This window comes from Agrobacterium radiobacter (genome assembly GCF_040801995.1).
Taxonomy (GTDB): domain Bacteria; phylum Pseudomonadota; class Alphaproteobacteria; order Rhizobiales; family Rhizobiaceae; genus Agrobacterium; species Agrobacterium radiobacter.
On the sequence record NZ_JBEGHX010000001.1, the window covers coordinates 882,306 to 992,699 of the forward strand.

The window sequence follows — 110,394 nt, forward strand, 5'->3', positions numbered from 1 at the left end:
GAACAAAGTCAACTTCGCCCTGAGTGGCCTTGGTGTGACCAGAGACGAGTAGAACTTTCCATTCGTCGGCGTTCCGCTGCTTCCCAGCCCATAACATGCCGGACTTGGCAATATCTGTGCAAATCGCGTGGAACTTTGCGTTCTGGTCTAGGCTGCGTTCTCCGGGGCCAACGCTGACAGCGCTGCCAAGTGGGGCCTTGATGATCTCCTGAATGGCGTTATCGCGTACCCGGTCGTTGATGATGATGTAGCGCTTCTTCTGGCTCATGGCGCACCTAGAACGGCAAATCGTCGTTAAGGTCGTCATGCAGGTTGCCGTAGCTGTCCTTGTCGCGGCCACTTGCCTCGCCATAGGATTGCTGGATTTCCTGTTTGCGCTCATCCTTGCGCTTGAAGGACAGAGACTGGAACTTGCCCTTCTGGCCGTCCTTCGTCCATGCCGATACCCAATACTCGACGCCGTCGATGATGGCCGTACCGGTAGCATTCGGGTGGCTGTCTTTTTCGCGGCGGTCGTTCTTGAAAAGGGTGCCGCTCATATCACGTTTTTCGTAAGCCATCACGCGGCCTCCTGTTTCATTTTGGGAAGAAATGCAGCCCTGTTGCGAACGTGGTCCCAAGGGTCTGCTGTGAATTTTTTGAACCGGGGTTTGCCCTGATTGTCGGCCGCCTCACACGGAACCCAGGTATTGCCGAGATCGTAGAGATACCGACCGATGCCCCACGACACGGCGGCACGCTTCAAGGCGCTGGAGAACGCACCCTTTTCGGCCTCAACGTCGGTATCGCCGGCTCCATCGGATTTCCAAACCCATTGTCCATTAATGAAAATGCCAATGCGACAACCAAGGCGGTCCTTCCCGGCCTCGAAATGTTCGCTCTGCCAGAAGGCTGGCGTGCATACTTGGTCAAGGCGATCCATAACGTCGCGTGCATCGAGATAGGCTAGCGCCAGAGCCGCATAACCGTCGCCGCGAGCTTTCGTCACCATCTGGGCGCGCCAGTGAACCTGATCGGCATTGAAGGGCCGGTGAAGGTCACGCAACTGTTCAAGCGATACGCTATCCATTTTCATTCTCCCTGCGTTTTTCAAAGAGCGGGCACGCACCCGCATTAACATCCTTGCAGCGAAGGTAGGGTTCTTCGTTTGACCAGTATTCCGGGTGGACGAATCCTTGGCCCTCAAGCCGCTTGTGTTTCAGGCAAAGCCAGCCGGTCGGGCTTCTCTTGCGAGATTCCGCGACGACGAATTCGCAGTCGGTGCAAAAGGTCGGGGTCATGCTGCGGCTTCCATTTCTGCCGGCGGCGCGTACCAAGCTGCGCGTGTCTCGTACCAATCAGCGCGCTCGTCGCATTTGTCGGCTTCGGAAAACCATTTGGTGCGGAGGTGATCTGGAGTATCTGGCTTCTCAGCGTCGGCGCGGTACTCTGCTGCGAGACGGCGCGCCATACGTGCGCCTTTCATATGCTCGGCGTATGGATCTACCATTTTGGATCCTCCTGATGGATGATTGCCTGCTGCCGGTAATATTCGTTGGCCTTGATCATCGCCGCGCCGGTTGCTAAGAAAAGCAGTCCGTGAATGAGGATTGCCCATTCCGTGCCGATGCGGAGTTTCGTGAAATTCCGCTGCAGAGATACGTTTATCTCCGTCGCCCGCCGCGTTGACGACTTCGCCTGAGCGAGCGCAACAATCTCCGCGTCATCCGCTTCTTGTGTGTTGGTGGTGGAGAAAGCGTCCATCACGAGCGGCCCTCCGCTTTGGCGATGGCGTCCTGCATCTGCTTCTGCAAGCCGTTGAACAACGGATGGCAGGTTCCGTTGAAGTCCATGGCGGCATCGATCCGTTTCAGGACTTTCAGGAGATCAGGAGCGGCGGCAAAAACGTGAGGTCCGTAAGAGCCGAAGTAACCAGAGAAATCGACGTAGATGTCATCCCATTCTCCCTCGACATGAAGATGGTCGCTTTCAACGCCGAACAGCCGATCTTCGCCGTCGCCGCGCTTAATTACGCTCAACGGGCCGGGGCCTTCGATTTTTACTTTTCGCCTTGCGATGCTCATTTTCCTGCCCTTTCATGCGCGGGTACGCTGACAAAGCCCGCTGGGTGGTGTGTTGTTACTCTGACAAAGCCGGTGGGTTGGTTAGACTTGGGAGGGTTTGAGATTGATGCTGAAGCGCAGGGTCGTGATGTCGTAACCGCGATCTTCAAGCTCCTTGACAAAGGACCGACCGTGCGTGCCGAAAATTGGCTTGCCGGTCTCGATGTCAGTTCCTTCGAAGACGGTTGACAAAAACCGTGCGTCTGGCTTTGCTGAGCCAGCCCCGCCATGGACGTAGACGATACTCGGAGAGTTGTAGGGCTCATCCTTGCCGTACTTGGCCTCAAGCACACCCGGCTTTGGTGTAGGCACTCGCCAGCGCTTAATCTTGGCTTCGCTCATCTCCATCTCCATCTCCCGCTGCGCTGTGGTTACTTGGTGGGGGTCACGCTGGAGACATCCCAACGATTGATCACGTCGATAAGGACGCGCGTCAGAGCCTTTTGCTCGCGTGATGCAGTTGCGTCGGAAAGCGAACTAGCCAAAGCGCCGCTAATCAGCGCCAGCTTTTTCAGGGCCATTATTTCAACCGGTGAAATTGTTACTGCGCTCATTTCCCTATCCCTTGTCTGAAGCCCTTGGCGGGGCGGCTATTCGGCGGCTGTGAGAGCACCGGCCTTGTTGGCGATACGCGTTGCCGAGTAGATCGAGTTGGCCGTGATCTTGCGCTGCCATGCGCCGTTTCGCGGCGACCAGTTCCAAGCTGCGCCCTTGAGTTCGGAGATGATTTCGGGAGCCGGTTTCCCGTCAAAGACGATCTGGACGCGCTCGATGTCGTGATTGACCACGATTTTGACGTCGCCCACGATCACCTCTTCGGTGCCGGTCTTCGCGCCTTCAGGTTTCGGAGGGGCGACATAGCCAACCTGCTTCACGGCCTTGATTGAGGCCGACAGTGCGCGATCCTGCCAAGAGTAGAACTCGCCTGCCTTCTTCTCGAAAGCCGCCCAGATTTTCTCCTGACGACGAACCGGAAAGTTTGCGGGACCGGTGATCATGGTGGACATCATCCGGCTGCGCGATGCCCAGACGGCGTTCTGGCGCTGGATGTAGCCTTCACGGAAGCGTTCCGACTGTGCGACGGCTTCTGCCATGCGGTCTTCGTTATCCGCGACGGCGGCAAGCTTTTCGTTGAAATCCTGAATGGCGGAGACGTAGCTGGCGACTTCGCTTTCACCCCGGCGCTCCGGCGTGTGGCTGGTGCCGGCATGAGCGCGGATAGCTGCCTGAAGGCTTACGTCGGTCGGGAGAGGGGTTCTGAAAACGTTCATTGGATTTGCTCCGATTATTCTGCAGCCTGCAGATTCGCGCCGCGAACGATCTGCTCGGCCCACTGCGAAGGAAGAACGATGTCGGGGCGCTCGGCGTAGCAAGAGAACTTGACGACCACGCCGCCGAACTCGTCGGCATCGTCATTGGCCTGACCTTCGCTGCGATACTTGAACACGTCGTTCTCGTCAGACGTGAACTCGGTTCCGTTGAAAACACGGTCGCCGTCTTCAATTCGGTATCTGGTGACCTGTGCCATCGTCTCATCCTCATCCGGGTTGTTCCCGCCCTTCCGTTTCGTCGTCCCGTGGGAGCTTCATTCGGTGGGCTTGTGGTGGCAGCGAGATCGGCGGGTGAGGCTTCTTCGTCGCTGCTTGTGTATGGCCAGCATACACCCAACACGAAACGTGTCAACATAAATCGTGTTGAGCAACAAAATAAAAACACGTGGCGTGTTGCGAAATGTCGAATCAAAGGGTAAAAATGAAAAGCCCGCCACGAGAGATTAGCTCGGGCGGGCTGTTGGTGACGGTTTGACCGTGGGAAGTTTTCCCGTCGCCAAATTGATGCAATCGTTATATCATTACGGGCGCAAATTTCAAAGCAAAAACCTCCCAACGAGTTGCCGATCTCCCAAAAATCGGAGCATTCGTATCGAGATGCCGCGATTTTTTTCGGGCTAACCGATATTTGGACTGGCATAAGGCATGACACGCGGGCTAGGACGGCCCTGAACGCCCCGCAAGGGTGGATAAACGACGTAAGTGGTGAGGTTAGGCGAAAGCCACCAGCCGGGAGCGCAGGCCCCTGAAGATACCCCCGGGAGCATCCGGGTCTCAGCCTGGTCGATAATGCGTGTTGGGCTTAGCTTCTGACTATGGAATAAGACGGAATGGAAGTGATAACCTCACCCCCCGTCTTTGATACAACTATGCCTAAGCATTACCAGCTAGTGCGATGTAATGAACCGAATAGACTTGATTTGCAGGAAAGGTAAGAAGCTTCGGCGGGTTGAATTGCTCAAGGACCAATTCCTGGGCATTATGCCGAACGAACTTTTTCACGTAGGCAAGGATCGGGCCATGCTCCTCGGTTCTAATTTGGGCGATGACATAATCACCCTTCTTTACGCGCCGCACTGGGTCTACGAAGCAAACTTCTCCGTCTTCATATCGCGGAGACATCGAATCGCCGGCCACCTGTACGCCATATGCTCCGCGGATATCAGACAGCACCGGCGGCGCCATCGTCTCGTATAGAACGCTCCCATTCATATCAAACTCGCCGTCAACGCCTCCCACAGCACGGCCGTAAACCTTTATCTTTCGACCGAGACCTACCACTCTATCGCCTATTTTAGCATTTGGCGAATAAACTTCTGCTTGAAGAGGTTGAGTTTCGGTTAGGAGCGCATCGGCGGTCTTGCCCGTCATGATCCACAACGGGTCAACGTTGAACTTCTTGGCGTACACGGTTGCCTCTGCCAGATCGAAGTCGTTCTGCCCGTTCTCGTGAGCGCGATAAGTTGAGGCATTAACGCTCAGGGCCTTCGCGGCATCTGAGGCGTATTTATACCCGGCTTGTTCTCTTGCGGCTTTGAGCCGATCGGTTTTTTCCATCATGATTTCAACATATCGCAACATGCAACACGAAACATGTTGACTATGCGACACGAATAGTGTTGTATGGGTGTTATGGAAACACAAGCACCACTCACCGACCTCCAAAGCGTATTTGCCGCATTCGGCTCGAATGTGAAGCTGGCCAGCGTGTTGCGCGTTGGCCCTTCTGCTGTCTCTGAAATGAAGCGCCGCAACAACATCCCGGTTGAATACTGGCCCGCGCTTGTCGATGGGGCGAGGGAGATCGGTCGCGGTGACTTGACAATGGAACGCATGGCTTTCCTCAGCGCCGAAGCTGCGCTCGCCAAGAAGGAAACAGCAGCATGACATGGTCCACCAACATCACCGAAGCCAAGACAGGCGATTACGTGTGGCTGGCTCTGCCGGATGGGCGGGTAATCAAGTCGTGGTGGGCGCGCGGGTATTTCGTGGACGCTGACCTGATGTATCCGCCAATCGCTTGGCAGCCTTTCGTTAAACCCATTCATCCATTCGCATCCGCCAAGACGAGCGGTGATGCGCTGACCAAAGCCCCGATGAACGTAAGTCTCCCGGACACTGACGAGAGGAGCGGTGAAGGCGCCAACGCAGGAGGCCTGAATGATCGAGAAGTGAAAACGCAAAACCTCGAACATGCTGTGGAGTTCGTCAGTAGCTCCACAGCACCGGAACTCGCAAAGCAAGAGGAGAGCGCATCGTGATCTGGCAGTTCGCAATCTACGGCTTCCTATCGATGCTGTTCGCCTTCATCGGCGGCCTCTTTTACATCGCCGTCCAAATAAACAGAGAAGACCCGGATAACGAGGAGTGGGATTGATGGAAGACATCATCAACATGCAGTCCCTCCTAGCCGAGCTAATGGCAGAGGTAGACCGCATTAACCGAGAGAAGGCAGAGCGATGAAGAGTGTCGCGAAATTCATTGCCTTTGGCGCGGTAATCTGGGCTGGCGCCTTCACTCTTTCGGTCGGCTCTGCTGCCGTCTCGGATTTGTATGGGATTAGGTTTGATGCCGAAAGCACATGGTCGCGGATGATAACTTACTCGCTCGGCGTCGTCGCCGGTTGGGTTCTTCGTGAGATTTGAGCGCCCCTGAAACAGTCGCTCAAAGCGGGTGGGAGTTGTCCTCCCCATCTTCCACCCGCAACACTCTAACGCTCGGGAAGCCACCACGCAGCCTTAAAACCACAGCAGCGACGGCTTCACCGACAGGAATAAAGGCTGATGGCAAGTGCGGCTCGCCATCAGCATCCAAAGAGCGGGGCGGCGGCACATTGCTCTTTGGAAACAGAATTAGGTTCGTCTGATGCGGCGGGCCAGGATCGCGGACATCGTTGCAAGCTTTGCCTGCGATCCCATCATTTTCAACACCTCTGTGCATGTCGGCCTCCGTTGACGACGCCAACTTCGCACAGAGGATGAGAAATGTCTGACAATAGGATTTCGCAAAACGGAAATTTCGTTTCAGAGGATAGCATGTCTAGTACAGCGTTAGTTGAAGCAAAAGGATGGTACGACGATCTCATGGCGCGAGAATTTCGCGGCCGTGGCGATCGTGAGAAGTCCGCTCGTGGAAGGGTTGCCGACAAGATCGGGGTGCCTGAGACGTGGCTCTTCGACCTCCAATATAAATCACAAGGCAAGAAGGACGTTCGAGGCGCTCTCTATCGCGCCCTGATGCTCGGCATCCAGAGATATGACGCCCTTTGCCAAGCGAACGAGGATGCGGCGGATCGGTATAAAGCCGAACGCCTGAAACTGCGAGGCAATCATGAAAAGGCTGACGAAAAGCCTGCTTCGGCGGGCGTGGGAATGGATTCGTCTGAAGCTTAAAAGGAGAGAGCCGTGAAGCCGAAAAAGAGAAAGTTGAACAAGAATATCCTGCTTGCCTTCAACCGTCTTGAGCGGCTTGGCGGAATCCTTTGCCGTCAATTCTCAAGCTCTGAAGAGGCAATCAAACACGGCGGCAACTACATTTACTTCACCGTCAAGGACAATGTGAAATTCCCGACTGGTGCTGGTCGATTCATTATCGAAAACGGTTTGGCCACGTCTTCCGGCGACGGTCTTTTCGAGGATACGCCGCAGACGTTCAAGGCGGTGCCACGCCAAATGTTCGAGAGCTTCAAGGCTCAATTCGAGGCGCCGATAAATGGCTAAGAACGTACCGGCGAAAATAGAATTCCTAAACGGTGAAATCGAAGGCCTGCGCGCTCGTATGGCTGAACACGCCAACTCGGTGCAACGAGGGAAGCTCGGTATGCTGACGGATATACGGGACGATTACAAAGCGGCGGCAGAGGATGAGATCAAGCGGAGGATGGTGTCATAACCGCCTATTACAACGAGATCGACCCTTACGCCGCTCAATGGCTTCGCAACCTCATAGCAAAGAACCTCATCGCACCCGGCGATGTTGACGAAAGGAGTATCGTTGATGTCCACCCGGATGATCTCAAGGGCTACACGCAATGCCACTTCTTCGCCGGCATCGGCGGGTGGTCCTACGCAGCTCGATTGGCTGGATATCCTGATGATCGGGAACTCTGGACAGGCTCATGCCCCTGCCAGCCCTTCAGCGTTGCTGGCAAAGGCGAAGGCCAAGCCGACGAGCGCCACCTCTGGCCGGTCTTCTTCGGCCTCATTGCTGCCAGACGGCCCGCTGTCGTCATGGGAGAACAGGTTGCGGCTGCGGTTGGAAAGGATTGGCTCGACGGAGTGCATTCTGACCTGGAAGGCATCGGCTACGCCTGCGGGGCGGCAGTTGTTCCGGCTTGTGCCGTCGATGCGCCCCATAGACGAGATCGACTTTGGTTTGTGGCCGACAGCAACGGCAGTCAATCGGGACAGGTCCGACGAAACACTTATGAAGTGCGCGGCATTTCGGAAGAGCAACGCAAATCAGAATTCCGTGCCGCTGTATCTGAGCGAAGCAGTTCGGTTTGGGGCGACGATGTGGACCACACCGAGCGCACGCGATTGGAAGGACAGCACCGGCATGGCGACAACCGGGACCAACCCCGACGGATCGAAGCGAACCCGGCTGGATCAGTTGCCGAGACAGGCGGCTCTTTATCCTACGCCCCGCGCGGCGGACGGGGAGAAGAATGTTCGCTCTCTGGATGGTGCGGTTCGCGAGATAAAACGGAAGGGATCACCTCAAGATACGTGCCAAGCCGCTCAAATCACACAAGCTGGTCATGTTCGGAGTGGGCAGTTGGCGCCGATGGAAAAGCCCGGCGCATTGAACCCGGCATTCGTCTGTTGGCTCATGGGGTTCCCGCTCGAGCGGGAAAGCTGCGCGCCTACGGAAATGCCATCGTCCCGCAAGTCGCGGCGGAAGTGATCGGCGCATACATGGAGGTATACGCATGAGCGTGACCCTTCACCTCCCATTCCCTGTCTCTGTCAACGCAGCATATGCGAACGGCGGCAAGAAGCGCGGACGGCACAAGACGGCACGATACAACGCCTGGATAGCTGAAGCCTCTCTGCACGTCAGGGACAGCCACCGGCAAAACATCGGCCCTTATCACATCGCCATATGCCTTGAGGCTCCCGATAAGCGGGCAAGAGATCTCGGCAATCTCGAAAAGGCCGTTCAGGATTTCCTCGTCATGCACGGGGTCATTCAGGACGACAGTAAATGCCAGCGCTTGGTGATGACGTGGGCCTCTGGCCTGCAAGCACCATGCATTGTGACAGTCACCGAAGCGGCACAGGAGGTCGCAGCATGAACAGAGTTATTCTCAACATGGATGAGCAAGGCTGCTTCACGATCTACAGCGACGAGCCAATCGAATTCTACCTGATCAACGATCATTGCCCTGACGACCGGGTTTATCAGATGGATGTCGAAGTTGGCGTTGAAAAGGTCCGCGCTCAACTGGCCGACGATCCAATTGGCCACAAGAGTGACGACCACTGGCTGGGATCTGGCCACGGCCCAAGGAAAGCGCCGTCAAAACGGAAGCTGGAGGTGGTAAAGTGACCGAAGACATCAAAACAATTCTGTCAGCCTGCGTTGGCGAAGACCTTGCTGAAGCCCTCATAGAGCATCGCAAGAAGACGGTAAAAAAGCCCCTGACCGCCTACGCCGCCAAGCTTCTCGTCAAGGAATACGAGAAGACCGGAAGCCCGCAGGAAGCCGCTGAAATGCAGATCCTTCACGGCTGGCAGGGTTTTCGCTCCGACTGGTTTACGAACGCCCGTGCCAAGCTTCCGCACGCCGGGACCGATCGACCGCCGCCATTCGGCACATACAGTGTTTCACCCGTAGCCCGCATGTCGGAAAGCCGGGAAGAATACATTCGCCGCGAGAAAGAGCGTGAAGCGAGGAGTTTCAGATGAACATGCACCAGTTGCGTACCCCCTCTCAAATTGCGTTCTACGAGGCGGCAAGAGCAAGAGCGCTGAAGAAAATTGAAGCCGCAAAACGCTTCGAGGAAAAGAGCCGGCCATCTCCGGCAGTGGAGATCACAGAGCCAGAGGTCAGCGAGGAGACGCTAGCGCCGATATCTTTCTCCATATCGGCGTCACTAAGCCTCATCTGGAAAGCTTATGAGCCAATTGTCTTTGGTGGCGACGAAAAACACCCCGGTAAGAGAACTATGGACGATATAGCCCTTAGTATCCTTGAGCGCTTCCCAGGGGTAGACCTTCGTGGGATCAAGGGGAAGAGAAGGACAAGGCACCTCACTTTCCCAAGGCACCTCATCAACTACGCGATCAAGGAAGAGCGTCCTGATCTGTCATACCCGCAAATCGGCCGGTGGTGCGGGGGACGTGATCATACCACGACTTTGAATTCTGTCCGAAAAATCGAGGAAATTATCTCGCAAGGCAGGCTCGATGCAGAAATTCGCATCTGGCGCGAAAGGGAGCGAGAGCGGCTGGAATCATCAGCCCGCCTCGATGCCATCTATGCAAAGTGGCGAGAAGAAGTCCACCAAGGCAGGCTCGAATGAACACCATTCCCAAGCCCATCCTAAACGCCAAGGCGGCCGGCTCAGATCGCAAGAAGCGAGAGACAGCCATTCACCGCATCATCGACCAATACCTGCAAGGACGCGGCGCATCGGCCTGCATGGATGAAATCAAGCGCATTCTCGGCAGGAAGTAACAGAAGGGGCGGCGGGCATGAAGAAAACGAAATGGTGTGCAATACGGCCAATGCCAGGCACGCAGCGTATGGCGTCTCTGGCTGCAAATCTTCCTGCGGGCCGGGAAGGCGAAAGCATCATTGAGCGTAATCTGCGCAACGAGGGCATCGACGTTTACATGCCGTCATTCTGGCAGGACGCTCGACACCAGCGGACAAACAAGGTGATTGCCAAGCGCTTTCCGCTTCTAGTTGGGTATGTGTTCGTCAACATCACCGATAACGACTACGAGAAGGTGCGCAAGACAGAAGGGGTGATGTGCTTCCTCAAGTCGTCTCGCGACGGAGCGCCGGCCGTGTTCCGCGATGCTGAAGACATCGGCCTATTGATGCTTGCCGACATGGAGCGCAAAGCCGTCTACACCAGAGAGCGCGAGGAGCGGCAGAAGCTAGCTGACCAGCAGCGCCGGAATGCCCTCAATCGCCAGCTTGGTTTGATATTACCGAAAGGCCGACGCAAGAAGGTTTCGATGCGATATGCGGCAGAACAGGCCATGAATGAACTGTCTCCAGCCACCCGAGAAAGAGTTCTGTTGATTCTCAAGGAATTGGAGGGTCTTGAAGGCGATGGACCCCTTGCAAATCTCGCGATGGCAAGCTAATGTTTCGGCGTGATTTAGGTGTTCAGTCGGACCTTTCGTTATTACCAAAGGGAATACTCGACGGCCTGCGGCGGAACATATCATTCCGCACGATGGGGAAATGCACCCTAGATTTGGGAATTCCCTGTGGCTGACAAGAGATCGACAAAGCGGAAAGTAATCGGCGGCTTGCAAATGCTCAACGCGATTGAGCGCAAAGCCGCGCTGATGGCTGGGTACGGTTCGATTTACTTTATCGGCCATGAAGGCGATGAGCCAGACGCTCCAATCAAAGTTGGATACACGTATTCCATCATGACCAGATTGGTGCAATTCCGGAATTCAAGCTGGAAAGCCCCGAAGGTTCATGAGGTTCTCTACGTCAGAGGGCCAAACAGCATTGTGACGCAGCGGCGTTTTGAAATGCTGTTGGGTGATGGGACTGACCCGGACCTGGAGGCGAAAGCCTTAGACGAGGCGGCCGATCTTGATAAAGAAACGGCGCACATAGTACAGGTGGAGAAGGCGATCCACTGGAAGCTGAAAGGGTTAGGACTTCACCATGCGCGAGAATGGTTTAGGGGTGGACCTGAATTTCTCGTTAAGACGGCGCGTGAAGTGATAGCCAACCAGTTCGAAGTTCCTTGCTACGGGCATAACTCAATGCGCCGACTTGCGGCAACATGGAGCAAGGAAGCAGGAATAATTTAGATGGCGATTTGCGTATCGCAGCCGCCGAAGCAGTTTTCCGCGTCAATCTGGCCTCGCAACTGGATAGCGGACTTAGCGCTTGCGAGTGGCACCATCGATATGATGGAAACCTAGTGGCCGTGCACTGAAAAGCCTCTAGCTGGTTCACGCTCCAGTCAAAAGCGTCCAATTCGCCCAACATGGCAACGGAATGCAAGTCGAACGGTCTGCCCGACATGACCCGGAAGGCAGTCCGGTATCGCGCCTCCGATCATGTGGACCTGATGCCGTTCAAGCGCGAGCAGTGGAACAAGATCGGAGAAGGCACGGCCCCGTCAATCCGCGTCTTCATCAAGCGCGAAGCCGCCGCCTAACCCCATTCACCCGCCCACATGGAGAGAGCGATGACCGAAGCCGTGAGGCTGTATTTGCCGTGGCTGCTTTCGTGCATCACGATCTACATGACGGTGCTGGCTGGGAATAAATCGCCAAAGGCTTGGCTGTTCGGCCTTCTGAACCAAGCTCTATGGTTGGTCTGGATACTCACGACGGGCGCGTGGGGCCTGCTGCCAATGAACGCGGCTCTGTGGGTTGTCTATGCCCGCAACCATTTGAAATGGAACTCCGTGGCAAGCGAACAAGGGTTTCCAGTAGCGCCGGCCAAACGAGTAACCCCGAAAGACCCGCAGGCCGTGAGGCCGGTTGAAGCTCTTAGGGTCGGCACGGATTCCACCCCATGACCACCACCGAGCAAGAGCGGGAGAGGGGTATGCGCCTCTATAAGGTGAACAGCCAGCAGTGGTTCGCTCTAGATGAGATAGCTGCCGTCGATGATTTTGGCGCTGATCTCGAAGTTACGCTTAAGGGCGGTCGAAAGTACCGCATCAGTTACGGCAAGCGAGATGAATTCCTAGGCTTAATTTGTCCAAGCGAAATCAAATCGTAGAAAACCATTATCGCGAAATGCCAATCTGCCTACGGGCGGATAGAATTCAATTTCATGGGAGCGGGTTATCCAGCTTCGACCACCGGTCGCGAGGCAACAAGGCTTCACTCACGGCTTAGAACCATCGCCGCCGCTCCAAGGGTTGTCTTTCCCCTTCATACTACGGCGTCAAGTGAGCAAGACCGGAATAACCCCAGATAGGGAAGAGAACGATGCACTCCCTCAGACGGAGACACGACAATGGCTGGCGTTACAACATATAGCGAAGAGATGGCGTTGATCATTTGCGAACGTTTGGCAGACGGCGAGAGCCTAAAGGCGATCTGCGAAGATGATGATATGCCAGCGCGCTCCACAGTTTTCAAATGGCTGACTGAGAGCGAGACATTCTCGGACATGTACGCGCGCGCTCGTGAAGAGCAAGCCGACGCAATTTTCGATGAGATCCTCAACATTGCCGATGACGGTCGCAACGACTGGATGGAGCGCCGCGGTGAGGAGGACGCTGGCTGGGTTACCAATGGCGAAAACATCCAGCGAGCAAAACTTAGAATCGACGCCCGCAAGTGGATGGCTGGGAAGCTGCGCCCCAAGAAGTATGGCGAGAAGCTTGAGCTTGAGCATGGCGGGCAGGTCACTCTAACCCCAACGATCAACTTCAATGCCAACAAAGGCTGACGCAGAGCTAAACATCTCGTTGCACGCCAAGCAGCAGGTCGCGTTCGACAGTCTGGCAACTGAGATTCTATACGGTGGCGCCGCTGGTGGTGGGAAGTCTCACCTGATGCGAATGGCAGCTATCACGTGGTGTGCCGCTATTCCGGGTCTGCAGGTTTACCTTTTCCGCCGCATCCGCGAGGATCTCGTAAAGAACCACATGGAAGGCCCGAGCGGCTTTCGCGAGTTTTTGGCTGGCTGGGAGCAGTGCGGTTTTGTCAAGATAGTCGAGGACGAAATCCGCTTCTGGAACGGCAGCAAGATATACCTTTGCCACTGTAAGGACGAAAAGGACCGGTTCAAATATCAGGGCGCCGAAATACATGTGCTGCTGGTCGATGAGCTGACACACTTCACGGACAAGATTTACCGCTTCCTTCGCAATCGTGTCCGAATGGTAGGCATTACGCTTCCCAAGCAGTACGAGAATAAGTTCCCTCGCATTGTCTGTGGAGCAAACCCCGGCGGTGTTGGCCACCAGTTCGTCAAGACCACCTTCATTGATGGCGTGACGCCTCTGAAGGTCTACAGGGCTTCAAACAGCGAAGGCGGGATGCTTCGGCAGTACATTCCCGCGAGGCTGGAAGATAACCCGTCCATGACGGACAATGACCCCGGTTATGAGGCCCGCCTGTCAGGACTTGGCAGCGAAAGCCTCGTCAGGGCGATGCGTGACGGTGACTGGGACATCGTTGAGGGCGCGTTCTTCGACAACTTCGCAACGTCCCGGCATGTGGTCCGCCCGTTCGAGATACCGGACCACTGGATGCGATTCAGGGCAGGTGACTGGGGCAGTGCAAAGCCTTTTGCTTTCGGATGGTATGCGGTTGCCTCTGACGATACAATCGTCGCGCCGGGGCAAGTCATACCTCGTGGCGCTTTGGTCAAGTACCGCGAGTGGTACGGCGTCAAGCACGACAATGAAGGCAAGTTCATCCCTGACACGGGATTGAAGCTCACGGCTGAAAAGGTTGGCCAAGGCATCAAGGAACGAGAGGCCGGAGACCTGATCGCTTACGGTGTGCTTGACCCGGCAGCATTCAGCCAGGATGGAGGCCCATCAATCGCCGAGCGCATGTATGACGGTGGCCGCGGACCGATGTTCAGGCCTGCTGACAACAAGCGCGTTTCTGCCCGTGGCGCCATGGGTGGCTGGGATCAGGTCAGGGCGAGGCTTGATGGTGACGAAGATGGGCGGCCGATGTTGTTCTTCTTCAGCACCTGCATTCATTCGATCCGCACCATTCCCGCGCTCCAGCACGACCCGGACAGGCCGGAAGATCTGGATACGACGGCAGAAGACCACGCTGCGGACGAAACACGATACGGCTGCATGTCACGGCCATGGACGCGACCGAACCCGGCCGATCGTCCCAAGCCACAGCCACGCGGCACGGTGTACCTGCAGGGCGCACCAGAGCCGCAGGCTAAAACCCGCATCAAGCTTTAGGATCATCCGATGAACGAATATGAAAGCAAGGACGCGCCGGCCGATGGTGCCGACGTAGATCCTTTCGCTGACATGCGGGCTTCGAAGCCTTGGCTTGAAGCGATCAAGGACGCTGAGAAGGCGTTTCAGGACTATCAGGACAAGTGCGACAAGATCGACAAGCTTTATTCAGACCTAAAGTCCCTGTCGTCTGGCAATGCCGAACGCGAGATGCAAATATTCTGGGCCAACCTTGAGGTTCTGAAACCGTCGATCTATGCCCGTCAGCCTGTTCCGATCTGCCAAGGCCGCTTCAAGAACCAGCAGAAAGACAAGGAGCTTATCCGCCACGCATCCGAGATCATCGAGCGCTCGCTCCTCACGTCTTTCGACATGGAGGATATCCACGAGAGCCTCAAGCTGGTCCGAGACGATCTGGCGACAAATGCCCGCGGCGTTCTGTGGTGCAGGCTTGAGGAAGATGCGGACGGCAAGCAGCGCGTTTGCTACGATCACATCGACCGCAAGGATTTTGTGCACGAACCCGCCCGCAAATGGAAAGAGGTCGGATGGGTTGCCCGCAAGACGCACCTGACAATCGAGAAGGTCAAGGCGCGCTTCCCTGAGGCGGACACGAGCAAGATGAAGTTCGTTTCCCGCAAGGGAGATGACAATCAGTATTCGGCGGAAAAGACGGCCTGCGTTTACGAGTTGTGGAGCAAAGCCAAGGGTGCGGTCGTCTGGGTTGCTGAAGGCCTTAATGACGTTCTCGACATTATGGCTCCGTTCCTCAAGCTTGAGAAGTTCTATCCTTGCCCGCGGCCTGTCTACGGCACAGTCCAACGCAATACGCTGATACCGGTTCCAGATTTCGTCTACTACAAGGACCAGATCGAGGAAATCAACGAAATGACGGCGCGGATCTCGGCTCTTTCCGGAGCGCTGCGCATGAAGGGGTTTTACGCTGGTGGCAATGAGGATTTGGCCTCTGCCATCGAAGCAGCACTGAAGAAGACGGACAATAATGCAATCCTGATCCCGGTGCCCAACATGGCGGCATTTGGCGGACAGGGCATGAAGGACGCTATCCTCTGGATGCCCGTCGATCAGGTTGCTGCGGTTATTGCCCAGTTGATCCAGCTTCGCAAGCAACTGATTGAGGACGTCTACCAGATCACCGGTCTGTCCGACATCATGCGCGGCGCGACGGATGCCAACGAGACGCTTGGAGCGCAGCAACTCAAGAGCCAGTATGGTTCTGTCCGCATTCGTGAGCGTCAGGAAGAAATGATCCGTGTTTCGCTGGACGCAAGCCGCATTTCGGGCGAGGTAATGGCGGAAAACTTCTCTGACGAGGAGCTTCTGATCTATTCGCAGTACCAGGCTGTGCCATCCGCCGCCGAAGTGCAGCAGCAGATAATGCAGATTGACGCTCAAATCCAGCAGGCCACAAGCAACTCGCAGATGATGGCGCAGGCTCAGGCCAACCCGGAACAGGCGAAGCAACTGTTGCAGCAGGCACAGCAGAGGAAGCAGCAGCTTTCACAGACCGTAACGTTCGAGCAGGTGACGTCGTTCCTTCGTGACCAGCGAATTCGCCCGTTTGCGCTCCAGATCGAGACTGACAGTACCATTCAGGCTGACGAGGACGCGGCCAAGCAGCGCACGACGGAATTCCTCACGGCGCTATCCACGAGCCTTTCACAGCTGGCGCCAATGGTGCAGGCCCAGTCACAGACGGCAGACTTCGCAGGCGAGGTTATCAAGTTCGCCGTTGCGCCGTTCCGTGCCGGACGCCAGCTTGAGGCTGCGATCGATAACTTCGTTGAGCAGATGAAGACCATGGCCAATGAGCCGAAGGAAGACCCGGCGGCAATCAAGGCCAAGGCAGACGCTGAAGCCAAGCAGGCCGAGCTTCAGATGAAGCAGACGGATGCGCAAATCCGGATGATGGAGGCTCAGGGTCGTATGGCCGAGATGCAGGCCAGTTCGCAGACGGCATTGCAGCAGGCCCAAGCGGAACTCCAGAAGACCGGCGCTGAAATCCAGAAGATTTATGCGGAGATCGAGCGCATCAACAAGCAGGCCGACGCCGCGGTTATCAGCGCTCAGGCCAAGGCAGAACAACCGAACACGGAGCCAGTACAATGAGCAACCTACCCCCAGCCTCACAGGTGGTTCCGGTGCGGCGTGCCGTTGCCATCACGGCCTCAGCGACCGCCTTTGCAGAAACCCGCGGCGTTTTCATTGAGACGGATGGATCATTTACCGTCGCATTTGTCGATGATGCTGCCAATACTGTCACCATGACCCTCGTTGCCGGAACGGTCTACCCGTTCTCCATCGTGAAATGCACGGTCGGCACTGGTCTGTTTGCAATGTACTGAGGAGGCAATATGTCGCGTGAGCGTCTGTGCCGGTGCTGCGGCGGCTGGCACCCAGTTGATAACGTCCCGCATAACTGCATGCCTGAGCGAAACTACGCAGCGTCTGATCTCCCAGCCCCTCGCGTCATTGGCGACACCATCGAGCCGACGCAGAGTATGGTTGACGGCAAATACTACACCAGCAAAGCGGCTATTCGGGCCACCTACATGCCTTCAGGCAACGCCGAGGGCAAGCGCTATGTCGAAGTTGGCAACGACAGCAGCGTGATTGACCCGAAGCCCTTCAAGAAGCCCGCACCCGATCGCAAGGCCATCAAGGCAGCGGTTGGCAAAGCACTCAGCCAGACTGGATTTGGCGCTTAATTCACACTCCCTCAGACGGAACCGATCATGACCGAAGAAGCAATGAATGTTGCGGCTGAAGCCGCCCCCATGCCTGAAGCTCAGGTTTCCAGCGCTCCGGCTGAAGCCGCCCAGCCTTCCGCTCCGGCAGAACCGACGCCCCGCGGTGCTATCGAGCGCGCATTCGCTGCGATGCAGGAGAAGAACAGGACCACGGAGCAGTCAGCACAGACAGAAACGCAACAGACCGGCCGCGAGCGCAATCCTGACGGCACATTCAAGGCGACCGACGCCACACAGCAGCCGAAGGAAGCGCAGCAGCCCGCCGCCAATCCCGAAGATGCAACAAAGCCTGCCACGACGTTTGCCGAAGCCCCCAGCCGCTTCTCTCCTGACGCAAAGGCCGCATGGGCTACCGCGCCGGAACCGGTCAAGGCGGAAGTCACCCGCGCCATAAAGGAGCTTGAGGGCGGTATTCAGCAGTACCAGCAGGCATTCGAGCCGTACAAGGATTTCGACAAGCAGCTGAAGGCCACCGGCCAGACGTTCAAGGAAGTGTTCGACCATTACACCGGGATCGAAAATCTCCTCGCGCAAGACCCGATCAAGGGCCTCGACACCATCTGCCGCAATCTCGGTCTTTCGCTTGAGCAGGTCGCCTCCCATGTCATGGGCCAGCCTCAGGATCAACAGCGCACCCAGACAGACACCTATATCAATGACCTGAAGTCTGAAATCGCTGACCTGAAAAAGCAGATCGGCGGCGTCACTACCACAATCCAGAGCCAGCAGGAAAAGGCGCTTCTCGACCAGATCGACGCCTTTGCTGCCGACCCGGCCCACGGGCGTTTTGATGAGTTGAGCGAGACGATCACCAAGCTCCTCACCAATGGCATGGCACCAAGTTTGGACGAAGCATACAGCATGGCGGACAGGCTCAACCCCGCGCCTGCTGTTGCTGCGCCCGCACCCGCTGCCCCGGCAGCCACTACGCCGACCGCATCGCCTCAAACGCGCAAAGGTCAACTTTCCCCGTCTGGCGCTCCTGCCTCCGGCTCAAACCCGGCAAGCCGTAAACCGCCAGAAAGCCCACGCGATGCTCTTCAAAGGGCATTCGCGAGTGTGGGCATCTGATCAACCTCACTCACAGGAGTAAGAGCAAATGGCTCTGAACACCAACGAGCGCTTGCAAGAAGCGTTTTCGCTGGCGCTTGAGGATCGGTCGCAGGGTTACGCTGACCTTGTGTCGAACTCGAACGCCATTCTGTACCTCATGAAAAAGCGTGGCCAGTTCAAGACGTTCTCCGGCCCAACCATCCGCGAACGTCTGCTGTATGCTGAAAGCGGCACCTATACCCGCTATTCCGGCTACCAGTTCCTCAACCCTGCGCCCGCCGAACTCTTCAACGATGCTGAATTCACCCCGAAGCTCGCCGCCGTGTCGGTCACGCTCTCCGGTGAAGACATCCTGAAGAACAGCGGCAGCAACCAGCTGCTCGACATCATGGAAGAGCACATCGCTGCGGCCGAAGTCGAGCTTGTTGACCGCTTCGTGGAAGACCTGCATTCCAACGGTACTGCCTCCAACCAGATCGGCGGCCTTCAGCTGGCCATTCCGACCACAGTTGACAGCGGCACCTACGGCGGCATCTCCCGTGCTGACAATGCCATCTGGCGCACAACCACGTACGACGCCAACTCGGCATTCTCCGGCATTACTGCGGTCAACTCGACCACGGTCAAGACGATCTTCGACAATATCATGATCGCCCGCAGCCGCGGCACCAAGGGTCCGAGTGTGATTGTCTCCTCTCAGGAGCATTACATTGCCTACACCGCTGCCACCACCGCAATCCAGCGCATCAATGACGAAAACGAACTCGGCAAGCTCGGCTTCACCAATCTGAAGTACTACGGCTCCGGCAAGTCCGTGGACGTTGTGCTTGAAGGCGGTATTGGCTCGGCCATGCCTTCTAACACGTCGTACTTCATCGACACTTCGGCGCTGAAGTTCCGGTATCACCCGGATCGTAACTTCGTGAAGTTCGGCGGCAAGCAGACCCCGATCAATCAGGATGCTGTCGTGCAGCATATCGGATTTTTCGGCAACCTGACGCTGAACAACCCGCTTCACTTTGCGAAGCTCTACGACAGCGCACCGTAAGGAGACCTGACAATGGCATACACTATCGCAGACAACATGCTGCTTGGTCAGGCGATCGCTGATACCTCGACCACTGCAAAGCACGAACTTGGCCTGATCGTGAAGGCCAAGGACCCGACCTATGGCGCGGGTGAATTCATCTACCTCGTTGGTGTCGCAAGCACCGCCGTTGGTTCGTGGGTCACCTACGACCAGGACGGCAACACCACGGCTCTGCTGGCTGCAAATGCCATCGGCCCGGTTGCCGTCGCCATGTCCGCCAATGTTGCCAACCAGTATGGCTGGTATCAGATCAGCGGCAAGGCTATCGGCAAGGCTCTTGCCGGCTATGTTGATAATGCTCTCGTTTACGCGACCGCGACTGCGGGCAGCGTAGACGACGCCGTTGTAGCTGGCGACCGCGTGAAACTGGCCAAGGGTGCATCCGCAGTGGATACGCCTTCGACCGGTCTCGCTGAGTTCGAAATTCAGCGTCCGTTCATGGATGATGCGAGCCCAGCATGATGACGCTTGAAGAGTTGCAGCCGTACTTTGATGACATGATAGCAATCTATCGCGACATCGCCACGCACAATTACGATGCATTCACGACAGCGGCATTGCTCGCAGAAATGCACGCCAAGATCGCAGCAATGATTGTTGTTATCGACGCCTAACGACTGACGGGGGCGGCTCCGGTCGCCCCTTCTCCCCACCACACTCCCTCAGACGGAACAGGAACCAATGTCCGACACACCCCACCTTCACGTCGAATTCTTCACTGACAGCGTCCACAACCCGCGTCTTTCCGCAGAACAGGGCAAACCTGTTTACGAGGACACGGAATTCGTGCGCATCCGCTTCGTCGGTGACAAGCAGAACATATTCGTTGCGCCGGCAGAAGACTTCGGCACGGCCCGCAACCCTGACGGCAGCCGCCTCCGCTACAAGGAAGAATTCCACAAGCACTATGAGGTGTTCAAGGCTGGCGCCAAGGATCTGGAAACCGGCACGCCGCTCGAAAGCCTTGGCCTTTCAGGCTCCAAGGTTGCCGAACTCAAGGCATCCAATGTGTTCACGGTCGAAGGTCTGGCCATGCTGGACGGCACGCTGCTCCAGAAGCTCGGCATGGGCGCCCGCGAACTGAAAACCCGCGCTGAAGACTTCCTGAACAAGGCAAACAACGTCCAGTTTGCCGACAAGCTTGAGGCCGAGAACGCCGAACTTCGCAAGCAGATCGAGGAACTGGCAAAGAAGGTCAACGGCGGTTCGCAGCCGGCCGATGACTACGAAGCCAAGGAATCCCCGTTCTACGATTGGGACGATGAAACGATTCGTCTCTGGATCGAAGAGCAGGGCGGCGACAAGCCGCACCACAAATGCAGTCACGATACCCTGGTGCAGAAAGCCGACGAGCTTAACGCCAGGATCGCAGCACAGAAAGCCGCCTGATCATGAGCCTGCTATCCGTTTGCAAAGAGGTCGCGAAGGTTATTGCGCTTGACGTTCCTGACGTTGTGGCGTCATCGACCGACCGCGAAATCGTTGAACTGTTTTCGCTTGCAAACGAGATGGCGGAGCGCATCGCCGCCGGCCATGACTGGCAGAAACTGTCATCCATCCACACCCTGACCGGCGACGGTTCGGCCTCAGCCTTTGACCTTCCCACGGATTATTCCCGGATGCTCGTCAAGGCTCAGGTCTGGTCGTCGTCTCTGGAAACATGCCTGTCGCCCATCTCGGATCTCGACCGCTGGCTTGAGCTTGACGTTCAGGACTTTGATTTCGTCGTGAATGCGTGGACGATCTACGGCGGCCAGATGCATATCAAGCCTGCCCTCGCAACCGGCGTAACCGCCAAGTTCTTTTATCAGAAGAACACGATCATTCAGGCCTCTGGCGGCGCATACCAGACGGAATTCCTCGCTGATGAGGATACTTTTACGATTGACGAGCGGCTGCTGAAGCTCGGCATGATCTGGCAGTGGAAGGCCAACAAGGGCCGCGCCTATGCCGAAGACATGGAAAACTACGAATCTCATCTGGCGCGCCTAGTTGTGAGGGACAAGGGATCGAAGATGATCCGCATTGGCTCTGTTCGTATGCCAAAAGACACGCGCACCGCATACCCTCAGGCGATTGAGACATGAGACAGGCAGTCGCGGCAGGTGCCCGCACACAAACACGGAACGTTATGGCGCTTCCGGCCGTCCGCGGCTGGGTATCTGCCGAAACGCTTGCTGCCGCTCGCCCCGGTGGCGCTCTGAGGCTGGAAAACTGGTTTCCGACAAAGACCAGCATTCGGCTCCGCGGCGGCAACATCAAGTATGCGACAATTTCCACAGGCCCGGTCCTGCGGATGTTCAATTACAAGTCTGGCGCGGTTGAGAAGTTCTTCGCATCTGACGAGACCAAGGTTTTCGAGATCACGACGGTTGCCGACGCTGATGTTATCCCGTCCGCGGCAATTTCCGGGCAAACGAGCGGCTATTACGCGACAGCGCAAATGGGAACGGCAGGCGGAGATTTTCTGTCGATCTGCAACGGCACGGACACGCCGCAGTATTTCGACGGCACGACGTGGGCAGCGCACACCCTGACAGGTTACGCAACGCCGGCTGATTTCAATTTCAATTTCGTCTTTGCAAGCCGTCTCTGGTTTATCCCTGTTGACAGCCGATCGGCCTATTACCTCGGCCCCGATGCAATCAACGGCGCGCTGACCGAGTTTTCGCTGAACGGCGTGTTTCAGGATGGCGGCTTTCTGATCGGCGCCTACAAGTGGTCGCAGGATAGTGGATCCGGCCTTGATGACAGCCTCGTATTCGTATCTTCCACTGGCGAGGTTGCAGTTTATCAGGGCACCGATCCGTCGAGCGCCACCACGTGGTCAAAGGTTGGCCTGTATCAGGTAACGCCGCCAATGGGCGCAAACGCCAACATGCGGGCCGGTGGTGATCTTCTTCTTGCAACGGAGGCAGGCATTGTTCCGATCTCCCAGGCGGTCAGCAAGGACGTTTCAGCCTTGTCTCTGGCATCTATTACGGCAGCAATTGAGCCTGACTGGAAAGTTGAGGTCACGGCCCGGAAAACGCTGCCATGGGAAATCATCAAGTGGCCGACCAACAACATGATGGTGGTAAGTCTTCCGGTGACGAACGAAGGTGTTTCCGAAGCCTGCTTCGTGGCAAATCTGGAAACGGGCGGCTGGGCCAAATTCACGGGATGGAACACACGTTGCCTCGGCCACTTTGATGGATATGGCTATTTCGGGACCAACGACGGGACAATACACAAGATGGAAGTCGGCGGGTCTGATGACGGCGTTCCTTATGTCTGCACGTATATCGGCTTGCCTGATCACATGCGGGCGCCGGGTATTCACAAAGTAATACATTCGGTTCGATCCACATTCCGTGCGTCTGTCCCGTTCAAGGCAAAGGTTTCCGCTTCGGTCAATTACAAGATCCAGTTGCCAACGCCTCCCGCCTCTGTCGCTGACTATACGACAGACGAATGGGATAGCGGACTCTGGGATCAGGCGACATGGGATAGCGCAGGCACAGTAGACAGCCGCGCTATCGTTGCCTCGATTGGTCGCTCTGGCTATGTCATCTCGCCACAAGTTCAGGTGACATGCGCTGTAACACCATTCCCGCGGCTGGAGCTTATCGCGTCTGACGTGGAATATGAAACAGGCGGGTTCCTCGTTTGATCCACGCATCGTTCGTTACCGGCGTCGAGCGGGTCATGCTCTCAAAGTGGGTGGCAGACCTGATCTGGCCGGGAAAACTCCGCGATTTCGGCAATTGCCAAGCATTGGCGGTATTCGAGAACGGCGATCTGATCGCGGGCATGATTTATCACAACTACGAGCCTGAAGCCGGTGTGATTGAAATCTCTGGTGCCGGCACGTCAAAGCGATGGCTGACGCGTGAGACGCTACGAAAAATGTTCGCATACCCATTTGAGGAATGCGACTGCCAGGCGGTCGTCATGCGAGTTGATCCGGACGACGCTCCGTTGCGTCGAATGCTCACGGCATACGGGTTTGAATTGTACGTGATCCCGCGCCTGAGGGGCCGTGACAAGGACGAGAACGTTTTTCTGCTCACTGACGATGCGTGGGTCTCAAACAAGTTCAATCGAAAGAGAGGTTAGCCCATGGGCAAGCCGAAAGCGCCAGCTGCTCCCGACCCCAAGGACACATCCGCAGCGTCTACCGGAACCAACATTGGTACGGCTGTAGCAAACGCATGGATGGGCAACGTCAATGAGACAACGCCTGATGGCTCAACCCGCGTTGACCAGACCGGCACAAAGACGTGGACCGACACCTACACTGGCAAGACGTATGAAATCCCGACGTTCAGCCGGACAACGACGCTCTCCCCGCAGCAGCAAGCCATTAAAGACCAGCAGGACGCGGCAAATCTTGGTTTGTCAACGCTTGGCAATAAGCAGACGCAGTTCCTGCAAGGCTATATGTCAAAGCCTTTCGACGGGTCCAACGAGGCCACCGAAGCGCGGCTAATGGAACTCGGCCGCAAGCGCCTTGATCCCGCCTTGGCGCAACAGGACGAGGCGCTTCGGACCAGATTGGCAAATCAGGGTATCAAGGCCGGTTCCGCTGCATACGACCGGGAAATGACTAACCAGAATCAGTCCCGAAACGACGCATATAACCAGCTGCTCCTTACAGGTCGCCAGCAGGCATTCACGGAAGCTCAGGCAACGCGCAACCAGCCTATCAACGAAATTACAGCGCTTCTGTCGGGTGGCCAGGTGTCGCAGCCGAATTTCATGGGCGCGAACATGCCTACGATCCCGACCACGGACACCGCAGGGATCATCAATCAGGATTATCAGAACAGGCTCGGTGCCTACAATACGCAGATGGCTCAACGGCAGGGGCTTCTCGGCGGCCTGTTTGGCCTCGGCTCGGCAGCCATCAAGGCATCCGACAGGCGCGTGAAGAAAGATATCAAGCCTGTAGGTGAACTCATGGGCGAGCGTATCTACAGTTACCGATACAAGGGCAAGTTTGACGACGGCAAGCATCATATCGGCGTCATGGCACAGAACGTTGAAAAGCATCGTCCGGATGCAGTTATGACGGGTGGTGATGGCGTCAAACGGGTGCATTATGGTCGATTGTTCGGCATGTCTGGCGCGGAGGCTGCATAATGGTAGGTTCACCAACTTTCATCTTTGGCGCTGAAGGCCTCCCCAAGACGCCACAGGAAGCTGCTCGCCTTCGCGCTATCGCTCAGGCCATGGCTCCGCAGGGTGCACCCAAGAACGTTGGCGAGGGCTTGACGGCTATTGGCAATGCCATTGCCTACCGCATGATGATGAACAAGGCCGCCAAGGGCGAGGCTATGGGGCAGAATGCTGCCAGCAACGCCTTCTCTGCTCTCATGGGCGGTCTCGGTGGTGGCGAAACGCCTGCGTCAGCAAGCGTGTCGAATGCCGCTCAAGCGCCTTCCAGCATTCCGATGACGGAGGCGGCAGGAGAAGTCGCAGCCACGTCTCCTGCGACCGGCGATACGTTCTCGCCTTTTATGGACACTATCAAGACGAGCGTGCAGAACCCCTATGCGCTTGCAGCTATTGCGGCCACTGGTCGCGCTGAGAGCGGATGGGACGCGAAGAACGCCAACCGGACGTGGAGCGACCCCAGCGAGAGCGGGCAGCCCGGAACAGCCGGTGGCATCATGTCGTGGCGTGGTCCTCGGTATCAGGCGCTTGCCTCAACGGGTGATTTGTCTCCGCAAGGGCAAGCAAAGTTCTTCCTGAACGAAGATCCGGCACTTATCCAGAAGCTCAATAGTGCCAAGAGCGTCGAGGAAGCCCAGCAGCTTATGAACAACGCTTGGGCGTTCGCTGGGTACAATCGCCCTGGCGGGGAATCTGCCCGGCGCCTCAGCTATGCAAAAGGATATCTCCCCACGTTTCAGGGTGGCGCCGAAGTCGCTAGCCTTGATCCGGCGGCAGGCATGGCGTCTGCGCCTCAGGCAATCGAAACCGCCGCTCCAGCATCCGGTTATGTTGACCCGATGGTATCGGCGCCAAACAGCCGCAAACCTGTCGCGCAGGCGCTTGCTCAGCAGCCGTTTCAGACCGCTCAGAATGCCCAGCCCGCGAATAGTCGGCAGGGAATAGTTCAGGCGCTCATGGGTGGCCAACAGCAGACGCAGGACTTGCCAGAAAATTACTTCCCCGCGGCCCCTGCGGCTCCCGGCGCAACATCGCCGTCTCGCCAGCAGATCATGCGCGTTCTCGCTGACCAGTTCTCGACCCCCGAGCAGAAAGCCATTGCTCAGGACATGTACCAGCAGATGCAGCAGGCAAACGATCCGTTGCGCCAGCTTCAGCTACAGAAGGGACAGTTGGAACTGGAGCAGATGCGCAATCCTCAGCCGGAATATGACATCATCTCTGGCAAGGACGGCTCTATCTTCAGGACCGACAAAAAGAAGGGCACAGTCGAGCAGGTGTACGGCGGCAAGCCAGACCTGCCGACAGATGTGCAAGAATACGAGTACGCCAAAAATCAGGGCTTTCAGGGTTCTTTCGTTGATTTCCAGCTGGCGCAGAAGAAAGCCGGCGCGTCTCAGGTCAACATTGACCAAAAGGCAGAAGGTGCGTTCGACAAAAAACTTGCTGAAAAGCAAGCCGAAAGCCTTGACACAATGGCAACTGAAGGCATGAACGCCCGCGCTGATCTCGGGGTGATTGAAGAGCTTGGCACGCTTATGGCTGGCAAGGGCGGTACTCTCGATGGCATCTCCGGAACTCTGGCAAAATATGGCATCGGTGGTGAAAACGTGGGCGATATTCAGGCTGCACAGGCCTTGATCAATCGGCTTGTTCCAACGCAGCGCCAGCCGGGTTCCGGCTCGATGTCTGACCGTGACGTTGAACTGTTCACCCGTTCTCTTCCGTCTCTCTGGAACCAGCCGGGAGGCAACGAACGCATCCTGAGCACCATGCGCGGCCTTGCTCAGTACAAGCAAGCTCAGGGCGACATTGCCCAACGGGTTATGACCGGCGAAATCACCCGTCAGGACGCGACAAAGATGCTGCGAGAGCTTCCAAACCCGCTTGCTGGGTTCAAGGCCGACACCAACGCCGACACACCACCCGAAGGCGTTGACGCCGAAGACTGGAAACTCCTCACTCCGGAAGAGCGCAAACTATGGCAGAAATGACCATCGAACAACAGAGGGCACTGGCACTCGCCAAGGCCCGCCGTCGCCGTCAGGGTGAGCAGCCAGCGGCGGCTGCGCCGTCTAGTGGCGAAAGTCAGGCATATACCGGCTCTATCCTTCCGTTCAGCAAGGATGAGCAGGGCAATGTGAGCTTTGACAGCAACGCCGGTATTCTCGGCTCCATAAAGCGCGCCGTCATGCTGCCGGGCGAGGTGATGAGCGGCGAAGTCCAGATTAACGGGCCTGACGGTCAGACATCCCCTGAAGTGATCGGCCGTTCTCTGGAGGCTGCTTCGATAATGTCTCCAAGCACTCCGGGCCTCCGTTCTGGTGTGGGACTGGTGCCCGGAGAGAAGATGCAGGTTCGCCAGTCGGTTCCGGCTGTACCGAGCGCGGACGACCTCTATTCCGCGGCGGATGATGCATACACAGCAATGCGGAACAGTGGGGTTGCATATTCTGGTGATGCTGTGAGAGACTTCGCATCCAGCCTGAAGTCAGGGCTTGATACGGAAGGCTTCATTGCAAAAGTTACCCCCAAAACGCAGTCAATCCTTGACGACCTCGCCAACCCGCCAGAAGGCGCAATTGCCGATATCCAGGGACTACAGGCCGCCCGAAAAGCATTCGGCAGGATTGCCCAGAACTTCAACGAGCCGGAAGAGCAGGCCGCAGCTGTCAGGGCTATTCGAGGACTGGATGAGTTCATTGGTACTGACAACCCGGCGGCTGTTGTGGCTGGAACCGCTTCCGACGCGGCAAACGCCCTCAAAACCGCAAATGCAAACTTTGCCTCAGCAAAGCGCTCCGACCTCCTTACAGGCGTCGAACGAGCCGCAGATCTTCGCGCCGCAGCATCCAATTCCGGCGCAAATACCGGAAATGCGATCCGTCAACGAGTTGCCTCTGCTCTCCTCAAGCCAAAAGAAATCGCCGGATATTCTCCGGACGAAATTGCCGCGCTAGAGAAAATCGTAACCGGTACTCCGGCTCAGAATGCCACACGCTATGTAGGCAATATGCTGGGTGGCGGTGGCGGCATGGGCCAAATGCTGACAACCGCCATCGGTGCGGGCGGTGGCGCTGCGGCCGGAGGCGGGGTTGGTGCTGCTATTGGTGCCGCGGCGCCGATCGCTGTGGGGTCTGGCAGCAAAATGATCTCAAACGCACTTACCCGTAAGGCGCTTCAGACCGCTGACGAAGCGGTTAGGTCCCACTCCCCGTTGTACGAGGCATTGAAAGCGAACGCGCCGCTTGAAGTGTTTCGGCAGGCCAGAGCAGAGCGCCTATTGAGAGCGCTTATGCTTGCGGGGCAGCAACAGCAGCAGCCAGGCAGGGTTGAGTTTTAAGGCGTCCTCGCGCTTCTTTGCCGTCAATCGCCGCATCTTGGCATTGTGGCACTCGCGGCACTGTTTTGCGCCATCTTTGCGAATGTGCGTGTTTTCTGGTGTAAACTCATGCCCGTTTTTGCAGTGTGTTCTTGCTGCTGCTTTAGCTTTGTGCCCAGCGACAGCGTGTGACGTGTCTTTGTTGTAAATCTTATCCGGGCGAATGACTTCTGAATACGGCAGGCCTCTGTTGGCGCGCTCAACTATGGTTTCAACCTTCACGCCGGCGATGTCGGCTAGCTCAATCGCTCGATAGGTTTCGCCGCCAACATCAACCATTACCCTATACCGTCTGTTCCGTTGCTGCTCTTTGCGGCTGGCCCACTTGCAATTAGACGGCTCATAGTCGCCGTTATTGTCTTTGCGCTCGATAGAATAGCCTTCGGGGCGCTCACCCATATCCGCTTCGAAAGCGCTATAATTTGAAGCCCATCTATCACATACGCGAATACCGCGCCCGCCATAATCTTTGAACTGCTTGTTGTTCTGGTTTGTGCATCGGTCCTTCATTGAAGCCCATACGGAATAGTACTTCGGAACATTTTTGAACGGCACGTTGGATCTCCTGAATTAGCTTCAGGCGAAAGTACCATTTCGTGCCACGAAACGCAAGAGGACGTGAGAAATGCCTAGGAATGGTTCGGGAGTGTACAGCAAGCCAGCCGGCACAACTGCTGTACCAAACACGACAATCGAAAGCGCCAAGTACAACCAAACGATAGACGATTTGGTTGCCGATGCCAATGCTGCCCGCCCGATAACGGCAGGCGGAACGGGCGGAGTTACCCCGGTTGCGGCCGCCGACAATTTATCAAAGAAGGGGGATGACATAGCCAGTTCGGCCACAACAGACATTGGTGGGTCTACTGGGACATACGTAAATATCACCGGAACAACGACAATAACAAGCCTTGGGTCAAAAGCGGCTGGAGTTATGCGCATTTGTACATTCTCTGGGTCTCTTGCGTTGACGCACAATGCGACTTCTCTGATTCTCCCCGGAGGAGCAAACATTCAAACAGCGGCAAACGACGTTGCTATATTTATCTCAGAAGGTTCCGGAAACTGGAGATGCGTTTCATATACAAGGGCTTCGGAACTTCCGTATCCGACCGTTAGCTCTCATCTTAGCGGGATGACAACATCCAACAATGGTTCTTGGGGCATAGATATAGCCGCAGGCGTATACAAAGTTGGCAACCAATCGACTGCCAACGTTGCAACGTTTAGCAAAAATCTAAACACTGTTTGGGCGGCAGGTTCCGGCAATGGCGGTCGAGATACAGCAACGGCCGTTGTAGCCAACGGCACCTATCATCTTTTCGCTCTGCGAAACAACTCCAGTGGCGCATTCGACGCGGTATTTTCCCCAAGCACCACGCCAACTGTCCCGTCCGGCTACACCCTGATCGGTCGCATTGGCTCGTATGTCGTCAACTCTGGCAACACTGCGATTGTGCCGTTCACCCAAGTACTCAGTGATTTTTACGTGATTAACGTAGATGCTATGGCATTCACGGTTTCTCAAGTTGAGGCCCTCAACACAACCACGGCCGGCTGCCCGTGTCCTTCCGGCGTTTCTATGGAAATGAAAGCCACCGCAAGAATAGTAAACTCGGCGGGCAATACCGACGTCAGATTTGCCGACGCATCTGGATTCAGTATCGGTGGCGCCTGGGACATGCAAGGGACGACTAATGCCGCAATTACTGTCTACATGGCGGGGAAATTGAAGACAGACACATCAAGGCGCGTGAGGGTCTTTGTATCCATTAGTGGTACAGCCACGGTAACGCTCACTTTCGGCGGTTGGCGAGATTTCACGCTCCCCCGCCTTGGCTCTTAAAAATTCCAATTCTCAGGAGAGAATGATGCCTGTTATTGATATAACCAAGGCTCCCTTTAACGCGTCTGCGTCAGAGCCGGATATCCTGCCAAAATTGCAGGCTGCGGTCTCGGCTATCGGGGCAGATGGGGGAGAAATTTTCATTCCAGATACGTTCAATGTTTCTGGAATGTTGACGCTTCCCAATACCGCAAGCGGCTATCTTGGAATAAAGCTTAGAGGTTCCGGCCGAGGCTCTGGGCTGAAGGCATCCGCTTCATTTTCGGGAGACGCCATTATAAAGGCGCTTGGCGGATGCTCTGGCGTGGAAAATATGGATATCTCGTGCGAGAGCATTGCTCCTCGCGCGATATGGAGCATTGGACCGGCTCAAGGCTTCCGGTCTAAATTCAAAGATATTCATGTTACCCATGCTACGGTTGAGGCCATTCGCGTGGAAGGCCCTGGTGATTATCTTATTGACGACTTCCATACTAATTCATGTGCCTTGGCAGTTCATCATGCTGGAGATGCGAAAAATTCCGTCATCAACGCACTCTACGTCACTGGTGGTGATGGTGTCGTCTTCAGCAGTTCCCTCGGATCGTGTGAGGGCGTTACTCTCTCCAACTCCCACATTCTCCCAACCGGCGGCCATGGTGCCGTTAATGGCGGCGTAGGGGTCATGGTGTTGGGCGCGAACGGGCTTCAGATTGTCCATTCATGGATTGACTGCTGCAAAAACATGGCAATCTGGGCCCCTTCGTTCAGCAACAACAGAGGGGTCAAACTCGTTGATCTGTGGATGGCTTCAGACACTGGAAAATGTGTCCTGTGGGAGGCGGGAACCGATCTGGCCATTGATTTGGCGCAGTGCGAGAACGCGTCTCCAAACGTTGCTCAGATATCGTTGCCGGCCAGCGAGTTGGGCAAAATCAACGGCGTGACCATTACAAACAGCGTATTTTCGGATGTGCTGAATATCGGGAACGTTGGTGTTTATGCAAGCCGTGTCCGTGGCATGTCCATCATCAACAATCGTTTCAGGAACAGGGGAACATCCATAGCCGAGAGTAATGGAGCGGACAACATCATCTCACTTAACCGTTGGACGCATGCCCCAGCATCCGTTTCTCCATCCACTCAAGTTTCAAATAACATCGGCGCTCTATAACCGGCGCAAAACGAAAGCGTTCTCGTTGACGCGGCTTAATGCGGCCTCGACCGCAAACTTTGCGTCATTGGCAATGTGGTCAAGCATCTCTCTAAAATCGACCATTCTCCATGCGTGCATGTGCATGTCCATGCCAGAGTCTATGAGGTTTTGAGCGTCCGAAATTATCTCGTCTTCGGGGATGGTCTTACCTGTGATCTCAGGGTGCACATAACGGGCATGTTCAATAGCGGCTTCAAGGTGCGTCGAATATCCTCCGTCTCTGCTGTCCTTAATTAGGTGGTCTAATGTTGTCGGTGGGCGGCGTCTGTCCCACGTTTTGGTCATTTCTGGCACCACAAGCAGAAAGACGCCACCTTGCTTTAGAACATTAATTGTTGCCCGAATAGCTCCTATTGGGTCGTGTAAATGCTCAATCACATGAGCGGATATGACAAAGTCAAGGCTATCATGCGGGATCCCCCGCATCGTTTGAGCATCGATCACGCCATCAAGCACCACCTTGTCAGTGCCGAAATATTTCTCAAGACTGGCCGAGTCCAGAACGTCTCCGTAATAGCATTCAACTCCGTCAGGAAGAGGGAAGGGGCGCGAGCCTGCGCCTACTTCAATGCCTTTCCCTTTCAAAAAAATCTCGGAAAGAGCTTTGCGGGCAGAAAGAACCTCGACCTCAAGTTTTTCGTCTTGAAGCTTCCTTCGCTGCTGATGGAGGACGGCGCAGCGTAGCGCCAGATCATCGTGCGGGAATGGTAACCAGTATTCGGCTTTCTCGTCATCCATCATTCGGTAAACCCTGCCTCAATTGATTTTTTGACAACAACCACAACGCACAATTGAGCGCAAGACCTCAAGCAGCCGGTAGCGTAACCCGGCACCCATAACCCACAATCAGGACATCCTTATGATCATCCACAATTGGTGGCCAGTGCTCAAGCGCTCGTCGGCGCTTTGGTGCGTCTATCTCACTCTGCTCCTGCAAATCGCTGAGAACGCCGTTCCCTACGCCGCGGACTGCCTGCCGTGGTGGGTTCCGGTCGCGGTTCTCGTTCTCGCTCCCCTTTTCCGAATTATCTCTCAAGGAGGCCTTGATGCCGATCAACAAGATTGCGCCGACAAAGCGCGGTAAGGCTGCGATTGCGGCGGTGCTTGCTGCCTCGATCGGCGGCTTTGCTACCATCTTCGGCGGGTATCGCGTCCCAGATGACGTGGCGCTCGCCGTCAAGGTCATCCAGCCATGGGAAGGTCGCGCACTCGTTGCCTACTTCGACCGTCTGGCCAAGCCGCCAGTGTGGACGATTTGCGACGGCGACACCAACGGCGTGAAGCAGGGTATGGTTGAGACTGAGGCCGGATGCGACAAGCGCTTGGCTGTAAAGCTCGTCAATGACTACCGCACGCCGCTGGTGAAATGCACGGGTGACTGGAATAGCCGACCGATATCGTGGCGCGCTGCGATGCTGTCCCTGTCGTGGAACATTGGCACATCCGGCGCCTGCAATTCGACCGCCCTGAAGCTGGCGAAGATTGGCAAATACCGTGAGAGCTGCGAGGCGGCGACGGCTTGGAATAAGGCAGGCGGCAAAGTTCTGCGCGGTCTCGTGCTTCGCCGCGAGATGGGCGATGAAAAGCGCATTGGCGAAGCCGAACTCTGCGTGAGCGGCCTATGAGCGTCCTCAGCTACATCTACATGGCCGTCGGCGCGCTGGCGATGCTGGCCCTCGCACACCTCTACAACGAGACGATCGACAACCCTGCTATACGGCGGCAGGCGCTGTCCGGCTACGTGCAGCAGTCGGAACGTGATGCGCTTCAGGCTCAGCTTAACAAGGAACGCTCTCTGCGTGAGGCGGCCGATCAATCCCTAGCCGCGGCCACAAAACGCGCTGACGAGGCAACCAAGGCACGGCAGGCCGCAGAAGCAGAGATCGAGCGCTTGGCAGATGAAGCAGCCAAGGACGCCACCCTTTCCCGCCCCAACGAAAGCGACAAGAAATGGCTATCCGAGCGCTAATCCTGATTGCCGCAATCGCTTTAACAGGGTGTCAGACCAACAAGGAACGGCTCAAGGCCGCGTCCCTCGTCAAGGGCGAGACTGCCGCCCGTCAGCCTGTCCTCGTTCTCCCCGCCGCCTGCACAGCGCTCATGGACCGCGTAAAGCTCCGGGATGAGCCGTGGGTGATCCACTCGTGGCGCTGGAACGTCGCCGCCGACAATCGCGACCAGCTGGCCAGAGACTGCCAGGCATGGGCCGATGATTATAACCGGAGAACTGCACAATGATCGGTCTTGGACTTGGCCTGCCTGTCGGATTGTCTGGCATGTCGGGGAAGCGTGCCAACGCATTCAGCCCGCTCAAAACGAAGCTTGATGCCGGTCAAGACGTTAATATCTTCGTCAATGGAGACAGCACTGCATGGGCTGATTTTAGCCCTTACTTTCTGTTCCCTAAGATGCTGGGCGACAAGTACAACGCTACCGTCGTTATGCGCCGCTGGGCCGAATATGACGGCGTTGCCGGGACATGGACTGGTCCTAAGGATTATGCGGCCCCCGTAACGCTGCGGTCGGGCACATCCCAGACCATCAACGTGTATCTCTCGGCGATCCCTGAAAAGGTTGCTGGCACAATTTTCGACGGCACCCGCAAGGCCAATGCCATAGACGCCATTCCCACGCCGGATGTTTGCATTACTCATCACGGCCACAACATGTTCTCGTATCCCACCATCGCGGGGTCTACCGGAATTGGCTTCTATTCCAACGGGATCGGCAAATGGCTCGGCCCCATCGGCATGCAGGAACTGCAATGGCCGGGCGTGCCGCAGGTAATCACGGCGCAGAACCCGAAGAAGGACTACAGCGACAATTACAAAACGTACTATGCGGCCAAGTATGCCGCCCAAATCCATGGCGGTATAACTTTCGTTGACACCTACATGCCGTTTATCCTGCGGGATAACGCTTCAAATCTGTTCCGCGGCGGCGATAATGTCCACCCAAGCGATGCAGAGGCAAATTATGCCGGTGCGCAGTTGCAAGCCGACACCATCATGTCATCGTTCAATGCTGCTGCGCTGAAACCTTTTTCAACTCCGGTCTGGCCGCTGCAATCCGGGGCGAACCTGATCGACAACGGCGATTTCTCCAACTGGTCTGGAGCGCTGCCGGTGGGCTGGACGACTAACGGCGCTGGGCTGACCGTAACCAAAGAGACCACTATCAAATACGGCGCATCGGCTTACTCATGCAGAATCGCCCCCGGCACGGGCGTCTCCGGTCAAACCTCGTATTTGCAGAAATACCTGTCCGGCACTGAAATGGCGCGCATCGCTGGCAAAACGGTATGCTTCGCTGCGCTGTGCTATTCGGTTCGGCCGCAGGTAAACGCGACCACGTATTTCTCAGTGAAAAACGCCTTCGGCAATGTCCGTGATTACGTGACGGGTGCGGTGATGGACTGCCAGGATGGATGGATGTGGTATGTTTCGGCAGGCATACCGATCGTCAACGATCCAAACGAGGCGTGGCGGTATCTCCGCCTTATTCCGTCGCAGCAGGTTCCGAATCCCGCGACCAGCGATCCTCTGATCGTCCAGCGCGTGCTGATCACTGAGGGGCTTCCGCCCAAAGGCCTTATCGCGGCCTGACGCATCACCCCCGACCTATGGCCGGGGGTTTTCTTTTACTCGCATGCAGGCTGGGATAATGGCAGGAAACGACGATATGGCGAACAACGGCAACATCGAGCGCAGCTATACCGACGCTGTCACGGCACAGCTGGGTGAGCGCGTCACCAACCTTGGTCGGCGCCAAAGCGATCTTGAGACAGAGATGCGCGCCGGGTTCAAGCAGGTTGAGAATGGCATGTCCGCCATTGCCAACGAGATGCGCACCTCCATATCGGCGCTGTCCACCAACCTCTCTGAGCGGAACAAGCCTCAGTGGCAGGCAATCGGCGTGGCTATCACCTTCTGCACCGTTATCGGCGGGCTGGCTTACTGGCCCATCAACTCCTCCACCTCGCGGCTTGAAAACGCCGTCGTGGCCTTGTCCGAAAAGATTGTGACGCGGCAGGAAATGGAATGGCGGCAGGCTCGGGGGGCGGAAGACCGCAACCGCATGGAAGGTTCGATCAAGGATATCCGCGATGCTCAGGTGCCTCGGGCAGAACTGGAACGGGTGTGGACGAGCCAGACGAACATCGATGCGGATCAGCAGCGTCAGCTTGACGAGATGAAACAGGCTCAGGGATCGGTGTACGGAGCCCGTGACGTGATTCTGGACCTTCGCCAGCGCGTGGACCGCATGGAGCGCGAAAAGGCTTCACCGGGAAGCTGAGGCAGAGTTGAACATGTCCCTCTGCGGATAATGCTCCCAGCAATGCCATGATGACTTCTCGGCCTTAGAGCGGCTGTAGCCGAAGCTTCCCCATCGCTTACAGCCCGGATGCTCGCACCAGTGATTCTCATGGATGCCGTCGCCTGCCTTATTGGTCTGGTCGCTCATTATCCGGGTCCCATTCGTTATTGATTGTCACATGGCATTTCGGTCGTAGCGGTGAAGCCATCAACGCGAAGAAATATTCTTCCGCCCGCTGAACGGCAAGCCGTGCGGTCTTCTCCATGCCTCGGTCAAGGCGGCCGTCGCTCAGACGATTAAATGGAACGGCATCGCATCCAGACCACGCCCACATGCCTTCGCTCTGGCCGGCCATTTCTCTTCTGATCCCTGCGGCCTGTCTTCCGTCGATCTTGACGCAATACATCTGCACCGGGCCTCCGGTATGTTCACAGACCAGATCGGGCCAAGTCGGCTGCCATTTAAGTTTCGGCTGGTATTTCTCATCATCGCGCACGGGCTTTCCCTCCGGTGACAGAGTTTCGTTTTCCCTTGATGTCTTGATGCGCGCCGCCCAGCGCGGAAAAGAACCCTTGGTGAACAGCAACTGTAAACCGGTTCTTTTCGTGTAAACTGCTTGAGGGTGGGGGATGCCTCAAGTCTTTGAATTAATGGTCGGAGCGGCGGGATTCGAACCCACGACCCCTTGACCCCCAGTCAAGTGCGCTACCGGGCTGCGCTACGCTCCGAACCTGAAAGCCGTTTATATATAAGCCTGTTAGGGTGCAAGCGGAAAATGGTCTTTTCATAAAAAAAGGAACAAAGGGTGTGGACGGCAGGAAGGGGCCGGGGCAGGGTGATGCTTCCCGGCATGGGCGACCGTCAAACGCGTGACACATCCTCTTTCCATCATTGCCGGAACAAGCTGCGTTCTTCGGCGTTCAATCGCAGCGGAATTGAAACTCAGGGAGACGAACTATGTCCGAACTCGTCGTTGTTGGTTTTGACGGAACGGAAGTGGCCGACAGGGTGCTTCTGAAGCTTGCAGGCCTGAAAAAGGAATATCTGGTTGATCTCGAAGATGCCGTGGTCGTCGTTCGCGATGAAGACGGCAAGGTGCATCTGAAGCAGAGCGTCAATCTGACGGCAATCGGCGCAAGCTCCGGTTTCCTGTCTGGCGGTCTGTGGGGCGGCCTTGTCGGCCTGCTGTTCCTCAATCCGCTGGCGGGATTTGCCATCGGCGGCGCGATTGGCGCCGGCACGGGCGCCCTTGCGGGTTCGCTGACGGATTTCGGTATCGACGATGATTTCATCAAATCACTCGGCGAGACCATTCCCAATGGTTCTTCGGCGCTATTCGTGCTGATCCGCAAGGTGCAGCCGGAAAAGGTGCTGGCAGAATTCGAAGGCCTGCGCGGGCGGGTCATCAAGACCTCGCTGTCGCCGGCGCAGGAAGCGCAACTGCAAAAGGCGCTCTCTGGCGGAGCCGAACCGGCCACCGCGCCTGCCGTCTGAGCAGACGAAAAAGCGACGCTGCGGCATGTTCCATGTCGCAGCGATCCGTTCAGTCCTCGGGAAATCTGGCTTTATACGGTCAGGGTGCCGTTTTTCGCCTGTGGCCAGGTGAGATAATAATAACGGCTGCCGACGCTGCCGAAAAACGCGTTGTCGCCGGAAACAGTGTCGACATAGGCGCCGGTCTCGCTTCTGGCATAAGCCGAGCCGTCGCGTTTGAGATGGTCTTTCAGAAAGTCGCTCCATCCCGTCGTGGTGATCTCCGTCGTCGGCTTGGAGGTGGTTTTTGTATCGGAGGCCACGTCCCACGCCTTGATTTGTGCGCCTTCGGCGGGATCGGAGACCGTCAGCGTGCCTGTTGTCAAAGCCTCCAGCATGGCCTTGGCCTGCGAAGCCTTGTCGAGGTCCCTGGTCAGTTCTTCCAGCATCTCCTTCAGCTCCTTCATGAAATCGGCCTTGCTAATATCGCCGGAAGAAAGCTGCGTATCGGTATCGTCGGTCTGCGTCTCTTCGCTCGAGGTCTGGGCATATTGCGCCAGAAGCTGGGTGAGGCGCGTATTGGTGGAAGAAGATGAGGTGTCGAGCCCGTAGGAATCGATGAGAGCCGCCCGCGTCGAGGAGGATGTGGCAGGGGAATTGTCTTCCTGCTCCTTGATGGCCTTGAGGGCGAGCCTGGTGGCGGTGAGGCGTGTGGACAGGTCGATGGAGGAGACCATTGCGCTAGCTGTTTCCTTGATCGGGCGATACGGATCATTCGTACCGAACCGGCGCAGCGGGCATCGATCCCGCCTTTCGTCCTCTCTCATAAGAAGACCGGGTACATCCCGGCCGTGTTCGGCGTGGGATGCACCCGGTCTTAATGGCCGGACTTTGCGCGACGCTTGCGGATCAATTCTCCTGAACGGAAACGCCGTTCGGGCCGATATTCATCTCGATCCCCTTCGGCTTGCTTTCCTCGTGCCAGACATAAGCCCCAAGGCCAACAAGGACCACCAGGAGTGCGCCGATGATGAGATAGAGATTATTGGTCTGCGTCATAAGATGTCTCCCCGTTTGACAATCAGAATCGGGGGCTAAACGCATGAAATGGCGTAAGGTTCCGTAAGGGTAAGCATTTTAGGCGGCCCGCGCGCGGCGGCGCAGGCTTTCGCGCTTTTCAAGCGCCATGCATCCCCACAATATGCCCAGCAGCAGGAAGAAATGCCGCCAGTGGTCGGTATCAATGACGGCGCCGATCATTACATGTCCGACGAAGGTCACCCAGGAAATGATCAGGAACGGCTGCCACGGGCGTGGCCGCAGCAGATGCCTGAAACCTGCGGCAATGGTCCAGCAGATCAGGACCAGATAGATGACGAAACCGAACCAGCCATGCGTGGTCAGGCTCTTCAGCCAGATATTATGTTCGGCGGCGGGGAAGATATTGTCGAACACCATGGGGCCGATGCCGAGCGGGTGTTCCATGGCGAGCAGGAAGCCGAGATAGTGGCGTGCAAAACGCCCGAGATGGCCGCCATCATAAGATTGCACCGCCGAAGCGCGGCTGGAGAATAGATCCGCCACCTGCTTGAACTGCAGCGCGATGATGACCGCCGCAACCATCAGCCCGGCGGCGACGAGAAACAGCACGAGGATTTTCAGACGAAACGCAGCCGTCCGTTCCTTCAGCAGCATGACGAAGACGAGGAGGATGGTGGCGAACAGAAACAGGCCCCAGGCCGCGCGCGAGAACGACAGGAACACGCCAAGCGACAGGATGAGCAGCCCGGCGATCCGCCAGGGCGCATGCATCGCCTTGCCGGTGAGAAGGCCGTAGATCAGGTAAAGCGAGGGCGTCACCAGAAAGGGACCGAAGACGTTCGGGTCCTGAAAGGCGCCTTTTGCGCGGTCGTAAAGAGTGAAGACCTCAAAACCCGGAATGGCGTGGAAATATCCGATGATGCCGAGCAGCGCTGTGATCAGCGCTGCCGTAAGCCAGGCCCGGAAAATCAAAAGCAGCCGCTGGTACTTGTCCTCCACGATCGCCGCATAAAAAACCGAGGTCAGCGCCAGGAAGGTCGAGACGGCGAGATAGAGCGGTCCCTCATCCAGATCGGCCATGGTGGTGAGCGAAAGATAACCGCCGACATTAAAGGCAAGCAGCAGGCACAGAAGCAGGACGACGGTGCGCGAAAGGCGAAGGCCAAGCAGGAACCACACGGCCACCTGTCCTACCATCATCAATTCATAAGGGGCCGGTTCGGAGATGACGAAGCCGGAAAGGAACACGCCGAAGGCGATGAAGAACGATCCGATGAGCCGCATGGTGGCCAACGGTGCGTCGAAATTCGCCGCGTGCTGGTAACCGGTGTGGGTCAATAGGCGTTTTCCGATTTGAGCAGCCGTATCGGCGTGAGGAACAGGATCTTCAGATCGAGGAACAGTGACCAGTTCTCAATGTAATAGAGATCATATTCGGTGCGGAACTTGATCTTGTCGCCGTGGTCGATCTCGCCGCGCCAGCCGTTGATCTGCGCCCAGCCGGTAACGCCGGGCTTCACCTTGTGGCGCGCGAAATAATGCTCCACCACCTCGGTATATTTCAGATCGCCCGTCTGGGCATGAACGGCGTGCGGGCGCGGCCCAACCAGCGAAAGATCGCCATAGAGAACGTTGAAGAGCTGCGGCAGCTCGTCCATCGAGGATTTGCGCAGGAAGCGGCCGACGGGTGTGACGCGGGGGTCGTTCTTCGTCACGGCCTTTTTGGCGGTCGGGTCGCTGAGTTCCGTATACATGGAACGGAACTTCCAGACGTTGATTGTTTCGTTGTTGAAGCCGTGGCGCTTCTGCTTGAAGAGAACAGGGCCTTTCGAGGTCGTTTTCACCGCAATTCCCGCCCCCAGCATCACCGGCCACAAAATGGCGATACCGATGAGGCTGAAAGTAATGTCGAACACCCGTTTCGCCACCGAATCCCAGTCACGGATCGGCTTGTCGAACACATCGAGCATCGGCACCTTGCCCACATGGGAATAGGCGCGGGGACGGAAACGCAATTTATTGGCATGCGCCGCGATGCGGATATCGACTGGCAGTATCCAGAGCTTGTGCAGGAGCTGGAGAATGCGCGCCTCGGCACTGAGCGGCAGGGCGATGATCAGCATGTCAAGCTTCGTCAGACGGGCAAACTCCACCAGTTCAGCAAAGGTGCCAAGTTTGGGATAACCGGCGACAACTTCGGGAGAGCGGGCGCTTTTCCGGTCGTCAAAGATACCGCAGATGCGGATATCGTTATCGGATTGCTGCTCCAGCGAGCGGATAAGGTCCTTGGCGGTATCGCCACCGCCGACGATGACGGCGCGGCGCTCCATGACGCCGTTGCGGCCCCAGTGGCGAATGGCAAAACCGAGGATCAGTCGACCGGCGAAGATCGCGATCGCACCCGTTGCGTACCAGATGCCGAAGGCTTGCCAGGAGTGCAGCGCATCGGGAAAGAAGAGGAGAAGGAAACAGCCAATTCCCACGAAGGAGAGACAGACGGCGCCCTGGATGCGGGCGAACATCTTCAGCGGCGTGCGCAGTGTCGGAAGCTGATAACAATCACCCGCCTGCAGAAGAAAGACGCAGAGCGCCGCCCCCAGCACGCCACCGCCGAACACCGCCAGAAATGTTTCGAGACCGCGATCGGCTGCGATGCCGTTGACGATGGCGGCGATGACCACGAGCATCGTGAATTCGAGAAGCCGCAATTGCCCGATCACCATATTGGGCGAATGATTGCCGGCGCGAAGCTGGTTGGCGATCTGCCGAGCAAGCGGATTGAGAACGACGGGTTCGGATGCGGAGGATTCTCCGGTTTGACGCTCGGAGATTTTCTTGCGCAATGACGCCAGATCGAATTGCAGTCTGTCCTTGTCAGTCTTGGTCATTGCTTTGGTCCGCACCCTCCAGCGCATCGACCTGAAAACCGCACAGATTTTCAACCGGAACGATACGCAACCTCAAAGTGGTAGAGCGCCCTTTGTGCATCCGGGTGGATGGCCGCGCTCTACGAGCAGAAAACTAGCCGAAACATGCTAAGAAACGTTTATGATCAGTTTCTACAGGACGGCTGGAATATACAATTAAAAATCGTGTTTTTAAAATAACTTTAGCTCGTCAGCAGGTCGCGATAGAGCTTCATCATCTCATCGGCCATAACAGGGGTTGAAAATTTCGCCTTGAAGCTGTCGGGGTGCGGCATGACCCGCTGCGCCCAGTCGGCATCCTCGGCATCCTTGACCATGATCCGCGCCAGCGCATCGGCATCGCCCGCCGGGACGAGCGCCTCGCTGTCTTCTCCGAGGATTTCGGGAATGCCGCCGACATGCGAGGCAATGACCGTCTTTCCCGCCGCAAGCGCTTCCAGCACGATATAGGGCATGGCTTCGGCGCGCGAAGGCACCACCACCGTCGTCGCCAGTTCGAAAGCCTGTCTGGCGGGCATGGCCGCATGCATGGAAATCCGCCGGGAAAGCCCGGCCTTGTCGATCATCGCGGCATATTTGTCCCTGTCCGGTCCATCGCCGACGATCACGCCGGACATGGGCTGGCCGAGGCTGCGTTCCATTTTCGCGAATGCCCTGATGAAGACATCCGGTCCCTTGAGATCACGGAGCATGCCGATGTAGAGAAAACGGGCCGTATCATCGCGGGCGGGGACGGTTTCGAACTCGCTTTCCTGCACGCCATTATAAATCATCGCGGTGTGGGTGCGCGGCTTGCCGACCTTGGCTTCGTAAGTCGTCTGCTCGAAATTGCAGACGAAACAGAGCGCATCGGTGAAATGCTCCTGAAACCGCTCCAGCCGCAGGAAGAGCTGCCCCTTCAGGCTGTTTCTGGCATAATGCAGGCTGCCGCCATGCGGGGAATAGAGGCGGGCTACGCGATACCTGTTCGCCCGCAGGAGTGAGCCGATCAGCCGGGCAAGAGCGCCACCCTTGGCGCTGTGCCCGTGCAGAATGTCCGGCCGCAAACTTTTGATGTGCTTGTAGGATTTCCACAGCGCCATGAGGTCGCCGGGGCTGATGGACCGCCGGATGGGCAGGCGGGTGAGGCCAAGCTCCAGCATCGGCGTGATCTGTGCGAAAAGCCGTTCCTCATGCGCACCGCCGGTGGAACTGTCGCAGACGATGCCGACCTTGTGGCCCTGTTTGACATGTTCCTCGATAAGGTCGCGCACATGGCGGAAAACGCCGCCCACCGGGGAGCGGAAGCAGTGAATGATGCGCAGGGGAGGGCCGTCATCCGACACGTTCGCCGCTCCGTTTTCAGAAGAAGCGTTCGCGTACATAGACGGTGTCACCCGCCAGAATGGGGGCGGTAATCCCGATCCGGCCGGTCATCACCTCGGCATTGATCTTGCGGGTGATGTCGACATCGGCCTGGTTGGCGCGCGGGGTGAAGCCGCCGGCAATGGCGATGGCGTTCTGTACCGTCATACCAGGCACATAGGAATATTGGCCGGGACGGCCAACTTCGCCCATGATGAAGACCGGACGATAACGGTCGATCTCGATCGTCACATCGGGATCGCGCAGATAGCCCTGGCGCAGCTTGGCGGCAATGGCCGCTTCGAGCTGCGGCAGCGTCTTGCCGCGGGCAGGAACCTGGCCGACGAGCGGGAAGGCGACATAGCCGGCCTGATCGACCGTATAGGTATTGGTCAGTCCGGCCTGCTCGAACACGTTGATGCGCAGCCTGTCGCCGCTATCGACATGATAGGGTTGCAGGGCAGCCTCATTGAAGGACCTCGGCGCGGGTTGATATGCCGCGCAGCCGGAAAGGGCCGTCAGAACGGCAAGCGTCAGTGCGGTGACATGTCGTGATCCGGCGAGCGGCATCTGATCTGGCTCCGAGTCGATCTTTGATCATTCTTATCGTTCTGTTAGGGTTAATGTGCGGTAAACAACCCGGGCGAGCGATGGTAATATCAGCTTTATTTCGTCGGATTCTCCGGGATTAACTGTTGTGTTACCGGCAAGACTTAAGCTTCGCGAAAATTGGCCATCTATATTTGAGCGCCCGAGGTTTGTCTCGGTTACGGAGCCTGCATGAACGGCGATCGCATTGACGACAGGGATGTGGATATCGATCTTGCGCAGCTTGTCGCAGCCATATGGCAGCGCAAGGGACGGATCGCGGCGATCACGCTTCTGGCCGGAGGCTCCGCCTTCGTGATATCAAGCATGATGTCGCCCGCCTACAAGGGCGAGGCGCGCGTGCTCATCGAATCCCGCACCGCCTCCTTCGGCGCTTCGCAGCAGTCCAATGCGCCCGCCGAGCCCGTGCTCGATGAATTGACCGTTTCCAGCCAGGTGCAGATCCTGCAGTCGGTCGATCTCATCAAGCAGGTCGCCAAAGACATGAAGCTCTACGAGCTGGATGAATTCGATCCGGAAGCCCATCCTTCGCTCATTTCGCAGCTGCTGGTCGCCGTCGGCGTCAAGAAGGACCCGCTTCAGGTGCTGCCCGAAGAACGGGTGCTGAAGGCCTTCCGGGAGAAGCTGCAGGTCTATCAGGTCGAAAGCTCGCGCGTCATCACCGTCGAGTTCTCCTCGCAGGACCCCAAGCTTGCCGCCGCCATCCCCAATGAGATGATGAAGGCCTATATCGCCCTGCAGAGCGGCGCGAAACTGGATACAAGCACGGAAGCGGCGCGCTGGCTGGAACCGGAAATCGCCAGTCTGCGCGAAAAGGTGCGCGACGCCGACAGGAAGGTCGCAGATTACCGCGCTTCGTCCGATCTTCTCTCGGCGGGGCAGGGCGAAACCCTCGCCACCCGCCAGCTCAGCGATATCTCCACCGAACTTGGCCGTATCCGCGGAGAGCGCGCCAATGCGGAGGCGCGGGCGGAAGGCGTGCGCAACGCGCTTGCTACCGGCCGTCCGCTTGATACTTTCCCCGATGTCGTCGGTTCCCCGACGATCCAGAGGCTGAAGGAAAACGAAACCACGATCCGCAGCCAGATTTCCGATCTCTCGTCTTCAATGCTGGAAGGCCATCCGCGCATCCGGGCGCTGCGCAACCAGCTCGACGGCATACAGCGGCAGATTCAGGAGGAAACCCGCAAGGTGCTGGCAAGTCTCGAAAACGAGGCCAATGTTTCGCGTCTGCGGGAACGGCAGCTGATCCAGCAACTGAACATGCTGAAATCGGAAAGCGTGCGTGCGGGTGAACAGCAGGTCGGCCTCAACGATCTGGAGCGGGAAGCTTCGGCGCAGAGGCAACTTCTGGAAACCTATCTTGCTCGTTATCGGGAAGCGACGTCGCGCGCCGGCTCGGTGGATTCCACGCCGGCCGATGCTCGTGTCATTTCGACGGCGGTGGAGCCGCGCGAACCCTATTTCCCGAAGACCGGCGCCATTACCATCGTCGTTACTCTGGCGGCCTTTCTGCTGTCCTGCATCGTGGTCATGCTGGTGGAGCTTTTCACCGGCCGGGCCTTGAAGCCGATGGGCCGGAAGCAGGTTCCGCCGCTCTCCGATCCGCCTTCCCCTTCGCGTGCTCCAGCCGATCCGGACAAGGCAACGGATGTGCCGGAACAGCCTGTTGCCGTGCATCATGAGACCATACCGTCTGCTGCGCGGGCCATGCCGGTTGCGGCATACCAGTCCGCTGCCGAAGAGGAGAAACGGCACCTGCCGGCTGTAGCCGCTGCCGCCACGCTGGCCCCGCCGGTGGAAGCTGTCGCGGCTGCGAAGGAAGAGGCAGTGGAAGAGGACGTTGACACTTCTGACGATTTCTCGATCGATGCTGTCGCAGGTTTCCTGGCCAGCCGTCTTGCCAAACCGGTTGCCGCCATTGTGTCTCCGGCTGGTGATAGCGGTTCGACAACGACCGTCATGCTGGCGCGCGCTTTGTCCGAGATGGGCCGTTCGGTCGTTCTCGTTGACATGACGGCGTCTGCCTGTCCGACGCGGCTGATGGCGCCGGAAGTCGGGCTTCCCGGTGTCATGGACCTTCTGGCGGGTGCGGCCGCCTTCGGTGAAACCATTCACAGTGACCGCCTGTCCGACGCCCATATCGTGCCGCGCGGCAATGCGCAGCCGCGCGAGGCCATGCGCGCGATAGATCGCCTGACGATGATCCTCGGCGCGCTCTCCGACGCCTATGATACGGTTCTCGTCGAATGCGGCGCGGTACAGATTTCGAGCCTTGGGAAAATGCTGCGCAACCTGCCGGCGGAAATCATCGTCTCGGTTCCCGGCAAGGATAGCGAACTTCTGGAAAAGACGCTCGGTGAACTGGTTGCCCAAGGCTATGAACAGGCATTGCCGATGACCGGTATGCGCAAGCCGGACCGGCTGAGCGCGGCGTGATCTGCGCTCAGTCGGCAGCGGTGTCCGTCTTCGGCCGTCCGGCACGAAAACGCTGAATCAACGCATAAAGCGCCGGATTGGATTTGATCAGGCTCTTGGTCCGGGCAATGGCGACATAGACCGAGGCTGCTGCGCGACCCTTCAATGTCACCGGCAGGAATATATCGTGCTGCACGGTGAAAAGCGGGCACCAGCTGCGCTTATAGAGCTGGTCGCCGACGCCGAAATCGAAGATCGCCGCCTTCTCGCGACACGCCCTTTCGATCATCAGCCAGAACAGCAATTCGCCGGGGCTGAGTTCCGAAACGGACTCATCGATTGAGCCGAACTGGCAGATGATGTGATCCTGCTTGCGCGAAAGGCCGGCTATCGCGGCAATGACGCCCTCGTTTTCCCCATGCAGGCGAATGGCATGCAGTTCCAGCAGGCTGCCTGTGCCCGTCTCGGGAAAATTGGCGAGATCGTAGAAGAAATCCTTCACAGATTGATTGCGAAAGACATCCGGAATGCCCTGCGAGGCGAAACGGGCGGCCTTCTGGCGGAAAAACGCCTGCAATAATTCGCATCTTTCCTGTGGCGAACGCGCGATCACATGGCTGTAACCGCCCATTTCCTCGGCCCTTCGGCTCTGGATGCGGAATTTCTTCCGTCGCCTCTTGGCATTGACCTGCCGAAGCGTGGCCTCGAAGCTCTCGAGCAGGGGAAGCTGGAAGGCCGGATTCTGGTTTTCGACGGAAGCAAGATGCGAGAGGGGATTGGTCCTGCCGCGCCACGTCAGCGGTATGTTCTGCAAAGCCAGAATATCAGCCCGACCATGCAGCAGCTTCCGCGCCTCGCGGGCAATTGCCGCCGCGATTTCCTGTCCGGCCTGTTCGGCAAAGGAGGGGTCGAAAAGCCCCGTATTGATATTGTTGAAACGGCCGCCGGGAAAACGTGCCTTGCGGATGCCGCCTTCCAGCACGATTTCGAGCGGCAGCAGGAAGATCGTCTTGCCGCCCTGCCGGCCGCGAAGTGTCAGGAGCGCGCTGTCCTGCGTTTGCGCCCAGATGGAGCACCAGCCAAAACCCTGATGCAGCGAATTGAGCGGGTCGCCTTCCAGCTGCTCCCAGTCGGAGCGGATGGTTGCGGCGTCATCGACGAGATCGATCAACAGACGATCAGCACTCCGCCGCTCGTTTTGCACGGCGGTCGGCGCTTGCTTGTCGCTGATAAAGACCGGCTCCTCAGCCGCCATCCACTCTCTCCGGTTGTTTCGGTCGGACTATATCGTTCAGCGGCAAACAATCGGTTTATAATATTGCGACCTGTGGATGTTATACAACGGCTGGCGCTCAGCCCTGTTTTTTAGGTCCGGCCATCCATTTGATGATCAGCATCGCCGGCAAAATCCACAAAATTCCGGTGAACACGAAATAAGCGAGATGCACCCACCAGGGCGATTGCGCCAGTGTCGCTGATGCAATGGCCGTCGCCACCACGGCGTAAACCACGACGAGGCAGATGATGACGACGGTGCCGATGAGCGATCTGAGGCGAGGGTGCATGAAATCTTCCGTGATTGAACAGCTGGCGCGACTATACCGCCGCGACCGCATGCCGCAAACCCTGAGGCCTTGTTTTGTGGTGTCGGTTGGGGCTAATCAACATGACTGTATGAGGGAGACCTGAAAGATGCGTTCGAGCGGCATGACGATGGCAAATGGTTCTGCGGAAATGGTGGTGGAGGCTGCCCTGCAGAAACAGGAGAAGGATCGCCGCCTGCTGCGCATCTGGCTGCGCGTCGTGCTTTTCACGCTCGTTTGTCTGGTCCTCGTCGGCGGCGCCACGCGGCTTACCGAATCCGGCCTGTCGATTACCGAATGGAAGCCGATCCATGGCGCCATCCCGCCGCTTTCCGTTGCTGAATGGGAAGAAGAGTTCCAGCTCTACAAGCGCATTCCCCAATATCAGGAAATCAACAAGGGCATGTCGCTTGACGAGTTCAAGACGATTTTCTGGTGGGAATGGGCGCATCGCCTGCTTGCCCGCACCATCGGCATCATCTTCGCACTGCCGCTCGCCTTCTTCTGGCTGACCGGCCGCATCGAAAAGCGTCTGCGCCTGCCGCTGGTCGGCCTTCTGGCGCTTGGCGGCTTTCAGGGTTTTATCGGCTGGTGGATGGTATCGTCAGGCCTCGTCAACCGCACGGATGTCTCGCAATATCGCCTTGCCACGCATCTGACCATCGCCTGCCTCATCTTCGCGGGCTGCATGTGGATATTGCGCGGCCTGTCGCATCATTCGCCCGACGCCGCCGACGAAAAGACGGGCAGGGGCTTTGCTGCGTTGCTGACGGTGCTCTGTCTGTTCCAGATCTATCTCGGCGCATTGGTTGCGGGGCTGAATGCCGGCCTTTCCTATAATACCTGGCCGCTGATGGACGGCTCGCTGGTGCCGGGCGATCTCTTCCTGCAACAGCCCTGGTGGATCAACCTCTTCGAAAACCCCAAGACGGTGCAGTTCATCCACCGCCTCGGCGCCTATACGCTGTTTGCCGCCACGCTGTGGCATATGGTGTCGATGGCGCGCGCGCTGCCGAATACGCCACACGCCCGCCGCGCCGTACTGTTCTTCGTGCTGGTTTCCATTCAGGCGGCGCTCGGCATCACCACGCTTTTGATGCATGTGGATATTCATGTCGCGCTTGCTCATCAGGGCATGGCGCTGATCGTGCTTGGTTTTTCCGTCGCCCACTGGCGCGGGTTCATCGGCGAATATCCTGCGCCGGTTTCGGTCGAAATCAGGGACTAGAGTATGCAGGTTCATTCTGAACCTGCATACTCTAGATTCTTTTGTTTTCGTTTGTCTTTTCGGGAAAACCGGGTTCCACTTTTCCCTGACAAACTCTGAGCCTGCTCAGAACTGTTTCAGGACGGCCTTGATGGTTGCCGCGACGGCGAGTTCGTTATCGCGCTCTTCCGCATTCTCGTCCTCTTCGTGCCACGTGGCCGAAAGGCAGCCATAGGCGAAGGCATATTGCAGCAACAGCCGTTCATCCCGTTGCAGCGTCTTCGCGAAAATCGCCGCCATGGAGGCGATGCGCGCCTCGCTACGGGTGAGGTCGAAACGGTCCAGCGGATTGGAGAACATGTTGGCGACGTCGAATGCCGCATCGCCGATCAGGCCTGACGGGTCGATGATGATCCAGCCGCGTTCGCTGCGCATGATGTTCTCATGGTGCAGATCGCCGTGCAGCGGCTTGATATCCCACTGCTTGCCGATCAGTTCCTGCGCAAGCGTGGCCGCCTCGATATAGGGGCTTTCCACGCCGTCAGTGCGGTCCTGTTCGGCCTTGCGGAACAGGCTTTCGAAATAGAGCGGCAGCGTCAGCAGGCTTGAGGGCGGCGTCTGCTGCGATGGCTGATGATATTCCAGCAGAACGTTAGCGGCGATTTCCGTGGTGGCATCGTCGTCACCGTCGCGGAACAGCACGTCGCGCAGCGTCTCGGTTCCGGCATGCTCCATCAGCAGAATGTCGTCCGAGCGGTCGAGCAGCTCCACGCAGCCGACACCTGCGCGCCATGCGATGAAATCCGCACCGCGAAGGCTGTCTTTCAGCACTTTCTTTTTCAGGACCTTGGCAACGGCAAGGGAACCGTCCTTGCGCGTCAGTTCGTAAACGATGCCGGCTGGTGTATCGGCGATGCGTTTTGCGGCCTCGATATTCCACGAGGCCGGAAAAGATGGCGTGGTGCTGTTCATGCAAGTCTCATGCGGAAAGCATCAGTTCCATGTTCTGGACGGCCGCGCCAGACGCACCCTTTCCGAGATTGTCGAGCAGCGCGACGAGATTGATATGCTCGCCGCCCGGCGTACCGAAAACGAAGAGCTTCATCGTGTCCTTGCCCGCCAGTTCTTCGGCGTCAATGCGCGCGAGGCCCTTGCTTTCGGCCAGCGGCACGACGCTGACGATGTCCTGTCCCGCGTAGTGGGCGCTCAGCGCCGCATGGATCGTTTCGATGGTCGCGCCTTCCTTCAGGTCAGCGGCAAACAGCGGCACCTGCACGATCATGCCCTGCGGGAAACGACCGACGGAGGGCGAAAACAGCGGTGCACGGTCGAGCTGACCGTGAATGGTCATCTCCGGCACGTGCTTGTGCTTGAGCGTGAGGCCATAAAGGAAATTATTGGCGCTGATTGAGTCATCGCGGCTCCGGTCTTCCATCTGTGCGATCATTTGCTTGCCGCCGCCGGTATAGCCGGAAACCGCATTGACGCTGACCGGATAACCGTCCGGCAGGAGGCCTGCGGCGCGCAGCGGGCGCAGAAGGGCGATCGCGCCGGTCGGGTAGCAGCCCGGATTGGCGACGAGGCGGGCGGAACGAACCTTTTCGCCCTGTTCCTTATCCATTTCGGCAAAACCATAAGCCCAGTCCTGATGGACGCGATAGGCGGTCGAGGTATCGATGATACGGACATTATTGTTGCCGGCCACCATGGAGACGGCTTCTTTCGAGGCATCGTCGGGCAGGCAGAGGATCGAAATGTCGGCGTTGTTGAGCATGTCCTCGCGCATCGCCGCATTGCGGCGCTCGGCCTCAGGGATGGACAGCAGCTCGATATCGCGGCGACCGGCAAGGCGCGTGCGGATCTGCAGACCCGTGGTGCCGTGTTCGCCATCGATGAAGATCTTCGCTGTCATGTCCTTGTCCTGACTTTTCAAAGGGTTGCGAGGGTATTCGGAATCAGTTCGGTAGGTGCCGTTTTCTTTGTCAGCCAGCCTTCGCCAGCCGTTCGGCACGCAGGCCAAGCATATACATTGCAACGGTGGCTCCGGCAATGGCGGTAATATCAGCGTGGTCGTAAGCGGGGGCGACTTCCACGACATCGGAACCGCGAATATCCAGCTGGCCAAGCCCGCGCAGAACGGAGAGAATTTTCGCACTGGTCGGCCCGCCGGCGACAGGCGTGCCGGTTCCCGGCGCAAAGGCTGGATCGAGGCAATCGATATCGAAGGTCAGATAGGTGGGCATGCCGGCCGTGTGCTTGACGATCAGCGAGGCGATATCGCTCGCCCGCATTTCCTCCACCTCGTAACCATGGAGAACGCGAATGCCGAAATCGTCAGGCGCATGGGTGCGGATGCCGATCTGGATCGAACGGTCGGGGTCGATCAGGCCATCGCGCACGGCGCGCGCCACGAAGGAACCGTGGTCGATGCGCTTGCCGTCATCGAACCAGGTGTCCTGATGCGCATCGAACTGCACCAGCGCCAGCGGCCCATGCTTGGCGACATGCGCCTTCAGAAGCGGCCAGGTAATAAAATGATCGCCGCCGAGCGTCAGCAGATAATCCGTCTTGGAGATGATCCGACGCGCTTCCTTTTCGATCGTATCAGGCGTTTTCCAGTGGTTGCCATAGTCGAGCAGACAGTCGCCGTAATCGATGGTCGGCATATGGGCGAAGAGATCGCGCGCGAAGGGATATTGCGGGTCGTTGTCGAAAATCGCCGAAGCCCGGCGGATCGCCTGCGGCCCGAAGCGCGCGCCCGGCCGGTTGGAGGTTGCTGCATCGAAGGGAATGCCCCAGATGGCAGTCGATACGCCCTTGAGGTTCTTTGTATATTTGCGCCGCATGAAGGAGAGCGCACCCGCGTGGGTCGGGTCGGTGGCGGCAGATGTCAGCGTCGTGGCGGAAAAGGCATGGTCGATTGTTTTGGCCGGCATATGTCACCCCATCGCGTTTTGCGCTGAAGGTGCTGTCTTCCCGCCGAAAAAACAAGGGAGGAGACATGAAAAAAGGCGGAGCCGAAGCCCCGCCTTTCGAAGTTCTGAACGAACCGTTCCGAGAAGCGATTAGCGCTTGGAGAACTGGAACGAACGGCGGGCCTTGGCCTTACCGTACTTCTTACGCTCGACAACGCGGCTGTCGCGGGTCAGGAAGCCACCCTTCTTCAGAACGGAGCGCAGGCCCGGTTCGAAGTAGGTGAGCGCCTTGGAAACACCGTGACGTACGGCGCCGGCCTGGCCGGAAAGACCGCCGCCTGCAACCGTTGCAATGATGTCGAACTGGCCGGAGCGGGCAGCTGCGACCAGCGGCTGCTGGAGGATCATCTGCAGAACCGGACGTGCGAAATACGTGGTGAAATCGCGGCCGTTGATGATGATCTTGCCAGAACCGGCCTTCACCCATACGCGGGCTACGGCGTTCTTGCGCTTGCCGGTCGCGTAGGAGCGGCCGAGGGTATCAACCTTGCGGACGTGCACGGGAGCCGAAGCTTCCGATGCCGGGGCGAGGTCTTTCAGAGAGGAAAGATCGGCCATTATCAGGCGCTCCTTACGTTCTTCTTGTTAAGCGCGGCCACGTCGAGAACGGTGGGCTGCTGTGCTTCGTGCGGATGGTTCGAGCCGGCGTAAACGCGCAGGTTCTTCATCTGGCGACGGCCGAGCGGGCCGCGCGGGATCATGCGCTCGATGGCCTTTTCAACGACGCGCTCCGGGAAGCGGCCTTCGATGATCTGGCGAGCCGTACGCTCCTTGATGCCACCCGGGTGACCGGTGTGCCAGTAGTACTTCTTGTCGGAGTACTTGTTGCCGGTGAAGGCAACCTTTTCAGCGTTGATAACGATGACGTTGTCGCCATCATCAACGTGGGGGGTGTAGGTAGCCTTGTGCTTGCCGCGCAGGCGGGTTGCAACGATGGTGGCGAGGCGACCAACAACGAGGCCTTCGGCGTCGATGATGACCCACTTCTTCTCCACCTCAGCGGGCTTCTGAACGAAAGTAGACATAGATTTCACTTTCTAACGTGGACCCGTCATCCTCTTCATGAAAGAGCATACGGGCGTTTCTTGTTGCTTGGTTTGGTTGCCATCAAGGACAACCGCAAATGACCCTATTCCGGCTGGAATCCGATCTGGCGCGCTTATACGGTGCGCGAGCGAAAGCGTCAATATGACGGACTTTGGAGGTCGTAAAAATAATATAGCAAAAACAATGGCTTGATAATGTGGTATTATTTTACCTCACCAAACGAACCCGTTTTACCCCAGTCGCATCACCAGAACGCCCGCTGCTATGATGCCTCCGGCAAGATAACGCCAGATGCTGGCGCGTTCTTTGAGGATCACCACGGAGATTACCAGCGCGAAGAGAATGGAGGTTTCCCGCAGCGCCGCGACGACGGCGACGGGCGCCTTGGTCATGGCATAAAGCGCAAGTCCGTAGGACAGAATGGAGCCGCCGCCGCCGATCAGGCCGCGCCACCAGTTGCGTCGGACATGCTGAACGACAGGGCTGACGCCGCGCTGGAAAAAGGCAAAACCGAAAAGCAGCACCGGCGGCAGAAGCGACATCCACAGCGTATAGGAGATGGCGTTGCTGGAAAGTCTTGCGCCCACACCGTCGACGAAGGTGTAGGACGCGATCACGAAGGCGTTGAGCAGCGCGACCAGAATAGCCTTTCCGCCGCCACGCCTTGCCTCGAATACGAGTGTCAGGATGCCGCCGGAGATGATCGCGATCCCGGCAAGGGCCAGCGGGCTCAAAACCTCGCTCAGGAACAGGCTGCTCGTCGCCGCGACGATCAAGGGAGCCACACCGCGCATGACGGGATAAACAAGGCCGATATCGCCGATCGTATAGGCGGCGGCGACAAGGCGGAAATAGGCGAATTGTAGAACGGCCGAAGCGATCAGGAAGGGAATGGCGACCGGTGCGGGGAAGGGCAGGAAAGGCAGAAACGGCAGTGAACAGGCCGCAGCTCCCGCCGCAATCAGTGAGGCGTCCAGTGATTTGTCGGATCCGGATTTGACCAGCGCATTCCATCCGGCATGCAGCATCGCGCCCAGGAGCACCAGAAGAAGAATGTCAAATGTCACAATAGAGACTCGCTCGCGGGCTACTTTGGGCAACCTACAGCATCGGCCTGAAAACCGGAATCGATTTTCGGTGAGGGCGACGCGCCCCTGCGAATTGTTCGAGTGAGCGTTTTGCGCCGGTGGAACCGCCCACAAACGACATGTGCCAGCGGCTGATATTGCAACACGCGTAAAATTCTTGCTTTGTGCATGTCAGGCGCGCGCGGAATGATTTTGCTCCGGCGCGATATGGTATTCTGCTCAGGATTTCATCCGTCAGATGGTGGCATGAGCGCTGGGCGCACAGCTTGTGGTTTCGATTCGGAGCGTGTTTTGGCCCATAATACTACCTGTTTTGTCAAATAGCTCCGCTGGGCGCTTCGGTCGGAAGGTATATCAATTGGATGGGATGTACATGAAAAGAAATTTCATATCTGCTATGAACGGCTTGCTGTAACGTTGCAGGTTTGTTTGTAGATTGATTTACAGAATAACTTTCTGAAAATTAGATAGCTCTAATTCACCTGCGAACGGAATGAAAACAAACAGGAGACGAAGGGCGCATAACTTGCACGCTAATGTTGTTTGAGCCGCTTTTGTGCCGGTTTGCGCCATTTTGAAAACTGGACAAAATTAGTCAATAGAACCGGGATTCTGGTATTTTGGTGAAATCATTTTGCGTGGACGAAAACGTGCCACTGCGCGACGATAGGTCTGTCGTGGTAGCGATTTTCGGCCGGGCAAGGGTTCAAGACAGCAGGGAAGCTTCCTAGATGGGAAGGGCAGGCGCATTCGGCAGTGTCAGGAATGCGTCGGTGGAATTATGCAGACGAGGCTATGCTCGCGCAGCTTTCAAATGGCGTATCTGCATTGGTATTCTTCAAACCATGTGACGTTCCAAGAGGGATAAGTTGACATGCAGCATGATAGTTACGAGCCCGATTACCTCAGGAGAATTCTGACTGACGTCAAAACCATCGCGCTGCTCGGCGCTTCGCCCAACCCGGACAGGCCGAGCCACGGCGTCATGCGCTTCCTGCTGTCCAAGGGTTACCGCGTGTTTCCGGTCAATCCCGGCCAGGCAGGCAAGGAGATATTGGGACAGAAGGTCTACGCCAGGCTCGCCGATGTTCCCGAGCCGGTGGACATGATCGATGTTTTCCGCGCGCCGGAATATTTATCGGCAATCGTCGAAGAGGCGATATTGCTGCCCGAGCGACCATCGGTGATCTGGGGCCAGCTTTCCGTTCGCGATGACAATGCCGCCGCCAAGGCGGAAGCCTATGGCATAGAGGTTGTGATGGACCGTTGCCCTGCAATTGAGTATCCGCGTCTCAATATTGTGCGATAGTTGGTACGGATCGGACTTATCATTTGGCGGCAAGGCATTATGATCCCTTCAAAATTCCATTGGAGGAAACATCATGCCGAGCAGCAATCCCGGGTTTTCAACGCTGGCCGTCCACGCGGGCGCACAACCTGATCCGACCACCGGCGCGCGTGCGACACCCATTTATCAGACGACGGCCTTTGCTTTCCGCGACGCCGATCACGCCGCCGCCCTGTTCGGATTGAAAGAGTTCGGCAATATCTACACGCGAATCATGAACCCCACCCAGGCTGTTCTGGAAGAGCGCGTGGCGGCGCTGGAAGGCGGCACGGCGGCGCTTGCCGTGGCGTCCGGCCATGCCGCGCAATTGCTGGTCTTCCATACGCTCCTGCAGCCCGGCGACAATTTCGTCGCCGCTCGTCAGCTTTATGGCGGCTCGATCAACCAGTTTGGTCACGCCTTCAAGGGCTTCGACTGGCAGGTGCGCTGGGCTGACGCCACCGATCCGGCCAGCTTCGAGGCGCAGATCGACGACCGCACACGCGCCGTCTTCATCGAAAGCCTTGCCAATCCCGGCGGTACTTTCGTGGATATAGCCGCGATTGCCGATGTCGCCCACCGGCACGGCCTGCCGCTGATCGTCGACAACACCATGGCGAGCCCCTATCTGCTGCGGCCGCTGGAACACGGCGCTGACATCGTGCTGCATTCGCTGACGAAATTCCTTGGGGGGCACGGCAATTCCATGGGCGGCATCATCGTTGACGGCGGGACCTTCGACTGGTCGGCGACGGATAGATATCCGGCGCTGTCGCAGCCCCGGCCGGAGTATTCCGGCGTCGTGCTGCACCAGACCTTCGGCAATTTCGCCTTCGCCATCGCTTGCCGCGTTCTGGGATTGCGTGACCTCGGACCGGCCATTTCGCCCTTCAACGCCTTCCTCATCCTGACGGGCATCGAGACACTGCCGCTGCGCGTTCAGCGCCATTCCGACAATGCGCTGGCCGTCGCGAAATGGCTGAAGGCGCATCCCAAAGTCAGCTGGGTGCATTATGCCGGGCTGGAGGACAGCGACAACTACGCCCTCCAGCAGCGATATTCGCCAAAGGGCGCAGGCTCCGTCTTCACTTTCGGCGTCAAGGGTGGTTATGCGGCCGGCAAGGCGCTGGTGGAAGGGCTGCAGCTCTTCTCCCATCTCGCCAATATCGGCGACACGCGCTCCCTCGTCATCCACCCGGCCTCCACCACGCATGCGCAATTGACACCGGAACAGCAGACGGCCGCCGGTGCAGGGCCGGATGTGGTTCGCCTGTCGATCGGCATCGAGGACGTCAAGGACATCATCGCCGATCTCGAACAATCGCTTGCCAAGCTGTGACGTGGTTGGTCACGCGAGTTTGGTACTCGCGTGACTCCCCCTTCGAATTTCCTGCGGTGATATTCCCGTTCATTGCGCGGGTGAAATCAGCGGGAAACTGAGGTTGTCACTTCGGTTTGTGGATAAAACTTTGGTGTCAGTGCCGGAAGGCAGTTGGTGAGCCAGGCGGACGATGGGCGCGCCGCTTCCGTTCATTGGCTACCATCTTACCCGGAGCGCCGAATCTGCCTAGAACAGGCCCTTGCACTCCCATTGCGAAAGATAGGCCATATGAAAAACCGAACCGGAATGCTCCGCATCGTCACCCTTCTCCTTGCGATCGGGGTCGCGGGTATGGCTGATATACCTGTCGTCGCTTCGGTTTCGCCGGCAAAGGCGGAGGCGGAATATTTCCCGACTCAGAAGGATTTTGTCGGAAAGTGGAAACTCAGCGGTGCGACCAGCCGCCCGCCGCGCGATATGAAGACCGCGCCCACCGCCCAGCAGGAAGCGGATGCGACACTGTTCCAGGAGACGGTAACGACATTTTACTCGGCGTTCGACTATCTGGAGATCACGGCGGACGGTCGTTATAATTTCCATCAGGCCGGTGATCCCTCAGGTTCATGCGTCTGGTGTGGAACATGGTCTTTCAACAAGAGTTCGCTTTGGCTGAAGCTGGATACGGCACCCAGGCTCGATATTTATGCGAAGGACGGCGATATACAGATGACCTACACCGCCGAACCCGACAAGAAGTCGAAATATACCTGGCTGGTTTTTGGCTGGACGAGGATGGAGTGAACGGCATCTTCTCCCGCTGCAAGGCCGCGACGGGAAACGGGGCAACGAGCAAGCGTTCGCTGCCCATGAAATCAATTTTAAGTTGTATTTGAAGTTGAAGACGTTTGACGAAGCGCTCACAAATGAGCAAAGCTATTTTACCAACCACATTTGATGGATCCGGATGTCATGGCGAATTTTCTGTCCTTTGATGATGTTACCGAGGTGGAGCATGGCGCGCCTGCGCCGGAAAGGCTGATCTCCGGCGATCCGAGATTCACCACATGGAATATCGAGGAGGCTCCCGGCGGCATCTATGCCGGCATCTGGCAGTCCACCCCCGGCAAATGGCGGGTTGTTTATGACGAATGGGAATATTTCAACATTCTCGAAGGTCATTCCATCCTGACCGAAGATGGCGGTGCGCCGCGCGATCTGAAACCCGGTGACCGCGTTATCCTGCGTCCGGGCTTTGCCGGCACGTGGGAGGTCGTGGAAACGACGCGCAAGGACTACGTCATCCGGCTGTGAGGCCGGATGCGGTTTGGTGCTTACTGCTCATCGAATTTGAGAATCGATGGAAGGAGTCCGGGAAAGCGGGCTTCCATGTCCTCAATGCGCACAACGCTGATATTTTCGACGCCCTGTTTATGGGTGCGGATCAATCCTGCCTCACGCAGGATTCGCATATGGCTGGACAGGGTGGAGCGCGGCATATCCTGACAGGGGGCTGCCGCACCGCAATTCTGCCCGGTCTCCGACACCCATAATTTGCGGATGATGCCCATGCGCGCGGGCTCGCCAAGGGCGGACAGCACGGCGGTAAGCGATATGTCCTCGCGAGCGGGATGAAAAAACTGAACCATGGACCGCCTGTAGCATATGGATTGACAAGCTTCAATATTTCAATAAAACCGAAATACCGAATTATGGTAATTCGGAAATTACGATATTCATGGAGTTTGCAATGTCTGGACTATTCAGCGGACAGGTGGTCGTCGTCACGGGCGGATCGACAGGCATCGGCTTTTCAGTCGCCAGGTTGTTTCTGGAAGGCGGCGCCTCTGCGGTCTATGTGACGGGCCGCAATTCAGCCAATCTCGACGCCGCCGTCGCCAAGCTCGGGGAAGGGGCAATCGGCTTCGTTTCCGATGTTGCCAAGCTTTCGGATCTGGAACAGCTCAAGGCTCGCATTGAAGCCGACGGGCGAAAGGTGGATGTGCTGGTCGCCAATGCCGGCATCGCCGAGAACAACGATCTTGGTGCGACCCATGAGGCGCTCTACGACCGGATTTTCGACATCAACGTGAAGGGCGTGTTCTACACGGTGCAGACGTTGTTGCCGGTACTGAAGGACGGCGGTTCGATCGTACTGACGGGGTCGATCGTCGGCAACAAGGGCATGGAAAAGCTGAGCGCTTACAATGCTTCGAAAGCGGCGGTTCGCTCATTCGCCCGCAGTTTTGCCAATGATCTGAAAGCGCGGGAAATCCGCGTCAATACGGTGAGCCCGGGCGTTACCCGCACGCCGATCATGGAAAATGGCCTGAAGATGGACGATGAGAAGATCGCCGGTTTCAAGGCCTATCTGAAGGATGCGGCACCGATCGGCCGTATGGCCGACCCCGACGAAATCGCCGAGGCGGTGTTGTTTCTGGCATCTTCCAAGGCCAGCTATATCACCGGCGTCGAGCTCTCGGTTGATGGCGGTCTGGCCCAGATTTAAGGCCGAATCCTCCCTCTGCCTTACCAGCTGAGATCGAGCCGCTCCAGGCCATGGAAATGATAGACATCCTTGACCTTGGGCGGCTCGGCAATCTTCAGGCCCGGCAGGCGTTTGAAAAGCAGGGGCAGGGCGAGATTAAGCTCCAGCCGTGCAAGCGGTGCGCCGATGCAGAAATGGATGCCGGCGCCGAAAGAGACGTTGGCGCCTTCATTCCGGTCCGGCTGGAAAGTCAGCGGATCGGAAAATTTCGCCGGGTCGAGATTGGCTGCTGCTAGGATAAGGCTGACCTTGTCGCCGCGCTTGAATGCGACGCCGTCGATTTCGACCGGTTCCAGAACCCAGCGCTGGAAAATATGAACCGGGGCGCAGATGCGCAGGGTTTCTTCCACCGTGCGTTCCGTGGCGGCCTCGTCATGGAACAGGGTCTCCGGAGAAATGCCGCTTTCCAGAATGATGCGCACGGAATTGCCGATCTGGTGCACGGTCGCCTCGTGCCCGGCATTCAGCAGCACGATGGTGGTGGAGATGAGCTCGTCGTCGGTCAGGTATTGGCCCTTGTGCTCCGTATGGATCATGTGGCTCAGCAGGTCATCCTTCGGCTCCGCCCGCCGCTCGGCGATCACGCTGCGCACATAGTCTGAAAATTCATGCGCGGCCCTGTCGGCCAGAAGCTCGTCCTCGGGCGTGCGCTTGAACATGTACATGCCGACATAGGCATGCGACCATTTCAGAAGCTGCGGCCCCATCTCTTCGGGAATGCCGATCATGCGGGCGATCATCGTCACCGGGATGATATCGGCATAAGAGGAGAGCAGCTCGGTTTCGCCCTTGCTCTCGAAGGCATCGATCAGGCGGTTGGCGAGTTCCTCGATTTCCGGTTTCATCTTGTCGACATGCCGGGAAACGAAGGCGCGGTTGATGAGCGTGCGCAGCCGCGTGTGTTCCGGCGGCTCCAGCTCCAGAAGCGAATGCTGCTCGGCGGCGTCGAAATGCTTCACATGTTCCAGCGGTTGCGGCAGGCCGATTTCCTCGCGGCTAGCCACATGCAGGATCTGCCTTCCGAAGCGGCGGTCGCGCAGAAGTGCGCTGACATGGTCGTAACCGGTGAAGAACCATTGCCGCTGCTCCTCCCAGTAAAAGGTGGGACATTGCGCATGCAGGGCGGCATAAACCGGGTTCGGATCGTTGTAGAAGGCCGGGTCGCGGGCGTCGAGTGAAACGCGGCGGGTGGCGGGATCGATTTTGAGAAAGGGAAATGTCGCTGTCATGCCCATGGTTTATTCCGCGCGTGGCGCTTTGGGAAGGGAGGGGAACTCCCCTCCGTCTGTCACTGGATGGTTACATCGTCATCGACTGGCGATGGCGGATATCCGGTTCAGCGCCGCAACCTGGCGGTCGGCATTGTTGTCCATCGGGTTTTCGTCGCGGTCCGAGGCGGGCACGACGACATTGGCCGAATTGACGTGGATGACGGTCCGGTTGCGCCCGGCCTTCTTGGCAGCATAGAGCGCACGGTCGGCTTCCGTCATCATGGTGTTGAGGTCGGCATCGCTGATCATGGCTTCGGCGATGCCGACGCTGGTGGTCACCTCGATGCTTTCACCACGCGAACTGATCTTCGACAGGCGCAGATTGCTGCGGATGGCTTCCGCAAGCGTCGCTGTGCTGGAAGGGCTTTCGACTTCGGCGACCAGCGCGAATTCCTCGCCTCCCATTCTGACGAAAAGGCCGCGATCGCCGATCACACGCTGGGCGATATTGCAGAAATGCACGAGGACCGCATCCCCGGACTGATGGCCGTATCTGTCGTTGATCTTCTTGAAATGGTCGATGTCGAACAGCACCAGCGCCACGTAACGGCTGGAGGCCGGCGACCTTTTCTTGATGCGCTCGAACTCCTCCAGCAGACCGCGACGGTTGAGAACGCCGGTCAGATGATCGGTCATGGCGAGCCGGTGAAGACGAATCTCCGTGTCTTCCATGATGATCTTGGCGCTGATCATGATGATGGCCGTGAAACCGAGCATGCCGGAAATGGAGAGCGCCGATGTCATGGGAATGGCATTGGGGATTGCGGCATTGGCCGGGATGACGATGGATGCGACGATCGCTCCGGCAAAAGCCTGCAGGATCAGGATCGTGGCCAGGACCTTCCGGCTGCGTGATGCGCACGCCCTGCTGGCAAGAAGAACGGCGGCGAGCATGAAATAGCCTGTGGCCGCGCTGGCATGATAAAGCAGGATGCGGGCGACCATGTCTTCGCGCACGGGCGGCACGAACATTCCGGCGATCCACAGCAGGGCCGGAATAGCAACCCAGCCGCCGAGTTTGCGCTGCTCGAAGCAGAGCAGGCCAGCCAGCCAGAAACCAAAGGCGGAAAGCGCCAACGTATTGCCGACCTGAATGGACAGAAAACTGGAAATATCGCCGCGAAACGCCACCATGACAGTGCCGATGCCTGTGGTGAGGAAACCTGCGGCGAAATAGAGATTATGCCGGCGGGAAGGGCGGTGCAGCCACAGCGTTCCCAAAAGCACGGCAAGGGTGAACGTTTCCGCCGCCCACAGTAGCGTGCTCGTCTTTGCATCCAGCATTGCAAAATCCTATCTGCGCCATCATGCGGTAAAAGCGGGCCATCTCGCACAAGGTGCGTTATGCCCGCTGGAATTGTTGAGCTGCCATTTCGCCCGGATGGGCCCATTCCCCAACGGGAACCGGAAATTCGCTGGCCAGTATCAGCAGCAAATACTAACGAGTTCTTGCCGGTGAGAAGTTATATCTGTGCATGGCGGGCGATTTTTGCCCCCGTCGCGCGCCATAGTAAAAAATTGGTGGCGGTGAGGGAAAGACGCCCGGCCGGCCCCGCCCGGTTCGAAACCCTTGCCAAGCCGGGCCCCGGCGGCCTGCAAACGCTGTTGAGCCGTTAAGGATATGCGGCTTCGTGTCTTGAAGTACGGGGCAGGGACACTCTATGTAGGGAGTATGAAGGTTAGAAGTGATTCCGGAGCGGTTTTCCGCGAAGGGCAGAGTTTGACAAAGGACGGACATGAAAAATCCAGTTGATACCGCCATGGCTCTGGTGCCGATGGTCGTTGAGCAGACCAATCGCGGCGAACGCTCCTACGACATATTTTCCCGTCTTCTCAAGGAACGCATCATTTTCCTTACCGGCCCGGTGGAAGACCAGATGGCGTCGCTCGTCTGCGCGCAGCTGCTTTTCCTCGAGGCTGAAAACCCGAAGAAGGAAATCGCGCTCTACATCAATTCGCCGGGTGGCGTCGTGACCGCCGGCATGGCGATCTACGATACGATGCAGTTCATCCGCCCTGCGGTTTCCACGCTCTGCGTCGGTCAGGCCGCGTCCATGGGCTCACTGCTTCTGGCTGCCGGTGAAAAGGGAATGCGTTTCGCCACCCCGAACGCCCGCATCATGGTTCACCAGCCGTCCGGCGGTTTCCAGGGCCAGGCATCGGATATCGAGCGCCACGCCCGCGACATCATCAAGATGAAGCGTCGCCTGAATGAAGTCTACGTGAAGCATACTGGCCGCACGCTCGAAGAGGTTGAAAAAACCCTTGATCGCGACCATTTCATGGATGCAGACGAGGCGAAGGAATGGGGCGTGATCGACAAGATCCTGACCTCGCGCCAGGAAATCGAAGGCGCCGCCGCGAATTGAGGCGCGCCGCTTTTTGACGTTTGTTTGAACCCGCAAAAGTAATTTCGGGGCTTTCAACCGCAACAGAAAGCGATATTAGTATATATAAGGGCTATGTTGAATTTTTATGACGTGGCCTTTGGTTTGATGGGGAATTCGTTGCAGCCGGTTGTCAGCTCATGTATCTGATACCGGTTAGTACCCCGGGAAACGAGGCGGATACGGCGATGCACCCCAAGGGCTGCCGTATCGGCGGGCGGTAAGTTGACCGCGATCCGTTTGGCGGACCTGCGGCGTGCTGGAAGGAAAGAGATATGAGCAAAGTCAGCGGCAGCAACGGCGGCGACTCTAAGAATACACTCTATTGTTCATTCTGCGGCAAGAGCCAGCACGAAGTCCGGAAACTCATTGCCGGACCGACGGTATTCATCTGCGATGAATGCGTCGAATTGTGCATGGACATCATCCGTGAAGAGAACAAGACGTCGATGGTGAAGTCGCGCGAGGGTGTTCCCACCCCGCAGGACATCATCAAGATTCTCGACGAATATGTCATCGGCCAGAAGCAGGCGAAGAAAATCCTGTCGGTGGCCGTTCACAACCACTACAAGCGCCTCGCGCACGCCTCCAAGAACGGCGATGTCGAGCTTGCGAAGTCGAACATCATGCTCGTCGGTCCGACGGGTTGCGGCAAGACCTATCTTGCCCAGACGCTCGCCCGCATCATCGACGTTCCCTTCACCATGGCGGACGCAACGACGCTGACCGAAGCCGGTTATGTCGGCGAGGACGTGGAAAACATCATCCTGAAGCTGTTGCAGTCTGCGGATTACAACGTCGAACGCGCCCAGCGCGGCATCGTCTATATCGACGAAGTCGACAAGATTTCCCGCAAGTCTGACAACCCGTCCATCACGCGCGACGTGTCGGGCGAGGGCGTTCAGCAGGCGCTTCTGAAGATCATGGAAGGCACGGTCGCTTCCGTTCCGCCGCAGGGCGGCCGCAAGCATCCGCAGCAGGAATTCCTGCAGGTGGATACGACCAACATCCTGTTCATCTGCGGCGGCGCGTTTGCCGGCCTCGACAAGATCATCTCGGCCCGTGGTGAAAAGACCTCGATCGGCTTTGGTGCGACCGTCAAGGCGGAAGACGATCGCCGCGTTGGCGAGGTTCTGCGCGAACTGGAGCCCGAAGACCTGGTGAAGTTCGGCCTCATCCCGGAATTCATCGGCCGTCTGCCGGTTCTGGCGACGCTGGAGGACCTCGACGAGGATGCGCTGATCCAGATCCTGTCCGAGCCGAAGAACGCGCTGGTCAAGCAGTATCAGCGTCTGTTCGAGATGGAAGACGTGGAACTGACCTTCCACGAGGACGCTCTGCGCGAAATCGCCCGCAAGGCGATCACCCGCAAGACCGGCGCCCGCGGCCTGCGCTCGATCATGGAGAAGATCCTGCTGGATACCATGTTCGAACTGCCGACGCTGGAAGGCGTACGCGAAGTGGTCATTTCCAACGACGTCGTCAGCGGCGTCGCCCGTCCGCTCTACATCTATGCGGATCGTCAGGAAGAAAAGACCAACGTTTCGGCCTGATCGACCGGTCCGGTACTTTGATGAAATCAAAAGGCCCGCATCCCGTGCGGGCCTTTTCTGTTGTGGCCGGGTGTGAAACTTGCGCCTAACTTGGCGAAGCCCGATTTTGCGTTTGGAGCGGATTGCGCTTTGCTGATAAAGTCTTACAACTGATTTGCAGCGCGATATGACGGAAATGTGAATTCCCGTCGGCGACCCGGTTCCTGACCTTCAAGGATAACCGGAAATGTCGGGAGTACTAGCCGGCGCTGGGTTTTGTTGAATTTCACGGTCTTGCCGCTCAGCGGGATCGTCTGTTCCGGCGACTTGAAATCGGTGTTTCGAAACTCCATTTTCAGTCTCGAGAAATGAATGTGCCGGATGCCCCAAGCTGTCCGGCAAAGTGTCCCGAAAGGGACCATGAAAGGAAATGATATGACGAACATCACGTCTGCGGCATCTGGTGGTACCTATCCGGTACTTCCCCTGCGCGACATTGTCGTTTTCCCGCATATGATCGTTCCCCTGTTCGTCGGGCGGGAAAAATCCATTCGTGCGCTCGAGGAAGTCATGGGTTCGGACAAGCAGATCATGCTTGTCACCCAGATCAACGCCAGCGATGACGATCCGGCTCCCGAAGCCATCCACAAGGTCGGCACGGTCGCAAATGTCCTGCAGCTTCTGAAGCTTCCCGACGGCACCGTGAAGGTGCTGGTGGAAGGCAAGGGCCGCGCCCAGATCGACAGCTACACCGGCCGTGAAGACTTCTATGAAGCCACTGCGACGCCGTTGCAGGAGCCTGCCGAAGATCCGGTCGAGATCGAGGCGCTGTCGCGTTCGGTCGTTTCGGAATTCGAGAGCTATGTGAAGCTCAACAAGAAGATTTCGCCCGAGGTTGTCGGTGCTGCCGGCCAGATCGACGATTATTCGAAGCTGGCCGACACGGTTGCTTCGCACCTGTCGATCAAGATCACCGAAAAGCAGGAAATGCTGGAAACCGTCAGCGTGAAGCAGCGGCTTGAAAAAGCGCTCGGCTTCATGGAAGGCGAAATTTCCGTGCTTCAGGTCGAGAAGCGTATCCGCTCGCGCGTCAAGCGCCAGATGGAGAAGACGCAGCGCGAATATTATCTGAACGAACAGATGAAGGCGATCCAGAAGGAACTCGGCGACGGCGAGGACGGCCGTGACGAGATGGCCGAACTGGAAGAGCGCATCGCCAAGACCAAGCTTTCCAAGGAGGCCAAGGAAAAGGCCGAAGCGGAAATGAAGAAGCTTCGCCAGATGAGCCCGATGTCCGCGGAAGCGACCGTCGTGCGCAACTATCTGGACTGGCTGCTCGGTCTGCCCTGGGGCAAGAAGTCGAAGATCAAGACCGACCTCAACGCCGCAGAGAAAATCCTCGATCAGGATCATTTCGGTCTCGACAAGGTCAAGGAACGCATCGTCGAATATCTGGCCGTGCAGGCGCGCGCGTCGAAGATTCGCGGTCCCATCCTGTGCCTCGTCGGCCCTCCCGGCGTCGGCAAGACCTCGCTCGCCAAGTCGATCGCCAAGGCGACCGGCCGCGAATATGTGCGCATGGCGCTTGGCGGCGTGCGTGACGAGGCGGAAATCCGCGGTCACCGCCGTACCTATATCGGCTCCATGCCTGGCAAGATCGTCCAGTCGATGAAGAAGGCCAAGAAGTCCAATCCGCTCTTCCTGCTCGACGAGATCGACAAGATGGGCATGGATTTCCGTGGCGATCCGTCTTCCGCACTGCTGGAGGTTCTCGATCCGGAACAGAACTCCACCTTCATGGACCACTACCTTGAAGTGGAATATGACCTGTCCGACGTGATGTTCGTGACCACGGCCAACACGCTGAACATTCCGGGTCCCCTGATGGACCGTATGGAAGTGATCCGCATCGCCGGCTACACCGAAGACGAAAAGCGCGAAATCGCCAAGCGTCACCTGTTGCCGAAGGCGATCAAGGAACATGCCCTGCGTCCGGAAGAGTTCTCGGTCAGCGATGACGCTCTGATGATCGTGATCCAGCAGTACACCCGCGAGGCGGGCGTGCGCAGCTTCGAGCGCGAGCTGATGAAGCTGGCGCGCAAGGCCGTCACCGAGATCATCAAGGGCAAGGTCAAGTCCGTGGAAGTCACCGCTGCCAATGTTCCGGATTATCTGGGCGTTCCGCGGTTCCGCCACGGCGAGGCCGAGCGCGAGGATCAGGTTGGCGTCGTCACGGGTCTGGCCTGGACGGAAGTCGGCGGTGAGCTGCTCACCATCGAAGGCGTGATGATGCCGGGCAAGGGCCGCATGACGGTCACCGGCAACCTCAAGGAAGTGATGAAGGAATCCATTTCGGCAGCGGCATCTTACGTCCGCTCGCGCGCCGTGGATTTCGGCATCGAACCGCCGCGCTTCGACAAGAGCGACATCCACGTCCACGTTCCGGAAGGCGCAACCCCGAAGGACGGACCGTCCGCCGGTGTTGCCATGGCAACCGCCATCGTCTCCATCATGACCGGCATTCCGGTCTCCAAGGATGTGGCGATGACGGGCGAGATCACGCTTCGTGGTCGCGTGCTGCCGATCGGCGGCCTGAAGGAAAAGCTGCTTGCGGCCCTTCGCGGCGGCATCAAGAAGGTGCTGATCCCGGAAGAAAACGCCAAGGATCTGGCGGAGATTCCAGATAATGTGAAGAACGAGATGGAGATCATCCCGGTATCGCGCATGGGCGAGGTTATCAGGCACGCCCTTCTGCGCCAGCCGGAGCCCATCGAGTGGGACGGCAGCATCGAGACGCCTGTTATCGCTACGGTCGAAGGCGTCGACGACGGCAGCCAGACCATCGCACATTGATACATGCTTCGTCGCGAGGGGCGGGAATCGCCTTTCGCGACGGGTGCTGCATAGATTCAATATGTTAGGTGTCGGAAGGCGCATTCTGCGCTCAACTCCGGGCAAGTGATGCGAATTTGGCACGAATATGTGGAAGGCCGGCAGAAATGTCGGCCTTTTTTGTGAAAAAAATCGCAGACCCCTTGTTTTTCAGGCGATTCCAGCGCTTTTGGGTTGCTGCGCGCGGATGCAAACGTATTCTGCGCCGGCTTAATTTGAGTCGTTTCAAACCATTGAAAGGGGTGGAAACATGAACAAGAACGAGCTCGTCTCTGCTGTTGCCGAAAAGGCTGGTCTCACGAAGGCAGATGCTGCTTCCGCTGTTGATGCCGTATTCGAAACCGTACAGAGCGAACTGAAGAACGGTGGCGACATTCGCCTCGCTGGCTTCGGCAGCTTCTCCGTTAGCCGCCGTGAAGCCTCCAAGGGCCGTAACCCTTCTACGGGTGCTGAAGTCGATATCCCGGCTCGCAACGTACCGAAGTTTTCCGCAGGCAAGGGCCTGAAGGACGCCGTCAACTCGTAAGGTTTCCGGAAAGCCGCAACGCCCGGCGGCGGGCGGGCGGCTTTTCAGGTTCACGAGGAAACATGTTTTGACGCGCTGACGCCATCATGCCGGCTCAAAACCGGGCGGTTTTTCGAAATGCTTTTCGGATAGCCCGGTTCTCAATCCGGCAGGATGTAAACGAAAGTAGGGAGCGCGCCTGTGCAGCCTCCATCCGGTCACACGGTGCTCCGATACGCGGAATGTGCGCAGAAACAAGAAAGCCCGGTCTCCATGGCCGGGCTTTTTGATTCCCGACAGGAAATGTCATGCCACTGTCATGTCTTTGACGCAGAAGCCATGGGGTATTTCTGGACCCAAGGGGGATTAAAATGGCGTTCCGATTTTCTCAAATGGCCTTGACTGCTGCTCTGCTCACGTCCGTGGCCTTGCCGGCCGCTGCCGAGCCGGTTTTCAACCGCATCGCGTCTTTCCCGGTGGCGAAAAACCTTCCCGCGGACAAGGACGCCAAGTCCGTCACCTCGGCTGAAATCATCACCGCCAGTGAAGACGGCAAGACGCTGATCTATTCGGACAGCCCGCTTGGCGGCATCGGTTTCATCGACATCACCGACGCGAAGGCCCCCAAGGCCGGCGGCGCATTGCTGCTGGAAGGCGAGCCGACCTCTGTTGCCGTTGCTGGCCTCAAGGTTCTGGCCGGCGTCAATACGTCGGAAAACCGCGCCAACCCGTCCGGCAAGCTGGTGACGGTCGATATTGCCACGAAGAAGATCGAGGCAAGCTGTGATCTCGGCGGCCAGCCCGATTCCGTCGCCGTTTCCCCTGATAAAACCTTTGCCGCCATCGCGATCGAAAACGAGCGTGATGAAGATGTGAACGAAGGCGCACTGCCGCAGATGCCCGCCGGCTATCTGGTAACGGTCGGCCTGAAGGACGGCGTGGCCGACTGCGCGACGCTGAAGAAGATTGACGTTACCGGTCTCGCCGAAATTTCCCCTGAGGATCCGGAGCCGGAATTCGTCTCGATCAACGCCAATGGCGAGATCGCTCTGACGCTGCAGGAAAACAACCATATCGTCATCATCGATGGCAAGACCGGCGCGGTGAAGACGCATTTCTCCGCCGGCAAGGTTGATCTGGAAGGCGTCGACACGAAGACCGACGGTCAGCTGAAATTCACCGACAAGCAGGAAGGCCGCAAGCGCGAGCCGGACGCTGTAAAGTGGCTGGACAATGACCGTATCGTCATCGCCAATGAAGGCGACTGGCAGGGCGGTTCGCGCGGCTTCACCATTTTCGACAAGACCGGCAAGCTTGTTTATGAAGCCGGTGCTTCGCTCGAGCGCGCGGTTGCCGCCATCGGCCACTATCCAGAAAAGCGCTCCAAGGCCAAGGGCATTGAGCCCGAGGGTCTGGAAGCGGCAACCTTTGATGGCCAGAAGTATTTCTTCGTGCTTGCCGAGCGCGCTTCGGTGGTCGCCGTCTACAAGGATACCGGTGCGGAGCCGCAGCTGACGCAGCTCCTGCCTTCGGGCGTCTCGCCGGAAGGCGCCGTCGCCATTCCGTCGCGCAATCTCCTTGCCACGGCCAATGAGGTCGATCTGATCGAAGACGGCGGTGTCCGCTCGCATGTCATGCTTTATGAGCGCACTGAAGGCCAGCCTGCCTATCCGCAGCTCGTTTCCGCCACCGTCGACGGGGCGCCGATCGGCTGGGGCGCTCTTTCCGGCCTGGTCGGCGATGCCGAGAAGCCCGGCATTCTCTATGCCGTTTCCGACTCGGTCTACGGCAACCAGCCGTCAATCTTCACCATCGACGCCACGAAGAAGCCTGCCACCATCACCAGCGCGCTGCGCGTCAAGCGTGACGGCATTGCTGCTCAGAAGCTCGACATCGAAGGCATCACGCTTGATGGCAAGGGCGGTTTCTGGCTGGCCTCTGAAGGCGACAGCGCCAAGCTTGTTCCGCACGCACTCTATAACGTCAACGCCAAGGGCGAAATCAAGGCCGAGATCGCTCTGCCGAAGGAACTCCTTTCCGGCGATACCCGCTTCGGTTTCGAAGGCGTGACCATGATCGGCAAGGGCGACGACGCCACGCTGTGGATGGCTGTGCAACGCGAGTGGGGCACGGATGAGAAGGGCTTCGTCAAGCTCGTCTCCTACAATCCGAAGTCCAAGGAGTGGGGCGCCGTGCGTTATCCGCTCGACAAGACCGAGGCAGGCTGGATTGGCCTTTCCGAAATCACCGCGCAGGGCGACTATGTCTATATCGTCGAGCGCGACAACCAGATCGGCGACAAGGCCAAGATCAAGAAGCTCTACCGCGTTGCGATCGCGGACCTGAAGCCGGGCAAGATCGGCGGCGAACTGCCGCTGGTGGCCAAGCAGGAAGCCCATGACTTCCTGCCCGACCTCAAGGCCCAGACCAACGGCTACGTCGTTGACAAGCTGGAAGGCTTCACCTTCGACAAGGCTGGAACGGCCTATGCCGTGACCGACAATGACGGCGTGGACGATTCTTCCGGCGAGACGCTGTTCTTCACCGTCAACATGAAGGCGATCAACTGATCGAGCCGAAAGGCGCTGTAAATGAGAAAAGCCGGGCTATGCCCGGCTTTTTCGTGCGGCGAGGGCCCCCCCGGGCCGGGTTCCCCGATTTTGCGCGATTCCTGGCGATGGCTAGCTATTGAAATCAGCATTGCCGCTTGGATATCGGATTGTGGAGGATTTCGTCCGGAGACCGTCCGGGAAAATACTGCGGGTCGACCGTAACGGATCACCGCCCCATGGAATTTTTGCTTTTGGGAGTATCTTGTTTTTCTGAGTCCTGCTGGACCCAGCGGAAAAAAATATAAACAGGCAGCGCAATAAGCGCGAGTGTTACAAACGCGTCGATCGACATGGTTTCATCCATCAGTTCAACCGTTCATCATGAAACGGTGCGCAAACAATGCCCGAAATCTCTTTAAAAAGTCTGAATCCGCTTATTTTTCGGTATGTTACGCGGTGGCACAGGGATTCGGTGAAGCTGTCGGAATCCGAAACGGACGTATCGATTTGGAATAGATGAGGGCTGGAAAACGATTCCGGTGGTTCCGGGCTCGGATTGATACGCCCAGCGACGAGATGCGGGGCAGGGCCGGCTGATTCCAGATGCGGAAAATGCAGGACAAAAGACCGCGCCAGCTGAAGAACATTCAGCTCATAACATGTGAATTTGAGAAGTTTGGAAAATGGTGGGCGATGAGAGACTCGAACTCCCGACATCCTCGGTGTAAACGAGGCGCTCTACCAACTGAGCTAATCGCCCTTCGCGTCCTGCGGATCATGTCCGCCGCGTCGGTGGCCGTGATGTATTCGGATCGGAAAAAAACCGCAAGGGCTTTTGTGAAGTTTTTTTGTTTTTTTTCGGAGCGGCTTTTCCCTCCGCCGAAGGGGAGGGGCAAAAAGCCGGGAACTGTGGGCTTTTTGGTGAAATCAGAAACCAATGACGCCTTGATGGCCTGGGGGAAATGCCCCTGGGGAAGTCGCTGGCTGTGGACAAGTTTTTTGTTTTCGTTGGGAAAAGCCCGCAAAACAAGGCGTTTGCCGGAACGCTTATCAATGGCCTTCAGGTTTTTCCCGATCAAAATGAAAAAGCTTATTCTTTTGTCGTGAAACCTGCTTGACACCCCCGCACGAACGCCGTAGTTAGCCGCTCAACGAACAGCCGAGGCTGGTTCGTACGGCGGGACAAGGTCCTGTCCGTCAGGATAAGCGGGTGTAGCTCAGTTGGTTAGAGTGCCGGCCTGTCACGCCGGAGGTCGCGGGTTCGAGCCCCGTCACTCGCGCCATCCTGTTCCTCGGAAAAAACGCAGATGAATGTCTGTGGAGCGCGGGTGTAGCTCAGTCGGTTAGAGTGCCGGCCTGTCACGCCGGAGGTCGCGGGTTCGAGCCCCGTCACTCGCGCCATTTCTTTCTCTTGAAATGTCTCCTCAAAACCGGATCGACGCGCTGTTTGCACGCCTCGTTTTTTGACGATTCCGATGCTTGATTCCGGCCGTTTCAAACGCGATTTTTCCTGCTTTTTTTAGTCAAGTTTCGATATCGGGATATCGTCACTTCACCGCCGTTTCGACGTAAAATTCGTGTGACTTTTTTGCGGTTGCGTCGTTCAATCGATTATTATTGTATTTGAGGGGCTTAGGTCGGAATTGTGGCCCAAATTTGCGTCAATTCCGGCAATATTGTTGCCAATCAATGCGGCAGGTGTCTTGAAATGGTGCCTAAACTCTTGCAGAGAGGGCGCGGCTGCGCTAACCACTTTGGCGTTGCAACATATTTGTCCGCTCTTTGAGACTTAAGGTCACAAAGGCAGGTCCGGCACCCGGCCGGACAGGGAAGAGACCATGACTGAACTCCTCAGTTCCTACATTCCGATCGCAATCTTCATCGGTATCGCTCTCGTCATCGGCCTGGCGCTTCTCATTGCGCCCTTTGCGGTCGCCTACAAGGCGCCGGACCCGGAAAAGCTCTCCGCTTTCGAGTGCGGTTTCAACGCCTTCGACGATGCCCGCATGAAGTTCGATATCCGCTTTTATCTGGTGTCGATTCTGTTCATCATCTTCGATCTGGAAGTCGCCTTCCTGTTCCCCTGGGCGGTGTCTTTCGGCGAGATGGGCTGGTTCGGTTTCTGGTCGATGATGGTGTTCCTTCTCGTCCTCACCATCGGCTTTATCTATGAGTGGAAGAAGGGAGCGCTGGAATGGGCATGAGCCAGAACAACACCACGCTCGTTGCGCCGCAGCCGAAGGGGATCATCGACCCCTCGACCGGCAAGCCGGTTGGCAGCAACGACGCCTACTTCACTGACATCAACGACGAGCTGGCCGACAAGGGCTTTCTCGTTACCTCGACCGACGAGCTGATCACCTGGGCGCGTACCGGCTCCCTGATGTGGATGCAGTTCGGTCTTGCCTGCTGCGCCGTTGAAGGCCTGATGCAGGCTTCCGGCCCGCGTTACGACATGGAGCGCTTCGGTGTCGCCCCGCGCGCCTCACCGCGCCAGTCGGACGTCATGATCGTCGCCGGCACGCTGACCAACAAGATGGCGCCCGCTCTGCGCAAGGTCTATGACCAGATGCCTGAGCCCCGTTACGTCATCTCCATGGGCTCCTGCGCCAATGGCGGCGGCTATTACCACTATTCCTACGCTGTTGTGCGCGGTTGCGACCGCGTCGTGCCGGTGGATATCTACGTTCCGGGCTGTCCCCCCACGGCGGAGGCGCTGCTTTACGGCGTACTTCTGCTGCAGAAGAAGATCCGGCGTACCGGTACGATCGAGCGCTAAGGGCAAAGGACGGATTAAGTAATGAGCGAAGCTCTCAACGATCTTGCTGCTTACGTTAAGGAAGCGCGCGGTTCCCTCGTGGTGTCGGCTGATATCGCCTATGGCGAACTGACGCTGAACACGACGCCTGAAAGCGTGATCGCGCTTTTGACCTTCCTGCGTGACGATGTGCAGTGCGGTTTCGTCAACATCATCGATATCTGCGGTGTCGACTGGCCGCAGCGCGAGAAGCGTTTCGATGTCGTCTATCACCTGCTGTCGCCGCGTCAGAACCTGCGCGTGCGCGTCAAGCTGCAGGTGGCGGAAGACGAGGGCGTGCCGTCTTCGACCCCCGTTTTTATGGGCGCCGAATGGTTCGAGCGCGAAGCCTGGGACATGTATGGCATCCCGTTCGAAGGCCATAAGGACCTTCGCCGTATTCTCACCGACTACGGTTTCGAAGGCCACCCGCTGCGCAAGGATTTTCCGGTTACCGGCTTTGTGGAAGTACGTTACGATGACGTGCTGAAACGGGTTCTTTATGAACCGGTCGAACTGAAGCAGGAATTCCGCAATTTCGATTTCCTCTCTCCTTGGGAGGGGACTGAATATGTTCTCCCGGGTGACGAAAAGGCCAAGCAATGAGCGAAGCCCCTGCGACAGAGCGTGCCCAATGTCTTTGCGGTGCCGTCGGCCTCAAGGCCGCGATCGGGGCCCGCGAATTCGGCGTCTGCCATTGCTCCATGTGCCGCCGCTGGTCCGGCGGTGCGTTTCTGGCTGTCGAATGCGCTGATATCTCCGTCGAAAACGAAGAGAACCTCGGCGTCTATTCCTCGTCGGAGTGGGGTGAGCGCTGCTTCTGCAAGAATTGCGGCAGCACGCTGATGTGGCGTTCCAAGGATGGCAAGCATTTTGCCGTCTCGCTGCAGGCTTTCGAAAACCCTTCCAACTTCAAGTTCGCGTCGCAGATTTTCACAGATGAAAAGCCTTCGAGCTATTCTTTCGCCGAAACCACGCAGAACATGACCGGCCCCGAATTCATCGCCATGATCACCTCGGCGGAGCACTAGAATGACTGAGCATAACGTCCGCAATTTCACGATCAACTTCGGTCCGGAACATCCGTCCGCGCACGGCGTGCTGCGTCTGGTTCTGGAACTGGACGGCGAAATCGTCGAGCGCGTCGATCCGCATATCGGTCTTCTGCACCGCGGTACCGAAAAGCTGATCGAGACCAAGACCTATCTGCAGGCCGTTCCCTATTTCGACCGTCTCGACTACGTCGCGCCGATGAACCAGGAACACGCTTTTGCGCTCGCCGTCGAAAAGCTGCTGGGCCTCGAAATCCCGATGCGCGGCCAGCTGATCCGCGTGCTTTATTCTGAAATCGGCCGCATCCTGTCGCACATCATGAACGTGACGACGCAGGCAATGGACGTCGGCGCGATGACGCCGCCGGTCTGGGGCTTCGAAGAGCGCGAAAAGCTGATGGTGTTCTATGAGCGCGCCTGCGGCGCCCGCATGCACTCGGCCTATGTCCGTCCGGGCGGTGTTCATCAGGACCTGCCGCCGGAACTGGTCGATGATATCGGCAAGTGGTGCGATCCGTTCCTGACCGTGCTCGACAATATCGAAGGTCTGTTGACCGACAACCGCATCTACAAGCAGCGTAACGTCGATATCGGCGTGGTCTCGCTTGAAGACGCCTTCGCCTGGGGTTTCACGGGCGTGATGGTGCGCGGTTCGGGCGCTGCCTGGGATCTGCGCCGCGCGCAGCCCTACGAGTGCTATTCCGATCTGGAATTCGACATCCCCGTCGGCAAGAACGGCGACTGCTATGACCGTTACCTGATCCGCATGCAGGAAATGCGCGAATCGGTGAAGATCATGAAGCAGTGCGTCGATCTTCTGTCCGGAAGGCATCGCATCGGCCCGGTCTCCTCGCTTGACGGCAAGGTGGTTCCGCCGAAGCGTGGCGAGATGAAGCGTTCGATGGAAGCGCTGATCCACCACTTCAAGCTCTACACCGAAGGTTATCACGTACCGGCCGGCGAAGTTTACGCCGCTGTCGAAGCGCCGAAGGGCGAATTCGGCGTCTACGTGGTCGCTGATGGTTCCAACAAGCCCTACCGCTGCAAGATCCGCGCTCCGGGCTACGCACACCTGCAGGCCATGGATTTCCTGTGCAAGGGCCATCAGCTTGCTGACGTTACAGCCGTGCTCGGCTCACTCGACATCGTGTTCGGGGAGGTCGACCGCTGATGCGTCTGCCGCTGGCTATACCGGCTTTTCTCGCTGCGATGTCGGCACCCGTTCTCGCCCAGACGGCGACGAGCGAGCCTGAGGTATCGCTGTCGAGCGGCGGCTCTTCGACCATCAAGCAGCTTCTGTCATCGGGATACGAGATCAAGGCCTCGGTTCCCAATGGCAGCAAGTTCATCGTGTTCATGCAGAAAGACAAGGCGGCTTACGCCTGCGAATTCGTCACGGTGGCGAGATCGCGTTGTGAGACGTTAAACTGAAAAGGCGTGAGGAAGTATGTCCGTTCGTCGACTAGCCGAAGATCAGTTCCAGCCCATGGCATTTGCCTTCAATGCGGAAAATACCGCATGGGCGGAAAAGACGATTCTGAAATATCCCGAGGGACGCCAGCAATCGGCGGTCATCCCGCTGCTCATGCGTGCGCAGGAGCAGGACGGCTGGGTTACCCGCGCCGCCATCGAGAAAATCGCCGACATGCTGGATATGGCCTATATCCGCGTCATGGAAGTGGCGACCTTCTATACGCAGTTCCAGCTGAAGCCGGTTGGCACGCGCGCCCACGTTCAGGTCTGCGGCACCACGCCCTGCATGCTGCGCGGCTCGGAAGCGCTGATGGACGTCTGCCGCAAGAAGATCCATCACGATCCGCTGCATACCAATGAGAGCGGCACGCTCTCCTGGGAAGAAGTGGAATGTCAGGGCGCCTGTGTCAACGCGCCGATGGTCATCATCTTCAAGGATGCCTATGAGGACCTGACGCCCGAGCGTCTGGAAGAGATCATCGACACGTTCGAGGCAGGCAAGGGCGACACGGTCAAGACCGGCCCGCAGATCGACCGTCACGAGTCGGTCCCGGTCGGTGGTCTGACGACCCTGACGGAAGAGATCAAGCCGGATCGTTCCAATCTCGACAAGCCTGCCGAAGTCGTGGCTGATGCCGCACCGGTTCCGCCGGCCAATGCCGCCAAGCCGAAGACGGACGCGCCGGAAACCGATCCGAAGCTGAAGACGCCGGCGACCGCGCCGAAGGCTGCCGAAGCCAACGTCAAGGCCGCCGAAAAGGAAGCTTCGGGATCTGCGAAGCCGTCACTCGATTCCAAGGATCGTCCGGCCGGCATCGAAAAGCCCGCAACGCCCGACGACCTGAAGCTGATTTCCGGCGTCGGTCCGAAGATCGAAGGCACGCTGCATGAGCTCGGCATCTTCACCTACGCGCAGATTGCCGGCTGGAAAAAGGCCGAATGCGACTGGGTGGATGGTTATCTGAATTTCAAGGGCCGCATCGAACGCGATGAGTGGATCAAGCAGGCCGAGGCGCTCGCCAAGGGTGGCGAAGCCGAGTATATCAAGGTCTTCGGCAAGAAGCCGCGGTAAAGGGTGAAGCATGTTAAAAGATCAGGATCGCATCTTTACCAATCTCTACGGCCTCAAGGACAAGTCCCTGAAGGGCGTGATGGCGCGCGGCCATTGGGATGGCACCAAACAGATCATCGAAAAGGGTCGTGACTGGATCATCAACGAGATGAAGGCTTCCGGCCTTCGCGGTCGCGGCGGCGCAGGCTTCCCGACGGGTCTCAAGTGGTCCTTCATGCCCAAGGAAAGCGACGGCCGTCCGCATTATCTCGTGGTCAACGCCGACGAATCCGAGCCCGGCACCTGCAAGGACCGCGAAATCCTGCGCAACGATCCGCATACGCTGATCGAAGGCTGCGTTATCGCCGGTTTCGCCATGGGTGCGCACACCGCCTATATCTACGTGCGCGGCGAATATATGCGCGAACGTGAGGCGCTTCAGGCCGCCATCGACGAATGTTACGATGCAGGCCTGCTCGGCAAGAACAACAAGAACGGCTGGGATTTCGACATCTACGTCCATCACGGCGCAGGTGCCTATATCTGCGGCGAAGAGACGGCACTGCTTGAAAGCCTCGAGGGCAAGAAGGGCCAGCCGCGCCTGAAGCCGCCGTTCCCGGCCAATATGGGTCTTTACGGTTGCCCGACGACCGTCAACAACGTCGAATCCATCGCCGTTGCTCCGACCATTCTGCGCCGAGGTGCGGCATGGTTCTCGTCTATCGGCCGTCCGAACAATGTCGGCACCAAGCTGTTCATGGTCTCCGGCCATGTCGAGCGTCCATGCACCTTCGAAGATGCGCTGGGCCTGTCCTTCCGTGAACTGATCGAACACCATTGCGGTGGCATTCGCGGCGGCTGGGACAATCTGCTTGGCGTCATCCCCGGCGGCGCATCCTGCCCCATCGTGCGCGGTGAGGACATGAAGGACGCCATCATGGACTTCGACGGCATGCGCGAAGTGAAGTCGTCCTTCGGCACCGGCGGCATGATCGTCATGGACAAGTCCACCGACGTCATCAAGGCGATCGCCCGCATCGCGGCGTTCTTCAAGCATGAAAGCTGCGGCCAGTGCACGCCGTGCCGTGAAGGCACCGGCTGGATGTGGCGCGTGCTGGAACGCATGGTGAAGGGCAACGCGCAGAAGCGCGAAATCGACATGCTGTTCGAAGTGACGAAGCAGATTGAAGGCCACACCATCTGTGCGCTCGGCGACGCCGCCGCATGGCCGGTACAGGCGCTGATCCGCAATTTCCGTCCGGAAATCGAAAAGCGCATCGACCAATATACCTACAGGGCCATGGATGATGGCGCTGTTCTGGAAGCTGCCGAATAAGTTTTGGCGGCTTGCATGCGGCGCGGGGATGATCCCGGCGCCGGAACACCATGAAGCGCCTGGCCGACGAGATTAAGTGTCGGGCGCGATTAAGGATTTGTTGCGGACCGTGTGAGAGACACGGGACGAACAGGCAACAGGACGTAAGTAGAACCATGGCAAAGCTCAAGGTTGACGGTAAAGAGATCGAGGTTCCGGATCATTTCACGCTGTTGCAGGCGTGTGAGGAGGCTGGTGCTGAAGTTCCGCGCTTTTGTTTTCATGAGCGCTTGTCGGTCGCGGGTAACTGCCGCATGTGTCTCATCGAGGTGAAGGGCGGACCGCCCAAGCCCGCCGCATCCTGCGCCATGGGCGTTCGCGACGTTCGCGGCGGCCCGAACGGCGAGTTGCCGGAAGTTTTCACCAACACGCCGATGGTCAAGAAGGCCCGCGAAGGCGTGATGGAATTCCTGCTCATCAACCACCCGCTCGATTGCCCGATCTGCGACCAGGGCGGCGAATGCGACCTGCAGGACCAGGCCATGGCCTTCGGTATCGCCGGCTCGCGTTATGCGGAAAACAAGCGTGCGGTTGAAGACAAGTACATTGGCCCGCTCGTCAAGACGGTGATGAACCGCTGCATCCACTGCACGCGTTGCGTCCGGTTCACCACGGAAGTTGCCGGCATTGCCGAACTCGGCCTCATCGGCCGCGGCGAAGATGCCGAGATCACCACCTATCTCGAACAGGCCATGACCTCCGAGCTTCAGGGCAACGTGGTCGACCTTTGCCCTGTCGGCGCGCTCACCTCCAAGCCTTTCGCCTTCACCGCCCGTCCGTGGGAACTGAACAAGACCGAAACCATCGACGTGATGGACGCGCTCGGTTCGGCGATCCGCGTCGATACCCGTGGCCGCGAAGTCATGCGCGTCATGCCGCGCGTCAACGAGGCGATCAACGAAGAGTGGATCTCCGACAAGAGCCGCTTCATCTGGGATGGTCTGAAGACCCAGCGTCTCGACCGCCCTTACGTTCGTAAGGATGGCCGTCTGCAGCCTGCAAGCTGGGGCGAAGCCTTCGGCGCGATCAAGACCGCAGTTGCTGCGACATCCGGCAGCAAGATCGGTGCGATTGCCGGTGATCTGGCCTCCGTCGAAGAAATGTTCGCGCTGAAGTCGCTGCTGGCGTCGCTCGGTTCGGCCAATGTCGATTGCCGCCAGGATGGTGCAGCGCTCGATCCTTCGCTCGGCCGCGCCAGCTATCTGTTCAATTCCACCATTGAAGGTATCGAACAGGCCGATGCGCTGCTGATCGTTGGTTCCAACCCGCGTTACGAAGCGGCCGTGCTCAACGCCCGCATTCGCAAGCGCTGGCGTCGCGGCGGTTTCCCGATCGGCGTGATCGGCGAAGCCGGTGAGCTGCGCTACAATTATGAATATCTCGGCTCGGGCGCGGAAACGCTTTCCGATCTGGCCAACGGTTCGCACAGCTTCATCGAAAAGCTGAAGTCTGCCAAGAACCCACTGATCATCATCGGCCAGGGCGCTCTGGCGCGCGCCGATGGTGCAGCCGTTTTGGCTGCTGCTGCAAAGCTTGCCGTTTCGGTTGGCGCCATCAGCGAAGAATGGAACGGCTTCTCGGTGCTTCACACCGCCGCTGCCCGCGTCGGTGGTCTCGATATCGGCTTCGTGCCGGGCGAGGGCGGTGTTGCTGCTGCCGAAATGGTAACGTCCATGGACGTTCTCTTCCTGCTCGGCGCCGATGAAATCGACCTGTCGAACAAGGGCGCCAAGTTCACCGTCTATATCGGTAGCCATGGTGACCATGGCGCGATGCACGCCGACGTCATCCTTCCGGGTGCGGCCTATACCGAAAAATCCGGTATCTGGGTCAACACCGAAGGCCGCGTTCAGGTGGGCAACCGCGCCGGTTTCGCACCGGGCGAGGCCCGCGAAGATTGGGCGATCCTGCGTGCGCTTTCCGACGTGCTCGGCAAGAAGCTGCCGTTCGATTCGCTCTCGGCGCTGCGTGGCCAGCTTTATGTTGCTCATCCGCATCTGGCAGAAACCGACGAGATCGTTGCCGGCAACGGTAAGGATATCGAGGCTCTCGCCGCTCATGCGGGTAGCCTCAACAAGTCGGCGTTTGCCTCGACCGTAAAAGACTTTTATTTGACGAACCCGATTGCGCGCGCATCCGCCGTCATGGCCGAGTGTTCCGCATTGGCCCGCAACAATTTCCAGGCTGCGGCAGAGTAAGGGTAGGGGATTTATGGAACAGTTTTTCTGGAGCTACGTCTGGCCCGCGCTGATCATGGTCGGCCAGTCCCTGCTGCTTCTCGTTTGCCTTCTGGTGGCCATCGCCTTCCTGCTGCTCGCTGACCGTAAGGTCTGGGCAGCCGTGCAGCTGCGCCGTGGTCCGAACGTCGTTGGTCCTTTCGGTCTCTTCCAGTCCTTCGCCGACCTTTTGAAGTTCATCCTCAAGGAGCCCGTCATCCCGGCCGGTGCCAACAAGGCCGTCTTCCTTCTGGCGCCGCTGGTCGCCGTGACGCTGGCGCTTGCCACCTATGCCGTCATTCCGTTCAATGAAGGCTGGGTCGTCGCCAATATCAATGTCGGCATCCTCTACATCTTCGCGATTTCCTCGCTTGAAGTGTACGGCATCATCATGGGCGGTTGGGCTTCCAACTCGAAGTATCCGTTCCTCGGCGCGCTTCGTTCCGCCGCGCAGATGGTGTCCTATGAAGTGTCGATCGGCCTCGTCATCGTCACCGTGCTGCTCTGCGTCGGTTCGCTGAACCTGACGGATATCGTGCTTGCCCAGAAGACCGGCCTCGGCACGATGCTCGGCCTGCCGGCCTCGTTCCTTGACTGGCACTGGCTGTCGCTGTTCCCGATGTTCATCGTGTTCTTCATCTCGGGCCTTGCCGAAACCAACCGTCCGCCCTTCGACCTTCCGGAAGCGGAATCGGAACTGGTTGCCGGTCACATGGTCGAATATGGCTCCACGCCTTACATGATGTTCATGCTCGGCGAATATGCTGCGATCGTCCTGATCTGCTGCCTGACGACGATCCTGTTCATGGGCGGCTGGCTGCCGATCGTGGATGTGTGGTTCCTGAACTGGGTTCCGGGCATTGTCTGGTTCGCGCTCAAGGGCTGCATGGTCTTCTTCATGATCGCGCTGACCAAGGCTTTCGTTCCGCGTTATCGTTATGACCAGCTCATGCGCCTCGGCTGGAAGGTGTTCCTGCCGCTGTCGCTCGCCATGGTCGTTATTGTTGCATTCGTATTGAAGCTGACGGGGTGGGCCGGTTGATGTCCGTACGCCTCGCTCAGAAATCTGGAGTTTGAGATGGCAAGCCTTTCCCAAGCCGTCAATTCACTGTTCCTCAAGGAGTTCGTCGGTGCGATCTTCCTGACGATGCGCCACTTCTTCAAACAGAAGGCGACGGTGAACTATCCCTTTGAAAAGGGCCCGGTGTCTCCGCGCTTCCGCGGCGAACATGCGCTGCGCCGTTATCCCAACGGTGAGGAACGCTGCATCGCCTGCAAGCTGTGTGAAGCTATCTGTCCTGCTCAGGCGATCACCATCGAAGCCGGCCCGCGCCGCAACGACGGCACCCGCCGCACGGTGCGTTACGACATCGACATGGTGAAGTGCATCTATTGCGGCTTCTGCCAGGAAGCCTGCCCGGTCGACGCCATCGTCGAAGGCCCGAACTTCGAATTCGCGACGGAAACCCGCGAGGAGCTTTATTTCGACAAGCAGAAGCTTCTCGACAATGGCGACCGCTGGGAGCGTGAAATCGCACGCAACCTCGCACTGGATGCGCCTTACCGTTAAGGCGCAACCGTCTTTCCGGGGGAGCCTCCGGAAAGCGATGAAAAGTAAAATGCCTGCGCGGTTTTCGCCGGCGGGGACGAAACGGGTGAGGGGGCTTTCGGCCATCTTCTCCCGATGAGGACAAGAAGGCACCAAGATGGGTCTGCACGCTGTATTCTTTTATATATTCGCTTTCGTCGCCGTGGCGTCTGCGTTCATGGTCATTGCATCGAAGAACCCTGTTCATTCGGTGCTGTTTCTGATTTTGACCTTCTTCAACGCAGCCGCGCTGTTCCTGCTGACGGGAGCCGAGTTCCTCGGCATGATCCTGCTGGTGGTTTATGTCGGCGCTGTCGCGGTGCTCTTCCTCTTCGTCGTCATGATGCTGGATGTGGATTTTGCGGAGCTGCGCTCCGGCGTGCTGCAATACGCCCCGATCGGCGCGCTGATCGGCGTCATCCTCGCGGCGGAGCTGATCGTCGTTGTCGGCGGCAGCGTGCTCAACCCGCAGGCGGCGAAATCGATCACCATGCCGATCCCGCCGGTGACCGAGCGCACCAATACGGCCGCGCTGGGTGATGTGCTCTATACCAATTACATCTACTTCTTCCAGCTCGCCGGTCTCGTGCTGCTGGTGGCCATGATCGGCGCCATCGTGCTGACGCTGCGTCATCGCACTGACATCAAGCGGCAGGATGTATCCACGCAGGTCGGCCGTGACCCGAAGACCGCCGTCACCACGGTCAAGGTCAAGCCGGGTCAGGGCATCTGAAGGCGCGAACGGATTCAAGGAAACACAATATGGTAATCGGTCTTTCCCACTATCTGACGGTCAGCGCCATTCTCTTCACGATCGGCGTGTTCGGCATCTTCCTCAACCGGAAGAACGTCATCGTCATCCTCATGTCGATCGAGCTCATCCTGTTGGCGGTCAACATCAACATGGTGGCGTTCTCGGCGTTCCTGAACGACATCGTCGGCCAGGTCTTCGCTTTGTTCATTCTGACCGTCGCAGCCGCCGAAGCGGCCATCGGTCTTGCAATACTCGTTGTCTTCTACCGCAACCGCGGATCGATCGCCGTCGAAGACGTCAATATGATGAAGGGCTGATAAGGCTATGATCTACAAGGCTATCGTCTTTCTTCCACTGATCGGCTTCCTGATCGCCGGCCTGTTTGGCCGGTCGATCGGCGCCAAGGCTTCGGAATATGTCACCACCGGTCTGATGATCGTGGTCGCCATCCTGTCATGGATCGTCTTCTTCAGTGTCGCGCTTGCCCATGGCGAGCCGGGCGAGGTGATCAAGGTCACCGTGCTGCGCTGGATCCAGTCCGGCGGCATCGACGTCGAATGGGCGTTCCGCATCGATACGCTGACGGCCGTCATGTTCGTCGTCGTCAACACGGTCTCGACGCTGGTGCACCTCTATTCGATCGGATACATGCACCACGATCCGCATCGTCCGCGCTTCTTCGCCTATCTGTCGCTCTTCACCTTCGCCATGCTGATGCTGGTGACCTCCGACAACCTGCTGCAGATGTTCTTCGGCTGGGAAGGCGTTGGTCTGGCGTCCTATCTGCTGATCGGCTTCTGGTTCAAGAAGCCGTCCGCTTCGGCTGCGGCCATGAAGGCCTTCATCGTCAACCGCGTCGGCGACTTTGGTTTCATCCTCGGTATTGGCGGCGTGTTCGTGTTGTTCGGCTCGATCAATCTCGAAACCATCTTCGCTGCCGCCAGCACCTATCTGCCGGCCGAAGGTGCCGCTTCCACGGAAACGGTCATCAACCTGTTCGGCATGCAGCTGGACAAGGCCAATGCGATGACGGGCGTCTGCCTGCTGCTGTTCATGGGCGCGATGGGTAAATCGGCGCAGTTCCTGCTGCACACCTGGCTGCCGGACGCGATGGAAGGCCCGACCCCGGTGTCTGCCCTCATTCACGCCGCAACCATGGTTACCGCCGGTGTCTTCCTCGTCGCCCGCATGTCGCCGCTGTTCGAACTGTCGCATGACGCGCTTACCGTCGTGACGCTGATTGGCGCGATCACCGCCTTCTTCGCGGCGACCGTTGGTCTCGTACAGAACGATATCAAGCGCGTGATTGCGTATTCGACCTGCTCGCAGCTTGGTTACATGTTCGTGGCGCTCGGCGTCGGCGCTTATGGTGCTGCCGTGTTCCACCTCTTCACACACGCCTTCTTCAAGGCCCTGCTGTTCTTGTGCGCCGGTTCGGTTATCCACGCCGTCGATGGCGAGCAGGACATGCGTTACATGGGCGGCCTGCGCAAGCACATCCCGATCACCTTCTGGACCATGACCGTTGGCACGCTGGCGCTGACCGGCGTCGGGATCCCGGGCACGATGATCGGTTTTGCCGGCTTCTTCTCGAAGGACGTCATCATCGAATCCGCTTACGCGTCCCATTCGGTTCTCTCGGGCGTCGCCTTCACGCTGCTGGTCATCGCCGCGCTGTTCACCAGCTTCTACTCCTGGCGTCTGGCCTTCATGACCTTCTTCGGCAAGCCGCGCGCTTCCGCCGACGTGATGCACCATGTGCATGAATCGCCGATGGTCATGCTGATCCCGCTCTTCATCCTCACCGTTGGCGCGATCTTTGCCGGTGTGGCCTTCGAAGGTTATTTCTTCGGTCATGAATATGCTGAATTCTGGAAGGGCGCCCTGTTCACGCTTCCGGAAAATGAAATCCTCGAAGAGTTCCACCATGTTCCGCTTTGGGTGAAGTGGAGCCCGTTCTTCGCCATGGCGCTTGGTTTCGTGACCGCATGGTACATGTATATCAAGTCGCCAGAGACGCCGAAGCGTCTGGCCGAGACCCACCGCGGCCTCTACCAGTTCCTTCTCAACAAGTGGTACTTCGACGAACTCTATGACTTCCTCTTCGTTCGTTCCGCAAAGGCGCTTGGCCGCTTCCTGTGGAAGAAGGGCGACGTCGCCGTCATCGACCACTATGGACCGAACGGCATTGCAGCGCGTGTGGTTGACGTGACCAACCGCATGGTCCGCCTGCAATCCGGTTACCTTTATCACTATGCCTTTGCGATGCTGATCGGCATCGCGGCGCTTGTCACCTGGATGATGCTCGGGAGTGCCCTCTGATGACCGATTGGCCCATTCTTTCAACGGTCACCTTTCTGCCGCTCGTCGGCGTGGTGCTGCTGCTTCTGACGAATGAGAACGGCCCCTATGGTCGCCGCAACATTCTCAATGTCTCGCTGCTGACGACCGTCTTCACCTTCATCGTGTCGCTGTTCATCTGGATCGGTTTCGACAATTCGAACCCCGGCTTCCAGATGGTCGAGAAGCATGCCTGGTTCGGCAACATCGCCGCCTATCATCTTGGCGTCGACGGCATCTCCATGCTGTTCGTCATCCTCACCACCTTCCTCATGCCCTTCTGCGTGCTGGCAAGCTGGGATTCGATCGAAAAGCGCATCAAGGAATACATGATTGCCTTCCTGCTTCTGGAAGTGGTCATGATCGGCGTCTTTGTGGCGCTGGATACGGTTCTCTTCTACGTTTTCTTCGAAGCGACGCTGATCCCGATGTTCATCATCATCGGCGTCTGGGGCGGCAAGGATCGCGTCTACGCATCCTACAAGTTCTTCCTCTACACGCTTCTCGGCTCGGTTCTGACCATGCTCGCCATCATGGCGATGTACTGGCAGGCGGGTACGACCGACATGACCGAACTTCTGAAGTACGGCTTCCCGGCCGGCATGCAGACCTGGCTATGGCTTGCCTGTTTCGCAGCCTTCTCGGTCAAGATGCCGATGTGGCCGGTTCACACCTGGCTGCCGGATGCCCACGTTCAGGCGCCGACCGCAGGTTCTGTCATCCTTGCCGGCGTCATGCTGAAGCTCGGCGGTTATGGTTTCATCCGTTTCTCGCTGTCGATGTTCCCGCTGGCGTCTGATTATTTCGCACCCTTCGTCTTCACGCTGTCGGTTCTCGCCATCATCTACACCTCGCTGGTGGCGATGATGCAGGACGACATCAAGAAGCTGATCGCCTATTCCTCCGTTGCCCACATGGGTTACGTGACCATGGGTATCTTCGCCGCCAACGTGCAGGGCGTGCAGGGCGCAATCTTCCAGATGCTGTCGCACGGCATCGTGTCGGGCGCGCTCTTCCTCTGCGTCGGCGTGGTTTATGACCGGCTGCACACCCGCGAGATTTCGGCCTATGGCGGTCTCGTGAACAACATGCCGAAATATGCCGTCGCCTTCATGATCTTCACCATGGCCAATGTCGGTCTGCCCGGCACGTCAGGCTTTGTCGGTGAATTCCTGACGCTGATTGGTGTCTTCCGCGCCAATACGCTGGTCGCGCTGTTTGCGGCAACCGGTGTCATCCTCTCGGCCGCCTATGCGCTGTGGCTTTACCGCCGCGTGATTTTCGGCGCGCTGGAGAAGGAAAGCCTTAAAAGCATGCTCGACCTTTCGACCCGCGAAAAGGTCATCCTTTACCCGCTGGTTGTCCTGACGATCTTCTTCGGCGTTTATCCGGCTCCGGTTTTCGATGCCACCGCCGCATCGGTCGATCTTCTGGTAAACAACTATACGGCTGCACTGCAGGCGGCGCAAAATGTTGCGCTCACTATGAATTGACGACAGGACCCGTTGGACATGACCGCTGAAATCCTTTTTGCCAGTCTGCACATTGCGACGCCCGAGCTGATCCTTGCGGTCGGCGCGCTGGCGCTGCTCATGATTGGTGTCTTCTCGGGCGACAAGTCGACAACGACGGTCACCGGCCTTGCCGTTGCCCTCCTGCTCGTCGTCGGTCTCTGGATCATCTTTGCCCCCGCATCGGGCGTGGCTTTCGGCGGTGTCTACATCGCCGATGCCTTCGGCAACTTCATGAAGGTACTGGCGCTGATCGGCTCCATCACCGCCATGATCCTGGCCGTCGGCCAGGGCCGTTTCGAGCCGATCGGCCGTTTCGAATATCCGGTATTGCTGGTTCTCGCGACCCTCGGCATCCTGCTGATGATCTCGGCCAACAACCTGATCTCGCTCTACATGGCGCTGGAACTGCAGTCGCTGGCGCTCTACGTCGTCTGCGCCATCAACCGCGAAAGCCTGCGCTCCACGGAAGCGGGTCTGAAGTACTTCGTGCTCGGTGCGCTCTCCTCCGGCATGCTGCTCTATGGCATGTCGCTGGTCTACGGCTTCACCGGTAATACCGGCTTCACCGAAATCGCGCAGGTTCTGGCGGCCGAAACCCGTTCGCTCGGCCTCGTCTTCGGCCTGGTCTTCGTTCTCGCCGGTCTGGCATTCAAGATCTCGGCCGTGCCGTTCCACATGTGGACGCCTGATGTCTATGAAGGTGCGCCGACCCCGGTCACGGCATTCCTCTCGGCCGCGCCCAAGATCGGCGCCATGGCGATCCTCGTGCGCATCGTCATCGAGGCGTTCCAGCCGGTCTTTGCCGACTGGCAGCAGATCGTCGTCTTCATTTCCATCGCCTCCATGCTGCTCGGTTCCTTTGCCGCGATCGGCCAGAAGAACATCAAGCGCCTGATGGCCTATTCCTCCATCGGTCACATGGGTTATGCGCTGGTTGGTCTTGCCGCTGGCACCGAAGCAGGTATCTCGGGCGTTATTCTCTACATGACCATCTACATGGTCATGACGCTCGGCACCTTCGCCTGCATTCTCTCCATGCGCCGCAAGGAAATCGGCAATGTCGAGACTGTCGAGGATCTCGCCGGTCTTTCGTCTTCCAATCCCTTCATGGCGGTTGTGCTGACGATCCTGATGTTCTCGCTTGCTGGCATTCCACCGCTCGCCGGCTTCTTCGGCAAGTATTACGTCTTCCTCGCCGCCATTGAAGCGAAGCTCTATCCGCTCGCCATCATCGGCGTGATCGGCTCGGTGGTCGGCGCCTACTACTATATCCGCGTCGTCAAGGTCATGTGGTTCGATGAGGCCAAGGACAAATTCGAGCGTCCGGCTGGCGAACTGAAAGTCGTTTATGCGCTTTCGGCCCTGTTCGTTGTCGCCTTCATTGTCTTTGGCGGTGCGCTCGGCAACGCGGTGACTGTTGCGGCGAAGACCTTCTTTTGAGCAGCACACACAAGCATACGGGTCGGATGTCCATCGATGATTTCCGGCACGAGGCGATGGCGGAAACGCCATCGACCAATCTGGAATGTTTTGCCCGGGCAAGGGCAGGCGATGGCGGCAATCTGTGGATTACCGCCATCCGCCAGACCGGCGGCCGCGGCCGTCGCGGCCGGCCATGGGTTTCCGAACCCGGCAATCTCTACGCATCGCTTCTTCTGATCGATCCCGCGCCGATGGACCGCATCGGCTCCCTGCCGCTCGCTTTTGCGCTTGCAGTCTATCGCGCCATTCGCGCGGTGCTGCCGACGAATGGTGAACCGCTGGAGATCAAATGGCCGAATGACGTGCTGATCGGTCGCCGCAAGACCTGCGGCATCCTGATGGAAGCGGAGCTGCTGCCTGACGGCCGGCGCGCCATCGTCATCGGCATCGGCATCAATATCGCCCACAAGCCGGACAATCCGCTTTATCCCGTCACCATGCTCTCCGAACATGGCGCGTCCTGCTCGCCCGACGAGCTGTTCGCCCATCTCTTCCGCGAGACGGCTGATGTGCTGAGGGACTGGGACGAGGGCAGGGGTGTTTCCGGCATCATGACCGGCTGGCGGGCGGCCGCTTGCGGTATTGGCGAACATATCACCGTCAATTTCCCTGATCGTTCGATTGGGGGGCGTTTCGTCGGAATTGATGATAATGGTTATCTGCTGCTGGATGAAGACGAGGGCGCCAGGCGCTCCATCGCCGCCGGCGACGTATTTTTCGGATGAGGTGAACGGCGCGGCCCAGGAAGCCGCGCCGAACCGGTTCCAGAGGTTGGAGCTTTCCTGCGGCTCATGAAATGCAGGGTGACAAACCGGTTCCGCATCGGCCCGGTCGATCAGATGGTTTAACAGGTCCGATGCTGGATAGAGGCGGTGGGCACGGCAAAATGCCGTCGTCCGCGTGCTTTCGTGAATGGATAAGAAAAACAATGGCTAAACAGGACGAACTGGTCTTTATACCGCTCGGCGGTGTGGGTGAAATCGGCATGAATCTGGCGCTTTACGGCTATGGGCCGGAAAGCAAGCGCCAATGGATCATGGTGGATTGCGGCGTGACATTCGCCGGTCTCGATTTGCCGGGCGTCGATCTCGTTCTGCCTGACATCAGCTATATCGCCGAGCAGAAGAAGAACCTCAAGGGCATCATCATCACCCACGCCCATGAGGACCATTATGGCGCGCTGAATGATCTGTGGCCCGGTCTCAATGTCCCGGTTTATGCCTCGCCTTTCACCGCCGGCATGCTGGAAGCCAAGCGCGCTTATGAGGGCACGCGCGCCGAAATTCCGGTGACGATCTTCAAGGCTGGCGACCGTATCAATGTCGGGCCGTTCGAAATCGAAGCTGTTGGCGTCAACCACTCCATTCCCGAGCCGATGTCGCTGGTCATTCGCACGCCGCTCGGCAATGTCATCCACACCGGTGACTGGAAGATCGACGAAGCGCCGTCGCTCGGGCCGTTGACGGATGAGGCGCGCTTCCGCGCCATCGGCGAAGAGGGTGTGCTGGCACTGATGTGCGACAGCACCAATTCGGTGCGCGATGGTGTGTCGCCCTCCGAACACGAGGTTTCCGAAGGCCTGCGCCAGATCATCGAAAATGCCGAAGGCCGCGTGGCGGTCACCACCTTCTCCTCCAACGTTGGGCGCATCCGTTCGATTGCGCAGGCTGCTGAGGCCGCGGGCCGCGAGGTGCTGCTGCTGGGCTCGTCGCTGAAGCGGGTCGTCAATGTCTCGCAGGATCTCGGCATCATGGAAGGCATCAAGCCGTTCCTCGCAGAAGATGAATATGGTTATATTCCGCGCGACCGTGTGGTGCTGATCCTGACCGGTTCGCAGGGCGAACCGCGCGCAGCGCTCGCCAAGCTTTCCCGCGACGAGATGCGCAATGTGGCGCTCGCGTCGGGAGATACTGTCGTATTTTCCTCACGCGCCATTCCCGGCAACGAAAAGGCGATCATCGAGATCAAGAACGGCCTGATCGAGCAGGGCGTGCACATTGTCACGGACAATGAGGCGCTGGTGCATGTCTCCGGCCATCCGCGCCGTAATGAACTTCTGAAGATGTATGAGTGGACGAAGCCGCAGATCGTCGTGCCTGTGCATGGTGAGGCGGCGCATCTGGTGGCGCAGAAGGAACTGGCCGAACAGGCCGGCATTTCGCAGGTACCGAAGGTGCGCAACGGAAATGTTCTGCGCCTTGCTCCCGGCCCGGCGGAGGTTATCGACGACGTGCCACATGGCCGCGTCTTCAAGGACGGCAATCTCGTCGGTGACATGGACGAGATGGGCATCAGCAATCGCCGCAAGCTTTCTTTCGCCGGCCATGTCGCGGTCAATGTCGTGCTGGACAGCCGTTACGATTTCCTCGGTGATCCCGATGTGGTGCCTTTCGGCCTGCCGGAATTCGATGACGAGGATGAGGCGATGGAAGACACGCTTTATGACGCCGTGCTCGGCGCTGTCGAAAGCATTCCGCGCGCCCGCCGCAAGGATCTGGAGCTGCTGCGTGAAGCGGTGCGCCGCGCCGTGCGCGCCGCCGCCAATCAGAGCTGGGGCAAGAAGCCGATCGTGACGGTTTTCGTCACGAAGGTCTGAGCCGGAAAGCGGGGTATCATCCGCATGCCGTCACCCCGGACTAGATCCGGGGTCCAGCGCGATCAAGTCCTTGATCGCGTAAAGACTCCTCTCACGGCGCAGACGCGCCGTGGCTGGATGCCGGATCATCCTCGGGCTTGTTCCGGGGGCCGGCATGACGGAAGAGAGAGCGTCCGCCTTTGTCGGCGACCTGAGTGTGCCTGCTCAAAGCGCGGTTCTGTTCCTCTTTCCAAGGCTTTTTATGCATCTTGCAGGGAATTGATTCCGGTTTGCGGATGAATGCGTTACAAGAAGCGCATTGTGCAGGAGGATCACATGCCGCTTCTTTCGGTCTTCGCCGTTTATTTCATCGTCTGGTGGACGGTGCTTTTTATCGTGCTGCCGATTGGCCTGCGCACCCAGGACGATGAGGGCGATGTGGCGCTGGGGACGGTTGCCAGCGCGCCATCCAGCTTCAAGGGCGGACGTATCGTGTTGTGGACGACCCTGATCTCGGCCTTGATCTGCGGGATCTGGTACGGCGGAACCTGGTGGTTCGGCGTCAGCCTTGATGACCTGCCGAGAATTATTCCCGTTTTCGACTGAAAAAAAGCGCGGGCAATGTCCGCCCCCGCCTACATCTGCGCCCAACCTGATAGCAAGCCGAAGCGCCTGCCTATGCAAGGGGCAGTCTGCCGTGAATCTGGCTGAGACTCTGTCATATGGATGTCATATCTATCGTGCACACAGCAGGAGCTTGCCGGATGCCCGATTCATCGCCAGTAATTCTACTGGAATGATGGCCAGGAGCAGGGAAATGCGTGCAGAAGCAAAAAAAAACAAGGCCTTTCAGCCTTGTTTTCAGGTTTCGCGTGATCTGTAACCGTTACCGGGGCTGCGAACGAGCGCGCCTAAGATCTGATCCTCCCAAGACTGACCGCGAAAATGACAAGAATTTAAACTTCCTGCCTCTTTTGTAAGCTAAAGCTAGCTCAAACCCCCATGCTTGTCATCTCATTTTTTGCATATTTGTTACAGTCGGCAAAAAATTCTCTGTGGTGCAATTTGTCGCACCGGATCAAGAATAATATTCCGGCCAAAGCGTTTTGACGCGAATTAGCTATCGTGAAAATACCACAAAATCGCCTTTAACGCTCTTTGCATGGCGGGTTTTCATCTGGGTCAGAAACCGCTATATCCGGCGCCAATATCCCTCTATTCGGGGCGATTCCCGCGCCTTTTGGCGCTGTCGTCCACATCAATGGAAGCCGTCATGCGTCTTAGCCGTTATTTCCTGCCCATCCTGAAGGAAAACCCCAAGGAAGCCGAGATTGTCTCTCACCGCCTCATGCTGCGCGCCGGCATGATCCGGCAGCAATCGGCTGGCATCTATTCCTGGCTGCCGCTCGGCAAACGCGTGCTCGACAAGGTCAACAAGATCATCCGCGAGGAGCAGGACCGTTCCGGCGCCATCGAGCTTCTGATGCCGACGCTGCAGACCGCCGAGCTCTGGCAGGAGAGCGGCCGTTATGACGACTACGGCAAGGAAATGCTGCGCATCAAGGACCGCCAGGACCGCCAGATGCTCTATGGCCCCACCAACGAGGAGATGATCACCGACATCTTCCGTTCCTATGTGAAGTCCTACAAGAACCTGCCGCTGAACCTCTACCATATCCAGCTGAAGTTCCGCGACGAGGTGCGTCCGCGCTTCGGCACCATGCGCTCGCGCGAGTTCCTGATGAAGGACGCCTATTCCTTCGACCTCACCAAGGAAGACGCGATCCATTCCTACAACAAGATGTTCGTGGCTTACCTGCGGACCTTCGAGCGCCTTGGCCTGCGCGCTATTCCCATGCGCGCCGATACCGGCCCGATCGGCGGCAATCACAGCCATGAGTTCATCATTCTGGCCGATACCGGCGAATCCGAAGTCTTCTGCCACAAGAGCTTCCTCGACCGCGGCATTCCAGCTGAAAGCACCGATTTCGACGATGTCGCGGCGCTGCAGGGCGTGTTCGACGAGTGGACGACCGATTACGCAGCCACGTCCGAAATGCACGACGAGGCCGCCTATGACGCCATTCCCGAAGGCGAGCGCCTTTCCGCGCGCGGCATCGAGGTTGGGCACATCTTCTATTTCGGCACCAAATATTCCGAGCCTATGGGCGCGAAAGTGCAGGGCAAGGACGGCAAGGAACACCCCGTCCACATGGGTTCTTATGGCATCGGGCCGACACGCCTTGTTCCCGCCATCATTGAAGCATCGCATGACGAGAACGGAATCATCTGGCCGGCCTCGGTCGCTCCTTTCGACGTCGTGATCATCAACATGAAGGCTGGCGATGCGGCCTGCGATGCGGCCTGTGAAAAGCTGTATTATCAGCTCTCCAACGCCGGCAAGGATGTTCTCTACGACGATACGGACGACCGGGCGGGCCAGAAATTCGCCACCGCTGATCTGATCGGCGTGCCGCTGCAGATCATCGTCGGCCCGCGTTCGGTCGCGAATGGCGAAGTCGAAGTGAAGGATCGCAAGACCGGCGAGCGGGAGACCGTGACGATCGAGGCGGCGATGAACAAGGTGCTCGCCTAAGCGCGAATGGAAGACGGAGCGGCTTCACCCGAAGTCCGCTCCGGTTTCGTAGCGCAGATGTAGCAGAAATATGGGCCGGTTTTCGGAAAAGACCGGCCTTGCAGTTTGAGATCAGGGAGACGACATGGCACAAGCCGAGGCTGACAAGGGTGCGGCTGTTTCCGCCGGGGCAAAGACCGCCCGGCCGTTTTCCGCTTTCGAACGCATGGTGGCCTGGCGCTATCTGCGGTCGCGGCGCAAGGAAGCATTCATTTCCGTCATCGCCGGTTTTTCCTTTGTCGGCATCATGCTGGGCGTGGCGACGCTTATCATCGTCATGGCTGTCATGAACGGGTTCCGCACGGAGCTGATTTCCCGCATTCTCGGCATCAACGGCCATATGATCGTGCAGCCGATTGACCAGCCCTTCAATAATTATGATGAGTTGGCTAAGAAATTCGCCGCCGTACCCGGCGTCACCATGGCTCTGCCGCTGGTGGAGGGCCAGACATTGGCTTCCGGTCGTGGCGGTGCGGGTTCCGGCGCTCTGGTGCGCGGTGTGCGCCAGGAGGATATCGACAAGGTCAAGGAAGTCGCCACCAACATCAAAACCGGCGACCTCGTCGGCTTCATGGCGGGTGACGGCGTTCTCGTCGGCTCCAGGCTCGCCGCCCAGCTTGGTGTTACGGCGGGTGACGATATCACCCTCATATCACCAGAAGGTGACGTAACGCCGATGGGCGTCAATCCGCGCGTCAAGTCTTACAAGATTTCCGGCGTCTTCGAGATCGGCATGTCGGAATACGACGCATCGATGATCTATATGCCTCTGTCCGAAGCCCAGCTTTATTTCAATGCCGACGGCATCGTGCAATCCATTGAGCTTTATGTGAGCCGCCCGGATGATGTCGATGGCATCCGTCCGCTGGTGGAGCAGGCGGCCGAAAGGCAGATCTACATTACCGACTGGAGGCAGCGGAACCAGACCTTCTTCTCCGCCCTGCAGGTGGAACGAAACGTCATGTTCATGATCCTCACCCTCATCGTGTTGGTGGCGGCGCTGAACATCATTTCCGGCCTCATCATGCTGGTGAAGGACAAGGGCAGCGATATCGCCATTCTGCGCACCATGGGCGCAAGTTCGGGCGCGGTGATGCGCATCTTCTTCATGACAGGTGCGGCCATCGGTATGGTCGGCACCTTCGCCGGTGTGGCGCTCGGCGTCATCGTCTGCCTCAACGTGGAATCCATCCGGCAGTTCTTCTCCTGGATTTCGGGCACGGTGCTGTTTGACCCGCAGCTTTATTTCTTGAGCCAGCTTCCGGCAGAAATGGATATCAGCGAAACGATTTCCGTTGTCATCATGGCGCTCACGCTCTCTTTCCTGGCAACGATCTTCCCGGCATGGCGGGCTTCCAAGCTCGATCCGGTGCAGGCCCTGCGTTACGAATAAGGACCGCTTCGCAATATGGCAAAAAAAACAGTGCTGCGGCTCACCGGCGTTGAGAGAACCTATGGTCAGGGCGAGACGTCGCTTTCCATTCTGCGCAAGGCCGATTTTGAATTGAAGAGCGGTGAGATGGTGGCGCTGGTCGCCCCTTCGGGCACCGGCAAATCAACGCTGCTGCATCTGGCAGGCCTGCTGGAACATCCCGATGCCGGCGAGGTCTATATTAACGACGCGCCCTGCAACGGCCTGCCGGATGAAACGCGCACCGCGATCCGCCGCAGCGATATCGGCTTCGTTTATCAGTTCCATCACCTCCTGCCGGAATTCTCGGCGGTGGAAAATGTGATGATGCCGCAGCTCATCGCCGGTCTCACCCAGGCTGAAGCTCGCAAGCGCGCCAGCGCGCTGCTCGACTATATGCGTGTGGGGCATCGCGGCGAACACCGTCCGGCCGAACTCTCGGGCGGTGAACAGCAGCGTGTCGCCATTGCCCGCGCCGTCGCCAACGCGCCGCTCCTGCTGCTCGCCGACGAGCCGACCGGCAATCTCGATCCGGAGACCGCGCATTATGTATTCGACGCGCTGGAGGCGCTGGTGCGCCAATCTGGCCTCGCGGCGCTGATTGCCACCCACAATCATGAACTCGCCGCCCGCATGGACCGGCGCGTAACGCTCGCCGACGGGAAGATCGTCGATTTCTGACCATGGGATTGCGCGGGGATGATCCTCGCGCATCACCATGCCTTCCGGAGCGACCGGAACGACTACGCTGGTCGTTGCCGTGAGGGAACGAGGACGAACCGTCGCGAGCCCGGATCAATCTCTCCGGCGCCTCCTGAAGAATAGCTGTTCTCTGAATTTGATTTTTTTCCGAAACCGGAGGCGTTTTTTGCCTTCGGGTTTTTCGCTTTGGAGTCAGCGGCTTGCCGTTCCCTTGATCGGAACCGAAGGCGATTCTCGTACATTAGCAAGAGGAATATCAGCAGAACCCTGTTGACAATCGAACAAAATGAGAACAAAGTTGGAACATAACGAGTAAGGAGAGGCCAATGACTGATTTCATCCGTGACGTTGCTGCTTTCGCTTCCATCGCTGTCTTTGTTGCCAGCTTCTCGGTGATCCTCACCGCCCTGTGAAGAAGACACCGGCGCAGAAGCCTGTATGGACGCCGCAAAGCGGTGGACATTAAGCGCCGGAAATCGGAAAATCGCCCCCTCGATTCAGAATGACAGGATGATGATATGGGCGATGCGGTTATGCGTGGAGAGACCTCTGGCGAAACGTTGAAGACCCCCGGTTTCGTCCATCTTCGGGTTCATTCCGCTTATTCCCTGCTTGAGGGGGCGTTGCCCCTCAAGAAAATCATGTCCAAGGCCGTCGCGGACGGCCAGCCGGCCATAGCCATTACCGACACCAACAACCTCTTCGTCGCGCTGGAGTTTTCCGAAAAGGCGCGCGATGAGGGTCTGCAGCCGATCATCGGTTGCCAGCTGTCGATCGACATGCAGGATGCGGCGGAGGATCGCCGCAACCACAATAGCCATCTTCAGAAACTTCCCGCCATCGTTCTGCTGGCCGCCAATGCCGAAGGTTATGAGCGGCTGGTGGATATCGTCAGCCGCGCCTATCTGGAAGGCGAGGGCAGTGGCGGTCATTCCGTGCATATTACCCGTGCATGGCTGGAAGAGGCCTCCAATGCGGGGCTGATCGCGCTGACGGGCGCTTCCGGCGGACCGGTGGATATGGCCTTGAAGGAAGGCCATGCAGCGCAGGCGAAAGAGCGGCTGCTGACATTGAAGTCACTCTTCGGGGACAGTCTCTACATCGAATTGCAGCGCCAGTCCGGCTACGACCGTTCCCATGAGCGGCGCATGATCGGCCTTGCTTACGAGCATGATATTCCGCTGGTTGCCACCAATGAAGCGTTCTTCCCCTCCAAGGCTGATTACGAGGCGCATGATGCGCTGATGGCGGTGGCGCACAACGCCATCGTCTCCGATGACAGCCGGTTCCGGTTGACGCCCGACCATTACCTCAAGAGTCGTGAGGAGATGGTGGCGCTTTTTGCCGACATTCCCGAGGCGCTCGAAAACACTGTCGAGATCGCGCTCCGCTGCTCCTTCGTGCTGAAGAAGCGTGGCCCGATCCTGCCGCGCTTCACCGGCGCCAGCGACGACCCCGAAGCGGCGGAACGCGCTGAAGCCGAGGAGCTTCGCCGCCAGGCAGTAGAGGGGCTGGATCAGCGGCTGGCAGCGCTCGGCATGGCGGCCGGTTATACGGAGCAGGAGTATCGCGACAGGCTGGATTTCGAACTCGGCGTCATCTCGCGCATGAAGTTTCCCGGTTACTTCCTGATCGTTGCCGACTTCATCAAATGGGCCAAGCAGCATGATATTCCGGTAGGCCCTGGCCGTGGTTCGGGTGCGGGTTCGCTTGTCGCTTACGCGCTTACCATTACCGACGTCGACCCCCTGCGCTTCTCGCTGCTGTTCGAACGCTTTCTCAATCCCGAACGCGTATCGATGCCCGACTTCGATATCGACTTCTGCCAGGACCGCCGTGAAGAGGTGATCCGCTACGTGCAGGCCAAATATGGTCGCGAGCAGGTGGCGCAGATCATCACCTTCGGTTCGCTGCAGGCGCGCGCGGCCTTGCGTGATGTCGGCCGCGTGCTGGAAATGCCCTATGGGCAGGTGGACAAGATCTGCAAGCTGGTGCCCAACAACCCGGCCAATCCGACGCCGCTGTCAAAAGCGATCGAGGAAGAGCCGCGCCTGCAGGAAGAGGCGGACAAGGAGCCGGTCGTCGCCCGCCTCTTGGATATCGCCCAGAAGATTGAGGGGCTTTACCGTCACGCCTCCACCCACGCCGCCGGTATCGTCATTGGCGATCGGCCGCTCTCCAAGCTGGTGCCGATGTATCGCGATCCGCGATCCGATATGCCGGTCACCCAGTTCAACATGAAATGGGTGGAAAGCGCCGGCCTCGTCAAATTCGACTTCCTCGGCCTGAAGACGCTGACGGTGCTGAAGGTGGCCGTCGATTTTGTTGCCAAGCGTGACATCAAGGTCGATCTCGCCGCCATCCCGCTGGATGACGCCAAAACTTACGAGATGCTGTCGCGCGGCGAAACCATCGGCGTGTTCCAGGTGGAAAGTGCCGGCATGCGCAAGGCGCTGATCGGCATGCGGCCGGACTGCATCGAGGACATCATCGCGCTGGTGGCGCTTTATCGTCCCGGCCCGATGGAGAACATTCCGGTCTATAACGCCCGCAAACATGGCGAGGAGGAGCTGGAATCAATCCACCCGACCATCGACCATCTACTCAAGGAAACGCAGGGCGTTATCGTCTATCAGGAACAGGTGATGCAGATCGCCCAGGTCCTGTCAGGTTATTCGCTCGGCGAAGCCGATCTTCTGCGCCGCGCCATGGGCAAGAAGATCAAGGAGGAGATGGACCAGCAGCGTGAGCGCTTCGTCGATGGCGCCATCAAGAATGGCGTCTCGAAGCCGCAAGCCAACACCATCTTCGACCTTCTGGCGAAATTCGCCAATTACGGCTTCAACAAGAGCCATGCCGCCGCCTACGCCATCGTGTCCTACCAGACCGCCTATATGAAGGCGCATTATCCGGTAGAGTTCCTCGCGGCCTCCATGACGCTCGATATGGCAAACACGGAAAAGCTCAACGATTTCCGGCAGGATGCAGGCCGCCTTGGCATCGAGGTCGTCGCACCTTCGGTGCAGACGTCCTTCCGCCAGTTCGAGACAGGTGAAAACCGCATCTATTATTCGCTGGCCGCCATCAAGGGCGTAGGCGAGGGAGCGGTGGAACACATCGTCCAGGTTCGCGACGGCAAGCCGTTCACGAGCCTTGAGGATTTCTGCCTGCGCATCGACCCCAAGCAGATCAACCGGCGTGTGCTGGAAAGCCTGATCAATGCCGGCGCTTTCGATTGTTTCGGCCGCGACCGCGCCGAGCTGATCGGCGGGCTGGACCGCATTATCGGTTATGCGCAGATGGCGCAGAACAATCGCACCATCGGCCAGTCGGACATGTTCGGTTCCGGCGGCGGCAACGGCCCGGAAAAGCTTGTCCTGCCCGCTTTCCAGCCCTGGCTCGCTTCGGAAAAACTGCTGCGTGAATATCAGGTTCTCGGTTTTTACCTCACCGCCCATCCTCTCGATACCTATCGCCCCGTGCTGGAAAAGTTGCGGGTGCAGAATTTCGCCGATTTTTCAGCGGCGGTGAAACAGGGTGCGACCGCCGGGCGTCTGGCCGGCACCGTCACCGGCAAGCAGGAACGCAAGACCCGCACCGGCAACAAGATGGGCATCGTCACCTTCTCGGATGCATCAGGGCAATATGAAGCGGTGCTGTTTTCCGAAGGGCTCGGCCAATTCCGGGATCTGCTGGAAGTCGGCAAATCGCTTGTTATCACCGTGCAGGCGGAAGAGCGCCCGGAAGGCATCGGCCTGCGTATCCAGACGGCGCAGTCGCTTGAAGAGAAATCCGTGCAGATGCAGAAGGCTCTGCGCGTTTATGTCCGCGATTCCGGTCCGCTGAAAACGGTCGCCCGCCATCTCAACACCAAGGGTGACGGCTCGGTCTATTTCATCGTCATCAAGGATGAAGGCAGCCGCGAGATCGAGGTGGAACTGACGGAGAAATACCGTATCTCGCCGGAAATCGCCGCTGCGCTGCGGTCCGCACCCGGTGTCGTTGACGTGGAACTGGTGTGAGGCTCGCGCCTCACACGTCGCTCATACCGGCCCTTCTTTCGTAACGGTGATGAAGTCCGTTCCGGCGCCTGTTTCCATCTGGTGACTAATGTCGGAAACGGTGATCGAGCTGCCGCTTGAAAGCTCCTGTTCGATACGGCTGCGTATCTCTGCGGGTATTTCGAGGCGGCTGAGCACGGCGCTCAATTGATCGAAGCCGCCAGGGGCCTCGGTAACGGTGATTCCGAGCCGCTTGCGGGCTGCCGCCGGCAGGTGGTTTTCGAGCGTCACGCCGTTCCATTCGGCAGTTCCAGCCGCGCGGTCCACGGTCACAGCCTCGAAGAAGTGGGTTCCGAGCGCCACTTCCGGGTCCTTGATGTCGATGGCTGCTTCGAACAGCGGTTTGAAATCCTGCCGCACCATGATCTGGCCGGTCGGCGGATGGTCTTCACCGGCGGAGGCATAAAGCGCCGCCACGAAGGCGTCGGTCAGAAGCGGTCCGGTGGTCTTCAGCCCCTTCCAGCGCTTGAAACCATTGATTGCGCTGATCGTCATCTCTCCGGTGTAACCATCGGCAGAACCAGCATCGAAGCCGAGACGGGTCAGCACGGTTTGAATATCCATCACCTTTTCGCGCTCGCCACGCCGGGTGATGAGAATGCGCAGGGGTGAGGGTTCTCTGGCCTTCGCCACCGGCTTGAGGGACTGGGTCTTTTCATTGACGGCAACCTCAACCGTGCCCAAGGCTGCATCGAATGTCGCCGGGCGCAACTCCACATCCGAAAGAAGCAGCTTGCCGTCATCGGCATCGTCGCGCGGGGCGAACAGCGCCGGATGCTGTACGAAGCGCAGCGAGACCGGGCGATCGGTGATGATGACATGGACGCCAGTGCGCGTGTCGCCGAAAAGTGACCTGGCGAATTTGGAAGGCAGGCGCACGCAGCCATGCGAGGCCGCATAGTTCGGCACCTTGCCTTCGTGCAGCGCGATACCGGACCATGTCAGCCGCTGCATGAAGGGCATGGGTGCAGCCGAATAGATATTCGACTCATGGTATTTTCGCTTTTCCAGAATGGAGAATATGCCGCTCGGCGTCTCATGACCGGCCTTGCCGGTGGAGACTTTCGAGGTGGCGATGATTTCGCCATTTTCATAAAGCGAGAGCGACTGATCGCTTTTTGATACCAGAATCTGCAGCGCGCGGCTGTCAGCGGCTAGCGCCGGAAAAGCGAGAATGCTGGCCGACAGCATGCCAGCCATAAGACGGAGGCGAAGGGACATGACGCAATACACCACATGCACAAAACTTGCCTCACTCAACCACGCGAAGTTTAATGAAGTTTAAGGACGTCCCATTCGCAACATCACTAATTTGTGTAAAATCTAAAATATTTCGGGTGCGACGTGACGGGGGCGGGATTGCGCGGCCCCTCGCACAACCCAGCGGGCATTATTTGCGTGTTCCGAAAGTATAGCCGGTCTCGACGCTGCCCTTGCCGAACTTGTCGCGCAGCTTGTCCATCGCCGCTTCCGCCGCCGCCCGCCGTCCCGCCTGTCTGTCGACGAGATCGGGAGGGTCGGCGAGGCCCGCATCGCGCAGATCGCTGACGCCAATGCCGATGAGGCGAAATTTGGTGCCGTCGGTTTCTTTCTCCAGCAGCGAGAGGCCGGTGCGGAAAATCCGGTCGGCAAGCTGCGTGGGATCGTCCAGCCTGCGGTTGCGGGTGCGGAGCTTGAAGTCGGCCGTCTTCATCTTCAGCACCACCGTCTGACCGGCAATGCCGCTTTTCTTCAGCCGCCAGGCAACCTTTTCGGATAGAGAGCGCAGGATCGGCACCAGATCCTCATGGCGGGAAATATCGTTGAAGAAGGTGGTTTCGGAAGAGACGCTTTTGACGGGGTCGTTATTATGCACGTGCCGCTCGTCAATGCCGCGTGAAAGCCGGAAGAGGCGCTGCCCCATCACGCCATAACGGCGCATCAACTCGCTTTCCTCCATCTCCTGCAGCTGCGCGATCATGCGGATGCCGTCCGCTTCCAGCGTCGCCGCAAAGGCCTTGCCCACGCCCCAGATGGTGGTTACCGGCCGCGCCGCCAGAAAGGACAGCGCTTCCGCTTCACCGATCACTGAAAAGCCGCGCGGTTTTTGCAGGTCGGACGCGACCTTGGCGAGAAATTTGCAATAGGAAAGCCCGGCTGAAACGGTTACGCCCACTTCCTTTTCCACGCGCCGGGCGAATTTCGCCAGCACACGGGCCGGTGGATCGTGATGCAGCCTCTCGGTGCCGGAAAGATCGAGAAAGGCCTCGTCTATGGAAATTGGCTGTACGAGCGGCGTCAATTCCTGCATCATCGCCCGGATTTCGCGCCCGACACGGCTGTATTTCTCCATGTCCGGTTTGATGACCACCGCGTCAGGACAGGCTTCCAGCGCCTTGAACATGGGCATTGCGGAGCGCACGCCCTGAATGCGGGCGATATAACAGGCGGTAGAAACCACCCCGCGCTTGCCGCCGCCAACGATTACGGGCTTGTCGGCCAGTTCCGGATTGTCTCGTTTTTCAACAGAGGCATAAAAGGCGTCGCAGTCGATATGGGCAATGCTCAGATCGTAGAGTTCGGCGTGATAAACAAGGCGCGGGCTGCCACAGGCGCGGCAACGCCTCAACCCTTCTGGCTGGCCGGCCAGACAGTCGCGGCAAAAACCAGGATCATAAGGGTGCGACGTGGACATGAGCCGAAAACAAAACCAGAACGTTGCCGACCATACTCCGGCCGTGACGACGGCTCAAGGGGCGTTGACGACAAAGCCCAGATTTCAAACTCCGGAGAATGGGAAAAGCTTGCATAGCGGCGGGAAATATTTGATCTTGACTCATATTTGTAGTTACAATTGTAGATGATTTTTTACGCATGTTTGAATGGGATGAAGAGAAAAACCGGTCCAACATCCGAAAGCATGGCGTCGGATTTCGGACTGCGATTCGAATCTTCGAAAATGCGGTCCTGTCATGGGTCGATGATCGCGTAGCGTATGGCGAGACGCGTTATCACACCATCGGGCAGATCGAAGGAATAGTATTTCTGGCGGTCATTCATACCGATCGTGCCGGTCTCATCCGCATCATCTCCGCCCGGCCGGCAAACCGCCGTGAAAGGAAACGTTATGACGAAGAAATACGAAAAAGAACTGAGCCTTGAAGAACTCGCCGCCTTGCCGGACGAGAAGATAGACTACAGCGATATTCCCGAATTGGATGAGCGCTTCTGGGCGAACGCAAAACTCGTGGAGCCCGAGGGAACACAGCAAATAACATTGCGGGTCAAGAAATCCGTTGTCGAGGCGTATAAATCCACCGGGAAGGGATACCAGACACGCATGAACGCCGTTCTGGAATCTTATGCCCGCACGTTGCTGAAACGCTGACTGTCTCCGTCTCTCGGCCCGTCAATACACGCCCGAATCGAGCCCCGGGCCGGAAAAGTGATGCCAGGCGGCCGCCACTGCTTCGGGGGAAGTGTCGGTCGCGGCGCAAAATGCCATCAGATCGGGTTCGTGGCTCATCAGAAAATCGGTGAGCCCCGCCAGAAAGCCGGGATCGTTGACGGCCTGGCGCAGCATGTTGGCCTGCAATCCGCTCAGCGCCAGAAAACGCGCCAGCATGTCCGGTTCGTTTGCCAGCCAGCCAAGTATGGCGGCGGCCGTTTCTTGCGGATCTTTGCCGGCATTGCCTTTGTTTTTCGTATCGCGCAGCATTTCTTCCCCGAAGTTACCTATTTTGAAACCAAATCCCTCTAGCCTTGCGCAACAAATGGACGATGGAATCGGTTCTCTGACACCCTATATGTCTGGATGAAGGTTTCAAAGCGAAACGGGGACTGCTCACCATGCCCAAGCAGGTCATGATAGTCGAAGATAACGAGCTGAACATGAAGCTCTTTCGCGACCTGATCGAGGCGTCTGGTTATACGACGATCCAGACGCGCAACGGCATGGAAGCGCTCGATCTCGCCCGCAAGCACCGCCCGGACCTCATCCTCATGGATATTCAGCTGCCGGAAGTTTCGGGGCTGGAGGTGACGAAATGGCTGAAGGAAGATGACGAGCTGCATGTCATTCCGGTCATCGCGGTCACGGCTTTCGCCATGAAGGGCGACGAGGAACGCATTCGCCAGGGCGGATGCGAGGCCTATGTGTCGAAGCCGATTTCCGTTCCGAAGTTCATCGAAATCATCAAGACTTATCTGGGCGATGCGTGAGGCGACTGGGGAACGGTTATGACGGCGAGAGTTCTGGTTGTTGACGATATTCCGGCCAATGTGAAGCTTCTCGAAGCGCGTCTTGTGGCGGAATATTTCGATGTCGTCACTGCCGAGGATGGTTTCAAGGCGCTGGCTATCTGCGACGAGGAGCAGGTCGATATCATCCTGCTCGATATCATGATGCCGGGCATGGACGGGTTCGAGGTCTGCGAAAGGCTGAAGGCCAATCCGAATACGGCGCATATTCCGGTCGTGATGGTCACCGCACTCGATCAGCCGTCGGATCGCGTGCGCGGCCTCAAAGCCGGCGCCGACGATTTTCTGACCAAACCGGTCAACGACCTGCAGCTGATCGCCCGCGTCAAAAGCCTGGTCCGCCTCAAGGCCGTCAGCGATGAGCTGCGGCTGCGCGCCGAGACCGCACGGCAGATCGGCATCGAGGAGATGCTGCGCAGCGATGGCCTGATGCAGACGCCCGGCCGCGTATTGGTGGCGGACGGCCGCGCCAGCTCGCAGGAACGTATCGTCCGGGCGCTCAAGCCGATTGCAGAGGTCGATGCTGTCACGGAGCCGCAGGCGGCGCTGCTCAAGGCGGCGAGCAATCCCTTCGAACTCGTCATCGTCAATTCCAATTTCGAGGACTACGATCCGCTGCGGCTGTGCTCGCAGCTTCGCTCGCTGGAACGCACCCGTTTCCTGCCGCTGCTTCTGGTGGCGGAGCAGGGGGCGGATGAGATGGTGGCGCGCGCGCTCGATCTCGGCGTGAACGATTATATTCTCCGCCCGATCGATCCGAACGAACTCGTCGCCCGCTCGCTGACGCAGATCAGGCGCAAGCGTTATAACGAGCATCTGCGGCTCAATCTCCAGCACACGATGGAACTTGCCATTGTCGACGGGCTGACTGGCCTCAACAATCGCCGCTACCTCGACAACCACCTGAAGATACTGTTCGACCGCGCCGCCGTTCGCGGCCGTCCGATCTCCATCTGCATGACCGATATAGACCGCTTCAAGCTGGTCAATGATACCTATGGCCATGATGTCGGCGATGAGGTGCTACGGGAGTTTGCGGCACGCATCCGCAGCACGGTGCGCGGTGCGGATCTTGCCTGCCGCTATGGCGGCGAGGAGTTCGTCGTCGTCATGCCCGATACGCCGATAGAGCTTGCGGCAAGTGTCGCCGAGCGCCTGAGGGCGATCGTGGAGGACAAGCCCTTTTATGTCCGTTCCATCGACCGGGAATTGAGCATTACCGCCTCTCTCGGCATAGCCACCAGCAGCGGCGCCTTCGGTGCGCCGGACGAAATCCTGAAACATGCGGACAAGGCGCTTTACGAGGCGAAACACGCCGGCCGCAACCGCGTCGTGGCGGCCGCCGCTTGAACCGGCGGCGGCGGATTAACTAAAAATATTCCGCAATCTCTCCGTCATGTCCCGGCGAAATATTCGCTCGGAAATCGGGCATGGACACCGCCAGACTGCAAGCCATTGACCTTGGATGTATTTTATCGTTTTGCAATGAAAGGGTGCAGCTTAACGATATAAATAGAGTTCAAGTTGAAAAACACGTTGAATTCAATCTCTCCGGCAACTATAGTGTGCCAGCTTTGTATACTTAACCATGTTTCCCAGGTGATATGTCTCTGGCTTAAGAATTTCTTGATTTTTATTTTACTTCTGCGCACACTCACAATTGAGAATAACAGTTCTTCCGGCGGTTTATCCGTCTTGCGATGATGAATGATTGCGGCTTAGCCGTCGCGATTTCGCTCGTCAGGGGCTGGTATTGCGTAGTTTGAATGCCCCATGATGCTCAGGTCCGCCGCATCTCCTGAATCGTGGGGTCGGTCGGCTGACGATGTCCGAATCGGTTCCTCGTGCCGTAATCACATCGTTGGCCGACCGCCTTATTTCCGAAAATTGCCTGCTCTTGGTACACGCGTTGCAGCGTAGCGACTTGCGCAGTCGTCTTCCTTACGCGACGCGACGAGGTCGTCACGCGGCAGGGGCGGATGGCTGTAACGCCCAGCATACCCTCTGAACACATGAACGATTGCGGTGGTGAGTGGTGCGTCAGACCATGTGGTCGGACTCATCGATAACCTGCGTCCACACGTTGCCAATGACTGCCCAATTTCCGCGGCGGCAGGAGGCAGGCCCCTTGTTTTCCCGTTGGGAAGCCTCTGGGCGCAAAGGGCTTGTGGCCGCTTCTTCCGCTGGGCACAAACAAAAAACGCGCCCATTGGGCGCGCTTTTTGCCGGAGACCCGATCAAGAAATTACTTGATCTTGGTTTCCTTGAATTCAACGTGCTTGCGTACAACCGGGTCATACTTCGTCTTCGTCATCTTGTCCGTGAACGTACGGCTGTTCTTGGTGGTGACGTAGAAGGTACCGGTGTCGGCTGTCGACAGCAGCTTGATCTTGATTGTTGTAGCTTTCGCCATGGTCGTCCTGCCTTTAAACAAAAGAGAAGCCGCAGGCGCTTCTCACCTCGGCTAAATCTGGCGCGAAACTACGTATCGCGCCCGAAAAGTCAAGCCTGTTTTGCCCGGAAAACAAAACGGAACCCATAAAGCACCACGTAAAGCCCGAAAAATACGGCGAGCGCCCAGGCGAAACCATCGGTGCCCGCAACATCCATGGAAATGCCGACGGCCTGTGGTCCTGCAATGGTACCCATGGCGTAACAGAAGATGAAGGCGGCATTGGCGGCCACGAGATCAGCGCCCTTGAGGCGCGAGCCGAGATGGGTGAGGCCGACGGTATACATGCCGGAGACGAGGCCACCCCAGAACAGCAGCAGCGCCGCCACCAGAAGCCAGCTTTCCACCAGAACCGGCAGCGCCAGCGTGCCGCAAACGCCCGCAAAGGCCATGAGGGCGAGCATGGTGCGCCGATCCTTCATCCGGTCGGAAAGCAGGCCGATCGGTATCTGGAAGACCATGTTGCCGATTCCCATGACGGTCAGCAGCAGCGCCGCCTGCGATTCGTTGAAGCCCTCACGGGTGGCGTAGATGGGAAAGAGCGACAGGCCGCCTGCCTGCACCGAACCGAACACGAAAGCCGCGGCCGACGCCATCGGCACCAGCCAGACGTAGCGGACGAAGTGGTGATTGGGCCGCTCGTCCAGCTCCGGGCTCTCGCCGCGCGCCATGAAGATGGGGATAGCGGCCAGAAGGATGATCGCCGCGCCGACGAGGAAGGGCAGGATGCCTTCGCTGCCGACGACGGAAAACAGCAATGGACCAACCGCGAAACCGACCGCAAGGCCGGTTGCGTAAATGCCGAGAACCATGCCGCGTTTTTTCGGCGGCGCGGTCATGTTGATCCAGTATTCGGAGAGAATGAACAGCGTCGTGGTCGCGCCATGGAAGACGATTCGCAGCGGAAACCACATCCAGAAGGCTTCGGCGAAATAAAAGCCGAGTGCGCTCAGCGCCGAAATCAGGACCGCGAGAAGCATGGTTCGTGCCACGCCAAAATCATGGGCGATCTTGCTGGTCACCGAGGCGGCCATCATCGCCGCGACACCCGCCATGGCCGAATTCACCCCGATCATGGTCGAGGAGATGCCGCGCTTCTCAAGGATGATCGACAGGAGCGGCAGGCCGAGACCGATGGCGACACCCACCGCACTGATGGCGGAAATGGCGGCGATCAGTGAGGGCCAGTGAATGGCGTCCGCTTCTTCGCATTTCATTTGTGACATGACGGCCTTTATACAAAGTCTCGAATGAACCGGCCGTGGCGCGTGATATAGAGCCGCGCGGGGCTTTCAAAGGGCAGTGAGGGATCACCTATCATGAGTTTTGTGACATCTTCGAGAACCGTACGTGTGATTTTGGGCATGTTCAGACTGGAAAGGTCTGTCATGTCAAGCCATTGCACGTTGGAGAGCTCGTCGGAATCACGGGTGAGCCTGACATCGAGCCCCAACTCATCGGCATAACAGCAGAAGAATCGCGTGTCGTAGCGCCGCACATTACCGGGTGGGGTGATGGCGCGAGCCACATATCGGAAACGGGAGAGATCAGGACCTTCGGCACCCATTCCGAGGTTCACGCCGGTTTCCTCGAAAAGCTCGCGCGCGGCGGCCAGCGCCAGAGCCCGTGCGCCAGCGGCACTCAGGCGGCGCGCCGCCGAAGCGGTGAGGCTGTTGAGGACGGCAGGGTGCAGATCACCGGAAAAGGGCAGCGCATGGTCGCGCGGATCGCGTTTGCCGCCGGGAAAGACATAGGCACCCGGCATGAAGACGTGGGCGCTGCTGCGCTGGCCCATCAGGACCCTGGGGCCTGAGCCGGAACGGTCGAAGAGGATGATGGAGGCAGCGTCTCGCGGCCGCATAGGAGCGCTCACCGTTTCGGGGTCCCGGGAAAGCTCAGGCACGTGCAAGGTCCTGCTCACGTCAGTGAGACGAGCCGTCTATCTGCACTTTTTGCTGTTTTCGATCAAAGCCGTGCATTCGCAGCGCCCACTGCAGGCCGATGACGCCGCCCTTGATCGGCTGCAGCGTCAAAAGTGCGGACAGAATGGTGATCGGCACCCAGATGGCGAAATGCGCCCACATGGGAATGTTGAGGACCATATCCGTCATCATGAAGCCGCCAACGGCGATATGGCCGATGATGACGATGGAGATATAGGGCGGCAGGTCGTCTGAACGGTGATGATGCATTTCTTCGCCGCAGGCCGCGCAGGCGTCCACCGGCTTCAGCCAGGCCCGGAACAGGCGGCCGCTGCCGCAGGCCGGGCAACGATTGGCCATTCCCCGCATGATCGAGCGGCCAAGCGGCCGTTCCGCGCTATCGTCTCCGAAGGTGACCGTTTCCGAGCCCTGATGTGCACTCATCCTTAAGTCCTTCTCCCGTTCGTTCAACCGCCTGCAGCGGTCTTGTTATCGTCGCCTTCTCGGCGGACGTGTTCCAGGCTTGGCGGCAAGACGAGATGTCCGCCGGCCTGCCTTGTGGAACGACCGCGAGCCGACCGGCATCTTGCGCCCCGGGCTCAGCATATCGAAACGCAGCGCACCTGCCAAAGGCACCGCTTCCGCAAGCCGCACCTGAACCGTATCGCCAAGCTGGTAGCCGAGGCCGGTCTTTTCCCCTGTCAGGGCCTGATGGGCCTCATCATAGAGGAAATAATCGGTTCCGAGTGTAGATATAGGAACAAAACCATCAGCACCAAATTGCGGCAGCGCGACAAAAAGTCCCGCCTTGGTGACACCGCCGACGCGGCCCTCGAATTCTTCGCCCACCCGTTCAGACAGATGATGCGCGATGAGGCGGTTGATGGTGTCGCGCTCGGCGGCCATGGCGCGGCGCTCGAAGGTGGAGATTTCGGCGGCGATATCGTCCAGCGTCGCTTCTTCCTGCGGGGTGATGCCGCCTTCGCCGAGCCCCAGAGAGCCCACCAGCGCGCGATGCACGATCAGGTCGGCATAACGACGGATCGGCGAGGTGAAATGCGCGTATTTCATCAGGTTGAGGCCGAAATGACCGATATTCTCGGGGCTGTAGATCGCCTGGCTCTGGCTGCGCAGCACCATCTCGTTGACCATGATCTGGTGCGGCGTGTCGAGTGCGCGGGCCAGAATGCCATTGAAGGAATTGGCGCGCATGGCCGCTCCCTTGGCCATGGTAATGCCGATGGTACCAAGGAATTCGCGCAAAACCTCCTGCTTGGAAAGCGTGGGCGCATCGTGGATGCGATAGACCAGCGGCTGCTTTTTCTTTTCCAGCGTCTCGGCGGCGGCGACGTTCGCCTGGATCATCATTTCTTCGATCAGCTTATGCGCATCGAGGCGTTCGGGAATGACGACCTTGTCCACCGTACCATCAGGCCGAAGCAGGATCTTGCGCTCCGGCATGTCGAGTTCCAGCGGCTGGCGGCGGTCACGGCCGCGCTTCATCACCTCATAGGCATGCCACAGCGGCTTCAGGATAGGTTCCAGCAGCGTACCGGTCTTGTCGTCCGGCGTGCCGTCAATGGCTGCCTGTGCCTGTTGGTAGGAAAGCTTCGCCGCGCTCTTCATCATGATGCGGTGGAAGGTGTGGCCCGCCTTGCGGCCTTCCTTCGAAAAGGTCATCCGCACAGCTAGGGCAGGGCGGTCGACGCCTTCCTTCAGCGAGCAGAGATCGTTGGAGATGCGCTCCGGCAACATCGGCACGACGCGGTCGGGGAAATAGACGGAATTGCCACGCTTCAGCGCCTCGCGGTCCAGCGGCGAACCGGGCCGCACATACCAGGAGACATCGGCAATGGCGACGGTGACGATGACGCCGTCAGGATTGTCGGGAGACGTGTCGGGCTCGGCATAGACCGCATCGTCATGGTCCTTGGCGTCGGCCGGATCGATGGTTATGAGCGGCAGGTCGCGCCAGTCCTCGCGGTGCGACATGCTGGCCGCCTTGGCGGCATCCGCCTCGGCAAGAACGTTCGAGGGGAAGATATGCGGAATGCCGTGGGAATGGATCGCGATCATCGAGATCGCCTTTTCGGAGGCGACAGAGCCGATGACCGACAGAACCTTGGCGCGCGTCAGGCCATAACGACCGCTGTTGCGCGAGGTTTCCACCTCGATCAGATCGCCATCCTTTGCATCGCCGACGCCATCGGGGTCGATGACCATTTCCTCGCCACGCCGGTCGATCGGCATCAGCCGTCCGCCGCCGCCTGCCGTCTCCTTGAATACGCCGAGCAGCGCGTTCTGGCGGCGGTCGATCAGCTTCACGACACGGGCCGTATAGGCCGGGCCGGCGCTTTCCTTGGAGGGGAAGATCTTCGCCAGAATACGATCGCCAAGACCCGCTGCCGGGGCCTTCTTGCCGCGGTCCTGCGATGACTGGCGGATGAGTACGGCGGGTGCCGCGCCCTGATCCTCCGGCCATTCCGCCGGCCGGCCGATCAGTTCGCCGTCCTTGTCACGGGTGGTGATGTCGAGAACCGTCACAGGCGGCAGGCCGCCCGGGCGTGTCAGAGACTTGCGGCTCTTCTGGACCATGCCGTCGGTTTCAAGCTCCTTCAGCAGCGCCTTCAGGACCACGCGGTTTTCACCCTTCAGGCCGAAAGCCTTGGCGATTTCGCGTTTGGAGGCCTGCTGCGGGTGGTCGGCGATGAATTTCAGCAGCACATCGCGTGAAGGCACCTCGCCATGGATGATGCCTTCACCTTCATTCACACGCTTGCCGCGCCCGGTGCGTCCGAAACCGTCGCTGGCGGAACCCTGTCTCTGACGCGGCGCCTTGCTCACTCTGCTGCCTTCTTGGGTTTGGCCGCTGCCTTCGGCTTGGCGGCCGTCTTGCTCTTTGTTGCGGCCTTGGCCTTGGTTGCCTTCGGCTTCGCCGCGGCGTCACCATCGGCCTTCTTGGCAGCGGTCTTCTTGGCCTTTGCGGGCTTGCCGCCGGTGCCGGTCTTGGCAATACGCTCGGCAATCAACACCAACGCCTCGTCCAGCGTCACCGAAGCCGGGTCCTGTCCCTTTGGAATGGTCGCGTTGACCTTGCCCCAGTTCACATAAGCGCCGTAACGCCCGTCACGAACAGTGATCGCGCCGCCATCGGGGTGGTCGCCCAGTTCCTTCAGAGCAGCCGGCGTGCCGCTGCGGCCGCGTCCCGGTCCCTTGCTCTGTTTCTCGGCAATGACGGTTACTGCCCGGTTGAGGCCGATCGCGAACACGTCCTCGATGCTTTCGAGGTTCGCGTAGGAACCGTCATGCAGCAGGAATGGTCCGTAGCGGCCGAGACCGGCCGAGATCATCTTGCCGGTTTCG

Annotated in this window: 123 protein-coding genes and 4 tRNA genes (2 of these 127 running past the window's edge); 83 read left to right on the forward strand and 44 right to left on the reverse strand. The window is 58.2% G+C overall.

Going from position 1 to position 110,394, the window contains the following annotated elements:
* The 11 genes from MRBLRC7O_RS04410 to MRBLRC7O_RS04460 all read right to left on the reverse strand — a co-directional run.
* A protein-coding gene (locus MRBLRC7O_RS04410) for a recombination protein NinB (RefSeq protein ID WP_367727313.1) crosses the window boundary here: on the reverse strand, positions 1-268 show its 5' portion. The gene continues 176 nt to the left of window position 1, outside the view; the window shows 268 of its 444 coding nt (coding positions 1-268); it begins with the start codon at positions 266-268; its stop codon lies beyond the left edge, outside the window.
* Positions 269-275: 7 nt separating this feature from the next.
* The gene (locus tag MRBLRC7O_RS04415; protein ID WP_367727314.1) at positions 276-560 is read right to left on the reverse strand and encodes a hypothetical protein; all 285 of its coding nucleotides are present in this window, start codon (positions 558-560) and stop codon (positions 276-278) included.
* Complete coding sequence (locus MRBLRC7O_RS04420; RefSeq protein WP_367727315.1) at positions 560-1,069, reverse strand: Rad52/Rad22 family DNA repair protein; 510 nt, start codon at positions 1,067-1,069, stop codon at positions 560-562. The genes MRBLRC7O_RS04415 and MRBLRC7O_RS04420 overlap by 1 nt, the downstream gene beginning before the upstream one ends.
* 207 nt (positions 1,070-1,276) lie before the next feature.
* On the reverse strand, positions 1,277-1,489 hold the full coding sequence (locus MRBLRC7O_RS04425; protein ID WP_367727316.1) for a hypothetical protein: 213 nt from the start codon (positions 1,487-1,489) through the stop codon (positions 1,277-1,279).
* On the reverse strand, positions 1,483-1,746 hold the full coding sequence (locus tag MRBLRC7O_RS04430; RefSeq protein ID WP_367727317.1) for a hypothetical protein: 264 nt from the start codon (positions 1,744-1,746) through the stop codon (positions 1,483-1,485). Before MRBLRC7O_RS04430 ends, MRBLRC7O_RS04425 begins: the two co-directional genes overlap by 7 nt.
* Positions 1,743-2,063, reverse strand: coding sequence for an XkdD/Y8K6 family phage-associated protein (locus tag MRBLRC7O_RS04435; RefSeq protein WP_367727318.1), 321 nt, complete (start codon positions 2,061-2,063; stop codon positions 1,743-1,745). The genes MRBLRC7O_RS04430 and MRBLRC7O_RS04435 overlap by 4 nt, the downstream gene beginning before the upstream one ends.
* 81 nt (positions 2,064-2,144) lie before the next feature.
* Positions 2,145-2,444 (reverse strand): hypothetical protein, encoded by a 300-nt coding sequence (locus tag MRBLRC7O_RS04440; RefSeq protein ID WP_367727319.1) that lies wholly within the window; start codon positions 2,442-2,444, stop codon positions 2,145-2,147.
* A gap of 29 nt (positions 2,445-2,473) precedes the next feature.
* Positions 2,474-2,656, reverse strand: coding sequence for a hypothetical protein (locus tag MRBLRC7O_RS04445; protein WP_153315503.1), 183 nt, complete (start codon positions 2,654-2,656; stop codon positions 2,474-2,476).
* A gap of 36 nt (positions 2,657-2,692) precedes the next feature.
* Positions 2,693-3,373 carry a hypothetical protein gene (locus MRBLRC7O_RS04450; protein WP_367727320.1) on the reverse strand — a complete coding sequence of 227 codons (681 nt, stop codon included), beginning with the start codon at positions 3,371-3,373 and terminating at the stop codon, positions 2,693-2,695.
* 14 nt (positions 3,374-3,387) lie between these two features.
* The gene (locus MRBLRC7O_RS04455; RefSeq protein ID WP_367727321.1) at positions 3,388-3,630 is read right to left on the reverse strand and encodes a hypothetical protein; all 243 of its coding nucleotides are present in this window, start codon (positions 3,628-3,630) and stop codon (positions 3,388-3,390) included.
* A 676-nt stretch (positions 3,631-4,306) separates the two neighbouring features.
* Entirely contained in the window at positions 4,307-4,993 is a 687-nt protein-coding gene (locus tag MRBLRC7O_RS04460) for a LexA family transcriptional regulator (RefSeq protein ID WP_367727322.1), read from the reverse strand.
* 63 nt (positions 4,994-5,056) lie between these two features.
* Between MRBLRC7O_RS04460 and MRBLRC7O_RS04465 the strand changes: the two genes are divergently transcribed.
* The 3 genes from MRBLRC7O_RS04465 to MRBLRC7O_RS04475 all read left to right on the forward strand — a co-directional run bounded on the left by MRBLRC7O_RS04465 (position 5,057) and on the right by MRBLRC7O_RS04475 (position 6,078).
* The gene (locus MRBLRC7O_RS04465) at positions 5,057-5,320 is read left to right on the forward strand and encodes a carph-isopro domain-containing protein (RefSeq protein WP_336376960.1); all 264 of its coding nucleotides are present in this window, start codon (positions 5,057-5,059) and stop codon (positions 5,318-5,320) included.
* A complete protein-coding gene (locus MRBLRC7O_RS04470) occupies positions 5,317-5,694 on the forward strand; it encodes a hypothetical protein (RefSeq protein WP_367727323.1) in 378 nt (125 codons plus the stop codon). The genes MRBLRC7O_RS04465 and MRBLRC7O_RS04470 overlap by 4 nt, the downstream gene beginning before the upstream one ends.
* A 198-nt stretch (positions 5,695-5,892) precedes the next feature.
* The gene (locus tag MRBLRC7O_RS04475) at positions 5,893-6,078 is read left to right on the forward strand and encodes a hypothetical protein (protein WP_367727325.1); all 186 of its coding nucleotides are present in this window, start codon (positions 5,893-5,895) and stop codon (positions 6,076-6,078) included.
* 19 nt (positions 6,079-6,097) lie between these two features.
* Here the strand turns inward: MRBLRC7O_RS04475 and MRBLRC7O_RS04480 are convergent, their stop codons facing one another.
* Positions 6,098-6,373 (reverse strand): hypothetical protein, encoded by a 276-nt coding sequence (locus tag MRBLRC7O_RS04480; protein WP_367727326.1) that lies wholly within the window; start codon positions 6,371-6,373, stop codon positions 6,098-6,100.
* Between the two features lie 95 nt (positions 6,374-6,468).
* Here MRBLRC7O_RS04480 and MRBLRC7O_RS04485 point away from each other — a divergent pair, with 95 nt between their 5' ends.
* The 30 genes from MRBLRC7O_RS04485 (at position 6,469) to MRBLRC7O_RS04630 (ending at position 27,951) form a co-directional block, all read left to right on the forward strand.
* Positions 6,469-6,825, forward strand: coding sequence for a hypothetical protein (locus tag MRBLRC7O_RS04485; RefSeq protein ID WP_367727327.1), 357 nt, complete (start codon positions 6,469-6,471; stop codon positions 6,823-6,825).
* A gap of 12 nt (positions 6,826-6,837) precedes the next feature.
* Positions 6,838-7,152: a hypothetical protein gene (locus tag MRBLRC7O_RS04490; protein WP_367727328.1), complete on the forward strand. Its 315-nt coding sequence runs from the start codon at positions 6,838-6,840 to the stop codon at positions 7,150-7,152.
* On the forward strand, positions 7,145-7,324 hold the full coding sequence (locus MRBLRC7O_RS04495; protein ID WP_367727329.1) for a hypothetical protein: 180 nt from the start codon (positions 7,145-7,147) through the stop codon (positions 7,322-7,324). Before MRBLRC7O_RS04490 ends, MRBLRC7O_RS04495 begins: the two co-directional genes overlap by 8 nt.
* Positions 7,325-7,509: 185 nt before the next feature.
* Positions 7,510-8,367, forward strand: a complete 858-nt coding sequence (locus MRBLRC7O_RS04500; protein WP_367727330.1) for a DNA cytosine methyltransferase — start codon at positions 7,510-7,512, stop codon at positions 8,365-8,367.
* Positions 8,364-8,729, forward strand: a complete 366-nt coding sequence (locus tag MRBLRC7O_RS04505; RefSeq protein ID WP_367727331.1) for a RusA family crossover junction endodeoxyribonuclease — start codon at positions 8,364-8,366, stop codon at positions 8,727-8,729. Before MRBLRC7O_RS04500 ends, MRBLRC7O_RS04505 begins: the two co-directional genes overlap by 4 nt.
* The gene (locus MRBLRC7O_RS04510) at positions 8,726-8,983 is read left to right on the forward strand and encodes a hypothetical protein (RefSeq protein WP_367727332.1); all 258 of its coding nucleotides are present in this window, start codon (positions 8,726-8,728) and stop codon (positions 8,981-8,983) included. The genes MRBLRC7O_RS04505 and MRBLRC7O_RS04510 overlap by 4 nt, the downstream gene beginning before the upstream one ends.
* Positions 8,980-9,342, forward strand: a complete 363-nt coding sequence (locus MRBLRC7O_RS04515) for a phage replication initiator YdaU family protein (protein WP_367727333.1) — start codon at positions 8,980-8,982, stop codon at positions 9,340-9,342. The genes MRBLRC7O_RS04510 and MRBLRC7O_RS04515 overlap by 4 nt, the downstream gene beginning before the upstream one ends.
* Positions 9,339-9,959, forward strand: a complete 621-nt coding sequence (locus MRBLRC7O_RS25515; protein WP_409338800.1) for a helix-turn-helix domain-containing protein — start codon at positions 9,339-9,341, stop codon at positions 9,957-9,959. The genes MRBLRC7O_RS04515 and MRBLRC7O_RS25515 overlap by 4 nt, the downstream gene beginning before the upstream one ends.
* A complete protein-coding gene (locus MRBLRC7O_RS04525) occupies positions 9,956-10,114 on the forward strand; it encodes a hypothetical protein (protein ID WP_336376971.1) in 159 nt (52 codons plus the stop codon). The genes MRBLRC7O_RS25515 and MRBLRC7O_RS04525 overlap by 4 nt, the downstream gene beginning before the upstream one ends.
* 17 nt (positions 10,115-10,131) lie before the next feature.
* Entirely contained in the window at positions 10,132-10,755 is a 624-nt protein-coding gene (locus MRBLRC7O_RS04530; RefSeq protein WP_367727334.1) for a transcription termination/antitermination NusG family protein, read from the forward strand.
* Between the two features lie 126 nt (positions 10,756-10,881).
* Positions 10,882-11,445 (forward strand): GIY-YIG nuclease family protein, encoded by a 564-nt coding sequence (locus MRBLRC7O_RS04535; protein WP_367727335.1) that lies wholly within the window; start codon positions 10,882-10,884, stop codon positions 11,443-11,445.
* Positions 11,446-11,660: 215 nt separating this feature from the next.
* Positions 11,661-11,798, forward strand: a complete 138-nt coding sequence (locus MRBLRC7O_RS04540) for a hypothetical protein (protein WP_367727336.1) — start codon at positions 11,661-11,663, stop codon at positions 11,796-11,798.
* 30 nt (positions 11,799-11,828) lie between these two features.
* Entirely contained in the window at positions 11,829-12,164 is a 336-nt protein-coding gene (locus MRBLRC7O_RS04545) for a hypothetical protein (protein ID WP_367727337.1), read from the forward strand.
* The gene (locus MRBLRC7O_RS04550) at positions 12,161-12,370 is read left to right on the forward strand and encodes a hypothetical protein (protein ID WP_367727338.1); all 210 of its coding nucleotides are present in this window, start codon (positions 12,161-12,163) and stop codon (positions 12,368-12,370) included. Before MRBLRC7O_RS04545 ends, MRBLRC7O_RS04550 begins: the two co-directional genes overlap by 4 nt.
* Before the next feature lie 240 nt (positions 12,371-12,610).
* Entirely contained in the window at positions 12,611-13,048 is a 438-nt protein-coding gene (locus tag MRBLRC7O_RS04555; protein WP_367727339.1) for a terminase small subunit-like protein, read from the forward strand.
* Positions 13,032-14,537 (forward strand): terminase large subunit domain-containing protein, encoded by a 1,506-nt coding sequence (locus MRBLRC7O_RS04560; RefSeq protein ID WP_367727340.1) that lies wholly within the window; start codon positions 13,032-13,034, stop codon positions 14,535-14,537. The genes MRBLRC7O_RS04555 and MRBLRC7O_RS04560 overlap by 17 nt, the downstream gene beginning before the upstream one ends.
* Before the next feature lie 9 nt (positions 14,538-14,546).
* Positions 14,547-16,667: an HlyD family secretion protein gene (locus MRBLRC7O_RS04565; RefSeq protein ID WP_367727341.1), complete on the forward strand. Its 2,121-nt coding sequence runs from the start codon at positions 14,547-14,549 to the stop codon at positions 16,665-16,667.
* Positions 16,664-16,903, forward strand: a complete 240-nt coding sequence (locus MRBLRC7O_RS04570; RefSeq protein WP_367727342.1) for a hypothetical protein — start codon at positions 16,664-16,666, stop codon at positions 16,901-16,903. Before MRBLRC7O_RS04565 ends, MRBLRC7O_RS04570 begins: the two co-directional genes overlap by 4 nt.
* Before the next feature lie 156 nt (positions 16,904-17,059).
* The gene (locus tag MRBLRC7O_RS04575) at positions 17,060-17,266 is read left to right on the forward strand and encodes a hypothetical protein (RefSeq protein WP_367727343.1); all 207 of its coding nucleotides are present in this window, start codon (positions 17,060-17,062) and stop codon (positions 17,264-17,266) included.
* A gap of 27 nt (positions 17,267-17,293) precedes the next feature.
* On the forward strand, positions 17,294-18,379 hold the full coding sequence (locus tag MRBLRC7O_RS04580) for a hypothetical protein (protein WP_367727344.1): 1,086 nt from the start codon (positions 17,294-17,296) through the stop codon (positions 18,377-18,379).
* Between the two features lie 28 nt (positions 18,380-18,407).
* A complete protein-coding gene (locus tag MRBLRC7O_RS04585; RefSeq protein ID WP_367727345.1) occupies positions 18,408-19,409 on the forward strand; it encodes a phage major capsid protein in 1,002 nt (333 codons plus the stop codon).
* A gap of 12 nt (positions 19,410-19,421) precedes the next feature.
* A complete protein-coding gene (locus tag MRBLRC7O_RS04590) occupies positions 19,422-19,913 on the forward strand; it encodes a hypothetical protein (RefSeq protein WP_367727346.1) in 492 nt (163 codons plus the stop codon).
* On the forward strand, positions 19,910-20,065 hold the full coding sequence (locus MRBLRC7O_RS04595) for a hypothetical protein (protein ID WP_367727347.1): 156 nt from the start codon (positions 19,910-19,912) through the stop codon (positions 20,063-20,065). Before MRBLRC7O_RS04590 ends, MRBLRC7O_RS04595 begins: the two co-directional genes overlap by 4 nt.
* Before the next feature lie 67 nt (positions 20,066-20,132).
* Positions 20,133-20,840, forward strand: a complete 708-nt coding sequence (locus MRBLRC7O_RS04600; protein WP_367727348.1) for a hypothetical protein — start codon at positions 20,133-20,135, stop codon at positions 20,838-20,840.
* 2 nt (positions 20,841-20,842) lie between these two features.
* Positions 20,843-21,538, forward strand: coding sequence for a phage adaptor protein (locus MRBLRC7O_RS04605; RefSeq protein WP_367727349.1), 696 nt, complete (start codon positions 20,843-20,845; stop codon positions 21,536-21,538).
* A complete protein-coding gene (locus MRBLRC7O_RS04610) occupies positions 21,535-23,103 on the forward strand; it encodes a hypothetical protein (protein ID WP_367727350.1) in 1,569 nt (522 codons plus the stop codon). Before MRBLRC7O_RS04605 ends, MRBLRC7O_RS04610 begins: the two co-directional genes overlap by 4 nt.
* Entirely contained in the window at positions 23,100-23,549 is a 450-nt protein-coding gene (locus tag MRBLRC7O_RS04615; protein WP_367727351.1) for a GNAT family N-acetyltransferase, read from the forward strand. Before MRBLRC7O_RS04610 ends, MRBLRC7O_RS04615 begins: the two co-directional genes overlap by 4 nt.
* Before the next feature lie 3 nt (positions 23,550-23,552).
* Positions 23,553-24,575 (forward strand): tail fiber domain-containing protein, encoded by a 1,023-nt coding sequence (locus tag MRBLRC7O_RS04620; RefSeq protein ID WP_367727352.1) that lies wholly within the window; start codon positions 23,553-23,555, stop codon positions 24,573-24,575.
* Positions 24,575-26,602, forward strand: a complete 2,028-nt coding sequence (locus MRBLRC7O_RS04625; protein WP_367727353.1) for a hypothetical protein — start codon at positions 24,575-24,577, stop codon at positions 26,600-26,602. Before MRBLRC7O_RS04620 ends, MRBLRC7O_RS04625 begins: the two co-directional genes overlap by 1 nt.
* Entirely contained in the window at positions 26,590-27,951 is a 1,362-nt protein-coding gene (locus tag MRBLRC7O_RS04630) for a hypothetical protein (RefSeq protein ID WP_367727354.1), read from the forward strand. Before MRBLRC7O_RS04625 ends, MRBLRC7O_RS04630 begins: the two co-directional genes overlap by 13 nt.
* On the opposite strand, the gene MRBLRC7O_RS04635 is transcribed toward MRBLRC7O_RS04630, so the two are convergent.
* Positions 27,889-28,545 (reverse strand): hypothetical protein, encoded by a 657-nt coding sequence (locus tag MRBLRC7O_RS04635; protein WP_367727355.1) that lies wholly within the window; start codon positions 28,543-28,545, stop codon positions 27,889-27,891. The two genes, MRBLRC7O_RS04630 and MRBLRC7O_RS04635, sit on opposite strands and share 63 nt — an antisense overlap.
* A gap of 91 nt (positions 28,546-28,636) precedes the next feature.
* Here MRBLRC7O_RS04635 and MRBLRC7O_RS04640 point away from each other — a divergent pair, with 91 nt between their 5' ends.
* Together MRBLRC7O_RS04640 and MRBLRC7O_RS04645 are read left to right on the forward strand one after the other, a co-directional pair.
* Positions 28,637-29,836 carry a hypothetical protein gene (locus MRBLRC7O_RS04640; protein ID WP_367727356.1) on the forward strand — a complete coding sequence of 400 codons (1,200 nt, stop codon included), beginning with the start codon at positions 28,637-28,639 and terminating at the stop codon, positions 29,834-29,836.
* Between the two features lie 25 nt (positions 29,837-29,861).
* Positions 29,862-30,989 carry a hypothetical protein gene (locus tag MRBLRC7O_RS04645; protein ID WP_367727357.1) on the forward strand — a complete coding sequence of 376 codons (1,128 nt, stop codon included), beginning with the start codon at positions 29,862-29,864 and terminating at the stop codon, positions 30,987-30,989.
* On the opposite strand, the gene MRBLRC7O_RS04650 is transcribed toward MRBLRC7O_RS04645, so the two are convergent.
* Positions 30,984-31,772 carry a class I SAM-dependent methyltransferase gene (locus MRBLRC7O_RS04650; RefSeq protein WP_367727358.1) on the reverse strand — a complete coding sequence of 263 codons (789 nt, stop codon included), beginning with the start codon at positions 31,770-31,772 and terminating at the stop codon, positions 30,984-30,986. The two genes, MRBLRC7O_RS04645 and MRBLRC7O_RS04650, sit on opposite strands and share 6 nt — an antisense overlap.
* 305 nt (positions 31,773-32,077) lie before the next feature.
* Here MRBLRC7O_RS04650 and MRBLRC7O_RS04655 point away from each other — a divergent pair, with 305 nt between their 5' ends.
* The 5 genes from MRBLRC7O_RS04655 to MRBLRC7O_RS04675 all read left to right on the forward strand — a co-directional run bounded on the left by MRBLRC7O_RS04655 (position 32,078) and on the right by MRBLRC7O_RS04675 (position 35,327).
* Positions 32,078-32,656 (forward strand): lysozyme, encoded by a 579-nt coding sequence (locus tag MRBLRC7O_RS04655; protein ID WP_367727359.1) that lies wholly within the window; start codon positions 32,078-32,080, stop codon positions 32,654-32,656.
* Positions 32,653-33,000 (forward strand): hypothetical protein, encoded by a 348-nt coding sequence (locus MRBLRC7O_RS04660; protein WP_367727360.1) that lies wholly within the window; start codon positions 32,653-32,655, stop codon positions 32,998-33,000. The genes MRBLRC7O_RS04655 and MRBLRC7O_RS04660 overlap by 4 nt, the downstream gene beginning before the upstream one ends.
* On the forward strand, positions 32,982-33,269 hold the full coding sequence (locus tag MRBLRC7O_RS04665; protein ID WP_367727361.1) for a hypothetical protein: 288 nt from the start codon (positions 32,982-32,984) through the stop codon (positions 33,267-33,269). Before MRBLRC7O_RS04660 ends, MRBLRC7O_RS04665 begins: the two co-directional genes overlap by 19 nt.
* Positions 33,266-34,636: an SGNH/GDSL hydrolase family protein gene (locus MRBLRC7O_RS04670; protein ID WP_367727362.1), complete on the forward strand. Its 1,371-nt coding sequence runs from the start codon at positions 33,266-33,268 to the stop codon at positions 34,634-34,636. Before MRBLRC7O_RS04665 ends, MRBLRC7O_RS04670 begins: the two co-directional genes overlap by 4 nt.
* Before the next feature lie 76 nt (positions 34,637-34,712).
* Positions 34,713-35,327 (forward strand): hypothetical protein, encoded by a 615-nt coding sequence (locus tag MRBLRC7O_RS04675; RefSeq protein WP_367727363.1) that lies wholly within the window; start codon positions 34,713-34,715, stop codon positions 35,325-35,327.
* Between the two features lie 148 nt (positions 35,328-35,475).
* Here MRBLRC7O_RS04675 and MRBLRC7O_RS04680 read toward each other — a convergent pair whose 3' ends face one another.
* Together MRBLRC7O_RS04680 and MRBLRC7O_RS04685 are read right to left on the reverse strand one after the other, a co-directional pair.
* Complete coding sequence (locus tag MRBLRC7O_RS04680) at positions 35,476-35,934, reverse strand: hypothetical protein (protein WP_367727364.1); 459 nt, start codon at positions 35,932-35,934, stop codon at positions 35,476-35,478.
* 65 nt (positions 35,935-35,999) lie between these two features.
* Positions 36,000-36,076 (reverse strand) — tRNA-Pro (locus MRBLRC7O_RS04685).
* A 229-nt stretch (positions 36,077-36,305) separates the two neighbouring features.
* On the opposite strand from MRBLRC7O_RS04685, the gene MRBLRC7O_RS04690 reads away from it, so the two are divergent.
* A complete protein-coding gene (locus tag MRBLRC7O_RS04690) occupies positions 36,306-36,842 on the forward strand; it encodes a DUF1269 domain-containing protein (protein WP_020012295.1) in 537 nt (178 codons plus the stop codon).
* A 71-nt stretch (positions 36,843-36,913) separates the two neighbouring features.
* Here MRBLRC7O_RS04690 and MRBLRC7O_RS04695 read toward each other — a convergent pair whose 3' ends face one another.
* The 6 genes from MRBLRC7O_RS04695 to uppC form a co-directional block, all read right to left on the reverse strand.
* On the reverse strand, positions 36,914-37,558 hold the full coding sequence (locus MRBLRC7O_RS04695; protein ID WP_031233997.1) for a hypothetical protein: 645 nt from the start codon (positions 37,556-37,558) through the stop codon (positions 36,914-36,916).
* Positions 37,559-37,730: 172 nt separating this feature from the next.
* Positions 37,731-37,880 (reverse strand): hypothetical protein, encoded by a 150-nt coding sequence (locus tag MRBLRC7O_RS25550; protein ID WP_003496532.1) that lies wholly within the window; start codon positions 37,878-37,880, stop codon positions 37,731-37,733.
* A 78-nt stretch (positions 37,881-37,958) separates the two neighbouring features.
* On the reverse strand, positions 37,959-39,200 hold the full coding sequence (uppF, locus tag MRBLRC7O_RS04705; protein WP_080866082.1) for a polysaccharide biosynthesis O-antigen ligase family protein UppF: 1,242 nt from the start codon (positions 39,198-39,200) through the stop codon (positions 37,959-37,961).
* Entirely contained in the window at positions 39,197-40,750 is a 1,554-nt protein-coding gene (gene uppE, locus MRBLRC7O_RS04710) for a polysaccharide biosynthesis glycosyltransferase UppE (RefSeq protein ID WP_031233998.1), read from the reverse strand. Before uppE ends, uppF begins: the two co-directional genes overlap by 4 nt.
* Positions 40,751-40,971: 221 nt before the next feature.
* A complete protein-coding gene (gene uppD, locus MRBLRC7O_RS04715) occupies positions 40,972-42,114 on the reverse strand; it encodes a polysaccharide biosynthesis type 4 glycosyltransferase UppD (protein WP_065694935.1) in 1,143 nt (380 codons plus the stop codon).
* A gap of 16 nt (positions 42,115-42,130) precedes the next feature.
* Positions 42,131-42,703 carry a polysaccharide export protein UppC gene (gene uppC / locus MRBLRC7O_RS04720; protein WP_003502309.1) on the reverse strand — a complete coding sequence of 191 codons (573 nt, stop codon included), beginning with the start codon at positions 42,701-42,703 and terminating at the stop codon, positions 42,131-42,133.
* Between the two features lie 210 nt (positions 42,704-42,913).
* On the opposite strand from uppC, the gene uppB reads away from it, so the two are divergent.
* Entirely contained in the window at positions 42,914-45,181 is a 2,268-nt protein-coding gene (uppB, locus tag MRBLRC7O_RS04725; protein ID WP_080866084.1) for a polysaccharide biosynthesis protein UppB, read from the forward strand.
* A 7-nt stretch (positions 45,182-45,188) separates the two neighbouring features.
* Here the strand turns inward: uppB and uppA are convergent, their stop codons facing one another.
* A complete protein-coding gene (gene uppA, locus MRBLRC7O_RS04730) occupies positions 45,189-46,415 on the reverse strand; it encodes a polysaccharide biosynthesis GNAT family N-acetyltransferase UppA (RefSeq protein WP_080866085.1) in 1,227 nt (408 codons plus the stop codon).
* A gap of 97 nt (positions 46,416-46,512) precedes the next feature.
* A complete protein-coding gene (locus tag MRBLRC7O_RS04735; RefSeq protein WP_003502315.1) occupies positions 46,513-46,725 on the reverse strand; it encodes a DUF2842 domain-containing protein in 213 nt (70 codons plus the stop codon).
* A gap of 142 nt (positions 46,726-46,867) precedes the next feature.
* Here MRBLRC7O_RS04735 and MRBLRC7O_RS04740 point away from each other — a divergent pair, with 142 nt between their 5' ends.
* On the forward strand, positions 46,868-47,971 hold the full coding sequence (locus MRBLRC7O_RS04740) for a COX15/CtaA family protein (protein ID WP_035212501.1): 1,104 nt from the start codon (positions 46,868-46,870) through the stop codon (positions 47,969-47,971).
* Between the two features lie 105 nt (positions 47,972-48,076).
* On the opposite strand, the gene MRBLRC7O_RS04745 is transcribed toward MRBLRC7O_RS04740, so the two are convergent.
* The 6 genes from MRBLRC7O_RS04745 to MRBLRC7O_RS04770 all read right to left on the reverse strand — a co-directional run bounded on the left by MRBLRC7O_RS04745 (position 48,077) and on the right by MRBLRC7O_RS04770 (position 53,039).
* Entirely contained in the window at positions 48,077-48,922 is an 846-nt protein-coding gene (locus MRBLRC7O_RS04745) for an aminoglycoside phosphotransferase family protein (RefSeq protein WP_080866086.1), read from the reverse strand.
* Positions 48,923-48,929: 7 nt separating this feature from the next.
* On the reverse strand, positions 48,930-49,862 hold the full coding sequence (argC, locus tag MRBLRC7O_RS04750) for an N-acetyl-gamma-glutamyl-phosphate reductase (RefSeq protein ID WP_080866087.1): 933 nt from the start codon (positions 49,860-49,862) through the stop codon (positions 48,930-48,932).
* A gap of 70 nt (positions 49,863-49,932) precedes the next feature.
* Positions 49,933-50,886, reverse strand: coding sequence for an agmatinase (gene speB / locus MRBLRC7O_RS04755; protein WP_080866088.1), 954 nt, complete (start codon positions 50,884-50,886; stop codon positions 49,933-49,935).
* A 129-nt stretch (positions 50,887-51,015) separates the two neighbouring features.
* Complete coding sequence (rpsI, locus tag MRBLRC7O_RS04760; RefSeq protein ID WP_003496509.1) at positions 51,016-51,483, reverse strand: 30S ribosomal protein S9; 468 nt, start codon at positions 51,481-51,483, stop codon at positions 51,016-51,018.
* A gap of 2 nt (positions 51,484-51,485) precedes the next feature.
* Positions 51,486-51,950 (reverse strand): 50S ribosomal protein L13, encoded by a 465-nt coding sequence (gene rplM, locus MRBLRC7O_RS04765; protein WP_003502335.1) that lies wholly within the window; start codon positions 51,948-51,950, stop codon positions 51,486-51,488.
* A gap of 252 nt (positions 51,951-52,202) precedes the next feature.
* Entirely contained in the window at positions 52,203-53,039 is an 837-nt protein-coding gene (locus MRBLRC7O_RS04770) for an EamA family transporter (protein WP_080866089.1), read from the reverse strand.
* Between the two features lie 895 nt (positions 53,040-53,934).
* On the opposite strand from MRBLRC7O_RS04770, the gene MRBLRC7O_RS04775 reads away from it, so the two are divergent.
* The 4 genes from MRBLRC7O_RS04775 (at position 53,935) to MRBLRC7O_RS04790 (ending at position 57,019) form a co-directional block, all read left to right on the forward strand.
* Entirely contained in the window at positions 53,935-54,369 is a 435-nt protein-coding gene (locus tag MRBLRC7O_RS04775) for a CoA-binding protein (RefSeq protein WP_003502339.1), read from the forward strand.
* 73 nt (positions 54,370-54,442) lie between these two features.
* Positions 54,443-55,726: an O-acetylhomoserine aminocarboxypropyltransferase gene (locus MRBLRC7O_RS04780; RefSeq protein ID WP_003502341.1), complete on the forward strand. Its 1,284-nt coding sequence runs from the start codon at positions 54,443-54,445 to the stop codon at positions 55,724-55,726.
* Between the two features lie 270 nt (positions 55,727-55,996).
* Complete coding sequence (locus tag MRBLRC7O_RS04785) at positions 55,997-56,509, forward strand: hypothetical protein (protein WP_080866090.1); 513 nt, start codon at positions 55,997-55,999, stop codon at positions 56,507-56,509.
* Between the two features lie 168 nt (positions 56,510-56,677).
* On the forward strand, positions 56,678-57,019 hold the full coding sequence (locus MRBLRC7O_RS04790; RefSeq protein ID WP_003502345.1) for a cupin domain-containing protein: 342 nt from the start codon (positions 56,678-56,680) through the stop codon (positions 57,017-57,019).
* A 20-nt stretch (positions 57,020-57,039) separates the two neighbouring features.
* Here MRBLRC7O_RS04790 and MRBLRC7O_RS04795 read toward each other — a convergent pair whose 3' ends face one another.
* Positions 57,040-57,354, reverse strand: coding sequence for an ArsR/SmtB family transcription factor (locus MRBLRC7O_RS04795; RefSeq protein ID WP_060724092.1), 315 nt, complete (start codon positions 57,352-57,354; stop codon positions 57,040-57,042).
* 89 nt (positions 57,355-57,443) lie between these two features.
* On the opposite strand from MRBLRC7O_RS04795, the gene MRBLRC7O_RS04800 reads away from it, so the two are divergent.
* Complete coding sequence (locus tag MRBLRC7O_RS04800) at positions 57,444-58,214, forward strand: SDR family NAD(P)-dependent oxidoreductase (RefSeq protein ID WP_162690818.1); 771 nt, start codon at positions 57,444-57,446, stop codon at positions 58,212-58,214.
* A gap of 20 nt (positions 58,215-58,234) precedes the next feature.
* Here MRBLRC7O_RS04800 and MRBLRC7O_RS04805 read toward each other — a convergent pair whose 3' ends face one another.
* Together MRBLRC7O_RS04805 and MRBLRC7O_RS04810 are read right to left on the reverse strand one after the other, a co-directional pair.
* The gene (locus tag MRBLRC7O_RS04805; protein WP_003502351.1) at positions 58,235-59,488 is read right to left on the reverse strand and encodes a cytochrome P450; all 1,254 of its coding nucleotides are present in this window, start codon (positions 59,486-59,488) and stop codon (positions 58,235-58,237) included.
* A gap of 72 nt (positions 59,489-59,560) precedes the next feature.
* Complete coding sequence (locus MRBLRC7O_RS04810) at positions 59,561-60,808, reverse strand: GGDEF domain-containing protein (protein WP_367727366.1); 1,248 nt, start codon at positions 60,806-60,808, stop codon at positions 59,561-59,563.
* Between the two features lie 452 nt (positions 60,809-61,260).
* Between MRBLRC7O_RS04810 and clpP the strand changes: the two genes are divergently transcribed.
* The 5 genes from clpP to MRBLRC7O_RS04835 all read left to right on the forward strand — a co-directional run bounded on the left by clpP (position 61,261) and on the right by MRBLRC7O_RS04835 (position 69,410).
* Positions 61,261-61,893 carry an ATP-dependent Clp endopeptidase proteolytic subunit ClpP gene (gene clpP, locus MRBLRC7O_RS04815; protein ID WP_003502355.1) on the forward strand — a complete coding sequence of 211 codons (633 nt, stop codon included), beginning with the start codon at positions 61,261-61,263 and terminating at the stop codon, positions 61,891-61,893.
* 293 nt (positions 61,894-62,186) lie between these two features.
* Positions 62,187-63,464: an ATP-dependent Clp protease ATP-binding subunit ClpX gene (gene clpX, locus MRBLRC7O_RS04820; RefSeq protein ID WP_003496489.1), complete on the forward strand. Its 1,278-nt coding sequence runs from the start codon at positions 62,187-62,189 to the stop codon at positions 63,462-63,464.
* A 414-nt stretch (positions 63,465-63,878) separates the two neighbouring features.
* A complete protein-coding gene (lon, locus tag MRBLRC7O_RS04825; RefSeq protein ID WP_080866091.1) occupies positions 63,879-66,296 on the forward strand; it encodes an endopeptidase La in 2,418 nt (805 codons plus the stop codon).
* A 289-nt stretch (positions 66,297-66,585) separates the two neighbouring features.
* Entirely contained in the window at positions 66,586-66,861 is a 276-nt protein-coding gene (hupB, locus tag MRBLRC7O_RS04830) for a DNA-binding protein HupB (protein WP_003502360.1), read from the forward strand.
* 350 nt (positions 66,862-67,211) lie between these two features.
* The gene (locus tag MRBLRC7O_RS04835) at positions 67,212-69,410 is read left to right on the forward strand and encodes an esterase-like activity of phytase family protein (protein ID WP_050816407.1); all 2,199 of its coding nucleotides are present in this window, start codon (positions 67,212-67,214) and stop codon (positions 69,408-69,410) included.
* 208 nt (positions 69,411-69,618) lie between these two features.
* On the opposite strand, the gene MRBLRC7O_RS04840 is transcribed toward MRBLRC7O_RS04835, so the two are convergent.
* Positions 69,619-69,756 (reverse strand): hypothetical protein, encoded by a 138-nt coding sequence (locus tag MRBLRC7O_RS04840; RefSeq protein ID WP_003502364.1) that lies wholly within the window; start codon positions 69,754-69,756, stop codon positions 69,619-69,621.
* 320 nt (positions 69,757-70,076) lie between these two features.
* A tRNA-Val gene (locus tag MRBLRC7O_RS04845) sits at positions 70,077-70,152 on the reverse strand.
* Positions 70,153-70,193: 41 nt separating this feature from the next.
* Here MRBLRC7O_RS04845 and MRBLRC7O_RS04850 point away from each other — a divergent pair.
* From MRBLRC7O_RS04850 to dnaE, 26 genes are all read left to right on the forward strand, one after another.
* Positions 70,194-70,499 carry a hypothetical protein gene (locus MRBLRC7O_RS04850; RefSeq protein ID WP_162690812.1) on the forward strand — a complete coding sequence of 102 codons (306 nt, stop codon included), beginning with the start codon at positions 70,194-70,196 and terminating at the stop codon, positions 70,497-70,499.
* A 99-nt stretch (positions 70,500-70,598) separates the two neighbouring features.
* Positions 70,599-70,675, forward strand: a tRNA-Asp gene (locus MRBLRC7O_RS04855).
* Between the two features lie 41 nt (positions 70,676-70,716).
* A tRNA-Asp gene (locus MRBLRC7O_RS04860) sits at positions 70,717-70,793 on the forward strand.
* Between the two features lie 437 nt (positions 70,794-71,230).
* Positions 71,231-71,596, forward strand: a complete 366-nt coding sequence (locus MRBLRC7O_RS04865) for an NADH-quinone oxidoreductase subunit A (RefSeq protein WP_003496469.1) — start codon at positions 71,231-71,233, stop codon at positions 71,594-71,596.
* Entirely contained in the window at positions 71,587-72,171 is a 585-nt protein-coding gene (locus tag MRBLRC7O_RS04870; protein WP_003502368.1) for a NuoB/complex I 20 kDa subunit family protein, read from the forward strand. Before MRBLRC7O_RS04865 ends, MRBLRC7O_RS04870 begins: the two co-directional genes overlap by 10 nt.
* Before the next feature lie 21 nt (positions 72,172-72,192).
* Entirely contained in the window at positions 72,193-72,795 is a 603-nt protein-coding gene (locus MRBLRC7O_RS04875; RefSeq protein WP_003502370.1) for an NADH-quinone oxidoreductase subunit C, read from the forward strand.
* Complete coding sequence (locus tag MRBLRC7O_RS04880; protein WP_003502373.1) at positions 72,792-73,220, forward strand: GFA family protein; 429 nt, start codon at positions 72,792-72,794, stop codon at positions 73,218-73,220. Before MRBLRC7O_RS04875 ends, MRBLRC7O_RS04880 begins: the two co-directional genes overlap by 4 nt.
* 1 nt (position 73,221) lies before the next feature.
* A complete protein-coding gene (locus MRBLRC7O_RS04885) occupies positions 73,222-74,412 on the forward strand; it encodes an NADH-quinone oxidoreductase subunit D (RefSeq protein WP_003502374.1) in 1,191 nt (396 codons plus the stop codon).
* Positions 74,412-74,672, forward strand: a complete 261-nt coding sequence (locus MRBLRC7O_RS04890) for a hypothetical protein (protein ID WP_003502376.1) — start codon at positions 74,412-74,414, stop codon at positions 74,670-74,672. The genes MRBLRC7O_RS04885 and MRBLRC7O_RS04890 overlap by 1 nt, the downstream gene beginning before the upstream one ends.
* A gap of 16 nt (positions 74,673-74,688) precedes the next feature.
* Complete coding sequence (locus MRBLRC7O_RS04895; protein WP_035212386.1) at positions 74,689-75,786, forward strand: NADH-quinone oxidoreductase subunit E; 1,098 nt, start codon at positions 74,689-74,691, stop codon at positions 75,784-75,786.
* A 10-nt stretch (positions 75,787-75,796) separates the two neighbouring features.
* Positions 75,797-77,101, forward strand: a complete 1,305-nt coding sequence (gene nuoF / locus MRBLRC7O_RS04900; protein WP_003502381.1) for an NADH-quinone oxidoreductase subunit NuoF — start codon at positions 75,797-75,799, stop codon at positions 77,099-77,101.
* 155 nt (positions 77,102-77,256) lie between these two features.
* Positions 77,257-79,338, forward strand: coding sequence for an NADH-quinone oxidoreductase subunit NuoG (gene nuoG / locus MRBLRC7O_RS04905; RefSeq protein WP_003502383.1), 2,082 nt, complete (start codon positions 77,257-77,259; stop codon positions 79,336-79,338).
* Positions 79,339-79,351: 13 nt separating this feature from the next.
* Positions 79,352-80,398, forward strand: coding sequence for an NADH-quinone oxidoreductase subunit NuoH (gene nuoH, locus MRBLRC7O_RS04910; RefSeq protein WP_003496451.1), 1,047 nt, complete (start codon positions 79,352-79,354; stop codon positions 80,396-80,398).
* A gap of 36 nt (positions 80,399-80,434) precedes the next feature.
* Positions 80,435-80,926 carry an NADH-quinone oxidoreductase subunit NuoI gene (nuoI, locus tag MRBLRC7O_RS04915; RefSeq protein ID WP_003502385.1) on the forward strand — a complete coding sequence of 164 codons (492 nt, stop codon included), beginning with the start codon at positions 80,435-80,437 and terminating at the stop codon, positions 80,924-80,926.
* A 136-nt stretch (positions 80,927-81,062) separates the two neighbouring features.
* Positions 81,063-81,677, forward strand: coding sequence for an NADH-quinone oxidoreductase subunit J (locus MRBLRC7O_RS04920; protein ID WP_003502387.1), 615 nt, complete (start codon positions 81,063-81,065; stop codon positions 81,675-81,677).
* A gap of 29 nt (positions 81,678-81,706) precedes the next feature.
* Entirely contained in the window at positions 81,707-82,015 is a 309-nt protein-coding gene (nuoK, locus tag MRBLRC7O_RS04925; protein ID WP_003502389.1) for an NADH-quinone oxidoreductase subunit NuoK, read from the forward strand.
* Positions 82,016-82,022: 7 nt separating this feature from the next.
* Positions 82,023-84,020 carry an NADH-quinone oxidoreductase subunit L gene (gene nuoL, locus MRBLRC7O_RS04930; RefSeq protein ID WP_003502391.1) on the forward strand — a complete coding sequence of 666 codons (1,998 nt, stop codon included), beginning with the start codon at positions 82,023-82,025 and terminating at the stop codon, positions 84,018-84,020.
* Positions 84,020-85,531 carry an NADH-quinone oxidoreductase subunit M gene (locus tag MRBLRC7O_RS04935; RefSeq protein WP_080866092.1) on the forward strand — a complete coding sequence of 504 codons (1,512 nt, stop codon included), beginning with the start codon at positions 84,020-84,022 and terminating at the stop codon, positions 85,529-85,531. The genes nuoL and MRBLRC7O_RS04935 overlap by 1 nt, the downstream gene beginning before the upstream one ends.
* 18 nt (positions 85,532-85,549) lie before the next feature.
* Positions 85,550-86,992, forward strand: a complete 1,443-nt coding sequence (nuoN, locus tag MRBLRC7O_RS04940) for an NADH-quinone oxidoreductase subunit NuoN (protein WP_003502395.1) — start codon at positions 85,550-85,552, stop codon at positions 86,990-86,992.
* Between the two features lie 26 nt (positions 86,993-87,018).
* Entirely contained in the window at positions 87,019-87,759 is a 741-nt protein-coding gene (locus MRBLRC7O_RS04945; protein ID WP_003502397.1) for a biotin--[acetyl-CoA-carboxylase] ligase, read from the forward strand.
* A 203-nt stretch (positions 87,760-87,962) separates the two neighbouring features.
* The gene (locus MRBLRC7O_RS04950) at positions 87,963-89,630 is read left to right on the forward strand and encodes a ribonuclease J (protein WP_003502399.1); all 1,668 of its coding nucleotides are present in this window, start codon (positions 87,963-87,965) and stop codon (positions 89,628-89,630) included.
* 279 nt (positions 89,631-89,909) lie between these two features.
* On the forward strand, positions 89,910-90,215 hold the full coding sequence (locus tag MRBLRC7O_RS04955; protein ID WP_003502403.1) for a DUF1467 family protein: 306 nt from the start codon (positions 89,910-89,912) through the stop codon (positions 90,213-90,215).
* A gap of 667 nt (positions 90,216-90,882) precedes the next feature.
* Entirely contained in the window at positions 90,883-92,205 is a 1,323-nt protein-coding gene (gene proS, locus MRBLRC7O_RS04960; protein WP_003502405.1) for a proline--tRNA ligase, read from the forward strand.
* Between the two features lie 124 nt (positions 92,206-92,329).
* The gene (locus MRBLRC7O_RS04965; protein ID WP_003502407.1) at positions 92,330-93,637 is read left to right on the forward strand and encodes a lipoprotein-releasing ABC transporter permease subunit; all 1,308 of its coding nucleotides are present in this window, start codon (positions 92,330-92,332) and stop codon (positions 93,635-93,637) included.
* Positions 93,638-93,652: 15 nt separating this feature from the next.
* Positions 93,653-94,336: an ABC transporter ATP-binding protein gene (locus MRBLRC7O_RS04970; RefSeq protein WP_003502409.1), complete on the forward strand. Its 684-nt coding sequence runs from the start codon at positions 93,653-93,655 to the stop codon at positions 94,334-94,336.
* 539 nt (positions 94,337-94,875) lie between these two features.
* Positions 94,876-98,379, forward strand: coding sequence for a DNA polymerase III subunit alpha (gene dnaE / locus MRBLRC7O_RS04975; RefSeq protein ID WP_003502411.1), 3,504 nt, complete (start codon positions 94,876-94,878; stop codon positions 98,377-98,379).
* A 21-nt stretch (positions 98,380-98,400) separates the two neighbouring features.
* On the opposite strand, the gene MRBLRC7O_RS04980 is transcribed toward dnaE, so the two are convergent.
* Positions 98,401-99,639: a L,D-transpeptidase family protein gene (locus MRBLRC7O_RS04980; RefSeq protein WP_003502413.1), complete on the reverse strand. Its 1,239-nt coding sequence runs from the start codon at positions 99,637-99,639 to the stop codon at positions 98,401-98,403.
* Positions 99,640-99,808: 169 nt separating this feature from the next.
* Positions 99,809-101,092: a DNA polymerase IV gene (locus MRBLRC7O_RS04985; protein ID WP_080866093.1), complete on the reverse strand. Its 1,284-nt coding sequence runs from the start codon at positions 101,090-101,092 to the stop codon at positions 99,809-99,811.
* Between the two features lie 179 nt (positions 101,093-101,271).
* Here MRBLRC7O_RS04985 and MRBLRC7O_RS04990 point away from each other — a divergent pair, with 179 nt between their 5' ends.
* On the forward strand, positions 101,272-101,559 hold the full coding sequence (locus MRBLRC7O_RS04990) for a BrnT family toxin (protein ID WP_080866094.1): 288 nt from the start codon (positions 101,272-101,274) through the stop codon (positions 101,557-101,559).
* A complete protein-coding gene (locus tag MRBLRC7O_RS04995) occupies positions 101,525-101,785 on the forward strand; it encodes a BrnA antitoxin family protein (protein ID WP_003502419.1) in 261 nt (86 codons plus the stop codon). The genes MRBLRC7O_RS04990 and MRBLRC7O_RS04995 overlap by 35 nt, the downstream gene beginning before the upstream one ends.
* A gap of 21 nt (positions 101,786-101,806) precedes the next feature.
* Here the strand turns inward: MRBLRC7O_RS04995 and MRBLRC7O_RS05000 are convergent, their stop codons facing one another.
* A complete protein-coding gene (locus MRBLRC7O_RS05000; RefSeq protein WP_003502421.1) occupies positions 101,807-102,115 on the reverse strand; it encodes a DUF3572 domain-containing protein in 309 nt (102 codons plus the stop codon).
* Positions 102,116-102,246: 131 nt separating this feature from the next.
* Between MRBLRC7O_RS05000 and MRBLRC7O_RS05005 the strand changes: the two genes are divergently transcribed.
* Positions 102,247-102,618 carry a response regulator gene (locus tag MRBLRC7O_RS05005; protein ID WP_003496409.1) on the forward strand — a complete coding sequence of 124 codons (372 nt, stop codon included), beginning with the start codon at positions 102,247-102,249 and terminating at the stop codon, positions 102,616-102,618.
* Positions 102,619-102,636: 18 nt separating this feature from the next.
* A complete protein-coding gene (locus MRBLRC7O_RS05010; protein ID WP_020810760.1) occupies positions 102,637-104,007 on the forward strand; it encodes a PleD family two-component system response regulator in 1,371 nt (456 codons plus the stop codon).
* A gap of 895 nt (positions 104,008-104,902) precedes the next feature.
* Here MRBLRC7O_RS05010 and rpmG read toward each other — a convergent pair.
* The 6 genes from rpmG to topA form a co-directional block, all read right to left on the reverse strand.
* Positions 104,903-105,070, reverse strand: a complete 168-nt coding sequence (gene rpmG, locus MRBLRC7O_RS05015; protein ID WP_003496403.1) for a 50S ribosomal protein L33 — start codon at positions 105,068-105,070, stop codon at positions 104,903-104,905.
* 89 nt (positions 105,071-105,159) lie between these two features.
* Positions 105,160-106,326 carry an MFS transporter gene (locus MRBLRC7O_RS05020; RefSeq protein ID WP_003502425.1) on the reverse strand — a complete coding sequence of 389 codons (1,167 nt, stop codon included), beginning with the start codon at positions 106,324-106,326 and terminating at the stop codon, positions 105,160-105,162.
* A gap of 17 nt (positions 106,327-106,343) precedes the next feature.
* Positions 106,344-106,970, reverse strand: coding sequence for an NUDIX hydrolase (locus MRBLRC7O_RS05025; protein WP_153315051.1), 627 nt, complete (start codon positions 106,968-106,970; stop codon positions 106,344-106,346).
* A gap of 61 nt (positions 106,971-107,031) precedes the next feature.
* A complete protein-coding gene (locus tag MRBLRC7O_RS05030) occupies positions 107,032-107,475 on the reverse strand; it encodes a DUF983 domain-containing protein (RefSeq protein WP_003502429.1) in 444 nt (147 codons plus the stop codon).
* A 45-nt stretch (positions 107,476-107,520) separates the two neighbouring features.
* Positions 107,521-109,875 (reverse strand): ribonuclease R, encoded by a 2,355-nt coding sequence (rnr, locus tag MRBLRC7O_RS05035; protein ID WP_080866096.1) that lies wholly within the window; start codon positions 109,873-109,875, stop codon positions 107,521-107,523.
* Positions 109,872-110,394 carry the 3' portion of a type I DNA topoisomerase gene (gene topA, locus MRBLRC7O_RS05040; protein ID WP_080866097.1) on the reverse strand. The gene runs 2,162 nt beyond the window's last position, so the window shows 523 of its 2,685 coding nt (coding positions 2,163-2,685); its start codon lies off the right edge, out of view — the gene reads right to left on this strand; it ends in the stop codon at positions 109,872-109,874. Before topA ends, rnr begins: the two co-directional genes overlap by 4 nt.

Coding starts and splice junctions, on each gene's coding strand:
- nuoI (WP_003502385.1), top strand. CDS start 80,435: ATGGCAAGCCTTTCCCAAGCCGTCAATTCACTGTTCCTCAAGGAGTTC.
- MRBLRC7O_RS04945 (WP_003502397.1), top strand. CDS start 87,019: ATGTCCATCGATGATTTCCGGCACGAGGCGATGGCGGAAACGCCATCG.
- proS (WP_003502405.1), top strand. CDS start 90,883: ATGCGTCTTAGCCGTTATTTCCTGCCCATCCTGAAGGAAAACCCCAAG.
- MRBLRC7O_RS04950 (WP_003502399.1), top strand. CDS start 87,963: ATGGCTAAACAGGACGAACTGGTCTTTATACCGCTCGGCGGTGTGGGT.
- rpmG (WP_003496403.1), bottom strand. CDS start 105,070: ATGGCGAAAGCTACAACAATCAAGATCAAGCTGCTGTCGACAGCCGAC.
- MRBLRC7O_RS04890 (WP_003502376.1), top strand. CDS start 74,412: ATGCGTCTGCCGCTGGCTATACCGGCTTTTCTCGCTGCGATGTCGGCA.
- MRBLRC7O_RS04675 (WP_367727363.1), top strand. CDS start 34,713: ATGGCGAACAACGGCAACATCGAGCGCAGCTATACCGACGCTGTCACG.
- MRBLRC7O_RS04880 (WP_003502373.1), top strand. CDS start 72,792: ATGAGCGAAGCCCCTGCGACAGAGCGTGCCCAATGTCTTTGCGGTGCC.
- nuoF (WP_003502381.1), top strand. CDS start 75,797: ATGTTAAAAGATCAGGATCGCATCTTTACCAATCTCTACGGCCTCAAG.
- nuoN (WP_003502395.1), top strand. CDS start 85,550: ATGACCGCTGAAATCCTTTTTGCCAGTCTGCACATTGCGACGCCCGAG.
- MRBLRC7O_RS04670 (WP_367727362.1), top strand. CDS start 33,266: ATGATCGGTCTTGGACTTGGCCTGCCTGTCGGATTGTCTGGCATGTCG.
- MRBLRC7O_RS04840 (WP_003502364.1), bottom strand. CDS start 69,756: ATGGATGAAACCATGTCGATCGACGCGTTTGTAACACTCGCGCTTATT.
- uppA (WP_080866085.1), bottom strand. CDS start 46,415: ATGGCGGCTGAGGAGCCGGTCTTTATCAGCGACAAGCAAGCGCCGACC.
- MRBLRC7O_RS04425 (WP_367727316.1), bottom strand. CDS start 1,489: ATGGTAGATCCATACGCCGAGCATATGAAAGGCGCACGTATGGCGCGC.
- MRBLRC7O_RS04970 (WP_003502409.1), top strand. CDS start 93,653: ATGGCAAAAAAAACAGTGCTGCGGCTCACCGGCGTTGAGAGAACCTAT.
- MRBLRC7O_RS04620 (WP_367727352.1), top strand. CDS start 23,553: ATGGGCAAGCCGAAAGCGCCAGCTGCTCCCGACCCCAAGGACACATCC.
- MRBLRC7O_RS04600 (WP_367727348.1), top strand. CDS start 20,133: ATGTCCGACACACCCCACCTTCACGTCGAATTCTTCACTGACAGCGTC.
- MRBLRC7O_RS04690 (WP_020012295.1), top strand. CDS start 36,306: ATGTCCGAACTCGTCGTTGTTGGTTTTGACGGAACGGAAGTGGCCGAC.
- MRBLRC7O_RS04550 (WP_367727338.1), top strand. CDS start 12,161: ATGACCACCACCGAGCAAGAGCGGGAGAGGGGTATGCGCCTCTATAAG.
- MRBLRC7O_RS04570 (WP_367727342.1), top strand. CDS start 16,664: ATGAGCAACCTACCCCCAGCCTCACAGGTGGTTCCGGTGCGGCGTGCC.
- MRBLRC7O_RS04470 (WP_367727323.1), top strand. CDS start 5,317: ATGACATGGTCCACCAACATCACCGAAGCCAAGACAGGCGATTACGTG.
- MRBLRC7O_RS04780 (WP_003502341.1), top strand. CDS start 54,443: ATGCCGAGCAGCAATCCCGGGTTTTCAACGCTGGCCGTCCACGCGGGC.
- MRBLRC7O_RS04605 (WP_367727349.1), top strand. CDS start 20,843: ATGAGCCTGCTATCCGTTTGCAAAGAGGTCGCGAAGGTTATTGCGCTT.
- MRBLRC7O_RS04610 (WP_367727350.1), top strand. CDS start 21,535: ATGAGACAGGCAGTCGCGGCAGGTGCCCGCACACAAACACGGAACGTT.
- MRBLRC7O_RS04800 (WP_162690818.1), top strand. CDS start 57,444: ATGGAGTTTGCAATGTCTGGACTATTCAGCGGACAGGTGGTCGTCGTC.
- MRBLRC7O_RS25550 (WP_003496532.1), bottom strand. CDS start 37,880: ATGACGCAGACCAATAATCTCTATCTCATCATCGGCGCACTCCTGGTG.
- MRBLRC7O_RS04895 (WP_035212386.1), top strand. CDS start 74,689: ATGTCCGTTCGTCGACTAGCCGAAGATCAGTTCCAGCCCATGGCATTT.
- MRBLRC7O_RS04585 (WP_367727345.1), top strand. CDS start 18,408: ATGGCTCTGAACACCAACGAGCGCTTGCAAGAAGCGTTTTCGCTGGCG.
- MRBLRC7O_RS04465 (WP_336376960.1), top strand. CDS start 5,057: ATGGGTGTTATGGAAACACAAGCACCACTCACCGACCTCCAAAGCGTA.
- MRBLRC7O_RS04480 (WP_367727326.1), bottom strand. CDS start 6,373: ATGCACAGAGGTGTTGAAAATGATGGGATCGCAGGCAAAGCTTGCAAC.
- MRBLRC7O_RS25515 (WP_409338800.1), top strand. CDS start 9,339: ATGAACATGCACCAGTTGCGTACCCCCTCTCAAATTGCGTTCTACGAG.
- MRBLRC7O_RS04775 (WP_003502339.1), top strand. CDS start 53,935: ATGCAGCATGATAGTTACGAGCCCGATTACCTCAGGAGAATTCTGACT.
- MRBLRC7O_RS04745 (WP_080866086.1), bottom strand. CDS start 48,922: ATGAACAGCACCACGCCATCTTTTCCGGCCTCGTGGAATATCGAGGCC.
- MRBLRC7O_RS04590 (WP_367727346.1), top strand. CDS start 19,422: ATGGCATACACTATCGCAGACAACATGCTGCTTGGTCAGGCGATCGCT.
- lon (WP_080866091.1), top strand. CDS start 63,879: ATGACGAACATCACGTCTGCGGCATCTGGTGGTACCTATCCGGTACTT.
- MRBLRC7O_RS05025 (WP_153315051.1), bottom strand. CDS start 106,970: ATGCGGCCGCGAGACGCTGCCTCCATCATCCTCTTCGACCGTTCCGGC.
- MRBLRC7O_RS04485 (WP_367727327.1), top strand. CDS start 6,469: ATGTCTAGTACAGCGTTAGTTGAAGCAAAAGGATGGTACGACGATCTC.
- MRBLRC7O_RS04630 (WP_367727354.1), top strand. CDS start 26,590: ATGGCAGAAATGACCATCGAACAACAGAGGGCACTGGCACTCGCCAAG.
- MRBLRC7O_RS04415 (WP_367727314.1), bottom strand. CDS start 560: ATGGCTTACGAAAAACGTGATATGAGCGGCACCCTTTTCAAGAACGAC.
- MRBLRC7O_RS04455 (WP_367727321.1), bottom strand. CDS start 3,630: ATGGCACAGGTCACCAGATACCGAATTGAAGACGGCGACCGTGTTTTC.
- dnaE (WP_003502411.1), top strand. CDS start 94,876: ATGGGCGATGCGGTTATGCGTGGAGAGACCTCTGGCGAAACGTTGAAG.
- MRBLRC7O_RS04995 (WP_003502419.1), top strand. CDS start 101,525: ATGACGAAGAAATACGAAAAAGAACTGAGCCTTGAAGAACTCGCCGCC.
- MRBLRC7O_RS04525 (WP_336376971.1), top strand. CDS start 9,956: ATGAACACCATTCCCAAGCCCATCCTAAACGCCAAGGCGGCCGGCTCA.
- MRBLRC7O_RS04650 (WP_367727358.1), bottom strand. CDS start 31,772: ATGATGGATGACGAGAAAGCCGAATACTGGTTACCATTCCCGCACGAT.
- MRBLRC7O_RS04445 (WP_153315503.1), bottom strand. CDS start 2,656: ATGAGCGCAGTAACAATTTCACCGGTTGAAATAATGGCCCTGAAAAAG.
- rplM (WP_003502335.1), bottom strand. CDS start 51,950: ATGTCTACTTTCGTTCAGAAGCCCGCTGAGGTGGAGAAGAAGTGGGTC.
- MRBLRC7O_RS04870 (WP_003502368.1), top strand. CDS start 71,587: ATGGGCATGAGCCAGAACAACACCACGCTCGTTGCGCCGCAGCCGAAG.
- MRBLRC7O_RS04625 (WP_367727353.1), top strand. CDS start 24,575: ATGGTAGGTTCACCAACTTTCATCTTTGGCGCTGAAGGCCTCCCCAAG.
- MRBLRC7O_RS04885 (WP_003502374.1), top strand. CDS start 73,222: ATGACTGAGCATAACGTCCGCAATTTCACGATCAACTTCGGTCCGGAA.
- MRBLRC7O_RS05020 (WP_003502425.1), bottom strand. CDS start 106,326: ATGAAATGCGAAGAAGCGGACGCCATTCACTGGCCCTCACTGATCGCC.
- MRBLRC7O_RS04660 (WP_367727360.1), top strand. CDS start 32,653: ATGAGCGTCCTCAGCTACATCTACATGGCCGTCGGCGCGCTGGCGATG.
- MRBLRC7O_RS04580 (WP_367727344.1), top strand. CDS start 17,294: ATGACCGAAGAAGCAATGAATGTTGCGGCTGAAGCCGCCCCCATGCCT.
- MRBLRC7O_RS04790 (WP_003502345.1), top strand. CDS start 56,678: ATGGCGAATTTTCTGTCCTTTGATGATGTTACCGAGGTGGAGCATGGC.
- MRBLRC7O_RS04850 (WP_162690812.1), top strand. CDS start 70,194: ATGTATTCGGATCGGAAAAAAACCGCAAGGGCTTTTGTGAAGTTTTTT.
- MRBLRC7O_RS04560 (WP_367727340.1), top strand. CDS start 13,032: ATGCCAACAAAGGCTGACGCAGAGCTAAACATCTCGTTGCACGCCAAG.
- uppB (WP_080866084.1), top strand. CDS start 42,914: ATGAACGGCGATCGCATTGACGACAGGGATGTGGATATCGATCTTGCG.
- MRBLRC7O_RS04645 (WP_367727357.1), top strand. CDS start 29,862: ATGCCTGTTATTGATATAACCAAGGCTCCCTTTAACGCGTCTGCGTCA.
- MRBLRC7O_RS04655 (WP_367727359.1), top strand. CDS start 32,078: ATGCCGATCAACAAGATTGCGCCGACAAAGCGCGGTAAGGCTGCGATT.
- MRBLRC7O_RS04735 (WP_003502315.1), bottom strand. CDS start 46,725: ATGCACCCTCGCCTCAGATCGCTCATCGGCACCGTCGTCATCATCTGC.
- MRBLRC7O_RS05000 (WP_003502421.1), bottom strand. CDS start 102,115: ATGCTGCGCGATACGAAAAACAAAGGCAATGCCGGCAAAGATCCGCAA.
- MRBLRC7O_RS04955 (WP_003502403.1), top strand. CDS start 89,910: ATGCGTTACAAGAAGCGCATTGTGCAGGAGGATCACATGCCGCTTCTT.
- MRBLRC7O_RS04460 (WP_367727322.1), bottom strand. CDS start 4,993: ATGATGGAAAAAACCGATCGGCTCAAAGCCGCAAGAGAACAAGCCGGG.
- MRBLRC7O_RS04985 (WP_080866093.1), bottom strand. CDS start 101,092: ATGTCCACGTCGCACCCTTATGATCCTGGTTTTTGCCGCGACTGTCTG.
- MRBLRC7O_RS04450 (WP_367727320.1), bottom strand. CDS start 3,373: ATGAACGTTTTCAGAACCCCTCTCCCGACCGACGTAAGCCTTCAGGCA.
- MRBLRC7O_RS04545 (WP_367727337.1), top strand. CDS start 11,829: ATGACCGAAGCCGTGAGGCTGTATTTGCCGTGGCTGCTTTCGTGCATC.
- MRBLRC7O_RS04530 (WP_367727334.1), top strand. CDS start 10,132: ATGAAGAAAACGAAATGGTGTGCAATACGGCCAATGCCAGGCACGCAG.
- MRBLRC7O_RS05005 (WP_003496409.1), top strand. CDS start 102,247: ATGCCCAAGCAGGTCATGATAGTCGAAGATAACGAGCTGAACATGAAG.
- MRBLRC7O_RS04990 (WP_080866094.1), top strand. CDS start 101,272: ATGTTTGAATGGGATGAAGAGAAAAACCGGTCCAACATCCGAAAGCAT.
- MRBLRC7O_RS04575 (WP_367727343.1), top strand. CDS start 17,060: ATGGTTGACGGCAAATACTACACCAGCAAAGCGGCTATTCGGGCCACC.
- clpX (WP_003496489.1), top strand. CDS start 62,187: ATGAGCAAAGTCAGCGGCAGCAACGGCGGCGACTCTAAGAATACACTC.
- MRBLRC7O_RS04935 (WP_080866092.1), top strand. CDS start 84,020: ATGACCGATTGGCCCATTCTTTCAACGGTCACCTTTCTGCCGCTCGTC.
- MRBLRC7O_RS04505 (WP_367727331.1), top strand. CDS start 8,364: ATGAGCGTGACCCTTCACCTCCCATTCCCTGTCTCTGTCAACGCAGCA.
- MRBLRC7O_RS04865 (WP_003496469.1), top strand. CDS start 71,231: ATGACTGAACTCCTCAGTTCCTACATTCCGATCGCAATCTTCATCGGT.
- MRBLRC7O_RS04420 (WP_367727315.1), bottom strand. CDS start 1,069: ATGGATAGCGTATCGCTTGAACAGTTGCGTGACCTTCACCGGCCCTTC.
- MRBLRC7O_RS04810 (WP_367727366.1), bottom strand. CDS start 60,808: ATGCTGGATGCAAAGACGAGCACGCTACTGTGGGCGGCGGAAACGTTC.
- uppC (WP_003502309.1), bottom strand. CDS start 42,703: ATGCCGCTCGCCGGATCACGACATGTCACCGCACTGACGCTTGCCGTT.
- hupB (WP_003502360.1), top strand. CDS start 66,586: ATGAACAAGAACGAGCTCGTCTCTGCTGTTGCCGAAAAGGCTGGTCTC.
- MRBLRC7O_RS05030 (WP_003502429.1), bottom strand. CDS start 107,475: ATGAGTGCACATCAGGGCTCGGAAACGGTCACCTTCGGAGACGATAGC.
- MRBLRC7O_RS04920 (WP_003502387.1), top strand. CDS start 81,063: ATGGGTCTGCACGCTGTATTCTTTTATATATTCGCTTTCGTCGCCGTG.
- uppE (WP_031233998.1), bottom strand. CDS start 40,750: ATGACCAAGACTGACAAGGACAGACTGCAATTCGATCTGGCGTCATTG.
- MRBLRC7O_RS04510 (WP_367727332.1), top strand. CDS start 8,726: ATGAACAGAGTTATTCTCAACATGGATGAGCAAGGCTGCTTCACGATC.
- MRBLRC7O_RS04565 (WP_367727341.1), top strand. CDS start 14,547: ATGAACGAATATGAAAGCAAGGACGCGCCGGCCGATGGTGCCGACGTA.
- rpsI (WP_003496509.1), bottom strand. CDS start 51,483: ATGGCCGATCTTTCCTCTCTGAAAGACCTCGCCCCGGCATCGGAAGCT.
- nuoH (WP_003496451.1), top strand. CDS start 79,352: ATGGAACAGTTTTTCTGGAGCTACGTCTGGCCCGCGCTGATCATGGTC.
- argC (WP_080866087.1), bottom strand. CDS start 49,862: ATGACAGCGAAGATCTTCATCGATGGCGAACACGGCACCACGGGTCTG.
- MRBLRC7O_RS04835 (WP_050816407.1), top strand. CDS start 67,212: ATGGCGTTCCGATTTTCTCAAATGGCCTTGACTGCTGCTCTGCTCACG.
- MRBLRC7O_RS04665 (WP_367727361.1), top strand. CDS start 32,982: ATGGCTATCCGAGCGCTAATCCTGATTGCCGCAATCGCTTTAACAGGG.
- nuoG (WP_003502383.1), top strand. CDS start 77,257: ATGGCAAAGCTCAAGGTTGACGGTAAAGAGATCGAGGTTCCGGATCAT.
- MRBLRC7O_RS04555 (WP_367727339.1), top strand. CDS start 12,611: ATGGCTGGCGTTACAACATATAGCGAAGAGATGGCGTTGATCATTTGC.
- MRBLRC7O_RS04540 (WP_367727336.1), top strand. CDS start 11,661: ATGACCCGGAAGGCAGTCCGGTATCGCGCCTCCGATCATGTGGACCTG.
- MRBLRC7O_RS04695 (WP_031233997.1), bottom strand. CDS start 37,558: ATGGTCTCCTCCATCGACCTGTCCACACGCCTCACCGCCACCAGGCTC.
- MRBLRC7O_RS04435 (WP_367727318.1), bottom strand. CDS start 2,063: ATGAGCATCGCAAGGCGAAAAGTAAAAATCGAAGGCCCCGGCCCGTTG.
- MRBLRC7O_RS04595 (WP_367727347.1), top strand. CDS start 19,910: ATGATGACGCTTGAAGAGTTGCAGCCGTACTTTGATGACATGATAGCA.
- MRBLRC7O_RS04475 (WP_367727325.1), top strand. CDS start 5,893: ATGAAGAGTGTCGCGAAATTCATTGCCTTTGGCGCGGTAATCTGGGCT.
- MRBLRC7O_RS04965 (WP_003502407.1), top strand. CDS start 92,330: ATGGCACAAGCCGAGGCTGACAAGGGTGCGGCTGTTTCCGCCGGGGCA.
- nuoL (WP_003502391.1), top strand. CDS start 82,023: ATGATCTACAAGGCTATCGTCTTTCTTCCACTGATCGGCTTCCTGATC.
- MRBLRC7O_RS04495 (WP_367727329.1), top strand. CDS start 7,145: ATGGCTAAGAACGTACCGGCGAAAATAGAATTCCTAAACGGTGAAATC.
- MRBLRC7O_RS04740 (WP_035212501.1), top strand. CDS start 46,868: ATGACGATGGCAAATGGTTCTGCGGAAATGGTGGTGGAGGCTGCCCTG.
- MRBLRC7O_RS04440 (WP_367727319.1), bottom strand. CDS start 2,444: ATGAGCGAAGCCAAGATTAAGCGCTGGCGAGTGCCTACACCAAAGCCG.
- MRBLRC7O_RS04805 (WP_003502351.1), bottom strand. CDS start 59,488: ATGGGCATGACAGCGACATTTCCCTTTCTCAAAATCGATCCCGCCACC.
- MRBLRC7O_RS05010 (WP_020810760.1), top strand. CDS start 102,637: ATGACGGCGAGAGTTCTGGTTGTTGACGATATTCCGGCCAATGTGAAG.
- MRBLRC7O_RS04875 (WP_003502370.1), top strand. CDS start 72,193: ATGAGCGAAGCTCTCAACGATCTTGCTGCTTACGTTAAGGAAGCGCGC.
- MRBLRC7O_RS04795 (WP_060724092.1), bottom strand. CDS start 57,354: ATGGTTCAGTTTTTTCATCCCGCTCGCGAGGACATATCGCTTACCGCC.
- clpP (WP_003502355.1), top strand. CDS start 61,261: ATGAAAAATCCAGTTGATACCGCCATGGCTCTGGTGCCGATGGTCGTT.
- MRBLRC7O_RS04980 (WP_003502413.1), bottom strand. CDS start 99,639: ATGTCCCTTCGCCTCCGTCTTATGGCTGGCATGCTGTCGGCCAGCATT.
- nuoK (WP_003502389.1), top strand. CDS start 81,707: ATGGTAATCGGTCTTTCCCACTATCTGACGGTCAGCGCCATTCTCTTC.
- speB (WP_080866088.1), bottom strand. CDS start 50,886: ATGCCGGCCAAAACAATCGACCATGCCTTTTCCGCCACGACGCTGACA.
- MRBLRC7O_RS04785 (WP_080866090.1), top strand. CDS start 55,997: ATGAAAAACCGAACCGGAATGCTCCGCATCGTCACCCTTCTCCTTGCG.